The sequence below is a fragment of the Streptomyces zingiberis genome (assembly GCF_012034935.1).
Lineage (GTDB): Bacteria > Actinomycetota > Actinomycetes > Streptomycetales > Streptomycetaceae > Streptomyces > Streptomyces zingiberis.
The window spans coordinates 57672-173014 of record NZ_JAATEN010000002.1 but is presented as its reverse complement, the minus strand read 5'-3'; the positions used below and the strand labels follow the sequence as shown (position 1 = coordinate 173014).

The following is a 115343-nucleotide window of genomic DNA, read 5'->3' as shown; positions in this document are numbered from 1 at the left end:
CCCGACGGTCGTCAACCTCACCAACCACACCTACTTCAACCTCGCCGGCGAGGGCTCCGGCTCGGTGCTCGGCCACGAGCTGCGGCTGGACGCCTCCCGCATCACCGCCGTGGACGCCGGGCTCATCCCGACCGGCGAGCTGATGCCGGTGGCCGGCACCCCGTTCGACTTCCGGCGCGCGAAGGCCATCGGCCGGGACATCCGCGACGGGCACCAGCAGATCCTCCGCGGCCGGGGCATCGACCACAACTACGTCCTCGACAAGGGCAGCACGGCGCGCCCCCGCCACGCCATGACGGTCACCGAACCGCGCTCCGGCCGCACCCTGCGCATCGCCACCACGGAACCGGGCGTGCAGCTCTACACCGGCAACTTCCTGGACGCCTCCTTCGCCGGCACCTCGGGCCGGGTCTACCGCCAGGGTGACGGCTTCTGCCTGGAGACCCAGCACTTCCCGGACTCCCCGAACCAGCCCTCCTTCCCGTCGACCGTGCTGCGGCCCGGGGAGACCTACCGCTCGGAGACGGTGCACTCCTTCTCCGCCCGCTGAGCCTCCGGGGCCTCACCGGACACACCACCCCGGCGCGCGGTGGGCGCCGGGACGCCGCCCCGTGACGCGAGGGCGGCCGGACGGGCGCCCGCCGGAGTTTCACCGTGGCCCGGGACCTCCACAGGAACGGGAGGTCCCGGGCTCCGTCGTGCCGCCCGCCGGATCCTGCCCGCCGGAGCCGGCCGGTGCCTCCGGGAGCGGGCCGGCCGGGCCCGCGCGGGCCCGATCCGGGCGGTGTGATCACGCCAAGTCCCCACCCGCACACGGTTCATGAAAGGGTGATGCGTCACACGCGACACACCAGACACAGAAAGGACGTCATGTCGCTGAGAAGCACACCCACAGCTCGGCAGGAGCGCCTGGGTGCCGAGCTGCGGAGGATGCGGCAGGCCGCGGGCGTGACCGCCCGCGACACCGCCAGGCTCCTCGGGGTCGACCCCGCCAAGGTCAGCCATATCGAGGCCGGGAGGCTGGGCATCAGCGAGGAACGGCTGCGGCGGCTCGCGACCTTCTACTCGTGCGGGGACTCCACGCTGATCGACACCCTCGTGGCCATCACCTACGAACAGCGCGGCCAGGGCTGGTGGGAGGCGTACCGGGGGATCCTGCCAGCCTCCCTGCTGGACCTCTCCGAGCTGGAGCACCACGCCACCCGGCTGCGCACCATCCAGATCACGCACATTCCCGGCCTGTTACAGACCGAGGCGTACGCCCGCACCATCTTCGGCGCCGCGATGCCGCCCCTGCCCCGGACGGAGCTGGAGGCGCGGGTCTCCCACCGCATGGAGCGGCAGCGGGTCCTGTCCGGGCGCCGGGCGTCCCCGTACGAGGTGGTGATCCACGAGGCCGCGCTGCGGATGCGCTTCGGCGGCCGGCGGGTGGTGCGCGAGCAGCTCACGACCATGGCGGAGCTGGGGGAACGGCCGGACATCAGCCTCCGGGTGATCCCGTTCGCCTCCGAGGCCCACATCGGTTCGGGCCACGCGATGCTCTACGCCTGCGGTCCCGTCCCCCAACTGGACGCCGTGCAGGTCGACGCGGCGCACGGGATGGTGCTCCTCGACACCGAACCCCAGCTCAGGAAGTACCGGCACCTCTTCGACGCCATGCAGTCGGAGGCGCTCGGCGAGGCCGAGTCGCGTGCCTTCATCCACTCCGTCGTGCGCGAGCTGTGAAGGGTCCATCCGATGGCCAAGCAGACCATCCGGCAGAACGGCCGGAACGTCCGGCAGCGGCAGCCGGCCCACCGGGGCCGGCCGGTGCGGCAGGCGCGGAACCCCGCGGGCCCGTGGCGCTGGCAGAAGTCCTCCTACTCCCAGGAGGAAGGCGAGTGCGTGGAGCTCGCGACCGCCGGGTCCGCCGTGGCCCTGCGCGAGAGCGACACCCCGGGAACGGTCCTCACCGTCTCGGCCGCGGCACTCGGCGCCCTGCTCCGCGGGGTCAAGGCCGGTGAGTTCGACGGGCCGGGCGGGGCCCGCCGGGGCGGCTGACGGCACGCGCGCGGCCCCGGCGCCGTCGGGCCGGAGGGCCGGCCCAACCGCCCCACCGCACCGCCCCACCGCACCGCCCGGCCGCGCACCCGCCCGGTTCCGCGCCCCGGCCGCCGTCCCGCCGTCACCGCGCCCGGCGGCCGGGGGACCGGGGCCGGGGCCGGGCCGCGCGGTGCATCACCGGCAGGCCCGTGGGCGACGGCCGGTGATCCCGAACCGGCGTCTGTGACGAGCGTCACGCATCGAACACCCCGGCGCGCCCCGGCCGGAGGAATCGGAGGATCCCTCCGGATGTTCCAGCCTGACGACCCCGGCCGCCCCGCGCGGCCGTACCGCCGACAGGACGAAGGAATTCCATGGCGAACAGTCCCACCTCCCGGGCCGCGCAGATCCTCGGACGTCCCCTCACCCTGGGCGGGCTGACGGTCCGCAACCGCCTCGCGATGGCCCCGATGACCCGCGAGTACTCCCCGGGCGGCGTGCCCGGCCCCGACGTGGCCGCGTACTACGCCCGGCGGGCCGCCGCCGGCGTCGGCCTGCTCATCACCGAGGGCACCTACGTCGACCACCCCTCCGCCGGGACGAGCGACCGCGTCCCTCGCTTCCACGGCGAGGAGCCGCTGGCCGGCTGGGGCCGGGTGGCGGACGCCGTCCACGCCGCCGGCGGGCGGATCGTGCCGCAGCTCTGGCATGTGGGCATGGCGCGTGACGCCGGGGCCCCGCCCGTCCCCGAGGCACCCCCCGTAGGCCCGTCCGGCGTCCCGGTGAAGGACTCCGAACCGGGCCGCGCGATGACCCTGGACGACATCGACGACGTCGTCGCCGCCTTCGCCTCGGCCGCCGCCGCGGCCGAGGCCCGGGGCTTCGACGGCATCGAACTGCACGGTGCCCACGCCTATCTGATCGACCAGTTCCTCTGGGCCCACACCAACCGGCGTGACGACGCCTACGGCGGGGACCTCCTCGCGCGCACCCGCTTCGCGGCGGAGATCATCGCCGCCTGCCGTGGTGCGGTCTCCCCGGACTTCCCGATCCTCTTCCGGCTCTCCCAGTGGAAGATGAGCGACTACACCGCCCGGCTGGCGGAGTCCCCCCAGGAGCTGGAGGCCCTTCTCGCCCCGCTGGCCGAGGCGGGCGCCGACGTTTTCCACTGCTCCACGCGCCGCTACTGGGAGCCCGCGTTCGAGGGTTCCGGCCTCAACCTCGCCGGCTGGGCACGCAAGCTGTCCGGCCTGCCCACCGTGACCGTCGGCTCGGTCGGCCTGAGCAGTGAGTTCATGAGCAGCTTCCGGGGCGAGCCGGCCGATGTCACCGGCCTGGACGACCTGCTGGACCGGCTGGAGCGCGAGGAGTTCGACCTGGTGGCCGTCGGCCGCGCCCTGCTGGCCGACCCCGAGTGGGCCGCGAAGGTCCTCGACGGCCGCACCGCCGAACTGAAGCCCTTCACCCCGGAGGCGCTGGGCAGCCTGTACTGACCGAAGCCCCCGCGCACCACCGCGGGCCCCGGCCCGCCGCCGTGCCCCGGGCCCGCCCGCGCCCGGCGAGGGCACCCGGGCCCGCGGCCGGCACCGGATCAGGCGTAGGAGCCGAGCAGCGCGTCGAGCGTCCAGACCCTGGCCTCGATGCCGGAGGTACGGGCCAGGTAACGGTCCCGCTCGATCAGGATGTTGAGATCGCCGCAGCCCAGACGGTTGCAGGCGTGCTCGATCAGGCTGCTGCCCGTCCGTCCCCCGGCGATCAGGGCCTCCAGGTGGGCGCCGTTCCACTCCACCTCGTTCAGCGCCCAGGGCGCCGTGCCCTCCACCACCGTCCGGAGCACCGTGGCGAAGCGCTCCGCACAGGTCCTGCGTGCCGCGCCGTCCGGTAACTGGGCGATGTGGTTCCCCGTCTCGATCACCGCCGTGACGGGGAGCAGCAGGGTGCAGTCCCGCGCCGCTCGCTTGCGGACGAGGTCGGCGGCCACCTCCTCACGGTCCTGGCACTTGCCCGGGACACCGAGGAGGTTGCACAGGACGGAGGTGTCGACGAACTCGACTCTGCGCGCCACGCCCGTCACCCGATTCCGAGCAGCCGGTCGAAGTCCGAGTAGTCCCGGTCGCCACCGCGGTTCTCCAGACGGCCGCGGGCGACCACGTCCCCCAGGGTTCCGGCGGCCATCGCCGCCGGATACGACTCCAGCTCCGTCAGCCGGTGGAGCCGGCTGGTCCCCGTCCCGCGGTCACGGGCGCAGACGACGACGCCCTCGTGGTCGGCGCTGTCCAGAGCGGTGAGCAGGGCCGGGCTGTGGGTGGTGATCAGCACCTGCGTGCTGTTCTCGGCGCTGGCCTGCCGGACCAGTTGCAGGACTTCCGACGCCTGCGAGGGGTGCAGGCCGTTCTCCAGTTCCTCGATCACCAGCATCAACGAGTGCGCGGACCGCTCCGGGACCCGTGGCCCGAGGTCGAGCCCGCTGCCGCCGGTGAGCAAGGACGTGGCCACCGCCAGAAAGCGCAGCATTCCGTCGCTCATCTCCCGGGCCGGGGTCAGTCCGTGGCCGCCCTCGTCGAGCGCGAGCATCACGTCTCCCAGTTCGGACCGGGTGACCGCCAGTCGCTCGATGTCGTGGTCCGTCAGCCCGCGCACGAGTTCCACCAGGCGCTGGAAGAGCCCGGACTCCTGCCGCTGGAGACTTCCCACGGCGGCGGACAGGTTCTCCGCGGTGCGCCGCAGGTGGACATCGCGCGCCGGTACGTACTGACGCATCAGGTGAGGCACCGGGTCCAGGTGGAAGACCCCGGAGAGCGCCGACACCACGGTCTCCGCGCACCAGAGGGTGTCCCGCTCCCCCTCGGTGTCGCCCATCAGGCGTCCGGGGAGCTGCGCCGCGAGCAGACGCGAGGCGCGGAACGCCACCTGGGGGTTCCGGCCGGGTCTGCCGTTGTGCACGGCCGCGAGCACCGCGCCGGGGCCCGGTGGCTCGTCCGTCGTCTCCAGAACCTTCCGCCGCCCCTGGTGGGTCGGGCCGGTGATCGTCTCACGGACGATCCGGACCTCCGGCTCCACCTGCACCGTGATGTCCAGGTCGACCAGCCACCGCTTCCCCTCCTCCTCCCGCCGCACCGTGCAGCCGAGGGTGAAGTGGCCGGAGCCGTGCGGGACGCAGCCGGCCAGCCCGCCGCGCACCGGGCCGGATTCGCCGCGCCGGCTCTCCAGCGCCTCGATCACGTCCTCCCCGCGGGCCAGCCGGGAGAGCACCTCCAGACCATCCAGGGCGTTGGACTTGCCACTGCTGTTCCGGCCGATCAGGACGGTGAGCGGCGCGAGGGGCAGCGCCTCGCCGCGGAAGCTCTTGAACGCGGTGAGACGGACCTCTTCGATCGCCTGGAGTGTCACGTTTCTCACGCTACCGCAGGCGTGATCGGCGCCGGGCCGGTTACGCCCCCGGACCACCGGGTCCCCGGGGCGGGGCCGGCTCCGCCCCGGTCCCCTCCGATTCGCCCTCCGGAAGCCCCTCCCCGCCCCTCCCCGCCCCTCCGCCGGCCCCTTCCTCAGGTGAGGCGGATGACGTTCCAGGAGAGGGGTTCGAGTTCGGCGCGGAGGACGCCGCCGGCCAAGGATGTGCCCTCCGCCGGGTGCGGGGCGACCCGCTCCGGGTCGGCGAGGGTGTTGCGGGCCTCCGGGTCGGCGTCGGCGAGGACGCTGTGCTCGGCGACGCGTTCCACGGCCAGCCCGTGCAGGGTCACCTCCAGCGGCAGCGGCCGGTGGAGGTCGCGGTTGACGGCGAAGACGGTGACCGCGCCGGTGGTCTCGTCCAGCACGGCCGTGGCGTGCAGCAGCGGCACCTCCCCGTGGCGCGCCGTCCCGTGGGAGGGGCCGGTGGGGGTGACGGTGAGCACCCGGCCGCGCCCGTACCGGGACGCCTGCGCGAAGGGGAAGAACGTCGTCTGCCGCCAGGCCGGGCCGCCGGGCTCGGTGAGGATCGGCGCGATGACGTTGACGAGCTGGGCGAGGCAGGCCACGGTCACCCGGTCGGCGTGGCGCAGCAGCGCGATGAGCAGCGAGCCGGAGACGACGGCGTCGGTGACGCTGTAGTGGTCCTCCAGCAGCCGCGGCGCCTCCTCCCAGGTCCCGGGGTTCCGCTGGGCCTCCGCCTCGTAACGGGAGAGGTACCAGACGTTCCACTCGTCGAAGGAGAGCGAGATCCGCTTCGGCGACTTCAGCCGGGCGCCGATGTGGTCGCAGGTGGCGACGACGTTCTCGATGAAGGACTCCATGTCCACGGCCGAGGCGAGGAAGGAGTCGCGGTCGCCGCCGGTCTCCTCGTAGTAGGCGTGCAGGGAGATGTGGTCGACGAGGTCGTAGCACTCCGCCAGGACGGTCGCCTCCCAGGCGGCGAAGGTCGGCATGGCCTGGTTGGAGCTGCCGCAGGCGACGAGTTCGACGTCCGGGTCGAGCTGGCGCATGGCGCGCGCGGTCTCGGCGGCCAGCCGGCCGTACTCCTCGGCGGTCTTGTGGCCGGTCTGCCAGGGACCGTCCATCTCGTTGCCGAGGCACCACAGGCGGATGCCGTAGGGGTCCTTCGCGCCGTGGGCCACGCGGCGGTCGGAGAGTTCCGTGCCGCCCGGGTGGTTGGCGTACTCCTGGAGCTCCAGTGCCTCGGCGACGCCCCGGGTGCCGAGGTTGACGGCGAGCATCGGCTCGGCGCCAGCCTTGCCGGCGAAGTCCATGAACTCCCCGAGGCCGAACCGGTTGGTCTCGGTGGAGCGCCAGGCGAGGTCGAGGCGGCGCGGGCGTTCCTCGCGGGGGCCGGTGCCGTCCTCCCAGCGGTAGTTGGAGACGAAGTTGCCGCCCGGGTAGCGGAGGGTGGTGACGCCCAGCTCCCGGACGAGGCCGAGGACGTCGGTGCGCAGTCCCGCCTCGTCGGCGGCCGGGTGGCCGGGTTCGAAGACGCCGGTGTAGACGCAGCGTCCCAGGTGTTCGACGAAGGAGCCGAAGAGGCGGGGGTTCACCTCCCCGACGGAGAACGCGGGGTGCAGGGCGAAGCGGGCGGTGCGGTCGCTCATGGAGTCCTTCCGGGTGAGGGCGGGGAACGGAACTGCGGCACGGGGGGTAGGCGTCCGGTCCGGTTGCCGCCGGGGGTGAGTCGGGCGGCGGCAACCGGCTGGTGCCGGGCTGGTGTCCGGCTACTGCCCGGCGAGCCCGGTGTGCGCCACACCGCGGACGATCTGGCGCTGGAAGAGGGCGAAGACGACGAGCAGCGGCAGCCCGCTGATGACGAGGGACGCCATCACCTGCGCGTAGCGGACCCCGTAGGTGGACTGGACGTTCACCAGGCCGACGGGGAGCGTCATCCCCGCCGGGTCGGTGGTCACCAGGAACGGCCAGAGGAAGTTGTTCCAGGTGGAGATGAAGGTGAAGATCGCGACCGCGGCGAGCACCGGCCGGGAGAGCGGCACCACGATCTTCCAGAAGACCCGCCAGCGGCTCGCGCCGTCGCAGAACGCGGCCTCCTCCAGTTCGCGCGGCACCCCCCGGAAGAACGCCACGAGGATGAAGACCATGGCGGGGACGGCCACCTGGGGCAGGATCACGCCCCAGTAGGTGTCGACCAGCCGGAGCTGCACCATCTGCGCGAAGAGCGGCGCCATCAGCACCTGCGGCGGCACCATGATCCCGGCGAGCACCAGCCCGTAGAGGAGGCGGCGGCCGCGGAACTCCGTGCGGGCGAAGCCGTAGGCGGCCATGGCGCAGACCACCACGGTCAGCAGGGTCGTCATGGTCGCGACGTAGGCGGAGTTGAGCATCCAGCGGCCCAGGTCGCCCGCCTCCCACACGGTGCGGTAGGCGTCGAGGGTGACGGTCGAGCCGACCCACTCCAGCGGGGTCCGGGTCGTCTCGCCCTCCGGTTTCAGCGAGGTGGCCACGGCCCAGGCGAGCGGCAGCAGCCAGGCGACGACGAGCAGCAGGGCCACGGCGAGCAGCCCGAGACGGCCCGGGGTCCAGCGGGGCGCGCGGCCCCGGCCCGTCCGGTCCGCCGGGGTCCGCGGCGGAGCCGCCCCGGTTCCGCGCGCCGTTCCGGTCAGGGTGTCGGCGCTCACCGGCGGCTCTCCTCACTCGCGCGCCGGGACAGCCGGAGCTGCACCAGCGAGACGACGACGATCAGGGCGAAGAAGATGTAGGAGACGGCCGAGGCGTAGCCGATCCGGTAGCCGGTGAACCCGGCCTGGTAGACGTACTGGAGGATTGGGCGGGTGGACTCGTCGGGCCCGCCGCCGGTCATGATGTACACCTGGTCGAAGATCTTCAGCGAGGCCAGCAGCTGGAGCACCAGCACCACGAAGGTGGTGCGGCGCAGCATCGGCAGCGTGACGTGGACCAGCCGGGACCAGGCCCCCGCGCCGTCCAGCTCCGCGGCCTCGTACAGATGGGCGGGGATGGCCTGCAACCCGGCCAGGTACAGCAGGAAGTTGAAGCCGATGGTCCACCACACGGTGGTGAGGACGACGGAGAGCATCGCGTAGCGCGGCTCGGTGAGCCAGCCGATGCCCGGGTGGAGTCCGGCGGAGGCCAGCAGCTGGTCGGCGAGGCCGAAGTCCGAGGGGTAGATCATCCACAGCCAGAGCAGGCAGACGACGCCCGAGGGCAGCAGGAACGGAGCGAACCACGAGAGCCGCCACAGCCACTGGACGACCCGCAGCTCGTGCGCGAGGAGCGCCAGGACGAGGCCGAGGACGACCAGCGGGACGGTGGAGAGCACCGTGAACCAGAGGGTGTTGCCGAGGGAGTCCCACATCTCGGGATCGGTCAGCGCCTCGGCGTAGTTGGCGAGCCCGACGAAGCGCGACCCGGTGCCGGCGATGTTGTCGTCCCCCAGGCTCATCTTGACGCCGTAGAACAGCGGCCAGACCAGGAAGAGGCCGTAGACCAGGAGGAAGGGCGCGGTGAAGAGCAGGCCGTGCTCGGTCCACCGGTGACGGACGGCGCGCGGCGGGCCGGCGGCGGATCCACCGGCGGCCTTCGCGGCGGGCGCCGGGGGCGGAACGGCTGCGGTGGTCGTCATGCCCTGCCTCCGAAGGGGTCGGGGGTGGCGAGGAGGTCCCGCAGCCGCTTCCGCACCTCGTCGAGGCCGTCCCGCGGGGAGCGGGAGCCGGTGAGCACTCCGGAGAGGGCGGCGCCCAGCTCGATCTGCATCGCGGAGGCGGAGCCGGCAAACCAGGCCGGCGGGTCGAGGGCCACGTCGTCCACCACCGAGCGGTACTCCGACTGCGGGTGCAGCTCCAGATACGCGGGCTCGGACAGGACGGGCCGGTAGGCGGGGACATGGCCGCCGGCGGCCCAGTCGGTGGAGTGCCGGAGCATCCAGGCGACGAAACGGTGGGCGGCCTCGTTGGACGCGCCACCGCGGTCCGCCTGGTGGGGCAGGACGAAGGTGTGGCAGTCGGCGAAGGCGGAGGGCCGGCCGAAGAGGTTCGGTATCCGGGTCATGGAGAACGGGAGTTCGGTGGTGAGGTAGGTGCTGACCTCCCATTCGCCGGTGATGAGGAAGGCGCTGTCGCCGTTGTTGAACCTGCTGACGGCGCCGGTGTAGTCGACGCGCCGCGGGGCGTGCCCGTCCTCGACGAGCGAGCGCATCCACTCCAGCACCCGCAGCGCCTTGGCGTCGTCCAGGGTGACGCGGGTGGCGGTGGGGTCGAGGACGGTGCCGCCGGCCTGCGCGTAGAAGGTGGCGAACAACCGCCAGGGCCCGACGGTGTCGTTGCCCAGGGTCTCGATGACCAGCCCCGGATGCCCGGTGGCCTCGCGCGCGGCCCGCAGAGCCCGGGTGAACTCCCCCACGCCCGCCAGGGGACGGAGCCTGGCCTTCCCTCCGCTCCTCCCCTTCGCCCCTCGCTTCCCTTGCCCCTTTTCCCCGTCTTCCTCCCTCTTCCCGGGCGAGTTCCCGTCGAGCAGCCCCGCCTTCGCGCACACCTCGGTGTTGTAGAAGAGGACGAACGGATGCGTGTCGAACGGGATGGCGTACTGCGCGCCGCCGGAGGCCCCGCGCCGCCAGATGGCCTCGGGGAAATGCTCCGGCCGCACCCCGTGACGGGCGAGCAGGTCCAGGTCGAAGGGGTCGAGGAGACGGCCGGGTGCGAACCCCGGGAGGCGGGAGAGGTGGAGGGCGGCCACCTCCGGGGCACGGCCGCCGGCCCCGGCCATCCCGAGTTTGGTGTAGTACGCCGGACCCCACTGGAGGGTGGCGGACTCCAGCCCGACGCCGGGGTGGCCGGCACGGAAGGCGTCCAGCATGGCCTGCATGGTCACGCCGTCCCCGCCGCCGTAGAGGTGCCAGAAACGGAGGCGGGTGCGGCCGGCGCCGGCCGCGGAGGGCGCGGCGCAGCCGGAGGCCGCGGAGCCGAGCCCGGCCGTGGCGGCGAGGGAGCCAAAACCGGTGAGCACGCTTCTGCGGCTCGGGGGCATCTGAGGCATGACGGACCGATCCCTACCGTGTCGGGAGCTGCGTCAGCTACGTCGTGGGGGCGCTCGGGGCGTGGGGACCAGGGCGGCGGCAGGTGCGGGCCGTGCGCGACGGGCGGGTTGGAGGGCGGGTGCCGGGTGCCGGGTGTGGGGTGCCGGGTGTGGGGTGCCGGGTGTGGGGTGCGCGTGGCGGGCGGGGTGCACGGAACGGGTGGGCCGTGAGCGGGTGGGCGGGCGCGTACCGAACGTTCGGGATGCCGAATGCCGCCCGTAACTTCGGACGGAAAGATAGGTTCGCACGGAGGGCCCGTCAACGCTTCGCGCAAGAAAGGGCCGCCGGAGGGCGCCGCCGAACCGCCGTGGATCCGCTGCCGAATCGCTGCCGATCGCCTGTCGATCGCCCGCCGGGCAGGGACCACACCCCTCCACCGGACCGTCAGCACCGCCCGCGAAGTGCCGCTTTGCGGGAACCGTTCCGCGCGGAGCCTTCTGACCTCCGCTCAGGACGCCCCACCGGCGCCCCTGCGGAACCGCCCCCGCCGCGCCGGGCCGGGCGGAACGGGGGCGGCGGGGGCGAGGGCGGGTTCGAGAGGGGTCAGCCGGCCGGCGGCGCGGGCCGGGTCAGGCCCGCGGCGTCCCGCTTCTCCGGCTCCGGGTGCGGCGGTTCGTCCCCGGCCGCCGGCCCGGACGGCTCCGCCGGCAGCAGGTGACGGACGAGCAGGGTGCCCCCGGCGACGGCGCCGGGCATGAGGAAGACGGCGACCAGCGGGACGAGGAACGCCAGCGCCAGCGGCACCCCGAAGCCGAGGGTGAGCAGCAGCCGTCCGCGCAGCAGCCGGATCCGTTCCTTCAGCGGAACGTCCCGCCGCTGGAAGGCGACGCCCGTCAGCTCCACGGCGAGGAAGAAGCCGGAGACGCAGACCCCGGCGACGGGCACCACGGTCTGGCCGATCACGGGCACGAACCCGAGCACGAACAGCACCACCCCGAACAGGACCACCCACAGCAGCACCCGCAGGCTGTCCCGCGCCGAGATCAGCAGATCGCGCCAGAGCGGGACGTCGGGCGCCTCGGGGGCGCCGCCCTCGGACTCGTCGACCTGCTCGGCGAGCGCGTCGTAGAAGGGCTGGCCCACGAGGAGCGTCACCGCGGCGAACGTCACCACGGCGAGGAACAGCCCGCCGGCGAAGAGCAGCGCGGTGAGCACCGCGCGGAAGACGCCCTGCCAGGGGGAGTCCCAGCCGTCGGCGAACGGGGTGGCCCAGGCCACGACGTCCCCCGCGAAGAAGCCGAGGACGACCAGCGCCGCCGCGTAGAGCACCAGCGTGACGAGGGCGGGCAGCAGCCCGATCCCCACCCGCTTGCCGCGCCGGCTCACCCAGCGCTGGCCTTGAACCCCGTACCGCACACCCGCCCCGAGATCACGCATGGCAGCAGCCTAGCGGCGCCCGGGCCCCGGCCTCGACGGCCGGGGCGGTTCGGCACCGTACGCGCACAAGGCGGGCGCGGGCGCGGGGCCGGCACGGGCGCGGGGCCGGCGCCTGCCGGCGGGGCGCCGTGCCACCGGCGGCGGGCGGCGGGCGGCGGGCGGCGGGGAAGCCTCGTCCGCCACCCCACGCGCCCGGAAGCGGCCCGCCCCGCGCGCTCAGCCGTCGAGCGCGACGACCATCTTCCCGGTGTTCTCCCCGCGCAGCATCCCCAGGAAGGCGTCCACGGCGTTGCCGAAACCGTCGACGACGGTCTCGCGGGAGACCAGTTCGCCGGAGCGGAGCCACCCGCCGACCTCCTCCAGGAACCGCGCCCGCAGGTCCTGGTGGTCCTGGACGAGCATGCCCTGGACGCGGAGGCGCTTGCCGATGATCTGGGCGAGGTTGCGCGGGGCCGCCGTCGGTTCGGTGGCGTTGTACTGCGAGATCATGCCGCAGACGGTGACCCGGCCGTGGACGTGGAGGGCGTCGATCGCCGCTTCCAGGTGGTCCCCGCCGACGTTGTCGAAGTAGACGTCGATCCCGTCCGGCGCGGCCCGGTGGAGCTGCTCCGTCACCGGCCCGTTCTTGTAGTTGAACGCGGCGTGGAAGCCGTACTCCTCGGTGAGGGCGCGCACCTTCTCGTCCGAGCCGGCGCTGCCCACGACGCGGGAGGCGCCCTTCAGCCGGGCGATCTGCCCGACGAGGCCGCCGACGGCGCCGGCGGCACCGGAGACGAAGACGGCATCGCCCTCGCGGAAGGAGGCGACCTCCAGCAGCCCGGCGTAGGCGGTGAGCCCGGGCATGCCCAGCACGCCGAGGTACGCGGAGAGCGGTGCCGCCGCCGGGTCCACCGGCGCGGCCTTCGCGGCGTCCACGACGGCGTACTCGCGCCAGCCGAGGCCGTGCAGCGCGTGGTCGCCGGGCGCGAAGCCGTCCGCCTCCGAGGCGAGGACCTCGCCGACGGCCCCGCCCTCCATGGGCGCGTCGAGCCGGAACGGCGGGACGTAGGACTTGGCGTCGTTCATCCGGCCGCGCATGTAGGGGTCGACCGAGAGGAACCGGTTGCGCACCAGGATCTGCCCCGGCCCGGGCGCCGGGACGGGCGCCTCCCGCAGCGCGAAGTCCTCCGGGGAGGGAAAGCCCCGCGGCCGGGCGACGAGATGCCACTCGCGACCCGTCTCCGGGTGTCCGGCCGGGCCAGGCCGGTCCGTCCGAGGTGTCTGATCTGCCATGGTTCCGCCTCCTCGGCCGTGCCGCGTGCCGCTCGTGGCGGCCACGCTCCACGGCCCGAAATACTTCACTTACGTGAAACAACCATGGGCACAGATATTTCATGTTGTCAAACACATGGCTACCCTGGATGCCATGGCGACACCCCGCACCGACCCCCTGACCCACGAGGTCGTCGAACTCATCGGCGCCGTCGTGGCCCGCTACCACGAGGAGTACGAGGACGCGGCGGCCGGCCACAACCTCACCGGCGCCCAGGCCCGCCTGCTGGGTCTGCTCTCCCTGGAGCCGCTGCCCATGCGCCGGATAGCGGAACGCCTGAAGTGCGAGCCGTCCAACGTCACGGGGATCGTGGACCGGCTGGAGGCCCGCGGCCTGGTGGAACGGCGCGCGGACCCGGACGACCGCCGCGTCAAACTGGCCGCCACCACCCCCGAGGGCCAGGCCACCGCCCGCCGCCTCCGCGCCTCCCTCGACTTCGCCCGCGAACCTCTCGCCGCCCTCTCCCCCGCCGACCGCACCACCCTCCGCGACCTGCTCCGCAGGATGCTGGCCACAGACCCGGCGAACTGACGGAGCCCGCCGACCGCCGGCCGGCCACAACTGCCGCCCGGGGCAGCGACTCCGCACGCACTCAAGGAACTCCCCGGCCACGGCCACATAGGCGTCGCCGCGGCGTCTACATCCACGTCCGACTCCGTCTCCAGCGCCAGGCCATCCACACCCTCGGCAACACTCTCGACCGCCCCTGACCACGCACGGCAACGGCGGCGAACACCAGAGATGTTCGCCGCCGTTGCCGTCAACTATTGCCGTCAAGTGACGTTATAACGGTTGATGCCGGGTCACCGCCTGGCCCCATTGCTTTGCTCAAACGAACCGCCAGGACCGCGCCGAAAAGTGCAATTGGCCTATCAGGACGTCCAGTCGTGATGCCTCCACTCACCACGACGCGTCTAACTCAACAGCCGCTCCAACTCATCGAGGGTCTCCTCGATAGCCAGTTCGTCTTCGCGAGGCAGTTCTTGAAGATCACCCCGATCAAGAGCAACAGCATAGATTTCCTCAAGGATCCACCAACGTGAGCGAAGATCCTCACTCAATGGAGACGCCTCAAGATTCGACGAAACCGAGTCGAGATCGTCGACCAGAATTCGGAGTGCAATCTCACCGGCACGGTATTTCTGAATCGACTGACGTACGCCTTCGCGCAGCCACTTCCCATCAGAACTCTCACTCACTGCTTAATCCTTCCGGAGCTAACGGTGACAACCCGCCCAGTTGCGGTATCCGTAATCACCGTCACGTTATTCTCCGCTTCATAATAGGCCGTGGTCCCGGCCCGCTTCCCCGACATTTTTTCGCCGACACGAACTGCATTTTCCACTACCGACGGCATAAGGCCGCGCTCCTGCATCCGGTCAATCGCATGACCGGTGTAATCCCGCCCCTCGATTGTTGCCGGCTCATTTGGCGAAAGATTGCGGAAGTTCGTGCCCCTCCCGCCAACTGGGGTTGTCGGGCAGTTGCTGTTGTGAACGAGAACCGGCGTGACCCCCGCCACCACATAGTACGTGTGGATGCCGTCGACGGTGAGGTCGTGGGTCCGCTGACGCTGCTCATAGTGGCGGAGACCGTCCACCGTGACTGTCTTGCCTGCCGGTGTCCGGAAGGTCATCCCTGTCCTGAGGTCGCCGGCCTCGATCCACGCCCCCTCGGACTCCACCCAGAACGGATGCGTGTCGGTGGAGACCAGGGAAGCAAGTGCACTTCCGGTGTCGATGGTCAGGTCGACGAAGCGTTTGTCGTTCTCCGTGACGATCGTCGCCACGACTTCGCGGGTCGCCGTCTCACCCGTCTCAGGATCGGTGACGGTGATCTCCTCACCGACCTCGACATCCTCGATGTTCTTCCGCGTTCCATCGGCAAGAAGTACCGTCGTGCCCGGCAGGAAGCTATGACACTCCTTGGCGGTCCGCTTCCCGAGTTTACCGAGCTTGCCAAGTTTCCCGATCTTGAACCACGGAAGATCGGTGGCTGCCCAGCCACAACCGGTCAATTCGTGATCGGCAATACAGCTCTCCCAGGAATCGATGTCCGGGAGAACGATGATCTTGCCCGCTTCCCACACATCGCGCCAGCTCAACTCGGTGTCGGCGGCTTCGCGCACGCCCATCCCCGAGTTACAGACATTTCCACCCCACACGCACTGAGCGGACTGCTTCGCCATACTGCTGCGTACGTAGATGGGGCCCTGACGCAGTGTTCCAGGAACGTGCTTCCCGAGCCTGCCGCCGTAGGGCCGGCTGGTACCGGAGTTGCCGGGACTGCCGGGGTTGCCACCACTTACGGCGCTGTTCGGTTTCCTTCCCGGCCTCGGCTTCTTCCCGGGCTTCGGCTTGTTGCGGTCCCCGGGGTAGCACTGGACTGCGTACGCGCCACAGGTCTGAGCGAGGCCGGTGGGATCGGTCCAAGTCAGCGGGTTGTTGCTCGCGTAGGTGTAACCGTGGATCTGCTGGGGATTCGTCAAATCCATGATCGGGTCGACGGAGATGAACCGGCCGACAGCCGAGTCGTACTCGCGCGCGCCGAGGTGGATGAGTCCCGTGGTCGCGGTGTCGTCCACACCACCCACGAAGGCCCGGGTTCCGGGCCAGGCCGCAGGCATCTCACCACGGGGGCCACCGAAGGGGAGGGTCCGACGCCGGGTCAGTTCCAGCGTGGCGGCGTCGATGGCCAGTTGGCCCGTTCCGTGGTGGTCGGCGACGGTGAGGGTCCAGGTTCCGTCGTCGGCGAGCACGGCCTGGTGGCCGCCGCCCAGCGGGACGTAGCGTGTGGCCTTCGGTGTGTCGGAACCTTTGGCAAGCACGATCTCCGTGTGGTCACCGAGACTTACTTGGCCTCCCTGCGGTGACATACATCACTCATGTGAGGCTCGATGCCGACCGCGGTAAGCGTGGAATGCAAGACGGCCCCTGGGCATGCAGCTGCCTGGCATACGTGAAGCAATCACCCTCGAGCCGTCTGCCAACTGTCGAAGAGGAGCGACCTGTACCAGGGGGAGGAGGGCCCTCGGCCTCGGTCAAGGTTGGGGCTGACGGGGCAGCCTTCAGGCGCTTCCGGATTCTCGCGGGTGGGGGACGCACCCGTCCGTCCCGGCCCGGCTCTCCGGACGCCCCTGCTGGACCGGCTCTCCCGTCACCCCCCGAAGGCGGGCTGGGGCAGGCCCTGGCCCGCGTCCGGGAGGACGAGGAGGGAGCCGGCGAGGGGGTGGGCGCGGTGGCCGACGCGGGCCGTGGTGATGTAGAGGTCGGTGAGGCCGGGACCACCGAACGCGCAGGCGGTGGGGCGGCGGACGGGGAGCGGGAGGGTACGGTCCAGCCGCCCGTCGGGGGTGTAGCGGCGCACCGCGGCGCCGTCCCAGAACGCGACCCAGACGCAGCCCTCGGCGTCCACGCAGAGCCCGTCCGGGTAGCCCGCGGTCTCGTCGAACTCGGCGAACGGGCGGCGGTTGACGGCACCGCCGGTCCCCTCCGCCCGGTCGAAGACGTCGACGCGGCGGGTCGGGGTGTCGATGTAGTACATCAGCCGGCCGTCCGGGCTCCAGCCGATGCCGTTGCTGACGGTGCAGTCCGCCAGGATCTCCGTGGCCGTGCCGTCGGGCGCGACGCGGGTGAACGTCCCGCCGCCCGGCGTCTCGTCGTAGCGCATGGTGCCGGCCCAGAGCGCGCCGTCCGGGGCGACGGCCGCGTCGTTGCCGCGGCGGCCCGGTACGGGATCGTGCACCAGCCAGGAGAAGGCGCCCGCCGGGGAGACCAGGCCCACGCCGTCGCGGAGGTTGAGCACCAGGCCGCCACCCGCGCGCGGTTTCGCGGCGCCCACGTGCTGCGCGGTGAGGAGGACGGTCCGGCCGCCGGTGGCCGGGGCGTAGGTGTGGACGCGGGAGGAGAGGATGTCGACCCAGATGAGACGGCCCGTGGCCGGGTCCCAGGTCGGGCCCTCGCCGAGCTGCGCGGTCTCCCGGACGGCCACCTCCACCGGGGTGCGCACGCCCGCGTTCACGCCGCGCTCCGGTAACCGAGCCGGCCCGAGAGCTCCACGGCGCCCTTGGCGGCCAGCTCGGAGAGCTCGATGTGACGCTCCTCGCTCCAGCGGATCATCGGCACGGAGATGGAGAGCGCCGCGACGACCTGGCCGGCGGAATCGCGCACCGGCGCGGCCACGCAGGTCACGTCCGGGTTGGACTCGCGGTGCTCGACCGCGATCCCCCGCTCCCGGACGGCGGCGAGCTGGCGGCGCAGCTCGGGGGGTGAGGTGATGCTGTTGGCGGTCATGGCGGTCAGCTCCCGGCCGTCGGGGAAGAGTCGTTCCCACTCCCGCTCGGGGAGCGAGGCGAGCAGCATTTTGCCCACGGAGGTGCAGTGCGCGGGGAGCCGGCGGCCCGCCGCGGAGACCATCCGCACGGCGTGGGTGCTGTCCACCTTGGCGATGTAGATGACGTCGGTGCCCTCCAGGATCGCCACATGGACCGTTTCGTCGCAGGTCTCCGCCACGCCACGGGCCACCTGCCGGCCCTCGGCGGCGAGGTCGAGCTGCTCCTCGTAACGGCTGCCGAGCTGGTACGCGCGGACGCCGAGCCGGTAGCGGCCGGGCTGATCCGCCACCGCCACCAGGTAGTTGCGGGCGGCGAGCGTGGTGACCAGCTCGTGCACGGTGGTGCGCGGCAGTTGCAGCTTGCGGGTGATCTCGGGGGCGGAGAGCGTGCCGTCTCCGTCGAGGAAGAGCTCCAGGATGTCCAGGGCTCGGGTGACGGCGGGTACCAGACGTCCCATGCCGCTCACTCACCTCCGGGCGTTCGAAACTCCGGCCATTGGCCGGTATCACGAACGACACCCTACTGGTGGGGCCGTTCCGGCGACAATATCCGTCCGTCATCCGTTGGTCACCGGCGTTCCGCCGATTCGCGCAGGACAGAGGCCGGTGCGGCGCCGGCCGGCCCGGCCGCCGGTGCCGTGCTTCCCCGGCCGGACCCCGGGTGGGCGGCCCTGGTGATGGGCGGCCGGCGGTCCGGCCCGGGGGGAGAGCCCGAGGGATGCCGGGAGGGAGGGGCCGAGACGGGGCGAGGCTCCACCGCCGCTCCGGCCGGCGGCCGCGTGGAGCCGGACAGGGGAGGATGACAGCCATGAGCCGATCCGTATCCTCCGGCGGCGAGGGCCCCGGAACCGCCCCCGGTGACCGTCCGGCGTCACAGGGCCCGCGCGGTGCCACCGGAGGCGCGGGCCAGGCCGCCGCCGAAGCGGAGACTCCCGGCACCGGCCCAGCCCGCGGCACCGGCACCACCCCCGGCACCTCCGGGACGGCCGCCCCGGAGGCCCCGCCCGCCGGCGCCCGCATGTTCCAGCTCGTCCTGTTGCGGCGGATGGCCGACCACCAGGCCGGGCTGGTGGAGGACGCGCTGCGCGAGCTGGGCGAGAGCCGCTCAGCGATGCGGGAGGCGAACCGCCGCTGGCAGGCGATGGTCCACTCACCCCGGGCGCGTGGCGCCCTCACGCGCTACCGCTCCGTGCTCGGTCCGCCACAGTCCCGTGACGCGCGCCGGATCGGGGATCTCACCTGCGAGGCGCTGCGCTGGCCGGTGCCGCTCTGGCCGGATCTGCGGTTCGAGGTGCTCACCGCGCCGGGCGGACAGGTGTGGAACGAGTGGCTGGTGCGCGCCCCGGGCGCCCCCGGTCCCGCTCTCCGCACCCTGGCCGATCTGCGCCCCTGGAGCTGCACGGTGGACGAGGTGGCCCGCGCCTTCCCGCCGGCCACGCCGATGGAGGGTTCGGCACCCACCCGGTGGCGGCTGGCGTTCGCCGCCCCGGCCGGGGCGGGTGGCCAACCGCGCCGGGTCGTCGCGGAGTTCACGTGGGGGCTCCTCCAGCGGCTGCCGGAGTCCTGACCGTCCGCGCCCGCGCCGCCGGGCCCGGCCGGGGGTGCCGGGGCGCGCCGGCACCCCGCGGGCGGAGGTCCCCTCGGCCCCGTCCGCCGCGCCACGGCCGCCATTCGCCGCCGCCCCGTCCTCCCGGGACGTACTGCTGTGCGATTTGACTCGGGGCCCCGCTCAGGCGGAAGGTCAAGCAGTTGACAGCCGGACCGCCCGTCGATGTGCTTCGGCCGGGAACGTCTCGGGAAACGGAGCACCGGATGGCGCGGATCGAGCTGGGCAAGGTGGTGGCTCTCGCGCGGGAGACCGCGGAGAAGGAGCTGGCCCCCCGGGCCGCCGCGGTGGACGCCGGGCAGCGGTGGCCGGAGGAGGGCGTGACCGCCCTGCGGACGCGGCTGGGCGGGCTCGTCGTGCCCGAGCGGTTCGGCGGCATGGGACACGGGCTGCTCGCCGTCGCCCAGGTCGGCGAGGCGACGGGACGGGCCTGCGCCTCGGCGTCCATCTGCTTCGGGATGCACCTGGCCGCGTCCGCCGTGATCGCGGCGAAGGCCGGAGGGGAACAGCAGGAACGGTTCCTGGGCCCCATCGCCGCGGGTGAGCACCTCACCACCCTGGCCCTGTCCGAGCCCGGCACCGGCGGCGAGTTCTGGCTGCCGCAGACGCGCATGGAGCACGGCGGCGACGGACGGCTGCGGATCACCGGGACGAAGAGCTTCGTCACCAACGGCTCCCACGCGGACTCCTACGTCCTCTCCGCCGTCGCCGCCGACCCGGGGACGCCACCGGGCCTCTTCTCCTGCGCGATCGTGGAGGCGGACGCGCCGGGCCAGGTGTGGGGACCGCCGTGGCAGGGGTTCGGGATGCGGGGCAACGACTCGCGCACCCTGGAGCTGCGGGGCGTGGAGATCCCCCGGTCCCACCTCCTGGGCGAGGAGGGCGACCAGATCTGGTACGTCTTCAACGTGGTCGCCCCGTATTTCCTCATGGCGATGGCCGGCACCTACCTGGGCGTGGCCTCGGCCGCCCTGGAGGAGGCCCGCGCCCATCTGTCGCGCCGCCGCCACTCGCACGCCGACCGGTCCCTCGGTTCCCAGCCGGTGGTCCAGCACCGGCTGGGCACGATGTGGGCGCGGGTGGAGCGCACCCGCCGGCTGATCTACCACGCGGCCGTGGAGGCCGAGGCGGGCGGCGCCGAGGCGCTGCTCGGGCTGGCCTCCGCCAAGGCCGAGGTGGCCGAGACCGCCGAGGGGGTGGTGGGCGACGCGCTGACACTGACCGGCGGCATCGGCTACGGCCAGGACTCCGCGTTGCAGCGGATGCTGCGCGACGCCCGGGCCGCCCACGTGATGGCCCCCATCACGGACGTGCTGCGGATCTGGACCGGGCGGGCCCTGCTCGACGAACCGCTGCTGGAGGGGTGACCATGCCCCCGGACCGGCCGCGGGTCCTCCTCGTCGGTGTGCTGCCCGGCGTGGTGGCCTCCCTCCAGAGCGCCCTCGGGCCGGGCGCCGACGTGCTGTTCGTCGAGCCCGGGCAGCTGGCGGAGCACACCCAGGGCGTGCCCGGTGAGCGCCGCCCCACCCTCGTCGTGCTCGGGCGGGAGCTGTCCCTGCCCACCGGCCTGGTGCACACGGTGCGCCCGCACCCGGAGGACCTGGTCGTCCTCGTCGTCACCGGTCCGGAGGCCGGCCACGGCCTCGCGACCCTGCCGCTGCTGTTCTCCGCCGACCAGGTGCGCCGGGTCCCCGCGGGACAGGCGGACCGGGTGCCGGAACTCGCCCGTGACATGCTCATCGCCCTCGGCCGGCGTCGCAGTTACGCCGCCGCGCGGAGCGCCGCGCAGCACCGGCTCAGCGCGGGCCGGACGATCAACCGTCAACTCGGCGACCAGCTCTTCGGCGAGTTCCTCACCCAGGCGCCGGTCGGCGCGCTGATGCTGGACGCCTCCGGCGCGCTCGCCGCCTGGAACAACCGGGCCGCCGGCATCCTCGGCCTGACGGACCCGGGCTCGCTCGGCCAGGCACTGACCGCCCTCTTCCCGGCGGAGGTCCGCCCGGAGCTGGAGAGACATCTCGCCACCGCCGGCGGGGGCCGGGCCGGGGAGCCGGAGACGGTCTTCGAACGGGCCCGCTCCGACGGCACCGGGCAGGCGCTGCGGCTGGCGCCCCAGCAGGTGCTCGACGGTGACGGGCAGGAACGCCTGCTGCTGCTCGTGGAGGACGTCACCGACCGGCTGCGGGCCCAGCACCAGCTGGCCGAACGCACCGGGCACGCCCTGCTCAGCGCGGAGGTGGCGGCGGCGATGACCGCCCCCGGCCCGATGGAGGAACGCCTGGGGCGGTGCGTGCGCGCCGCGGCGGACCGGCTCGCCGCCGTCTTCGCCTGTGTCTGGGTGGTCCGCGCGCCCGGCGACCGGCCGGAGCACCTCGTCTGCGCCGAGGACCCGGCCGAGGAGGGCGGGGTGCCCGGCCACGTCCGGGTGCGGGAGGCGCTGATGGAGCGCGTCACCACCGGGCGGCGCCCGGTGACCGAACGGATTCCCGGGTCGGTGCCCGGTGAGGCCGACACGATCTGCGTCGGCCTGCCGCTGGTGGCCGGCGGCGAGCTGCTCGGCGCCCTCGCCGTGTCCGCCGTCGGCCGGCTCTCGTACGAGGCCCGCGCCGCACTGGAGGGCATCGCCGACCAGATAGCCGTCGGGATCCGACAGGACCGCCTGGTCGAGCGGTTGCGCGCCTCGACCCGGGCGCTCGAACGCCCGCTGCTGCCGCCGCACCTGCCCACCCTGCCCGGCTTCGACCTCGCCGCCCGTTACCGGCCGCACGGCAGCGGGCAGCACATCGGCGGGGACTTCTACGACGCGTTCACCGCCGCCGACGGCCGTCACGTGCTCGTCCTGGGGGACGTGTGCGGCAAGGGCCCGGCCGCGGCCGCCATCACCGGGCTCGTCCGGCACACCTTGTGGGCGGCGGCCCAGACCAGCCTCGACGCGGGGCACGTCCTGGGGCTCGTCGACCGCGCCCTCCGCCGCCAGAACACGCCGTTCTGCACCCTCGCCTACGTGGTCCTGGAGCCCGGTCCCGCGCCGGTCCGGATGCGGCTCGCCTCCGCGGGGCACCCCGCGCCGCTGCTCCGCCGCGCGGACGGCAGCACCGAACCGCTCGACGTGCGGGGACCGCTGCTGGGCGCGCTCCCCGAGGTACGCCACCCGGTGACGGAGGCGGAGCTGCTGCCGGGGGACACGCTCGTCCTCTACACCGACGGCTTCACCGAGGGCGGGGGCTCGTACCGCCAGCGGGAACCGGAGGACCTGGCCGCCGTCGTCGCCGGGCAGCCCCTGGCGCCGGACGTCCCGGAACCGGCCGACCGTCTCGCCGGGGCCCTCGTCGCCGACGCCCATGACTGGTGGGACGGGGACCTCCGGGACGACCTCGCCGTGCTGGCCCTCTCGGCGCTGCCCCCCGGTGCCCCCGGGACCGCCACGGAGCGGTGAGAGGGACGGGGCGCGCCGGACGCGGGGCACATGCCACGGCCGCCGGCGGGTGCCACGGCGCGTGACGCGGTGGCCGGCCGGCGCGTGACACGCGGTGGCCGCCGCGGAAGGGCGGGCGTGGCGCGGAGGTGATTCTCCGGCGCCACCGGGGTGACAGCCTTCCGCTCCACCGGGGACGGCCGGGACCGCCGCGGGCACGGGGGCATGACCGGCGGGAAGAGGGTCATACAGAGCAGGACGGACGTAATGACCCCAGCCGACGGGAGGCAGCGGTGACGGATCCGGCGGAGAACCGGGACAACCCGCGCAAGCATGACAGGCAGGACAGCCAGGCCGGGCAGGCCGGGCAGGCCGGGCAGGCCGGCCGGATCGTGGTCGGCGTGGACGGCTCGGAGCCGTCCCGGGAGGCCCTGCGATGGGCCGCGCGCCAGGCGGAGTTGACCGGCGCCTCGGTGGACGCGGTCATGTCCTGGGAGTGGCCCGGCTATGCCACCTGGGGCGGGATGCTGCCGCCCGCCGCGCCGACGGACGGCGCGCTGGAGGAGGCGGCGCAGCAGACCCTGCTGACCGCGGTGGAGGAGACCCTGGGCAAGGAACCACCGGTCCGCGTCCGGGCGCTGACCCAGCCGGGCAGCCCCGTGCAGGTGCTGCTGGAGGCGGCCCGGGGTGCCTCGCTGCTGGTGGTGGGCAGCCGTGGCCTGGGCGGGTTCCGGGGCGCCCTGCTCGGGTCGGTGAGCCAGCACGTCACCCACCACGCGCCGTGCAGCGTCGTCGTGGTGCGGGCGCCTTCCGGCGCGGGCGGCGCCACGGGGGCCGGCGAGGAGACCGGGGAGCGGTGACCGGGGGCCGGTGACCGCTCCGGCGGGGGCGCCGACCGGCCGGGGCGGCGCCACCTGCGGGCAACCTCACCAAGTGCCCCAGGTGGCGGAGAACTAACGAGGAATCAATGGTGTTCCCGTGAAATCCATGGGCACAAGCTTCCATGGAGGTTGATAAAAATGGTTCCCCTTCTTCTGGTTCTTCTTCTGGCCCTGATTCTCTTCGGTGCGGGATTCGCCGTCGATCTGCTGTGGTGGCTCGCGGTCATCGTGCTCGTTCTCTGGATCGTCGGCTTCTTCGTGCGGCCCGCGGGTGCGGGCGGAAAGCGAGGCCGCTGGTACCGCTGGTAGAGCGGCTGAATTTCCCGCACACCGGGCGAGACCCGCATCACCACAACCGCATACCGTCTGTACGCCTGTGGGGCCGACCGGAGATCCGGCCGGCCCCGCAGGCGTTCCGGGCGCGACCGGCCCCCGGGCCCCGGCCGGGCGGGACGCGCCCAGGCCGGGGGTACGGGCCGGCCGGCCGGAGGGCGGACCGTCCGGGCCGGCGGCGGGTCCACGCCCGGCGAGCACCGCGCCGGTCCCGCCGTGCCACCCCATCTTTCCGGCCACTCGGAGCGCGTACATCCCTCACACCCATTCCCCGCACACCGGTGGCCGTCCCCCGTGCCGCCCCGCTTCCGGGTTTTCCCGGGCGGCTCTCCGGCCCAGCCGGAAAACGCCCCGGAATACCCCCCTCGCCATGGCATCGGGGCATCTTTGACACCTCAACCGGGAGAGATCCCGGCGGCAGCGGGCGGCCCCGGATCCTGAAATCGCCCCGCACGGAGGGGGACGCGCCGGTGATTTCGCGTCAGGGGCCGGAGCGCCGTACGGGCGCAGAGAAAACCGCGGTGACCGGAGGATTTCCGGTCACCGCGGTTTCGGGGCCTGGGTGCGGGCCGCAGCTCCCGTGGCTCAGGCGGGGAGCAGGCCGGCGCGCAGCTCCTTGAGGGTGCGGGACAGCAGCCGGGAGACGTGCATCTGCGAGATGCCGAGCTTGGCGCCGATCTCGGACTGCGTCATCTCCTGGCCGAAGCGCAGCTCCAGGATGGTGCGGTCCCGCTCGCCGAGCCGATCCAGCAGCGGCTTGAGCGCGTGCAGGTTCTCGATCGTCTCCAGGGCGGGGTCCACGTCGCCGAGGAGGTCGGCGAGGGTGTTGCCACGGTTGCTCTCGCCGCCGTCCTCGACCGGCATGTCGAGGGAGCCGGCCGCGTAGCCGTTGCTCGCCACGATGCCCTCGAGCACTTCCTCCACCGTGCGGTTGAGGTGCCGGGCCAGCTCCTCGGGCGTCGGCGAGCGGTCCAGCCGCTGCGACATCTCGTCGTTGGCCTTGGCCAGCTCGATCCGCAGCTCCTGCAACCGGCGCGGGACGTGCACCGACCAGCTCGTGTCGCGGAAGAATCGCTTGATCTCACCGACGATGTAGGGGACGGCGAAGGTGGTGAACTCCACCTCGCGGCTCAGGTCGAAGCGGTCGATCGCCTTGATCAGGCCGATGGTGCCGACCTGGACGATGTCCTCCATCTCGTCGGCGCGGTTGCGGAAGCGGCGGGCCGCGAACCGGACGAGGGAAAGGTTCAGCTCGATCAGGGAGTTACGCGCGTACTGGTATTCGTGGGTCCCCTCTTCCAGCTCGCAGAGCCGGTCGAAGAAGAGCTTGGAGAGCTCCCGGGCGTCCTGCGGCGCCACCTTGGTCGGGTCCTCGATCCAGGGCAGCTCACCCACGGTCGGCGCGGCCCCGAGGTCGGACTCGATCTCGGAGACGTCCGTCGAGACCGTGCTTGCCGTGGTGTTCATCGTGGCCTCCATGCGCTGGTCGTACTCGTCTCGTCGGGGTTGAAAGAGCGCCTACCCCCGGCCCTCCCTCCTACACACGCGCTCGTCTGCCCCGGTCCCCCGACGGTATGCCACCCGATCGTGGAGAAGTTGCGGCGGGCGTGCGTTTGTCGCTCTGTGTAGCGGTTAAGCGGAGTCCATGGCTGACAACACCAACAACGCCGGTAAGGCGAACAACAAGGACGTACCCAACCAGAACAGCAAGAAGGCGAACGCCAACGGCAGTGGCGGCGGACAGGGCTCGTCCACCACGACCACGGCGGCGCGGACGACGGACAAGGCCGGCGCGGCGGCCCGGAACGGCGCGTCGGGCGCGAAGACCGCGGCCACCAGCACGCAGCAGGCCGGCAAGGCCGCCGCGGACGGCGCCGGGAAGGCGACCGACAAGACGGCGGACAAGGCCGGCGACGCGGCGGGCAGGCTCTCGTCCGGTGCCGACGGCATGGTGAAGGCCGCGACCCCGGCCGCCAAGGCCGCCGCGGCGAAGGCGTCCGCGGCCGGTACGGCCGTCGGCTCCGCGGCCACCCGTACGGCGCAGGTCGCGGCCGAGCGGGCGGCGTCCACCGGGCGCACCGTCGCCGGGGCCTCGAAGTCCGCCTCCAAGAAGGCGGTCGCGGTGGCCGGTACGGCGTGGCTCGCGGTCAAGGCCCGCAAGCTGGTCGCCGCGGGCGCGGCCGGAGCCGGCGCTGCGGTGGTCGCCGGTACCGGTGTGCTCGTCGCCCGGCGGCGGGCGGCCCGCCGGCGCGGTCCGCTCGCCCGGCTGACGGGTGGCCGGCTGGGTGCCTGAGCCCGGCCGCCCGATCCGCCGATCACCGCCGGCGGGAGCCGGCCCCGGTCCACCGGGCACGGGGCCGGCTCAGTCGCGTACCTCCATCCCCCTCGCGGCGTTTCCGGCGCTCCGCCCTACATCACCAGCACCGCCCGGAGGGCCACCGCACCGCGCAAGGCGGCGCCGTCCGTGATGAACGGCCGGGTCCGGAAACCGACCGGCCACTGATCACGGACGGTGACCGCCGCCCGAGGGGGTCAGCGAGGGAGCCTCCGGGGAAAAGTGACGCAGGTCACGTTTTCCTGCGGGCATCGGCGGCTTCCAGCACCCTCTCCGTGGCGGCCTTGTCGAGCGCGACCCGGACCAGCCCGGCGGCGAGCCGCGGCAGGTCCTCCTCCGCCACCAGCTCCGCCAGCCGGCCCTCCGCCTCCGGCAGCCCGAGCCGCGCCGCGCCGTCCAGCGCCTTGCCGTCGATGCTGGGCCGGGCCTCGGGCCAGACGCCCTGCACCTCGCGGAGGAAGATGGCCGCCCCCGTCGGGCCGACACCCGGCGCCTCCATCAGCAGTTCCTTCTCGACGGCCGCGCCGTCCCTGCCCCCCGACCGCCGCAGCGCGGTGTCGCGCAGCCGCCGCAGGTCTCCCCCGTACTTCTCCAGCAGCAGTTCCGCGCCGGCGCCGAGCTGGGTGGCGGTCCGCTCGTCGTAGCGCCGGTAGTGGCCCTTCCCCAGCGCGTCCACCCGCTGCTGCCAGGTCGCGTCCGCCATCCGCCGCGGGTTCCGCATCCCGTCGCCGAAGAGGGCGCGGGCCGCGTCCACGGCGATGTCCGCCTTGATGCGCGCCGACAGCAGATGGGCCAGGACGAGGAGCTGGTAGAGCGGTTGCGGCGCGTCCTTCAGCCGGACGCCCGACTGGGCCGCGTAGGTCTCGCCCTCCTCGTCGAGCAGGGCGCGGACCACGGCCCGCTCCCGCGCGCCGCCCCGGCTTCCCGTCGTCCGCGTCCGCGCCCGGCGCCCCTGGCCGGCCCGTGCACCACTGGTCATGTCCGGTTCACCACCGCTCCGCGTCGTCGCCGCCCCGGGGGACGGACGAACGTGTGCCACCGTCCGCCGCCGGCAGCCCACGCCCCTGGGCATCCGCCGGCGGCTGAGCGCCGGGTGCCCACGGCGCGGCCCCTCACGCCTGCGCGCCCTGAGCCGCGACGCGGAGCGGCGTGGGTGGGGATCTCGTTCACATTCGATGCCTACCAGGACTCCGGCTCCTGGCCGGGAACGACCGCACGATGACCGGGCGCATCGACAAGCTGATCGGCGACCGGCCCGTGTACCAGCCGACGGATGATCAGTTGATCATCGTCCAGGCCCGGTACCACTCCTGACACGACTCCATGACGCCAATCGGGCGATGTACGTCATCTCAGCCGGGACGCAAGGGAAACCCGATCCGGCCCCTCGGCGCTCCCGGGATCTTGGCCTGAACGGATGAACGAAGGCCGCCGCCCCCGAGTGGCGCCCCCCGTTCCGGCGTTCTCGCAGGTAGAAACGGTTCGCTGGGGGAGCCTTGAGGTGGGGCGGGTGGGACTCGAACCCACGACCGACGGATTATGAGTCCGCTGCTCTAACCGGCTGAGCTACCGCCCCTCACGGCGCGTCGCGCACATCTGTGCGCGCCGTCTGCCGCAGCATAGCCGCTCATACGATCTGCTGCCCGTACGGGCCGTGCTGTGCTGCCTGTGAGGACGATCTCTCCCGTCCGGCGGTTCCAGCGCTCCGACCGAAGCTCCGACCGAACATGAAAAAGGCCCCTGACCGGGGCCTTCGGTGAATGCTCCCCCGACTGGACTCGAACCAGTAACCTGCCGGTTAACAGCCGGCTGCTCTGCCAATTGAGCTACAGGGGACTGCTCTGCTCGGTCCCGCCCGCCCGGTCTCCCTGGGGTGGTCCCTCGCTGCGAGCAATACATTAGCGCATGCCACGGGGTGCTCCGAAATCCGTTCCCGCATCAGGGACCGGCGCCGGGGCAGGCGCCCAGTACGCATCGAGGAACAGGGAAGGTGGAGGCATGCGGTACCGGCTCACGTTCATGACCGGAGTGGCCGTCGGCTACGTCCTCGGCTCCCGGGCCGGCCGGGAGCGCTACGAACAACTGCGCTCCCTGGTGCGGCAGGCGGCGCAGAATCCCGCCGTCCGCAACGCCGCCGAAACCGCCGCGCAGAGCGGGCGGGAGGCCGCCTCCAAGGCGGCGGTCACCGTCGACAGCAGGTTCGGCGACCGGCTGCCGGGTCCGGTCTCGGAGCGCGTGCGCTCCCTCCGGGGCCGCGGGAGCGGGGCGCCGGCGGAGGACGGCTGGGGCACCTGACGCCGCGCCCCGACATGCCGCTGCCGCCCCGACGGGTCCGTCCCGCCGGGGCGGCAGCGGCATGTCGGGGCGCCGCCCGTCCCCCTCTCCCCGCCCTCGCCGCCCCGCCCGCCACGGCTGCCCCTCTCACCTGCCCCACCTGACCCACCCGGCCCGCCTCCCCGGCCGGCCGGTCCGTCCGCCCGGCGACGGGCCGGTGCCGGTCCGGCGCCCGTCCCGTGGGGCCCGGCCGGACGGCCCGCCCCGGCGGGGCCCGAGGGGGCGCGCCCTATGCCCGGGCGCGGCGGGCGGGGGCGGGACCGTAGGGCATCATCTGAAGCCATGGGGATCGTCGCCGGGTTGGACAGTTCGTCGGACTACACGCGTATCGTCGTCTGCGACACCGGCACCGGTGCCGTGATCAGGCGAGGAGCCGCGCCGCACCCGGTCGACGCCCACAGCCCGGAGAGCGGGCGGCGCGTCGAGATCGACCCGCAGTCCTGGCTGATGTCGCTGGGCGACGCGGCCGTCGGCGGGGTGCTGGAGGGCGTCCAGGCGATCGGGGTCTCCGCCCAGCAGCACACCCTGCTCACGCTGGACGCCGCCGGTGAGCCCGTACGGCCCGCGCTGCTGGGCAGCGACCGGCGGGCCCAGGCGGCGGCCGCCGACCTGGTGGACGCGCTGGGCGGCCGCACGGCGTGGGCGGAGGCCGTCGGCGCCGTGCCGGAGGCCGCGCAGCCGGTGGCCAAGCTGCGCTGGCTGGCGCGGAACGAACCGGAGTCCGCGGCGCGGACCGCCGCGGTGCTCCAGCCGCACGACTGGCTGGTGTGGCAGTTGCTGGGCCGCCCGCCGCGCAGGACCACCGACCGCGGCGGCGCCTCGGGCACCGGCTACTGGTCGGCCGCCACCGGCGCGTACCGGCCGGACCTGGTGGAGCTGGCCCTCGGGCACGGGGCCGACCTGCCGGACGTGGTGGGCCCGGCCGAGCCGGCCGGCTACACCCCCGAGGGCCTGCTGATCTCCGCGGGGACGGGCGAGACGATGGCCGCCGCGCTGGGCCTGGGCGTCGGTCCCGGGGACGTGGTGATGTCGCTCGGCGCCTCCGGGTCGCTCTTCGCGGTGCACGGGGAGGCCCTGGTGGACCCCACCGGGACGATCACCTCGTTCGCCGACGCGACCGGCCGCCATCTGCCGGTGGTGCACGTCTCCAACGCGGTGCGCGCGCTGCGCGGGGCCGCGGAGCTGCTCGGCACCGATCTGGCGGGGCTGTCCCGGCTCGCGCTCAACTCGACGCCCGGCGCGCACGGGCTGGTACTCCTGCCCTATCTGGAGGGCGAGCGGACGCCGCACCTGCCGCACACCGCGGGCACCCTGTCCGGGCTGCGGCGGGAGAGCATGAAACCCGAGCACCTGGCCCGCGCCGCGTTCGAGGGGATGCTCTGCGGACTCGCCGACGCCCTCGACGTGCTGCGCGCCCGGGGGGTCCAGGCCCAGCGGGTCTTCCTGCTCGGCCCGGCGGCCGCGCTGCCCGCCGTGCAGAGCGTCGCCCCGGCGCTGCTGGGCACCCAGGTGGTGATCCCCCAGCCGGCGGAGTACGCGGCGCTCGGCGCGGCCCGGCAGGCGGCGTGGGCGCTGGGCACGGCGCAGGGCGCGCTGTCCCCGCAGGAGCCGCCGCCCTGGCAGACCGTCCCGGCCGAGGCGTTCGGCCCCGGCGACGACCTGGCGGTGGGGCAGGCAGTGCGCCAGCAGTACGCGGCGGTACGGGAACAGACGTACCCGGGGGCGCTGGGGGCGCTCACCCCGCATGTGCCGGCGCCCTCGTACTGACCGGTGGCGCCGAACCGGCCCGTGGGCTCGCCCGCGCGCGGGACCGGTGCCCGCGTCCTGCACGGGTTCCCGGCCGTCCGGTGCCTCCCGCGCGTCCTCCGGCGGACCGGCCGGGGTCCGCGGGCGGGCGGTGGGCCGCTCACCCGGCGCGGCGGCGCGTGCGGGAGCGGGGCCGGGGATCGGTGTGGGCGGCGGGGATGAGGGCCGCCGGCGGGAGCCGTCCCTGCCGGCTCCCGGGCGGTGGGGCCGGATTCGCCGGCGGGTGCCCTCCCTGGGGAAGACGCCTCCGGACCCATGCCGGGTTGCCTCCGTACGCCCAGCGCGTAAGCGCAGGGGATTTACCAGGTCTTGGAGGTTTCGCCGCCCCGGATGACCGAGGATGGCGCCGCGCGTCCCTGTGCGTGGCCCCCGGCCCGAGAGCACCCGGCCGCGTCCGGTCCCGGACCCGACCCGTCCGATCCGCCGTCCCTCCGTACGCCCCGTGAAGGCCCCTGCCCGACCGACCCCTGGACTCCCCGTGCTGCTGCGACTGGTGCGCTCCCGCCTCGCCCCCTACCGGCGCTCCGTCCTCCTCCTCGTGCTGCTGCAATTCCTTCAGACGCTCGCCGCGCTGTGGCTGCCGGCGCTCAACGCGGACATCATCGACAACGGTGTCGTCCCGGGCGACACCGGCCGCATCCTCCGCACCGGCGGGATCATGCTCGCGGTGGCGCTCGCCCAGGCGGGCTGTGCCATCGGCGCCGTCGGGCTCGCCGCGCGGACGGCCATGGCCGTGGGGCGGGACGTCCGGGCGGCCGTGTTCGACCAGGTGCAGCGTTTCTCCGCGCGCGAACTCGGCCACTTCGGGGCACCTTCCCTGATCACCCGGACGACCAACGACGTCCAGCAGGTGCAGATGGTGGTGCTCCTGGCGTTCACGCTGATGGTCACCGCGCCGATCATGGGCGTGGGCGGGGTGGTGATGGCGCTCGGGCAGGACGTGGAGCTGGCCGGGCTGCTGCTGGCCGTCGTCCCGGTGCTCGCGGTCACGGTGACGCTCGTCGTACGGCGGCTGCGCCCGCTGTTCCGGGCGATGCAGGGGCGGCTGGACACCGTGAACCGGGTGCTGCGGGAGCAGATCACCGGGATCCGCGTGGTCCGCGCCTTCGTCAAGGACGGCCACGAGCGGCGGCGCTTCGCGGAGGCCAACACGGCGCTGACGGACGTGTCGCTGAGCGCGGGCCGGCTGCTGGCACTGATGTTCCCGCTGGTGATGACGGTGGTGAACGTGGCCTCGGTGGCGGTGCTGTGGTTCGGCGCGCACCGGATCGACGACGGTGGCATGGAGATCGGCGCCCTCACCGCGTTCCTCGCCTATCTGATGCAGATCCTGATGTCCGTGATGATGGCCACCTTCATGTTCATGATGGTGCCGCGCGCGGAGGTCTGCGCCGAGCGGATCCAGGAGGTGCTGGACACCGAGCCGGGCGTCGCGCCGCCCGCCGACCCGGTGCGGGTGCTGGACCGCGGCGCCGTGCTGGAGCTGCGCGGCGCCGGGTTCAGCTACCCGGGCGCGGAGGAGCCGGTGCTCCGCGACATCCGGCTCACCGCCCGCCCCGGGGAGACCACCGCGGTGATCGGGCCCACCGGCAGCGGCAAGAGCACGCTGCTCCATCTGATACCCCGGCTGATCGACGCCACGGCGGGCGAGGTCCGCGTCGGCGGGGTGGACGTGGCCCGGCTGGACCCGGCGCTGCTGGCCGAGCGGGTCGGGCTGGTGCCGCAGAAGCCGTACCTCTTCTCCGGCACGGTGGCCTCCAATCTCCGCTACGGCAACCCGGACGCCACCGACGAGGAGCTCTGGCACGCCCTGGAGGTCGCCCAGGCGCGGGAGTTCGTGGAGCGGATGGACGGCGGGACGGAGGGCGGCTCGGGGCTGGAAGCGCCGATCGCGCAGGGCGGTTCGAACGTCTCCGGCGGGCAGCGGCAGCGGCTGGCCATCGCCCGGGCGCTGGTGCGGCGCCCGGAGATCTACCTCTTCGACGACTCCTTCTCCGCGCTGGACTACGCCACGGACGCGGCGCTGCGGGCCGCACTGGCCCGGGAGACGGCCGGCGCGACCGTGCTCGTCGTCGCCCAGCGGGTGGCGACGATCCGGGACGCGGACCGCATCGTCGTCCTCGACGAGGGCCGGGTGGCCGGCGCCGGGACGCACCGCGAACTCATGGCGGAGAACGCCACCTACCGGGAGATCGTGCTCTCCCAGCTCACCGAGGAGGAGGCCGCATGACGACCTCACGTGTCCCGGCCCCGCGCCGCGGCCCGACACCGCTGCCCGGGCCTGCCGGGCGGATGATGGGCGGCCCCGTCGAACGTTCCCTGGACTTCCGCGGCTCGGCGCGGCGGCTGCTGCGCCGGATGCGGCCGGAGCGGGCCGTGCTCTGCGCGGTGCTGGCGGCGACCGCGGTGTGCGTCGCCCTCTCGGTGATCGGCCCGCTCTTCCTGGGCCGCGCCACCGACCTGATCTTCGCGGGGGTCGTCGGGCGGCAGACGCCGGCGGGCGTCTCCCAGGAGGAGGTGGTGGAGAACGCGCGGCGCTCGGGGGAGGGCACGGTGGCCGACGTGCTCTCCACCGTGGACTTCACCCCCGGCCGGGGCATCGACTTCGGCGCGGTCGGCGCGGTGCTGCTGACGGCGCTCGCCGTCTACGCGGCGGCCGGGCTGTTCCTCCTGCTCGCGGGGAGGCTGTCGGCACTCGCCGTGAACCGCACGGTGTGGCGGCTGCGGGCGGACGTGCAGGGCAAGCTGTCCCGGCTGCCGCTGGCGTACTTCGACGGGCAGCCGCGCGGCGAGGTCCTGAGCCGGGCCACCAACGACATCGACAACGTCGGGCAGACGCTCCAGCAGACCATGGGCCAGCTCGTCAACGCGCTGCTGACGGTGATCGGGGTGCTGGCGATGATGTTCTGGGTGTCGCCGCTGCTGGCACTGGTCGCGCTGGTCACCGTGCCGCTGTCGGCGGTGGTGGCGACGGCCGTCGGCAAGCGGGCGCAGCCACAGTTCGTCGCCCAGTGGCGGAGCACCGGCACGCTCAACGCGCACATCGAGGAGATGTACACCGGGCACTCCCTGGTGAAGGTGTTCGGGCGGCAGGAGGAGTCGGCGGCGGCGTTCCGGGAGCACAACGAGGCGCTGTACCGCGCGGGGACGCGGGCCCAGTTCCTCAGCGGGACCATGCAGCCCGCGATGATGCTCATCGGCAATCTCACCTATGTGCTGGTGGCCGTGGCCGGTGGGCTGCGGGTGGCCTCGGGGGCGCTGTCCATCGGGGACGTGCAGGCCTTCATCCAGTACTCGCGCCAGTTCAGCCAGCCGCTGTCGCAGGTGGCGAGCATGGCGAACCTGCTCCAGTCCGGGGTCGCCTCCGCCGAGCGGGTGTTCGAGCTGCTGGACACGGAGGAGCAGGAGCCGGACCGGCCCTCCCCCGCCGCCACCGCCTCCCCCGCCGCCACCGCCACGGCCTCCGCCGGCGGCCGGGCCGGGGAGCGGCCGGAGCGCGGCCGGGTGGTGCTGGAGCACGTCTCCTTCCGCTACCGGCCGGAGGTCCCGCTGATCGAGGACCTGTCGCTGTCGGTGGCGCCCGGGCAGACCGTCGCCATCGTGGGGCCGACCGGCGCGGGCAAGACCACGCTGGTCAACCTGTTGATGCGGTTCTACGAGGTGACGGGCGGCCGGATCACCGTGGACGGGGCGGACGCCGCGGCGCTGCCGCGCGAGGAGCTGCGGTCGCGGATCGGGATGGTGCTCCAGGACACCTGGCTGTTCGGCGGCACCATCGCGGAGAACATCGCCTACGGGGCGGCCGACCCGGCCTCCGTGGAGCGGGAGCGGATCGAGGAGGCGGCCCGCGCGGCGCACGCCGACCGCTTCGTCCGCACCCTCCCCGACGGCTACGACACCGTCATCGACGACGAGGGGACCGGCGTCAGCGCGGGCGAGAAGCAGCTCCTCACCATCGCGCGGGCCTTCCTCGCCGACCCGGCGATCCTGGTGCTGGACGAGGCGACCAGTTCCGTCGACACCCGCACCGAGGTGCTGATCCAGCACGCGATGGCCGGGCTCAGCCGGGGGCGGACCAGCTTCGTCATCGCCCACCGGCTCTCCACCGTCCGGGACGCCGACGTGATCCTGGTGATGGAGTCGGGGGCCATCGTCGAGCAGGGCACACACGAGGAGCTGCTGTCGGCGGGCGGCGCCTACGCCCGGCTGTACGCGGCGCAGTTCGCCGAGGCGGTGGCCGAGGTGGACTGAGCGGGGACCGCGGCGGCGCGGGCCGGGCGGATCCCGGCGGGACGGGGTGAGCGGCGGCCGCGGGAGAGCGGGGCGGACCACGAACGGGCCACGGACGGACCGCGCACGGGCGGCCGGCGCCACCCCGTGCCCGCGCCGGTGGTCAGTCGAGGTAGCCGCGGAGCTGGTCGGCGCAGGCGTGTGCGCGGAGCTTGCCGAGGGTCTTGGACTCGATCTGCCGGATGCGCTCCCGGGTCACCCCGAAGAGGTGCCCGATCTCCTCCAGGGTGCGGGGCCGCCCGTCCACCAGCCCGTAGCGCAACTGCACGACCCGGCGTTCCCGCTCGCCGAGCGTGGCCAGGACGTTTTCCAGGTGCTCGCGGAGGAGCAGGAACGCGGCGGACTCGACGGGCGAGGCGGCGTCACCGTCCTCGATGAGATCGCCGAGGGCCACGTCGTCCTCCTCGCCGACCGGCGTGTGCAGGGAGACGGGCTCCCGGGCGAGCCGCAGCACCTCCTCGACCCGTTCCGCGGTGACGCCGAGGTGCGCGCCGACCTCCTCCGCCGACGGCTCGCGCCCGCGCTCCTGGAGGATGCGGCGCTGCACCCGCACCACGCGGTTGATCAGCTCCACCACATGGACCGGGACCCGGATGGTGCGGGCCTGGTCGGCGAGGGCCCGGGACATGGCCTGCCGGATCCACCAGGTGGCGTAGGTGGAGAACTTGTAGCCCCGGGTGTAGTCGAACTTCTCGACGGCCCGGATCAGCCCCAGGTTCCCCTCCTGCACCAGGTCGAGCATGGTCAGCCCGCGGCCCACGTAGCGCTTGGCGACGGAGACGACCAGCCGCAGGTTGGCCTCGATCAGCCGGCGTTTGGCGATCCGGCCGAGGACCACGAGCTGGTCGAGTTCGGCCGCCGGGCGGGAGTCGAGCTCGGGGCAGCGGCTCAGCTTCTCCTCGGCGAAGAGCCCGGCCTCCACGCGGGTGGCGAGTTCGACCTCCTCGGCGGCGGTCAGCAGGGGGATGCGGCCGATCTCGCGGAGGTACTGGCGGAAGAGGTCGGAGGTGGGGCCGGCCGGATCCCCGCGGACGGCCTCGGCGCGGACGGCGGCGGGCAGCGGGCCGGGGTCCGGCGCCAGGCCGGGCCCGGTCCCCGGGTCGAGCCCGGGGCCGGGGCCGGGGCCGGTCTCCGGATGCGGGAGGGCTCCGGCGGCCCCGTCCGGAGCCGCGTCCTCCGGGGGCCGGGGGCGGCGGCCCGCGCGGGGGGACGCCGGCACGGGCGCCGCCGTGCCGTTGAGGGTCGGGGTCTGCACGGGGCGGCCTCCAGGGGAGTCGCTGCCGGATCGGGGGTGCCCGCCGCGGGGAACGGCCGCGGCCGGCCGCCGGCCCGCCCCTCACACCGGGGCGGATCCGCGGGCGATCCGGGGACCGGTCCGCCGGGCCGGCGCGCTCCGGGGTATCAGGCTCCGCACACCAGTGTGGCGTACGGCACACCGCCGGTACGAGGGTGCTGCGGCGATTTTTCCGGCGGTCCCCGCGTTTCCGGCTTTTCCGCTTCCCCGGGGAGCCGGGGCCCGGGCTCCTTCCGGCCGCCGGGCACCCGTCCTCCGGCTCCGTCCTCCGGCTCCGGCCACCGGGCGGGGCCCCGGGCGAGCTGGAGCGCGACCGCCGATGTCCGGGCATGGCGCCGGGACTTCCGGGTAGTCGCGGCCTGAAAGGTCATCAGCCGCCCTTTCGCCACGGAGTGGTGCATATTCCCCTGCCCACCCCGGGCGGACCACGGGGGCCGTACGGATCAGGGGCGCCGGCAGCGGCCGTGCCGGCGCCGACGAGGTGGAGGTAGCACGTGGGCAGGCAGACGGACAGGCGGAAGCGGATCGCGGCGGCGGCGACCAGTGGCGTACTGGCGGTGGGTGTCCTCGCGGGGTGCGGCGGCACCACGGACGACGCCGGGAGCGCCGGGGAGAAGTCCTCCTCCTCGACCGCCCGCGCGGAGGACGGTGACGACGGCGCCGGCGGCAAGGCCGGCGGTGACGGCGCCGGCGCGGTCGCCGCCGCGTACCAGAAGACCGCCGAGGCCGGAACGGCGAAGATGTCGCTGGTCACCGAGGCCGAGGCCGGCGAGCAGGAGGTCACCATGCGTGGCTCCGGCGTCATCGACCTCGACAAGGGCAACAGCGAGATGACGATGGACGTCGGCGGTTCGGAGCTCGAACAGCGCGTCGTCGACGGCGTCGTCTACCAGAAGCCGCCGGCCGGGCAGCAGGACCAGCTGCCGGAGGGCAAGACCTGGATGAGCTTCGACCTGGAGCGGATGGGCGACCAGCTCGGCGTCGACACCCAGGTCAGTGACCCGGCCGCCGCCTTCTCCTATGCCAAGGGCATCTCCGAGAAGGACGTGAAGAAGGTCGGCGAGGAGACCGTCGACGGCACGGAGACCACCCACTACGAAGTGACGGTGGACGTGAAGACCCTCGCGCAGGGCAACGAGAAGATGGCGAAGATGCTGGAGGAGCGGGTCGGCAAGACCCTGCCGCTGGACATCTGGCTGGACGACGAGGGCCGGCTGCGCCAGCAGAAGATGGAGATCGAGGTCGACACCTCCAACACGGGCGCGAGCCAGGCACCGGAGGAGATCACCGTCGACACCACGCTGAAGTTCAGCGACTTCGGCACCGACGTGGACGTCAAGAAGCCCGCCGCCGGGGACACCGCCGACATGACGGACAAGGCCGCGCGGGAGGGCAAGAAGAACTCCTGACCCGGGCGGCGCGGGACTCGACCGGTACCCCACCGGCTCCACCACGGATCCCGCCCCCGGCGCAGGGCACGGCCCCGGTCCGCACTCCCCGGACCGGGGCCGGCCCGTGCCCGGGGGCCCGTATCACCGGAACCGTGCCGCTCCCCCGGGACGGCCGCGACGGACGGCCCGGCCCCGGGGTCCGGGGGCCACCCGGAGCGGCACCCCGGCGGCCCGGCGCCGTCACAGGGCGGCGGCCCCGCGCGCCCGCAGATCCTGCCGGTACTGCTCCAGCACCCACAGCTCCTCCTGGAGGGAGGCGTACGCCGAGCGGTCGCCCCCCGCCTCGCAGCGGCGCATCGCCCCCTGGATCTCCCCGATCCGCCGGTCCACGGCGGCCAGCCGGACGGCGGCGAGCTGGGTGCCGGCGTAGAACTCGTCCGCGTCCTTGCGGGTGAGCAGCGGCTCCACCGCCAGTTCGGTGACGAGCGAGCGCACGGTGTCGTCCGGCGCGGCTTCCCGCACCCGGGCGAGGTAGCCGCCGTCCGCGGCGGCGGTGCCTCCCGCGTCCGCGATCGCCGAGCGCACCGCCGTGTACGGGGCGGCGGTGAACTCGTCCGCCCCGTAGGCGTCGAACGCGGGGGCGACGAGCTCGGGCCGCTGGAGGGCCAGCTTGAGCAGTTCCCGCTCCACCCGGCGGGCGGGGCTGCGCAGGTCGAGGCGGGGACCGCGGGCGGGCGCCGGTCCCTGCGGGCGCTCGCCCCGGCCGCCGCGGTGGCCGTCCGCCCGCCCGGCCGGCCCGCCGGGCGGTGGGGTGGGCACGGCCGCACCGCGCTCGTAGGAGCGGGCCAGGGCGTGCACCCGGCGGCGCACCGCCTCCTCCTCCGCCGGGGACGTGAGGCCCACCATGCCGCCGAGCCGGGTCGCGTAGCGGTCCCGCAGGGAGCGGTCCTTGATCCGGGCGACCACGGGGACGCCCGCGTTGAGCGCGGCCACCTGCCCCTCCTCGGCGGCCAGGTGGTAGCCGGAGACGATGGAGCGCAGGGCGAAGGCGAACAGCGGGGTGCGGCCGTCCACCAGGGCGCGGACGGCCTCGTCACCCTCGGCGAGCCGCAGTTCGCAGGGGTCCATGCCGCCCGGGGTGATGGCGATGGAGGTCTCGGCGGCGAACTTCTGGTCCTCCTCGAAGGCGCGGAGGGCGGCCTTCTGCCCGGCCGCGTCGCCGTCGAAGGTGAACACGACCTCCGCGCCGGAGTTGTCCATCAGCAGCCGGCGCAGGATCTTGATGTGGTCGCCGCCGAAGGAGGTGCCGCAGGTGGCGATGGCGGTGGTGACCCCGGCGAGATGGCAGGCCATGACGTCGGTGTACCCCTCGACGACCACGGCCCGGCTGCTCTTGGCGATGTCCCGCTTCGCCAGGTCGATGCCGTAGAGGACCTGGGACTTGCGGTAGAGCGGCGTCTCTGGGGTGTTGAGGTACTTGGGGCCGTTGTCGTCCTCGCGCAGCTTGCGCGCCCCGAAGCCGATCACCTCGCCGGTGAGATCCCGGATGGGCCACATCAGCCGGCCCCGGAAGCGGTCGATGGGGCCCCGGCGGCCGTCCTGGGCCAGCCCGGAGAGGAGCAGTTCCTTGTCGCTGAAGCCCTTGCCGCGCAGGAAGCGGACGAGGTGGTCCCAGCCGGCCGGGGCGTAACCGACGGAGAAGTGCTCGGCGGCCGCCTGGTCGAACCCGCGCTCGGCGAGGAACCGGCGGCCGATCTCCGCCTCGGCGCCGCCGAGTTGCTCCGTGTAGTAGCGGGCGGCGGCCCGGTGCGCCTCGATCAGCCGGATCCGCTCGCCCTGCTGCCGGCCGGGGTTGTAGCCGCCCTCCTCGTAGCGGAGGGTGATGCCGGCCTGGGCGGCCAGCTTCTCCACGGCCTCGGAGAAGGAGAGGTGGTCGAGCTTCATCACGAAGTCGAGGGTGTCGCCACCCTCCTGGCAGCCGAAGCAGTAGTAGAGCCCCTTGGCGCCGCTGACCTGGAAGGACGGGGTCTTCTCCTCGTGGAACGGGCAGAGGCCCTTGAGGTTGCCGCCGCCGGCGGGGCGCAACTGGAGGTACTCGGAGACGACCGCGTCGATCGGGACGGCGTCCCGGACGGCCTTCACGTCCTCGTCGTTGATCCTGCCTGCCACGCCGTGCAGTCTACGGCCGTCCCCGGACAGTGCCCGCCCGGTGGCGGTGGCGGTGGGGCTGCGGGGTGACGGGGTGGCCGTCAGCGGGCCGGGGGCACCGGCCGCACCAGGACGAGGTGCGGGCCGACCCCCTCGATCTCGAACTCCTCGCCGGCGGCGGTGAACCCCTCCCGCGCGTAGAAGCCCAGCGCTCCGGTGCGGGCGTGGCACCACACCAGTGCCGCGCCGCGGCGGCGGGCCTCGGCGATCCCCGCCGTCAGCACGGCCCGGCCGAAGCCCCGGCCGCGGACCGCGGGGTCGCTCGCCATGCCCCGGAAGCGGTGCGCGGGCACCTGCCCGGCGGCCCCGCCGGCCCCGGCGGCGGCCGCGGCAGAGGCAGCGGCAGCGGCAGCGGCAGCGGGCAGCTCCGCGGCGAGGGACGGCGGGAACGGCTCCGGGAAGAAGGTGACGCAGGCGCGCACGGCCCCGGCGGCCCCGGCGCCGGCCCCGGCGGCCCCGGCGCTCTCGTAGGCCGCCAGGTGGTAGGTGTCCGGCCGGGCGTCCTCGGGGAAGACCGCCGCCCGCTCCGGCAGGCCGGGGCGGAGCACGTCCCGGCGGAGCCCGAACACCTCCGGGAGGGGGACGACCGCCGTGCGGATCGCCGTGGGAATCGCCATACCGGTGACGCTACTCCACGGCCGCCCGCTCCCCGGCTCCTCCCGGCTCTCCTCCCCGGCGGCCCCCGGCGGCCCCGGAGCCGCGCTAGCCGGTGAGTGTGTCCAGGTCCACGGACGGGTCGGCGAGCGCGGCCGGGTCCACGGGGCCGCCGGAGCGGACGAGCCGCTGGATCACCGCGGTGGCGCCCACGCCGCCGGCGTCCATCCCCGCGAGCACCCGGCCGTCCGGGGCCAGCCAGAAGGCGAGGAACTCGCGGCGGGCCGCGTCCCCCCGGACGACCACCTGCTCGTAGGCGCCGGGCGGCGCGTAGCCGGAGTACTCCAGGCTCACGCCGTACTGGTCGGAGAAGAAGTACGGGACGCGGTCGTGGCGCACCTCGCGGCCGAGCATCGCCCGCGCCGCCGCGGGGCCGCCGTGCAGGGCGTTCGCCCAGTGCTCCACGCGCAGCCGGGTGGCGAAGAGCGGGTGGGTGGCGGCGGCCACGTCACCGGCGGCGAAGATGTCGGGGTCGCTGGTGCGCAGGGAGGCGTCCACGGCGATGCCACCGCCGGACTCCGGGGCCGCCAGCTCCAGCCCCGCGGACTCGGCGAGCGCCGTGCGCGGCGCGGCGCCGATGGCGGCCAGGACGTCGTGCGCCGGGTGCTCCTCGCCGTCGTCGGTGCGGGCGGCGAGGACCATGCCGTCCTGGCCGGTGATCTCCGTGAGCCGCGCGCCGAAGTGGAAGCGGACGCCGCGCTCGGCGTGGAGGTCGGCGAAGAGGCCGCCGACCTCGGGGCCGAGGACGGAGTACAGGGGGGTGGGCGCCGGTTCGACGACGGTGACCTCGGCACCGTAGCCGCGGGCCGCGGCGGCCACCTCCAGCCCGATCCAGCCGGCGCCCGCGATCAGCAGATGGCCGTTGTCCCGGCCCAGCGCGGTCAGCACGCCGCGCAGCCGCTCGGCGTGCGCCAGCCGCCGCAGGTGGTGCACGCCGGCCAGGCCGGTGCCGGGGATGTCCAGGCGGCGGGGTTCCGCGCCGGTGGCCAGGAGCAGCTTGTCGTAGTGGCAGCGGGTGCCGTCGCCGAGGACGACGGCCTTGGCCGCGGGGTCGAGCCGCACGGCGGGCTGGCCGAGGCGGAGCTCGATCTCCGCCCGCGCGTACCAGGCCGGATCGTGGACGAAGACGCCGTCCCGCTCCTCCTTGCCGATCAGATAGCCCTTGGAGAGCGGGGGACGCTCGTACGGCTCGTCCCGTTCGTCGGAGACGAGGATCACCCGGCCCGTGAAGCCCTCCGCCCGCAGGGTCTCGGCGGCCTTGGCGCCCGCCAGCCCTCCCCCGACGATGACGAAGGTCTGATGTGCGTCGACCACGTGCTGCCTCCTCGCTACCGGCGTCGGGCCTTGCCTTCATGGTCCCCCGCGGGCGGAGCCCCAGGCGAGCGTCCCGCACGGGGCGTGGCGCGGGAAGAGGGCGGCGGCCGGGGCGGCCACACCTTCACGGGCCGTCCCCATCGCCTGCCACCGGACCCGGCGGTGGTGTCCTCCCGCTTCCCGCTACCCCACCGTCCCCGTCTCAGCCGTCCCGCGTTCCGGCCGGCCCGCCCGCACGGCCGCCGGTGGTGGAGCGGGGGGCGGTGAGCCGGGCGTGCAGGGCCCGCGCCGAGTCGTCGGTGAGCGCGGCGATCTGGTCGACGACGACGCGCTTGCGGGCCCGGTCGTCCCCGGCCGCCGCGTACGCGGAACGGAACTGCGGGTCCATGCCGTCAGGCGCGCGCGCCAGCAGCTCCCCGGCCAGCTCACCGAGCACGACCCGCTGGCCGGCGCGGAGCCGCTCCTGTTCCGGGTGGTGCATCACATAGCGGTAGGCGACGGCCTTGAGCACGGCGCACTCCAGGCGGGTGACGCGGGGGACGACGAGGCCGGCCCCGTAGCGGGTGAGCCGGCCCGGTCCGTGGCGGGCGCGGGTGGCGCGCTCGGCGGCGAGGCAGAAGCGGCCGATGAGCTGGCTGGTGGCGTCCTTGAGCCGGGCCTGCGCCACGGCGGAGCCGTCGTAGCCGTGCGGCCACCACTCCTGGTCCATCAGCCGGTCCAGCGCCTCGGCCAGCTCGGCGGGGTCGGCGGGACCCGTCGCGCCGTCCCCGGCCGGCGCGTAGCGGTCGGCGGCCACCCGGAAGATCTCCTGGCGCTCGGGCTCGGCGAGCAGGAGGTTGGGGTCGATGTGGCCCGCGTGCAGCCCGTCCTCGACGTCGTGCACCGAGTAGGCCACATCGTCGGACCAGTCCATGACCTGCGCCTCGAAGCAGCGGCCGCGCCCGGGGGCGCCCTGCCGCAGCCAGTCGAAGACCGGACGGTCGTCCGCGTAGACGCCGAATTTCGGGGCGGCCGGGCCCTCCGGGTGGCCGCCGCGCGGCCAGGGGTACTTGGTGGCCGCGTCCAGGGCGGCGCGGGTGAGGTTGAGGCCGACGCTGAGCGCCTCGCCGTCCTCGCCGCGGACGAACCGCTTCGGCTCGATGCGGGTCAGCAGCCGCAGGGACTGCGCGTTGCCCTCGAACCCGCCGCAGTCCGCGGCGAAGGCGGCCAGCACCTCCTCACCGTTGTGGCCGAACGGCGGGTGGCCGAGGTCGTGCGCCAGGCAGGCCGTCTCCACCAGGTCCGGGTCGCAGCCCAGCGCGGCGCCGAGCTCCCGGCCGACCTGGGCGCACTCCAGGGAGTGGGTGAGCCGGGTGCGGGGGCTGGCGTCCCAGGCGGTGGTGCGGACGGGGGCCGCCGGGTCGCCGGGGTCCGGGGCGCCCGGCGGCCCGGGGGCGATACCGGGCGTCACCACCTGGGTCTTCCCGGCGAGCCGGCGCAGCGCGGCGGAGTGCAGCACCCGGGCCCGGTCGCGCTGGAAGTCGGTGCGGCCGGGACGCTTGTCCGGTTCGGGTGACCAGCGTTCGACGTCCGGCGGGCCGTAGCCGGGTACGGGCGGGCCGGGGACCGAGCCGCCGTGGACCGCCGGACCGGCCGGTCCGGCAGCGGGGGGCGGGCCGCCCGGGCCGGGTCCGCCGTCGTCGCATGCGCCTCTCATGTGCTGACCGTATCCGCGCCGGGCGACGGCATTCCTGCTGGGAGGGGCGGCGGGGTGCCGGGGCGGCCGGTCACGCGCCCCGGGCGTCCGGCACGGGCCCGGCGGCGGACGCGCGGGGGCCGGGGCGGACCGGAACGGGGGGCCGGGCCGGAACGGAACGGGGCCTGGGCCGGGCCGGGCCGGAACGGGAGCCGGGGGTCAGACCGGGACGGGACCGGCGGACCGGAACGCGGTGCCGGCCCCGGAGAGGGCGGAGGCCAGCACCTCGTCGTACCGGTGCAGCACCAGCCGTGCCAGCGCCGGGTGCGCGCCCAGCGGCGCCGGGGCGAGACCGGCGCCGGGCGTCGTGGCCGCCGCCTCGGCGCAGGCGGTGGCGAAGCGGCCGGGCGCCGTGAAGTAGGCGGCGACCGCGATCCGCCGGCAGCCGCGGTCGCGCAGCGCCCGGAGGGCACCGGGCACGGTGGGCGCGGCGGCCGAGGCGTAGGCGGGGACCACCGGGACGGTGCCGAGGCGCAGGGACAGCAGGGCGGCGGCCCGGTGGACGTCGTACGCCGCGTCCGGGTCGCGCGAGCCGGCGGCGGCGAGGACGACCCCGTCGGCGCGGCGGGCGCGGCCGGCGGCCCCCGCCGTCCCGGCCGCCTCCTCGGCCTCCCGCAGCCGCGTGTGCAGCGCCTCGGCGAGCAGCGGGTGCGGGCCGAGGGGCGCGGCGACGGCGGCCCGCAGCGCGGGCACGGTGGCGGCGACGGCGCGGGGGATGTCGTGCCGGACGTGGTGGCCGCGGCTCAGCAGCAGCGGGACGACCACGGCGGCCGGGCCGTCTCCGCCGGTGGCGGGGCCGGGGTCGGTGGCCGCGAGCTCGGCGAGGGTGTCCGGCAGCAGCGGCTCGTTCAGCTCGATGTGGCCGAGGCGGACCGGCAGCCAGGGGCGCAGCTCCCGGACGCGGTCCAGCAGCGCGGTGACGGTGCGCAGCGCCGCCGGGTCGCGGCTGCCGTGCGCCACGGCGACCAGCGTGGGGGGCCGCACACCGGTGCGCCGGACGGCGGTCCGGCGGTGCCCGGCGCGCAGGGGGGCGGCGAGGTGCGGGGCGGGACCTTCCGGGAGGTGCCGCTCCTGGGCCCGGCGGTCCTCGGGGTGCGGGCGGGAGCCGGGGGTGTGACGGTCGGGCCGGGGGGTGGCGGACCGGCCGGCGGTCCCGTCCGGTCGCCCGTCCGCGCCGCCGGGGTACGGGGCGCGGGCACCGGGGCTGGGGGGAGTAGCCGTCATGCCGGGAGTCTGCCCGGCGCGCGTTGCGGGCCCGTTGCGCCCTGATGACGGGTGATTTCCCGCGATTCACGGGCGCGGGAGCGCGGGGTGTGAGCGGCGGGCGCGGGAGCGCGGTGTGAGCGCCGGACGCGGTGCCACGGTGAGCCGCTCTCCGCGCCGGCCGGCGACGGTGAGCGGGAGGTCCCCGCGGTCCGCGGCCGGGTCCGCCGCCGGCCCCGCCGTCAGGCCGCGGCCCGGATCCCGTGGCCGGCCGCTCCGCCGGAGCCGGGCAGGGCCCCGCGGGACAGGGCCCGGCGCAGGGACGGTACGGACAGCGCCAGGGTGAGGCAGCCGTAGCCGGCGACGCCGCCGAGGGTGTTGACGAGCAGGTCGTTGATGTCGGCGGAGCGGCCGTTGTGCGTGACCACGTACAGCAGCAGCTGCGTGGACTCGATGGCCAGGCTCGCCACCGCGGCGCGCGCGGTGACCTGCCACAGGCCGGCCGCCCGGGTGAGCAGCGGCAGCAGGAAACCCAGGGGGACGAACATGATCACGTTGGGCACGGCCGTGGCGTCCAGGGTGATCAGGGGGATGACGTTGATCTGGGTGTACCAGGGGGCCTGGTTGGCGTACGGCCCGTAGGTGACCTCCAGCGGGAACACCGTGATGGCGAGCACGGCCGCCGTGTAGAGCGCCGCGACGGCCAGGAGGGCCGCGTGTCTCCCGGTCCAGGGGTGGTCCGGGCGCCGTACACGCCGGAGCGTGAGGCCGAGGAACACCAGGAGCGCGGGGAGCAGGACGGCGGACGCCTCAACGGTGAACTGCACGTTCAAAGGGACTCCACGGAGGGGACAGGGCCGGGACCGGGCCGGCGCCGGGATACGCGAACGACGGCCACTCTCGCGTGACGGGAGGACGGGGCCCATCCGCCGGACGTCAGATCCTGGCCGTTCCGGCTATGCCTTTCGGCAGAGGCCGCCCGGGGCACCCCTGATCTACGCTGCGCTGCATGCGACCTGTCCTGTCCCGGCCCGGGGGTTCCCCGTCGCCGCCGCTGCTCCGGTGGGCGTCCGGGGCGGTGCTCCTGTCCCTCGCCGCCTGGGCGGATCTCAGGACCGGCCAGTACTCCGGTTCCTCCGTGCTCGGCCTGCTCACCCTCTCCGCGGGAGCCACCGGTGCGCTGTGCGGGGTGCTGCTGCTGACCCGGGAGCCACGCCTCCGCGCCGCGGCCGGCGGCGCCGTGGCGCTCGTGTCCCTGGCGGGCTCCGTGGCCGTGCACCTGCGGTACCAGTCGCTCGCCGCCTCGTCCGCGTACGGCGCGTTCGAGACGGTGGTGCTGCTGGTGGCGCTGGCCGTGACGGTCCGGCGCGGCGCGGCCGTGGCCGCCGTGCCCGCGGCGCTGCTGCTGGCCGTGGCGGTCGTCGTCCGGCCGCTGTCGATACGGGCGCAGGAGGGCAGTCTGACCGTCGCCTTCGTGCTCTTCCTGATCACGGTCCTGGTGGCCGGGGCGAGCCTGACCCTGCGCCTGGTGGAGGCGGACCGGCGCCGGCGGGAGCGCGAGGTCCGGCTGGAACAGCGGGTCCGGCTGGCGCGGGATCTGCACGACTACGTGGCCCACCACGTCACCGGCATCGTGGTACAGGCACAGGGCGCCCGCGCCGTGGCCGCGAAGCGCCCCGAGCTGATCGGGCCGGCCCTGTCGCGCATCGAGGAGACCGGCGCCGAGGCGCTGGACTCCATGCGGAGGATGGTGGGCGGCCTCCGGCTCGCCGACGCCGAGGGGCCGGCGCTCCGCTCCGGCATGGACGAGGTGCGGGACCTCGTCACCGGTTTCTCCGTGAACGGCGCGCGGGCCCGGCTGAGCGAACACGGCTCGACGGATCTGCTGCCGGCGGACACGGCCGGCGTGCTGCACCGCGTGGTGATGGAGTCCCTCACCAACACCCGCAAACACGCGCGGGACTGCCGCCGGGTCGAGGTGACCGTCGAGGCGCTGCCCACCGAGGTCACGGTGGAGGTCGTCAACGACGGCAGCCCGCGAGGGGCCACCGGCGACGGCTACGGCCTGCGAGGGCTCGGCGAGAGGGTCACGGCGGCGGGCGGCTCGTTCCGGGCGGCGCCCTCCGGCGGGGACGGCTGGCGTGTCTGGGCCCGGCTGCCGCTCCCGGACGCGGGAGGGGGCGGCGCGTGATCCGCGTGCTCATCGCCGACGACCAGGCCATCGTCCGCAGCGGCATCGCCATGATCCTGACCGCGGAGGACGACATCGAGATCGCCGCCGAGGCCGGGGACGGGGTGGAGGCCATCGCGCAGGCGGAGCGTCACACCCCGGACGTGATCCTGATGGACATCCGCATGCCCCGCCTGGACGGTCTCGACGCCCTGCGGGCCCTCATGCGGCAGGCCCCGCCGGGCCGCGCCCCGAGGGTGGTGATGGTGACCACCTTCGACGACGACGCGTATGTGACCCGCGCGCTGCGCTCGGGAGCGTGCGGCTTCATCCTCAAGGACTCCGGGCCCCGTCTGCTCATCGAGGCGGTGCGGGCCGCCGTGGCGGGTGACTCCCTCATCAGCCCGTCCATCACGGTGCGGCTGCTGCGGCGCCTCCTGCCCGGGACCGCCCCGGCCCCGCCGGCCGTGCGCCTCTCCCCGCGCGAACGCGACGTCGCCGGGCTCGTGGCCCGCGGGCTGACCAACGCCGAGATCGCGTCGGCCCTCACCATCACCGCGGGGACCGTCAAGACACATCTCGGCAACATCCAGGGCAAGCTGGGGGCACGCAACCGCGTCGAGATCGCCGCCTGGGCCTGGCAGAGCGGCCTGGCCGCGCCGTGAGCCCCGCCGCGCCCGGCCCGTTCACCGCCGCCGGCCGCTCCTCAGGGCGATCACGAGAGCGATGCCGATGGCGATGGCGAAGATCACCCAGCTCGCGGAGTTCACCGGCCCCACCCCCGCCGGGCGGGGCCGGCCTCGCGGGCGGCCGTCGGGGACGGTGGTGAAGGCGGTGGGGAGGGCCGTGGTGAGGGCCGTGGTGAGGGCGGGTGTGATCGGTCGTCGGTGGCATGCACGGGGGGCCTCCGTTTCTCGGCTCCGGCCGGTTCGCCGGCTTCCGCCGGGCGGCGGTTTCCACCGGGCCGGCAGCTTCCGCCGGCCGTTTCCGCCGGGCCGGGCGTGCTCTGCGGATGCCCCGGGCCGGGCCCGGTGATGCCCCCGCCGCGGGGCTCGCTCCCGTGCTCCCTCCTCCGGCGGATCCGGCCGGCCGTGCCCCCGCCCGCGTCACTCGTCCGCGCCACTCGTCCGCACCGCCCGTCCGCCGGCCTCACCGTCACGCCCGGGCCGCGCTGAGGTCTCCGTCCGGGGCGTGTAACGCGGGCACGGGCCGGGTGTAACACGCGCGGCGCACCCTGCCGCCATGAGCGCATCACCCCAGGCCGCCGTCCAGGACCGTCCCGCCGCCGTCGACACCCACTGCCCGTACTGCGCGTTGCAGTGCGGCATGGGCGTCCGTCCCGCCACCGGCCCGGGCACGGTGCCCGAGGTGGTGGAGCGGCCGGCGTTCCCCGTCAACCAGGGCGCGCTGTGCGGCAAGGGCCGTACCGCCGCCGCCGTGCTCGACCCCCGGCTGCGGCTGACCCGCCCGCTGGTCCGCCGGGACGGGGAGCTGGTCCCGGCGGGCTGGGACGAGGCGCTGGACCGGGCGGCGGAGGGGCTGGCGCGCGTCCGCGACGCGCACGGGGCGGACGCCGTGGGGGTGTTCGGCGGCGGCGGGCTGACCAACGAGAAGGCGTACGCGCTGGGCAAGTTCGCCCGGGTGGCGCTCGCCACCTCGCAGATCGACTACAACGGCCGCTTCTGCATGTCCTCCGCGGCGGCGGCGCACCAGCGCGCGTTCGGCCTGGACCGGGGGCTGCCGTTCCCGCTGGAGGACGTGGCGCGGACCGGCTGCGTGATCCTCGTCGGCTCCAACCTCGCCGAGACCATGCCGCCCGCCCTGCGCTACCTGCGCGAACTGCGGGAGAACGGAGGCCGGCTGATCGTCGTCGACCCGCGCCGCACCCGCACCGCGGAACAGGCCGACCTGCATCTCGCCCCGCGCCCCGGCACCGATCTGGCGCTGGCCCTGGGCATGCTGCACCTGGTCGTGGCGGACGGGCGGGTCGACGACGGGTTCGTCGCGGACCGCACCTCGGGCTGGCCGGAGGCGCGGGCGGCGGCCATGGCGCACTGGCCGGAGCTGGTGGAACGGATCACGGGGGTGCCGCTGCCGTCGATCCGCGAGGCCGTGCGGCTGTTCTGCGACGCGGACTCCGCCATGGTGCTCACCGCCCGCGGCCCGGAGCAGCAGTCGAAGGGCACCGACACCGTCGGCGCGTGGATCAACCTCTGCCTGGCCACCGGCCACGCGGGCCGCCCGCTCTCCGGCTACGGCTGCCTGACCGGCCAGGGCAACGGCCAGGGCGGGCGGGAACACGGTCAGAAGGCCGACCAGCTGCCCGGCTACCGGCGGCTGGCCGACCCCGGGGCGCGCGCGCATGTCGCGGGGGTGTGGGGGGTGGCCCCCGAGACGCTGCCGGGCCCGGGCCGCAGCGCGTACGAACTGCTGGACGCGCTGGGCGGCGAGGTGCGCTCGCTGCTCGTGATGGGCTCGAACCCGGTGGTCTCCGCGCCCCGCGCCGCGCACGTCGCGGAGCGGCTGGCCGCGCTGGACTTCCTGGTCGTCGCCGACGTGGTGCTGTCGGAGACGGCGGCGCTGGCGGACGTGGTGCTGCCGGTGACGCAGTGGGCGGAGGAGACCGGGACGGTGACGAACCTGGAGGGCCGGGTCCTGCTGCGCCGCCGCGCCGTCGACCCGCCGCCGGAGGTCCGCTCCGACCTGGCCGTCCTGCACGGCCTGGCGCGGCGGTCCGGCCACGAGAAGGGGTTCCCCACCGACCCGGAGGAGGTCTTCGAGGAACTGCGGCGGGCGTCGGCGGGCGGCCCGGCGGACTACTCCGGCATCAGCTACCGGCGCATCGCCGAGGAGGACGGCGTCTTCTGGCCCTGCCCCGGCGAGGACCACCCGGGTACGCGCCGGCTGTTCCTGGACCGGTTCGCCACGGAGGACGGGCGGGCCCGCTTCGTCCCCGTCACCCACCGCCCGGCCGCCGAGGAGCCGGACGCGGAGTACCCGGTGTACCTGACGACGGGGCGGGTGGTGGCGCACTACCAGTCGGGGGCGCAGACCCGGCGGGTGGCGGAGCTGAACGCGGCGGCGCCCGGCCCGTTCGTCGAGCTGCACCCGCGGCTGGCGGAGCGCATCGGCGTCGCGGACGGCGAGCGCGTGGCCGTCACCTCGCGGCGCGGCCGGGCCGTCGCCCCGGCGCGGGTGAGCCGGGACATCCGGCCGGACACGGTCTTCATGCCGTTCCACTGGCCGGGCGAGGGCCGGGCGAACACCCTGACGAACCCGGCGCTGGACCCGACCTCCCGGATGCCCGAGTTCAAGCTCTGCGCGGTCCGGGTCGAGGCGGCGGGCCGGGACTGACGCGGGCGCTCCCGGGCCCCGCCCTCGCCGGGGCTGGCCGGCCCCGGTCACCGGGCGCCCCTCTCCGGCCGGCCGTCCCGGTCACCGGGTGCCCCGCCTCACTCGTCCCCGCGGGCGCCGGTCTCCGCAGCGATCCAGGCGAGATAGTCCTCGCCGCCGTGGGTGACGGGGGTGGCGATGATCTCCGGCACGTCGTAGTCGTGCACGCTCCGGATGTAGGTCTCCAGCTCCGAGAAGCGCACGCTCGCGGTCTTGAGGAGCACCTGCCACTCGCGGGCGGTCTCCACCGCCCCGTCCCAGTGGTAGACGGAGGTGACCGGCGCGCTGATCTGCGCGCACGCCGCCACCCGCGCCTCCACGGCCCCCCGCGCCAGCGCCTCGGCCTTCTCGGCGCTGTCGGTGGTCGTCATCACGGTCAGAAACTCGGCCACGGCGGAGCCCTCCTCGTGCGGTCGCGGTGCCCCGTGGTGGTGCGGGGTACTTGCTCTGGCAGGTTTCCCCGGATCGTCCACCGAACGCCACCCGGGACACCGAGCACTCCGCCGACCCCGTTCCGCCCACACGGCCCGGCGCGCGACGTATCGCGGAGTAATACGTCACTCCCATGCCCCTCCGCAGGGCCGAGGCCGAGCCCTGCGGGAACGCGGAGCTGGCCCCGGGAGCGACACGGAATACCGGACCCCGGCCGCGCCGGGAACCGCGCACCGTGACCGCGCCGGAGAAGCACCCCCGCGGGAGCGGGACGCCCCGGGCGCAGCGGCTCCCGCAGGTGCTGACGAGGCGGCGGCTCAGCTCAGCCACTGGTCGTAGGCGAGCTTCGTGACCAGGGCGAGGACGACGACGACCAGGACGGTGCGGACGAAGCCGGTGCCGTTCTTCAGGGCCATGCGCGCGCCGAGAGTGCCGCCCGCGAGGCTGAAGACGGCCATCAGGGCGGCCAGCCGCCACAGCACCGTGCCCTGGTAGGAGAACACCGCCAGGGCGCCCAGATTGGTGCAGACGTTGACGATCTTGGTGGTGGCGGAGGCGGTCACCAGGTCCAGGTGGAGGATCGCCACCAGCGCGATCACCAGGAACGTCCCGGTACCCGGGCCGATCAGGCCGTCGTAGAAGCCGATGCCCAGGCCGGCGACGAGGATCGCCGCGAGGACGCGCCGCCGCGTCACCGGTCCGCGGGCAACGGCGACCGTGCCGAAGGACGGGCGGAGCAGCACGAACGCCAGGACGCCCAGCAGGATCACGATGATCAGAGGGCGGAGCACCGCGCTCTCCACGCCCGCCGCGAAGAACGCCCCCAGCACCGAGCCGCCGAGGGCCGCCAGGCCGATGCGGACGGCGGTCCCGACGTCCACCGGCGCCCTGCGCACGTAGGTCACGGCGGCGGCGGAGGTGCCGACGATGGACACGGCCTTGTTGGTGCCGAGAAGATACGCGGGCGGCAGATGGGGGAAACCCACGAGCAGCGCGGGGAGTTGGAGCAGTCCGCCCCCGCCGACGACGGCGTCGATCCAGCCGGCGGAGGCGGCGGCCAGGCACAGCAGGGCCACGGTGATCAGGGAGATGTCGTCCATCGCAGCCGCTTCGGTCGTTCCGGGCGGGAGCGGTTCCGGTACTCCGCACCCCGGGACGGAATCGTACGTGCGTCCGGATTGACCTCCGGGGCCGGGGTTTTCCACGCCTCGCCGGAACCGTCCCCGGGCCGCCTCCCGCCCTCCGGGCCCGCCGTCTCGCGCCCGGCCCGTACGGACCGTTTCCGGCCGGCCCCCTCGCGCCGACGGCGGGGCCCGCGCCGGTCCGGTCCGGCGACCTCATCCGCCGGCGCCACTGCCGCCACCGCTGACCGGCCGACCGGCCGGCCGGCCCACAGCTCGACCGAACGCCCGAACGACCGCCCGAACGTAAGGACCCCCGCCCATGGGCACCCCTCCGCCCCACCCCGCGCCCGTCCCGTCCAGCGGCCTCCCCGCCGCCCCGGAGTCGGTCTCCCGCACCTCCGTGGTCGTCGTCGGCGCCGGACCGGCCGGGCTGACGGTCGCGAACGTCCTGCGCCGCGCCGGGGTCGCCTGCGTGGTGCTGGAGGCGCGGTCCCGGCGGTACATCGAGACCTTCCAGCGTGCGGGGTTCATGGAGGAGTGGGCGGTCCGCGGACTGGAGCGGTACGGGCTGGCCGGGCGGCTGCTCTCCCGGGCCGGGACCCAGGCGGAGTTCGAGTTCCGCTTCGCGGGGCGGCGGCACCGGGTGCGGCCCGGCGCGCTCTCCGGCCACCGCCACTTCCTCTATCCGCAGCCGCTGCTCGTCACCGATCTGATCTCCGCCTACGCGGACGGCGAGACGGAGGGGGACGGCCGGGCGGACGGGTACGGCGGCGGGACGGGGCTCCCCGGCGGTGATGTGCGCTTCGAGGTGCGGGACGTCGCCGTGCACGACATCGACGGCGGATGGCCCTCCGTGACGTACACCGACCCGGAGACCGGTGAGCGCCACCGGCTGGTCTGCGACTTCATCGCGGGCTGCGACGGCGCGCGGGGAGTGACGCGGAGCGCGATACCCGCCGGACGCGCGCTGGTCGCACGCCACGACTACGGCGTCGGCTGGCTCGCCCTGCTGGCCGAGGCTCCCCCGTCCGCGGACGGCGTGGTCTTCGGGCTGCATCCACGGGGCTTCGGCGCCCACATGGCCCGCACCCCGCAGATCACCCGGTACTACCTGGAGTGCCCGCCCCACGACGACCCCGCGGCCTGGTCCCACGAGCGGGTGTGGACCGAGCTGGCCACCCGGCTCGCCGCCGAGGGCGCCCCGCCGCCGGCCGAGGGCCCGCTGATCGAGAAGGTGGTGCTGGACCTGCACAACTACGTCATCTCCCCGATGTCCTTCGGCCGCCTCTTCCTGGCGGGGGACGCCGCACACCTCGTCGCCCCGATCGCGGCCAAGGGCATGAACCTGGCCCTGAACGACGCGTTCCTGCTGGCCGAGGCGCTGATCGCGCACTTCACGGCGGGTGACGACCGCGGGCTCGCCGGCTACTCCGACGCCTGCCTGCGGCGGGTCTGGGCCTACCAGGAGTTCTCCCAGTGGCTGTCGGAGGTGATGCACGGCCCCTCCTCCGGCGACCCGTTCCGCGCGGGCGCGGCCGGGGCGCGGCTGCGGCGGCTGCTGGAGTCGGAGGCCGCCGCCACCTCCTTCGCCGAGGTGTACCTGGGCGGCGGCCCGGACCTGGGACCGCCACCCGGCCCGGCCGCCCGCTGAGCCCGGGGCGGGCCGCCCCGCCGCTCCCGTTCACGCGTTCGGATGACCGGGAGCGGCTCGTGCCTACGGACCCGATCTCTTCGTCGCGGACGAAGCCGCCTTCGAACACCGGAGCATCCGCATCCCGGGGGAAGCCCTCTCCTTGGTCGCGGAGCCGACCTCCGTCTCCACCAAGGACGACGCCTGGGCCGAGAAGCTGGAGGTCTACGGAAGGCAGGTCCCGGTGTACCTGCTCGTGGACATGCAGGCGGAGACGGTCACCCTCTTCCGGGGGACCTCCGAACAGGGCTACCGCTCCCGGACCACCGTCACCTTCGGCGAGCGGCTGCACCTCCCCGAGCCCTTCGGATGCGAACTCGAAACCGAAGGCTTCGGGGCTCCGGAAACGGACCGAGCCGCCGAGGGACCGGCGGTCACACCGCCCGCCGCCGCTCACAGTGCGGGGTGGCCGCCGCTGAGGGCAGCGTTCCCCCGGGGTAACAGCGGGGATGCGGACGGGAAACAGCGCCCCCGCAGGCTCGGGACATGACCTCGAACTGGGAGCCGAACCCGGAGCCGGAGCCGGGGCCTCACCGTGTGGTGGTGGTCGGCGGCGGTATGGCCGGGGCGCGGTTCGTGCAGCAGTTCGCCGCCCTCGGCGGCGGCACGCCCGGTGGCCCCCATCTGACCTGGATCGGCGAGGAGCCGCACGGCCCCTACAACCGGGTCCTGCTGGCCGAGGTGCTCGCCGGGCGGTACGGGCCCGAGGTGATCGCCCTGCCCGGGCCCCCGGCCGGCGTGGTCCGGCTCGCCGGGGTACGAGTGGTCCGGATCGACCGCCGCGAGCGACGGGTGCTCCGCGACGACGGCCGGACCGTGCCCTACGACACCCTCGTCCTGGCCACCGGATCCAACCCCGTCCTGCCGCCGCTGCGCGGGCTGTTCGGGCCGGACGGGCGGGAGCTGCCGGGCGGTGTCCACCCGTTCCGCACCCTGGACGACTGCCGGGCGCTCGGCGCCGCCGTCCGCCCCGGCGTGCGCGCCGTGGTCATCGGCGGCGGTCTGCTCGGCGTCTCGGCCGCGCGGGCGCTGGCCCTCCGGGGCGCCCGGGTGGTTCTCGCGCAACAGGGCGAGCTGCTCATGGAACGGCAGCTCGACGCGGGGGCCTCCCGCCTGCTCCGCCGCCATCTGGAGGCGCTGGGCGTGGAGGTCCACACGGAGTGCCGGGTGCGGGGGCTGTGCACCCGGGAGGCCGGGGAGGCGACGGAGGGCGCGGACCCCGGGTCCGGCCTGGTGGCCGGCTCCCGTTCCGGTACCGGGGCCGGGGCCGAATCCGGCTGCGGCTGCGGCTGCGGCTGCGGCTGCGGCACGGACACCGGCCCGTTCCCGGCCCGCCGCGCGGTCCCGGCCCGCGCCGTCACCGCCGTCGAACTCGCGGACGGATTCCGGCTGGACGCGGAGATCGTCGTCCTCGCCTGCGGGGTGCGGCCGCGCACCGGGCCGGCCGTGGCCGCCGGGCTGGAGGTCGCCCGGGGCATCGTCGTCGACGACGAGCTGCGCACGAGCGACCCCCGCATCCACGCCATCGGCGACTGCGCCGAACACGACGGGACGCTCTACGGCCTGGCGGGTGCCGCCCAGGAACAGGCCGATGTACTGGCCCGGCTGCTGGCCGCCGGCGGGCCACCCGGCCGTCGCGACGGCCGCCACGGGCCCCGGCCCACCGGCCATCTCGACGGTCCCTTCGACGGCGCCCACGGCGGGCCCCACGTCGGCCCCTCCGACGGGCGGGCCGACGGGCGGGGAGGAGGCCACGACCGCGGCCCCGGTGCGAACAGCGGTCCGCTTCCCGGCACCGGCGGACCCGGCACCGCTCCCCCCGTCCCCGCCCCCCGCTACCACGGCACCCGTGCGCTGACCCGGCTCTCCCTGCCCGCCTGGTCCGGGCCGCGCCCGGCCGGCGCCGGCGGCGCGCCCGGTCTCCCAGGGCCCCCCGGCGCCCCCGGGCGTCCCGGCCCGCGGGGCCTTCCCGGCTCACACGGCCTTCCCGGCTCTCGCGACGTTCCCGGCTCTCACATCGGCCCTCCGGCCGTTCCGGGCTCTCCGGATCCCCTCGATCCGCCGGCCCCTCCCGGCCCGCTCGACCTCGCCGCCTTCGGCGAGACCACCCCGGCGCCGGGGGACGACGTCGTCCATCTCTCCGACGCCACGCGCGGCGCGTACCGCAAGGTCGTGGTCCGCGGTGACCGGCTCGTCGGCGGGATCCTCCTCGGCGATCTCGGTGCCGTCGGCGCCCTCGCCCGTACCTGGGAGGGCGACGAGCCGCTGCCCTCCGCTCCCCTGCTGCACCTGCTCACCCCTGACGGAGGTTGCTGACATGGCACCCGACCTGACCACCGGCGCGTACGGCGAGAACGGGACCGCCGCCGCGCCCGGCTATCCGGCGCACGCCCCCGCCCGCGCCGGCGGACCTCCCCCGGACGACCGCCCGTCCGTCGTGCTCGTCGGCCACGGGATGGTCGGCCAGCGGTTCCTGGAGGTGCTGGCCGAGCGTGGGGTGACGGAGCGGGCGCGGGTCACGGTCTTCTGCGAGGAGCCCCGTGCCGCGTACGACCGTGTCCAGCTCACCTCGTACTTCTCCGGCCGCACCGCGGAGGAGCTGGCGCTCGGCGAACCGGGTTTCCTCCGCCTCCACGGCATCGAGCTGCACCTGGGCGACCCGGTGGTCGCGGTGGACCGGGCGGCGCGCACCGTCACCTCGCGCGCCGGGCGCACGCTCGGCTACGACACGCTGGTGCTGGCCACCGGCTCGTACCCGTTCGTCCCGCCCGTGCCCGGCAAGGACGCGGAGGGCTGCTTCGTCTACCGCACGATCGAGGACCTGCTGGCCATCGAGGCGTACGCCGCGGGCGCCCGCACCGGCGCCGTGGTCGGCGGCGGGCTGCTCGGGCTGGAGGCGGCCGGGGCGCTGAAGGGGCTGGGACTGGAGACGCACGTCGTGGAGTTCGCGCCGCGGCTGATGCCCGTCCAGGTGGACGAGGGCGGGGGCGCCGCGCTGCGCCGCACCGTCGAGGGGCTCGGTGTCGCCGTGCACACCGGGGCCGCCACCCAGGAGATCACCGCGGGCCCGGACGGCGCGGTGACCGGGATGGCGCTCTCCGACGGGTCGGAGCTCGCCGTCGACCTGGTGGTCTTCTCCGCCGGCGTGCGCCCCCGCGACCAGCTCGCCCGCGACTGCGGGCTGACGGTCGGCGAGCGCGGCGGCATCGCCGTGGACGCGAGCTGCCGCACCTCCGACCCGGCCGTCTACGCCATCGGCGAGTGCGCGCTCGCGGCCGACGGAACGGTGTACGGGCTGGTCGCGCCCGGCTACGAGATGGCCGGGACGGCCGCCTGTGCCATCGACGCCGCCACCGGGGACGCGGCCCCGCCCGGCGGGTTCACCGGCGCCGACACCTCCACCAAGCTGAAGCTGCTCGGGGTCGACGTGGCCAGCTTCGGGGACGCGCACGGCACGGCGGAGGGCTGCCTCGACGTCGTGTACGCCGACTCGCGCTCCGGCGTCTACCGGAAGCTCGTCGTCGGCTCCGACGGGGCACTGCTCGGCGGGGTGCTGGTCGGCGACGCCGAGGCGTACGGGACGCTGCGCCCCCTGGTGGGCACCGTCCCGCCGCTGCCGCCGGAGCAGCTCGTGCTGCCGGCGGGGGCCGGGGCGCCCGCGGCGCTGGGGCCGTCCGCGCTGCCCGACGAGGCCGTCATCTGCAGCTGTCACAACGTCACCAAGGGCACCATCCGCGGCGCGGTGACCGGGCACGGCTGCGGCACCGTGCCCGAGGTCAAGAAGTGCACCAAGGCCGGTACGGGCTGCGGGAGCTGCGTCAAGGTGCTCACCACCCTCGTCAACGACGAGCTGACGGCCCAGGGCATCGGTGTCGACCGCGGTCTCTGCGGCTGCTTCGCGCACACCCGCGCCGAGCTGTACGAGATCGTGCGCGTGCGCCGGCTGACCTCCTTCGCGCGGCTGCTGGACGAGCACGGCCGGGAGGCGGCGAGGGGCGGCGAGGGCTGCGAGATCTGCAAGCCCGTGGCCGCCTCGGTGATCGCCTCGCTGGCGCCCAGCATCGGCGTCGACGGCTACGTCCTGGCCGGTGAGCAGGCCGCGTTGCAGGACACCAACGACCACTTCCTCGCCAACCTCCAGCGGAACGGCTCGTATTCGGTCGTCCCACGCGTCCCGGGCGGGGAGATCACCCCCGACAAGCTCATCGTGATCGGCGAGGTGGCCCGGGACTTCGGCCTCTACACCAAGATCACGGGGGGCCAGCGGATCGACCTGTTCGGCGCCCGCGTGGACCAGCTTCCCGCCATCTGGGCCCGGCTGGTGGACGCCGGCTTCGAATCCGGCCACGCCTACGGCAAGGCGCTGCGCACCGTGAAGTCCTGCGTGGGACAGACCTGGTGCCGCTACGGCGTGCAGGACTCGGTGCGCATGGCCATCGACCTGGAGCTGCGTTACCGGGGGCTGCGTGCCCCGCACAAACTGAAGTCCGGCGTCTCCGGCTGCGCCCGCGAGTGCGCGGAGGCGCGCGGCAAGGACTTCGGGGTGATCGCCACCGCGAGCGGCTGGAACCTCTACGTCGGCGGCAACGGCGGCGCCGACCCCCGCCACGCCGACCTGCTGGCCCAGGACCTCTCCGACGCCGAACTGGTCCGGCTCATCGACCGGTTCCTGATGTTCTACATCCGCACCGCCGACCGGCTGGAGCGCACCTCGGCCTGGCTGGAGCGGATCGAGGGCGGCCTGGAACACGTCCGGGACGTGGTCGTGCGCGACTCGCTCGGCATCTGCGAGGAGCTGGAGCGGCTGATGGCCGATCACGTGGCCGGCTACCGCGACGAGTGGGGCGCGACGCTCGCGGACCCGGAGCGGCTGGCCCGCTTCGCCTCGTTCGTCAACGCGCCGGACACCCCCGACCCGACGGTGCGGTTCGTGCCGGAGCGCGACCAGGTCAAGCCCGACCTGGAGATCCTGGCCGGCCCCGTCCTCCCCGTCCGCACCCTCGAAGGGAGCTCCACGCGATGACCACCACGGCGGCCACCACCGCGACCCTCACCACCACCGCGCCCACCGGGACCACCGGGACCACCGGGACCACCGGGACCGCCGGGACCACCGGGACCACCGGGACCACCGGGACCACCGGGACCACCGGGACCCGCGTCGAACTCCTGCTCCCCACCGGCTGGTTCCCGGTGTGCGAGACGGCCGTCCTCACCCCGGGCCGCGGGGTGGCGGCGCTGCTCCCGGACGGGCGGCAGGCGGCCGTCTTCCTGGACCGCACGGGAACGCTGCACGCCATCGGCAACCGCGACCCGTTCACCGGCGCCTGCGTCCTCTCCCGCGGGCTGCTCGGCGGCGGGCGGAGCGGCCCGCCGTTCGTCGCCTCCCCGCTGCTCAAGCAGCGCTTCGACCTGACCACCGGCCGCTGCCTGGACGACCCGGAGGTGGCGGTGGACGTCTACGCCGTCCGCCGGAGCTGAGACGGCGGCCCGCCACGCGCGGCAGCACCGCCGTGCCCGGCAGGACCGTCGGCCCGTCCCGGCCGCCGGTTGCCGCCCCGGACGCCCCCGCGCGGAGGGCCCCGGCCCGGAAGCTCCCGGAAGCCCTGCGGAACCGTTCCGGCCGGGCCCGCGCCGCCGGGAACCGGCTCCGGTGCCGCCGCGGACACCCGGCACCGGACACCCGTCCGGCGCCCCCCGGCCCGTCGCGCGCCCCCGGGCGCGCCGGGGGCGAGGCCGGGCGGCGGTGCGTGGCACCCCGCCCGGGGCGGTGCCGGCCCCCTGCGGGCCGGGGGCGCCTCAGCCGCGTGAACGACGCGCCGGGTCAGGACATCCGGCGGCCGCCGGGCGGCCCGCTCCGCCATCCGGCCAGGGTGAAGGCGAGCCGCATCGCGTGGTAGGCGGGTTTCGGCCGGTACGCCTCGTCGTACGGGCAGGCCGCGCCCTCGCCCTCGAACCAGCCGGGGATCCAGGAGTCGGCGTCGGAGAAGCCCCACACGGTGACGCCCTCGCAGCGGCGGACGGCCGTGCAGGCGTCGGTGACCGCCTGGTACTCCGCGGCCTGCCGCAGCAGCTTCTTGCGGGTCACCGGCAGGTCCATGCGGATGTCGAGCTCGGTGATCACGACGTCCAGCCCGAGGTCGGCGAAGCGCTGGAGGTTGGCCCGCATCTTCTCCGGCTGCTGCCCGAGGACCAGATGGCTCTGGAAGCCGACGCCGTGGATCGGCACGCCCCGCGCCGTGAGCTTCTTCACCAGCCGGTACATGCCGTCACTCTTCGGGCCGAGACCGTCGGTGTTGTAGTCGTTGATGAAGAGTTCCGCCCCCGGGTCGGCCCGGTGGGCGGCCCGGAACGCCTCGGCGATGTAGTCCTCGCCGAGGGCCCGGTGGAAGATCGTGTCGCGGAAGGTGCCGTCCTCGTCGAACGCCTCGTTGACCACGTCCCAGCGGTCCACCCGGCCCCGGTAGCGGCCCGCGGTGGCGGCGATGTGGTCGGTCATGAGGGTGCGGAGCTCGGCGGGCGCGAAGTCCCCCTCGTTCAGCCAGGCGGGGAGCTGGCTGTGCCACACCAGGACGTGCCCGTACAGGTCCTGGCCGTTCGCGTCCGCGAAGTCCGCGATACGATCGGCGTCGTCCCAGGTGTACCGCGAGCGTTCCGGCTCGACCGACTCCCACTTCATCGCGTTCTCGGGAGTGACGCCGCTGAACTGTGTGGCGGCGATACGCGCGTAGGCCGGGTCGTCCAGCCGGTCCGCCGCGACGGCGGTCCCGGCGAAACGGCCGGAGGCGGCCGCCGCCCCGGCGAGCGTCCCGCCGGGTACGCCGTGCGCCGCGCCGCGGGCGGCGGGCGGGGTTTCCGCAGCGGTGGCCGGGGGCGCGGAGGGGAGGCCGAGCCCGCCGAGCAGAGTGGTGGCGGCGAGTGCCGCCGCCGCGGCTCCGCGGAGGCGCAGTACATTCATGGGGGGTCCCTCTCAGCTTCACGCGGTTCCGGGTTTCCGGAAGAATGCTGCAAGTTTTCGGAGGCTGCGCCGGGAACGCTAGAGCTGGTCGGAACACCCGTCAACGGGTGTGGTGCAAGGAGGTTCCATGGCGGTCGACGAAGCCGGACAGTCGCGGCCGAAGGTCACGATCACGGCGATCGCGCAGGAGGCGGGCGTTTCCGTCCCGACGGTCTCGCGCGTGGTCAACGGCCGCTCCGACGTGTCGCCGGAGACCAGGGCCAAGGTGGAGGACCTGCTCCGCCGCCACGGCTACCAGCGGCGCGGCACCGCGGGCCGCGACGGGGCCGGCCTGCTCGACCTCGTCTTCAGCGACCTGGACAGCCCCTGGGCGGTGGAGATCATCCGCGGGGTGGAGGAGGTGGCGCACGCCGCCGGGCGGGGCACGGTCGTCTCGGCCACCCACGGCCGCGCCGGCGCCACCCGGCAGTGGCTGGACAATCTGCGGGACCGCGCCTCCGACGGCGTGATCCTGGTGACCTCCGCCTTCGAGCCGCTGCTCCAGAAGGAGCTGCGGCGGCTGGACGTCCCGGTGGTGATCGTGGACCCGGCCGGCTCGCCCGCGCTGGACGCGCCCACCGTCGGGGCCACCAACTGGGCGGGCGGCATGGCCGCCACCGAGCACCTGCTCCAGCTCGGGCACCGGCGGATCGGCTTCATCGGCGGGCCCATGCGGCTGCTGTGCAGCCGGGCGCGGCTGGACGGCTACCGCACCGCGCTGGAGGCCGCCGGGCTGCCCGCCGAGGACACCCTGATGGTCGGCGGCGACTTCTACCACGAGTCCGGTTTCACCGGCGCGCAGAAGCTGCTGGACCTGACGGACCCACCCACGGCGATCTTCGCCTCCAGCGACCAGATGGCGCTGGGCGCCATCGAGGGGCTGCGCCGCCGCGGACTGCGGGTGCCGGACGACATGAGCGTCGTGGGCTTCGACGACCTGCCCGAGATGCGCTGGGCCTCGCCGCCGCTGACGACCGTGCGGCAGCCACTCGCCGAGATGGGTAAGGTCGCTGCCCGTACGGTGATGCGTCAGGCCCGAGGGGAGGAACTCGACTCGCCGCGCGTGGAGTTGGCGACCGAACTGATCGTCCGGCACTCCACGGCGCCCCCCGCCGGGCGCGACTGACCCCGACGGCGGGCGCCGCGTGGCCCCGGGCACGGGCCGTCCGATCCCATTTTCGTTACACCCGTTGACACGCCTGATGATGAATCCGTAACTTCCAGAAACATCGACCGATAATTTTCGGGACCTTTCCGGAAGGTGTGCCATGCGGAACATACTGTCCCCCAGAGGCGGCCGGGCCGTCGCGGCGATCACGGCCACGATCGTCGCGTCGTCCGCGCTGGCCGCCTGCGGCAGCGACGGATCCGAAGCGGCCGGCGGCGGCAAGGAGGGGACGCTCAACGTCTGGGTCTACCAGGACGCCTCGACCAAGGTGCAGGAAGCGGCCGTCGAGCGGTTCAACAAGACCTCGGACGTCAAGGTCAAGCTGACCCAGGTTCCGGGTGACAGCTACCAGGACAAGGTCCGCACCGCGATGGGCACCCCCAACGCCCCGGACATCTTCTTCAACTGGGGCGGCGGCTCCATCGCGAACTTCGTCGAGAAGGACATGCTCGTCGACCTCACCCCCGAGTTCGAGAAGGACCCGAAGCTCAAGGGCGCGTTCATCCAGTCGATCGTCGAGGCCGGGAAGGTCAACGACAAGTTCTACGGCGTGCCGATGCGCGGCATGCAGCCGGTGATTCTCTTCTACAACAAGAACGTCTTCGAGAAGGCCGGCGCCGAGCCCCCGGAGTCCTGGGACGACGTGCTCGCCCTGATCGACACGTTCAAGGGGGAGGGCGTCACGCCGTTCGCCCTGGCCGGCGCCGACGCCTGGCCCGAGCTGATGTGGGTCGAGTACCTGCTCGACCGGATCGGCGGCGCCGAGGTCTTCCAGCGCATCCAGTCCGGTGACGCCGAGGCCTGGGGCGACCCGGCGGTGCTCAAGACCGCGCAGACCGTCGAGGACCTGGTGGACCGGGGCGCGTTCGGCAAGAACTACGCCTCCGTCAACTACACGGAGGACGGCGCCTCCACGCTCTTCGCCAAGGACCGCGCCGCCATGCACCTGATGGGCAGCTGGGAGTTCGCCAACCAGAAGTCCAACCAGCCGGACTTCGTCAAGGAGAGCCTGGGCTGGACGGCCTTCCCGGCGATCCCCGACGGCAAGGGCGACCCCAAGTCCGTCGTCGGCAACCCCACCAACTACTGGTCGATCAACGCCGAGGCCAAGGAGCAGGAGACGGCGCTGGAGTTCGTCAAGTTCGCGGCCGAGGAAGCCTACGTGGGTGACCTGGTGGACAACGGCGACGTGCCCACCACCTCCGACGCCGAGGAGCGGCTGGCGTCGCACAGCGCGCCGGAGTACGCCGAGTTCCAGTACGAGATGGTCAAGGCCGCGCCGGACTTCACCCTCTCCTGGGACCAGGCGCTCCCCGCGCAGAAGGCCGACCCGATGCTCACCAACATCCAGAAGCTCTTCAACGGCCAGCTCTCGGCCAAGGACTTCACCGAAGCCATGAAGGGTCTGTAAGTCACCATGCCGGCATCCGCCACCTCCGGGACCACGGTGAAAGAGCCCGCCACAGGTGTGGTGGCCCGGCCGTCCGGCGCCTCCGGCGCGGGGCGGCCGGGCCTCGGCTGGGCCGTTCCCGGACTGCTCTTCTTCGCGTTCTTCGCGATCGTCCCGATGCTGCTGGTCGTGGCCCTCTCCTTCACCGCCTGGGAAGGGCTCGGCACCCCCGAGTGGACCGGGGGCGCCAACTGGTCCCGGCTGTGGAACGACCCGGTGATGCGGCAGGCCGTCTGGCTGAGCGTGCTGCTCACCGCCCTGTCCTGGCTGTTCCAGACCCCGGTGGCGCTCCTCCTGGGCGTCTGGTCGGCGGGACGGCAGCGCAACCGGGCCGTGCTCTCCGCGATCTTCTTCCTGCCGCTGCTGGCGTCCTCCGTGGCGCTGGCGCTGCTGTGGAAGACCCTCCTCGACCCCAACTTCGGGCTGATCGCCGACCTGGGGCCGTACATCGGCTTCCCGGACGGCAACCTGATCGGCGACTCCCGGGGCGCCTTCGCGGCCGTCGTCTTCGTCGCGTCCTGGCAGTTCATCCCGTTCCATACGCTGCTCTACCAGGGTGGCGCGCGGCAGATCCCGGCGTCGCTCTACGACGCGGCGCTGGTGGACGGGGCCGGCACGGTCCGGCAGTTCTTCAGCATCACCCTGCCGCAGCTCAGGAACACGATCATCACCTCGTCGGTGCTGATGGTGGTCGGCGCGCTGACCTTCTTCGACACCGTGCTCATCCTCACCGAGGGCGGTCCCGGGACGGACACCACCATCGTCCCGTACCTGATGTACCGGACCGGCTTCCAGGCGTTCGACATGGGTTACGCGAGCGCCATCGCCACCATCCTGGTGGTGATCGCCACCAGCGTCTCGCTGCTGCTCGTACGGCTCACCGGCTTCGGCGCCATGCGCAGTACCCGGGAGGGAATGTGACCGACGTACTGCCCCGCCGCCCCGGTCTGCCCCGCCGCCCCGGCACCGCGCCGCCGAGGCGCCCGGGGAAGGGCCCCCGGGAGCCGCGCCGCGCCCGCGGGTTCCGCCTGCCGCGCTGGAACTACCCGGCCGGGTTCGGCGCGCTGATCTGGCTGGCGGTCGTGGGGCTCCCGCTGTTCGCGCTGGTGTCCTCCACCCTCCGGTCCCGGGACGACTACCTCGACAACGGGACGCTCTCGCTGCCGGGCGAGCCGACGCTGGACAACTACCGCAAGGTCTTCGCGACCGACTTCCTCACCTATCTGCTCAACACGGTGATCGTCACGGCCGCCGTGGCCGCCCTGGTGGTCGTACTCGCGGTGACGGTCGGGTACACGGTGGTGCGCACCCGCAGCCGGATGTCGCACCGGGTCTTCCAGGTCTTCCTGCTGGGCCTGGCCATCCCCGCGCAGGCGGTGATCGTCCCGGTCTTCCTGATCATCACCAAGCTGCACCTGTACGACTCCCTGCTCGCGGTCGTCCTGCCGACGGCGGCCTTCGCGCTGCCGGTCAGCGTGCTGATCCTGGCGGGCACGATGCGCGACATCGACGAGGAGATGTACGAGTCCATGGCGCTGGACGGCGCGGGCCCCGCCCGGATCCTGTGGCAGCTCGTCGTGCCGCTGAGCCGGTCGGGGATCTCGACCGTCGCCGTGTACGCCTCGCTCCAGGCGTGGAACAACTTCCTGTTCCCGCTGATCCTCACCCAGTCGCCGGGGAACCGGGTGCTGACCCTCGGCCTGTACGACTTCGTGGGCGAGTTCCGGGTGGACATCCCGGCGCTGCTCGCGGCGGTCGTGCTGTCGATCGTGCCCATCTTCGTCGTCTACCTCTTCGCCCGCCGTCAGCTCGTCAGCGGCCTCATGGGCGTCGGCGGCAAGTAGCCGCCTCCCCCCACCCCCTCGCGCCGGACAGGAGTCCCATGCACCACGAGACGGAAGGCCCCTGGCAGGACACCTCCCTGCCGCCCGGGGCCCGGGTCGGCGACCTGCTCACCCGGATGACCCTGGAGGAGAAGGTCGCCCAGCTGTTCTCCATCTGGCCCGGCTCCGACTCCGAGGGCGAGGACGTCGCCCCCATGCAGCACGAGATGGCGGCGACCGCGGAACCCGCGGACCTGGACACCCTCATCCGCCACGGGCTGGGCCAGCTCACCCGCGCGTTCGGCACCGCGCCCGTGGAGCCGGCGGCGGGCGCGGCGGCCCTCGCCCGCACCCAGGCCCGGATCGCCGCGGCGAACCGTTTCGGGATTCCCGCGCTCGCCCACGAGGAGTGCCTCACCGGTTTCGCCACCTGGGGCGCCACGGTCTTCCCGACCCCGCTGGCCTGGGGGGCCTCGTTCGACCCGGCCCTGGTCGGGCGCGCCGCCGAGCTCATCGGCTCGACCATGCGCTCCGTCGGCGTCCACCAGGGCCTCTCCCCCGTCCTGGACGTGGTCCGCGACCCGCGCTGGGGCCGCACCGAGGAGTCGATCGGTGAGGACCCGTATCTGGTGGCCACCGTCGGCACCGCCTATGTGCGGGGCCTGGAGTCCAGCGGGATCGTCGCCACCCTCAAGCACTTCGCCGGTTACTCCGCCTCCCGCGCCGGCCGCAACCACGCCCCCGTCTCCGCCGGTCCGCGCGAGCTGGCCGACGTCCTGCTGCCACCGTTCGAGCTGGCCGTCCGGGACGGCGGGGCGCGCTCGGTGATGCACGCCTACACCGAGACCGACGGCGTGCCCGCCGCGGCCGACCACCGGCTGCTGACCTCGCTGCTCCGGGACGCGTGGGGGTTCGGCGGCACCGTCGTCGCCGACTACTTCGGCATCGCCTTCCTCCAGACCGCGCACCACGTCGCCGGCTCCCCCCGCGACGCGGCCGCCCTGGCGCTGACCGCCGGCGTGGACGTGGAACTGCCCGCGGTCCACTGCTACGGGACCCCGCTGCTGGACGCGGTGCGCTCCGGGGACGTGCCGGAGGAACTGGTCGACCGGGCGGTGACCCGCGTGCTGCGGCAGAAGTGCGAGCTGGGCCTGCTCGACCCGGACTGGAGCCCCGTACCGCCCGCCCTCACCGGACCGCCGCCGGCGGTGACCGGGGAGAACGGCCCCGGGGACGGCGAGGGATCCGGAGCGGCGGGCCCGGCCGTGGCCCCGCTCGCCGCCGCCCGTGAGGCGGCCCTGCGGCCGGGCGCCGACCCGTCCTCCGGCGGCCTGGACTTCGACACCGCCGAGCTGCGCGCGGTGAGCCGGCAGCTCGCGGAGGAGTCCGTGGTGCTGCTCGCGGACGACGGCGGCGTCCTGCCCCTCGCCGCGGGGCCGGACGCGCGGATCGCCGTCGTCGGGCCGCTGGCCGACGACCCGGCGGCCATGCTCGGCTGCTACACCTTCCCCGCCCACGTCGGCTTCGAGCACCCGGGGCTCCCGGTCGGGGTGCGCGTCCCGACGCTGCTGGAGGCGGTCCGCGCGGAACTGCCCGGCGCGCGGATCACCCACGCCCCCGGCTGCGCGCGCCCGGACCCCGAGCCGTCCGGTCCCGAGGCGGCGGGCCTGCCGGGGACGGCCCCGGAGGCGTCCTCGCTCGGCGGGGTGCTCTCCCAGTCCCGGCAGCCCCTCCCGGACGGGCTGCCCTCCGCCGCGGAACTGCTCGGCGAGGGGGACGCGCTGCTGGCCGAGGCCACCGCGCTGGCCGCCGGGTCCGACGTCTGCGTGGCGGTGGTCGGCGACCGCTCCGGCCTCTTCGGGCGGGGCACCTCCGGCGAGGGCTGTGACGTGGCCGACCTGCGGCTCCCTGGCGAGCAGGGCGCGCTGCTCGACGCGCTGCTGGCCACCGGCACCCCCGTGGTGCTCGTCGTGCTCAGCGGACGCCCCTACGCCCTGGGCCGGTACGTCCGCCCGGCGGGGCGCGCCGGCGGGCCGCGCGCCGCCGCCGTGGTGCAGGCGTTCTTCCCCGGCGAGGAGGGCGGGCCGGCCGTCGCCGGGGTGCTCTCCGGACGGGTCAGCCCCTCCGGCCGGCTGCCGGTCAGCGTGCCGTACGGGCCCGGCGGCCAGCCGTGGACGTACCTCGCCCCACCGCTCGGCCTCCGCAACGAGGCCAGCTCGTCCGACCCCACCCCGCTCTTCCCGTTCGGCCACGGGCTGTCGTACACGTCCTTCGAATGGAGCGACGGCGGCGTGACCGTCCCGCCCCCGGCCTCCGGGGACGGCGCCACGGCCGGGGCGGGCGGGAACGGCAGCGGGTCCCCCGGCGGAGCGCCCACCGGGGCCGGGCCGGCGGAGGCGCCGCTCGTCCTGGGCACCGACGACGAGGCCACCGTGCGGCTGACCGTGCGCAACACCGGTGACCGGCCCGGCACCGAGGTCGTCCAGCTCTATCTGCACGACCCGGTGGCCCGGACCACCCGGCCGGTCAACCGGCTCATCGGCTACGCGCGTGTGCCGCTCGGGCCCGGGGAGGCGGCGGAGGTGCGGTTCGGCTTCCACCCGGACCTCGCCTCGTACACCGACCCGGACGGGCGCCGCGTCGTGGAACCCGGCGACCTGGAGCTGCGGCTCGCCGCGTCCAGCGCCGACATCCGGCACCCCGTCCGGCTGCGGCTGCGCGGCCCGGAGCGCACCGCCGGTCACTGCCGGCGGATGGTCTGCCCGGCCATGGTGCACCGGCTGGGCGCGCCCGGCGCGGGCCCGGACGGCACCCCGGGCGCCCCGGCGCCGGAGGGGACGGGTCTGCCCGTCACCCCGTCGGGCCGGGCCGTCTGAGCGGCAGGGGAACGGTGGCGGGCGCTGGAGAGCGCCCGCCACCGGCGGGTCCAGGGCCCGGCCGAGGGGGCGGACCCCGGCGGTTCACCGGAGGGTGCAGCCGGGGTCAGCGGGGTGCGCCGCTCGCCGCGGCGGCGCGGGGCGGGAGCGCCGCCGGTCTCCGCCCCTCCGATGATGCCCCCGGCGCCCGCGCGTCGGCGGTCCGGGCGGCGGTGGCCGTGCCGCCGTGGAGCAGGGCGGCACCGAGTGGGGTCAGGGTGTGCAGCACCGCGCTGCCGTGGCGCAACGTCACGACCAGGCCGGCGTCGCGCAGCACCCCGGCGTGCTGGCTGGCGGAGGCCGGGGAGACGCCGACCCGGCGGGCCAGCTCGCCGGTGGTGCAGCCGCCCTCGATGGTGCGCAGGACGGCGGAACGCGTCTGGCCCACGAGCCTGCCCAGGGAGCCGGTCCCGGCCTGGCTCCGCGCCGGCACGGGGCCGGTGCCCTCCCGGGCGTGGTCGACGGGGTAGACCAGCACCGGGGCGTGCTCCGGGTCGTGGAGGGTGACCGGGGTGACCCGGCAGAAGAACGACGGCAGAAGCAGCAGGCCCCTGCCGTTCAGATGCAGCTCCCGGTCGACCGGATAGGCGGTCTCCAGCACCGGCGGCCGCCAGCACATGGGGTGGGGCAGCGACGCCAGCAGTTCGTCGGCGCCGCCGTCGAGGAGGGCCCGGCCGCGGGCCGCCCGGTCGGCCTCGATCCGGGCGCGGATGTGCGGCCAGTACGGGGCGACGGCGGCCCGGTGGTAGTCCCGCAGCCCCCCGAGGAGTTCACCGAGGGCCGCCGGACGCCCCTCGGCCAGGGCCTCGTGCCGGGGCGCGGGGGCCCCGTCCCCCGCGGCGGGCGGAGCGGAGCGCGCACCGCGGATTCCCGGGGCCGCGTGGCCGGCGGCGAGGAGCCCGAGATCGCGGCGGAGGTGGCCGGGCGGGGTGGCGCGCAACGCCTCCAGCCCGTGCTCCACACCGGAAATTCCCTCGGGCGGCGTCAGGAAATCCGGGAAATATCCGCGGAGGGGGACCAGTGAGGCCAGCAGACGTACTTCACCGTTCAATCGGGACCGGGTCTCCCGCCGCCATTCCCCGAGCGCCGTGGCGGAACGTTTGTCGCGCAGCCGGTGGAAACTCAGAACCGTTTCCCACAGTGCGTCCGGACGGGCCGCAATACGTATCCGCCCGAGGTCGCGTCCGGTGAAATGGATGCGTAGCACCAAACCCCCACAAGTTGCCCCCACCTGACCCTCCGCACGAGTATGCACAGAGGCACAGTGGGTCACCACGCGCTTTTGGCCACAGTTGAAACGGGTCGCGGGACGGGGCCGGGGCGCGGAAGAGTGGGAACAGCCGGGCGCCGCGAAACGGTGGTGAGGCTGTCGTGGGGGCAGCCGGGAAACCGTTTCCGGGCGGCAGGGTACCGCCCGCGCGCCCGGCGGGGTGGAGGACCGCGGTCCGGTGATTCTCGAGCTCGCCGGACCGCGGGAGTCCCGTTTTCCGCGCCCCGCTCACGGGCCGCCGCTTCGCGGACGGAATACGCTTTCCGATCCGGTTGAATTCCTGAACCATTCTCCCCCGGGTCGTGCGCGCGCCATGAACCGGCACCGGAAAGGGGCGCGAAATCGGCGGTACCCACCCCTCCGCCCCGGCCCCGCCCCACGGACCACCCTGTTCCGGCCCGGTGCCGTCAGCCGGTCAGCTCCAGGGCCGCGAGCCTGGCGTCGCTCAGGGACACGTCGTTGCCCGGGCCCGCCTGCGCCCGGTCTCCCGCGACCCGGTAGCTGCCCTGGGTGGAGTTCACGGGCGCGGACCGGCCGTCGCCCTGCCGCTCCACAGCAGGACGCGGTCGCGGCCCGGTGCCAGTTCCGGGGTCTCCGGGCCGCTGCCGGGCGGCGCTCCGTGGGGACTCACGCGCGTACAGGTCCGTGAACCGTGCCGCCCGCTCACGGTTCCCCCGTTCTGCATGGACTTCACACCCCTTCATGTCGCGGGCGGCCGGGGCGGGGCCGCCGGAGTACCGGAGCGGGGGCGGGCCGGTCGTGAGGGTCGGGGACCCGCCCCCGCTCCGGTGGATCGTGGCCGCGTCAGCGGCTGTCGCTGCCCAGGCTCTCCGCGGCCGCCCGGCCGGCCTCCAGCCGGGCCACCGGGATCCGGAAGGGCGAGCAGGACACGTAGTCCAGGCCCACCTCGTGGAAGAAGTGCACGGACTCCGGGTCGCCGCCGTGCTCGCCGCAGACACCGAGCTTGATGCCGGGGCGGGTGGCGCGGCCGGCCTCGACGGCGTGCCGCACCAGCGAGCCCACGCCGTCCCGGTCGATGGTCTCGAAGGGGCTGACGCCGAAGATGCCCTTCTCCAGGTAGGCGGTGAAGAAGCTGGCCTCCACGTCGTCCCGGGAGAAGCCCCACACGGTCTGGGTGAGGTCGTTGGTGCCGAAGGAGAAGAACTCGGCGGCCTCGGCGATCTGTGCGGCGGTCAGCGCGGCCCGCGGCAGCTCGATCATGGTGCCGATGGTCAGCTTGAGGTCCTGGCCGGAGGCGGCCTCGGCCTCGGTGATGACCCGCCCGGCCTCCTCCCGGACGAACTCCAGCTCCTGGACGGTGCCGACCAGCGGAATCATGATCTCCGCGCGGGGGTCGCCGGAGGCCGTCCGGCGTTCGGCCGCGGCCTCGGCGATCGCCCGGACCTGCATGGCGAAGAGGCCCGGGATGACGAGGCCGAGGCGGACCCCGCGCAGCCCCAGCATCGGGTTCTGCTCGTGCAGCTTGTGCACGGCCTGGAGCAGCCGGAGGTCGTTCTCGTTGGCGTCCCTGCGGGATTCGGCGAGCGCGACGCGCACCGACAGCTCGGTGATGTCGGGGAGGAACTCGTGCAGCGGCGGGTCGAGCAGCCGTACGGTGACGGGCAGCCCGTCCATCGCCTCGAACAGCTCCACGAAGTCGGCCCGCTGGAGCGGCAGCAGCGCCTCGAGCGCGTCCTCCCGCTCGGCGTCCGTGTCGGCGAGGATCAGCCGCTCCACCAGTTCCCGCCGCTCGCCGAGGAACATGTGCTCGGTGCGGCAGAGACCGATCCCCTGGGCGCCGAAGCGGCGGGCGCGGGCGGCGTCCTGCGCGTTGTCGGCGTTGGCGCGGACCCGCAGCCGGCGGACCCGGTCGGCGTAGGCCATGATCCGGTGCACGGCCCGCACCAGGTCGTCGGCGTCCTCGGCGCCGGCGTGCATCCGGCCCTCGAAGTACTCCACGACGGGCGACGGCACGACGGGCACCTCGCCGAGGTGGACCTGGCCGGTGGAGCCGTCGATGGAGACGGTGTCGCCCTCCTCCACCACGATCCGCCCCTTGCCGTCGGGTGACGTGGCCGTCAGCCGGCGCTTCTTGGTGTCCACCTCCAGCTCCTCCGCGCCGCAGACACAGGTCTTGCCCATGCCGCGGGCGACGACGGCCGCGTGGGAGGTCTTGCCGCCGCGCGAGGTGAGGATGCCCTCGGCGGCGATCATGCCGTTGAGGTCGTCGGGGTTGGTCTCCCGGCGGATCAGGATGACCTTCTCGCCCGAACGCGACCACTTGACGGCGGTGTAGGAGTCGAAGACGGCCTTGCCGACGGCGGCCCCCGGCGAGGCGGCGATGCCCCGGCCGAGCAGTTCGGAGGGGGCGCTCTCGTCGAACCGCGGGAACATCAGCTGGGCGAGCTGGGCGCCGTTGACCCGCTGCAGCGCCTCGGCCTCGTCGATCAGCCCCTGGTCGACGAGTTGGGTGGCGATGCGGAAGGCGGCTCCGGCGGTGCGCTTGCCCACCCGGGTCTGGAGCATCCACAGCTTGCCGCGCTCGATGGTGAACTCGATGTCGCACAGGTCCTTGTAGTGCGTCTCCAGCGTCTCCATGATCTGCATGAGCTGCTGGTAGGACGGCCGGTCCAGCCGCTCCAGCTCGGCCAGCGGCACGGTGTTGCGGATGCCGGCGACGACGTCCTCGCCCTGCGCGTTCTGCAGGTAGTCGCCGTAGACGCCCTGCTGGCCACTGGCCGGGTCGCGGGTGAAGGCGACGCCCGTGCCGGAGTCGGGCCCGAGGTTGCCGAAGACCATCGAGCAGATGTTGACGGCCGTGCCCAGGTCGCCGGGGATGCGCTCCTGGCGGCGGTAGAGCCGGGCCCGCTCGGTGTTCCAGGAGTCGAAGACCGCGCGGACGGCCAGGTCCATCTGCTCGCGCGGGTCCTGCGGGAAGGAGCGCCCGGTCTCCTCCCGCACGATCCCCTTGAACCGCTCGACGAGCCCCCGCAGGTCCTCGGCGCCGAGGTCGACGTCGACGGCGACACCCTTGGCCTCCTTGGCCTCCTCGATCGCCTCCTCGAAGAGGTCACCGTCGATGCCGAGCACCGTCTTGCCGAACATCTGGATGAGCCGGCGGTACGAGTCCCAGGCGAAGCGCTCGTCGCCCGCCTGCCCGGCGAGCCCGGCCACGGAGGCGTCGGAGAGGCCGATGTTGAGGACCGTGTCCATCATCCCCGGCATGGAGAACTTGGCCCCGGAGCGGACCGAGACCAGCAGCGGGCCGTCGGCCTGCCCGAGCTTCTTGCCCATCCGCTCCTCGAGGGCCGCCAGGTGCGCGCCCACCTCGTCCCGCAGCTCCGCCGGCTCGGACCCCGTCTCCAGGTAGACCTTGCACGCCTCGGTGGTGATGGTGAAACCGGGCGGTACGGGGAGGCCCAGGTTGGTCATCTCCGCGAGGTTGGCGCCCTTGCCGCCGAGCAGTTCCTTGAGCTCCTTGTTGCCCTCGGCGAAGTCGTAGACGAACTTCCGCGCGACCGGCGAAGGGGCGGCGGCCGAGGCAGGAGTCGGGGCGGGGACGGCGGGAGCGGCGGACGGGGATACGGCTGCGGCTACGGCGGCTGCGGGGTTCGTGGTGTCCGGCACGGGATCGCACTCCTCGTGATGGGTCCCCCTCGGGAGCGGTTCGGGGGAGGGGCTGCCCTTGATGGCGGGGAGCGTACCCAGATCGAAGGCAGCCGACGGCGTGAACTGGGGGATTGGCCGGGCTTGACCCCGCCTTTGCCAGCGGATCGAAAGTGAGCCCGGGCCCGGAAGGGGTGTCCGAGGTGTTCATGAACCGAACGCACGGTGACCGGACACGCCGGGAACGAGCCCGCCCCGCGAGGCGGAGGCCACCGGGAGTGACCAGTTCCGTGACCTCTTGAAGCCGGCAGAGCTGACACCCAGTGCCAAACGTTTGAGAGGTGCACGCCACAAGAGAGCGCTCAAACGAGCGCGAGCCCGATCAGAGTGGCGGGAATCACGCCGCAGGCATCGGGGCCGTCTCAACTTCCGGACAGTCCGCACGCACACCCGACCCGCTCACGCCCGACCCCCGGCCGCACCACTGAGGCGCGTGTCACAGTGGGACCTTTCCCCTTTGAGAGGACAAAACCCTCCGCTACGTTCGACGGCACAGGGTGGGGCCCACCTTCCCGGCACTCCCCGCACTCCCCGCACTCCCGTCCTTCCGTTCGGAGCCCTCCGTGGACAGCACGGACCACACGACCCCCACGGCCGACCCGGTGCCCCCGCGGCGCCCGGTGCCCAGCACCCACCGCGCGGACACCGGGACCCCCGCGGCCCGCCCCTTCCCGGACCGGCCGCGCATCCCCCGGCCCGCGCCGCCCCCGGCCGGCCCCGCCACCCTGCGCCGCGACGCCGGGCGTGTCCTCGCCGCCAACTGGACGGGCTCCTCGACCGTCCCCTCCCGCGGCCTCTACCCGCACCAGTGGAGCTGGGACTCCGCCTTCGTCGCCATCGGCCTGCGCCACCTGTCCCCGTCCCGCGCACGCCGGGAACTCACCACGCTCTTCGCGGCCCAGTGGGGCGACGGCCGCGTCCCGCACATCGTCTTCAACCCGTCGGTCGACCCCGCCGCGTACTTCCCCGGGCCCGGGTTCTGGCGCTCCTCCCGGGCCGGCGCGGCCGTCGGGGCTCCGGCCGCGGCCGAGACCTCCGGGCTGGTCCAGCCCCCGGTGCACGCCCTGGCGGCCTGGCTGGTCCACGAGTCGGACCCCGCAGGCTCGGCCCGGGAGTCCTTCCTCCGCCGGCTCCATCCCCGGCTGGACGCCTGGCACCGCTATCTGCTGGACCGCCGCGACCTGCGCGGGCACGGACTGGTGTCGATCGTCCACCCCTGGGAGTCCGGCATGGACAACAGCCCCAGCTGGGACGGTCCGCTGGAACGGGTCGAGCCCGCCCGCCGTTCCGCCTTCCGCCGGGCCGACCTCGACCACTGCGCCGTCGCGGACCGCCCCACCGATCTGGACTACGGCCGCTACGTGCGGCTCGCCGCCGACTACCGCGACCACGGCTACCGGGACGACGCACCGCACGCGTTCGCCGTCGAGGACACCGGGTTCAACGCCCTGCTCGCCCTCTCCGAGCACGCGCTGGCCCGGATCGCCGAAGCCGTCGGCGCCCCGCCGGAACCCCACCGCGCCCGGGCCGAGCGCCTCACCTGTTCCCTGACCGAGCACGGGTGGGACCCGGCGGCCGGGCTCTTCCGCGGCTACGACGTGCGGGGCGGCCGCCCCGTCGGCGGGTACTCCGCGGCCGGTCTGCTGCCGCTCGCCCTGCCCGGCCTGCCGGACGAGATCGCCGGTGCGCTGCTCGCCACCCTCTGCGGCCCGCACTTCGGCCTGGGCGGCGCGGTACGGCTGGTACCCAGCTACGACCTGCGCGGACCGTCCTTCGATCCCCACCGCTACTGGCGCGGCCCCGCCTGGTTCAACGTCAACTGGCTGCTGGAGCGAGGGCTGCGGCGGTACGGCGCGCCCGCGCGCGCGGACGCCCTGCGCTCGGCGCTGCTCAGCGCGGCCGACGCCTCCGGCTTCGCCGAGTACGTCGACCCGTACACCGGGCTGGCGCGCGGCAGCCGGGACTTCGGCTGGACGGCCGCCCTCGCGCTCGACCTGCTGGTGGCGGCGGAACGGGACGCGGCGGCGGGCCTGGAACCCGGCCCCGCACACACGGGCCGGGCCACCGCAGCCACCGGAAACGGGACGCAGACCGCCACCCGGCCGGCGCGGGAACCCACTCCGGTACCGGTACCCCCGGCGAGGCACCCGGGCCCCGCACCCCACCGGGAGCCCTAGCCCGGCCGGACCCTCTGCGCAGAACACGATCATCCTTACCGGACCTCGATGCCCCGCACCAGAAGATCGCCCGTGACTCCCGGCCCCGTGATCTTGCAGGAAAAGTTACAGCGTCACCGGATATGCGCAGAGTTTGTTACGCCATGGATGTAAGAAACTCTGCACCTGGTCCGCGCACCACGGTCGAGCGGAGCATCAGCGCGCTCGAGCAATGGCGCGGACCGGCCACCCCCTACGGCAGGACCGCCCCCATCCACCTCACCGGGCTCCGCCTCGCCACCATCCTCATCCGGTCAGCGAGATGATCCGAGGGAAACAACCCGGCCCTCCGGGAACCTCCCCCGCACCGGGCCGCCGCCGCCGGCGCGGGCCACGCCCGCGGCCGGTGGAGGCCCCGGCCGGGTCAGCCGCCGGAGGTGTCCAGTTCCGCGTCGGCCCCCACGCACGCCGTGTCGTACGGGTCGGCCAGCCAGCCCTCGGGAAGCACCACCCGGTTGCGGCCGGAGGTGCGCCCGCGCGGCCCGTCGGCGTGCGCGGGCCAGGGCTGGTCCGCGTCCAGCCGGCCGAGCAGCTCATCGAGCTCGGCCAGGGAGGACGCGGTGGCCAGCTGCCTGCGCGCCTCGGAGCCGACCGAGAAGCCCTTGGTGTACCAGGCGACGTGCTTGCGGAAGTCGATGACGCCCCGCGCCTCGTCCTCCAGCCACTCCCCCAGCAGCTGGGCGTGGCGCCGCATGACGGCCGCGACCTCGCCGAACGTGGGGGCCGCGACCTCGCCGGTGCCCTCGAACGCGGCGACCAGGTCACCGAAGAGCCAGGGCCGCCCCAGGCAGCCGCGGCCCACCACGACCCCGTCGCACCCGGTCTCGCGCACCATCCGCACCGCGTCGGCGGCGGACCAGATGTCGCCGTTGCCGAGCACCGGGATCTCCGGGACGGCCTCCTTGAGCCGGGCGATGGCCTCCCAGTCGGCCGTGCCGCCGTAGTGCTGGGCGGCGGTGCGGCCGTGCAGGGCGATCGCGGTGACCCCCTCCTCGACGGCGATCCGGCCGGCGTCGAGGTAGGTGAGGTGGTCCTCGTCGATGCCCTTGCGCATCTTCACGGTGACGGGCAGGCCGCCGGCGCCGGTGACCGCCTCCCGGAGGATCGCGCGGAGCAGCGGCCGTTTGTACGGGAGCGCGGAGCCGCCGCCCTTGCGGGTCACCTTGGGCACCGGGCAGCCGAAGTTGAGATCGATGTGGTCGGCCAGGTCCTCGTCCACGATCATGCGGACGGCCTTGCCGACGGTGGCCGGGTCCACCCCGTAGAGCTGGACGGAGCGGGGCTTCTCCGCGGAGTCGAAGTGGATCAGCCGCAGCGTCTTGGCGTCCCGCTCGACCAGCGCCCGCGTCGTGATCATCTCGCTGACGAACAGGCCCTTGCCGCCGGAGAACTCGCGGCACAGGGTGCGGAACGGCGCGTTGGTGATCCCGGCCATGGGGGCGAGCACCACCGGCGGCCGCACGGTGTGCGGGCCGATCTGCAGGGGCGGCGTCGGGGTCATGGAACGGCATTCCCTCGGGTCGTACGGCTCCGCGCGCCCGGTGGCGGCCGGGCGGCGGACGGGCGCGGCCCTCCATTGTCCCGCACCCGCGGAGCACCCGCGGTCCGCACCCCGGTCACCCCGGGTCCGGCGCCCAGGACGCCGGTCGCACCCGTCCCCGCGGCCACGGAGAACGGACACGGGCACGAACCCGGAGAACGGACACCGGCACGGACACCGGGAACGCACGGCGCCCCGGCGCCCGCTCGGGAAGGAGACGGGCGCCGGGGCGCCGTGTACGTGGAGGGCCGGGCCGCGGGGGCCCGGCCGGCAGCGGGGGAAGGCCCGCTCGCCGGGATCAGCCTCCCAGGTCAGCAGCCCAGGAGACGGGCGCCCAGGTAGCCCTGGATCTGGTCCAGCGAGACCCGCTCCTGCTGCATGCTGTCCCGCTCGCGGACGGTGACGGCGTTGTCGTCCAGGGTGTCGAAGTCGACCGTCACGCAGAACGGCGTGCCGATCTCGTCCTGGCGGCGGTAGCGGCGGCCGATGGCGCCCGCGTCGTCGAACTCGATGTTCCAGTTCTTGCGCAGGTCGGCCGCGAGCCCCTTGGCCTTGGGGGACAGCTCCGGGTTGCGGGAGAGCGGCAGCACGGCGGCCTTCACCGGGGCCAGGCGCGGGTCGAGCCGGAGCACCGTCCGCTTCTCCATCTTGCCCTTGGCGTTCGGCGCCTCGTCCTCGACGTAGGCGTCGAGCAGGAAGGCGAGCATGGCGCGGTTCACGCCGGCCGCCGGCTCGATGACGTACGGCGTCCAGCGCTCGCCGGCCTCCTGGTCGAAGTACGACAGGTCGTGGCCGGAGGCCTTGGAGTGGGCGCCGAGGTCGAAGTCGGTGCGGTTGGCCACGCCCTCCAGCTCGGAGAACTCACTGCCGCCGAAGTTGAAGCGGTACTCGATGTCGGCGGTGCGCTTGGAGTAGTGGGAGAGCTTCTCCGCCGGGTGGTCGTACCAGCGCATGTTCTCCTCGCGCAGGCCGAGACCCCGGTACCAGTTCCAGCGCTCCTCCATCCAGTAGAGGTGCCACTTCTCGTCCTCGCCGGGCTTGACGAAGAACTCCATCTCCATCTGCTCGAACTCGCGGGTGCGGAAGATGAAGTTGCCGGGCGTGATCTCGTTCCGGAAGGACTTGCCCATCTGGGCGATGCCGAACGGCGGCTTCTTCCGCGAGGTCTGCTGCACCTGCGCGAAGTTGGTGAAGATGCCCTGGGCCGTCTCGGGCCGCAGGTAGGCCACGGAGCCGGAGTCCTGGGTGGGGCCGAGGTGGGTGGAGAGCAGACCCGAGAACTGCTTGGGCTCGGTGAAGCCGCCCTTGTTGCCGCAGTGCGGGCAGTTCACGTCGGTCAGGCCGTTCGCCGGCAGCCGGCCGTGCTTGGCCTCGTACGCCTCTTCGAGGTGGTCGGCGCGGAACCGCTTGTGGCAGGAGGTGCACTCGGTGAGCGGGTCGGTGAAGGTGGCGACGTGACCGGAGGCCTCCCAGACCTCGGGGGCCAGGATCACCGAGGAGTCGAGACCGACGACGTCCTCCCGGGAGGTGACCATGGCGCGCCACCACTGGCGCTTGAGGTTCTCCTTGAGCTCCACACCGAGCGGCCCGTAATCCCAGGCGGCGCGCTGGCCGCCGTAGATCTCACTGCACGGGTAGACGAAGCCCCGGCGCTTGCTGAGGCTGACGATGGTGTCGATCTTGTCGGCGGCCACGGTGCTCTCTTCAGTACGACGACGAACGGCGAAGGCATCAGGCTACCGGCGCGCGGTCCCCTGGGACCAATTGGTGTCCGGGGTCCGGGTATCGAGCGCTCACGGACGGTTCCCGCGTGGTCCGCTCATCCTTTTTGTTGACAATCGTTTCCAGTGTTGTTGAAAATGGATGTCATGAACGCACTCCGTCCCGCCCTCCCCTCCCGCCGGCGCTCCCCCCATGGCTCCCGCCGGGGCCCCCTGCGCCGCCGGGCCACCGTCGCCGCCGCGGCCGGGGCCACCGCCCTCGGGCTCCTCACGCTGACCGCCTGCGGCGGCGGCGCGACGGGCGCGGGCGCGAGCGGGAACGGCACGGTCGAGGTGGTGGCGGCCTTCTACCCGCTGGAGTTCCTCGCGAAGGAGATCGGCGGGAAGCATGTCTCCGTCTCCACCCTGACCGGGCCCGGCGTCGAGCCGCACGACCTGGAGATCACCCCGCGGCAGACCGCCCGGCTCGGTGAGGCGGACGTGGCCTTCCACCTGAAGGGCCTGCAACCGGCCGTGGACGACGCCATCGCGCAGTCCGGGGTGGCGAAGGCGGTGGACGCCGCGGAGCTGGCCGCCGCGCACCACGCCGGGGAGCCGGCGGACGGGAAAACCGCCGGCGGAGACGAGGACACCGACGGGCACGCCGACGAGCACGCCGACGGCGACCGGCACGACGAGCACGGCGACGAGCACGGCGACGAGCACGGGGACGAGCACGGTCACGACCACTCCGGCGGTGCCTCCGACCCCCACCTCTGGCTGGACCCCACCCAGTACGCGGAGGTGGCCGAGGGCTTCGGCAAGGTGCTGGCCGAGGCCGACCCGGAGCACGCCGGCGCCTACACCAGGAACACCGACGCCCTGGTGAAGAAGCTGACCGCCCTCGACGAAGAGTTCGAAGAAGGACTGCGCGACCGCGCGACCGACACCTTCATCACCACCCACGCCGCCTTCGGCCACCTCGCCGCCCGCTACGGCCTGGACCAGGAGGCGATCGGCGGCCTCGACCCCGAGCAGGAGCCGAGCCCCGCCCGGGTCAGGGAGCTGCACTCCATAGCCCGGAAGGAGAAGGTCACCACCGTCTTCTTCGAGACCCTGGTCCCCGCCGGTACCGCGCGCACCCTGGCCGGCGACACCGGACTGCGCACCGACGTGCTCGACCCGCTGGAGGGAATCACCGACCGGTCGAAGGGCGATGACTACTTCGAGGTGATGCGCGCCAACCTGGCCGCGCTGCGGAAGGCCCTCGGCGCCGGGTGACCGTTCGCCCCGTGGCACCCCCGCTCCCGTCACCTCCGTCCCCGGCACCGCCGTCCCCGCCACCTCCGCCACCTCCGCCACCTCCGCCACCCACCGTCACGTGAAGGACCCGACCATGACCGCACATCCCGTCGTCTCCCTGCGCGGAGCGACCGCCCGGCTGGGCGCGCGCACCGTGCTGCGCGGTGTCGATCTGCGCGTCCGGCGCGGCGAGGTGGTCGCGCTGCTCGGCGCGAACGGCTCGGGCAAGTCCACGGCCGTCCGGGCCGTCGTGGGCCAGGTGGAGCTCGCCGAGGGCTCGCTGGAGCTGTTCGCCACGCCGCTGTCCCGCTTCCGCGACTGGGCGCGGATCGGTTACGTCCCGCAGCGCACCACCGCCGCGGGCGGGGTGCCGGCCACCGTGCGCGAGGTCGTCTCCTCCGGGCGGCTGGCCCGGGCGGGGCTGCGGCCGCTGCGCAAGGCGGACCGCGCGGCCGTCGAACGCGCCCTGGAGCTGACCGGTATGGAGCACCGCGCCGGGGACTCCGTGAACGCCCTCTCCGGCGGGCAGCACCAGCGGGTGCTGATAGCCCGGGCGCTGGCGGCCGAACCCGAACTGCTGATCATGGACGAGCCGATGGCGGGCGTCGACCTCGCCGGCCAGGAGGATCTGGCGGACATTCTGCGGGCGCAGGTCGCGGACGGCGTCTCGGTGCTGCTCGTGCTGCACGAGCTGGGCCCGCTGGAGCCGCTGATCGACCGCGCGGTCGTGCTCCGCGACGGCTGCGTGGTCCATGACGGGCCGCCGCCCGAGGCCGTCGGCCAGCACGCGCTGCCCGGCCACGACCACGTCCACCCGCACGCCGGCGCGGGGGCCGAACCGGTCCGGACGGGGCTGCTGACCTGATGGAGATCCTGGACTACGCCTTCATGCAGCGGGCGCTGCTGGCCGCCGTGCTGGTCGGCGTCACCGCGCCCGCGATCGGCATCTACCTGGTGCAGCGACGCCAGGCGATCATGGGTGACGGCATCGGCCATGTCGCCATGACCGGTGTCGCCCTCGGCTTCCTGCTCCAGTCCAGCCCGGTCTGGACGGCGACCCTGGTGGCGGTGGCCGGCTCGGTGGGCATGGAGCTGATCCGCTCCCGCGGCCGTACCAGCGGTGACATCGCGCTCGCCATGCTCTTCTACGGCGGTATGGCCGGCGGTGTCATGATCATCAACCTGGCGCCGGGCGGCTCCACGGCCAACCTCTCCACCTATCTCTTCGGGTCGATCACCACCGTGGCCCCCGCGGACGTGCTGGCGATCTGCCTGCTGGCGGCCTTCGTCGTGGCGATCACCATCGGGCTGCGCCGCCAGCTCTTCGCGGTCTGCCAGGACGAGGAGTTCGCGCGCGTCACCGGGCTGCCGGTGCGCCTGCTCAACCTGCTGCTCGCGGTCACCGCCGCGGTGACCGTCACCGTGGCCATGCGCATCGTGGGGCTGCTGCTGGTGAGCGCGATGATGGTGATCCCGGTGGCCGCCGCGCAGCGCGTCACCCGCGGGTTCACCGCCACGCTGGCCGTCGCCGTCTCCCTCGGCGTCGCCGTCTCGCTGACCGGGACGGTGGTGACGTACCACGTCGACGCCCCCTCGGGCGCCGCGATCGTCCTGCTGGCCATCGCGGTCTTCCTGGTCCTCGCGGCCGTGACCACCCCGCTCGCCCGGCGCCGGGCCCGCCGCGCGGCGGCCGCGGAGGAGCGCTGCGCCACGGCCCCGCCGCAGCCGGGCGGGACCCCGGACGACGTGAGAGTCTGAGCCCGCGGCCCCGGCCCCACGCGGCGGAACTGGCACAATGGCCGCTGGTACCCGTGCGCGCGGCCGAGCTCGCGGGTGTTCCGGGCGGGCGGCCGGCAGGCCGAGAGGCCAGAAGGAGGGCAACGTGGCTACGGCGGGCAGCAGTGGAGCGGGCACCGCGTCCGTGCGCGGCCGGTCGACGCGGCAGCGCGCGGCCGTCGCGGCGGCACTGGACGAGGTGGACGAGTTCCGCAGCGCACAGGAGCTGCACGACGTCCTCAAGCACCGGGGCGACTCCGTCGGCCTGACCACCGTCTACCGCACCCTGCAGTCCCTGGCCGACGCCGGTGAGGTGGACGTGCTGCGGACGGACGAGGGCGAGGCCGTCTACCGCCGGTGCAGCACCGATGACCACCATCACCACCTGGTCTGCCGTGGCTGCGGCAAGGCCGTCGAGGTGGAGGGCCCGGCCGTGGAGAAGTGGGCCGACCAGATCGCCGCGGAGCACGGCTTCGTGAACGTCGCCCACACCATCGAGATCTTCGGCACCTGCGGAGACTGCGCGGCGAAGGCCGCGGCGGCCGGTCCCGGGCGCTGACCCGGACGGGCGGCGGCCCCGACACCCCCGGCGGGCCCCGGCAGCGCGCGGGGGCCCGCCGGCGTGACGAGGGCGGATCAGGGGGACCCGGTCAGGCCGCCCCTCCCCCGGCCCCGGCCCCCTGACCGGCGGCCGGCAGCTCCACGGCGTTCGGCACCGCGCCCCCGAAGCGGCGGTCGCGGTGGGCGTACTCCAGGCACGCCCGCCACAGGTCCCGCCGGTCGAAGTCGGGCCAGAGGACGTCCTGGAAGACCATCTCGGCGTACGCGCTCTGCCATATCAGGTAGTTGGAGGTGCGCTGCTCGCCCGAGGGGCGCACGAAGAGGTCCACGTCCGGCATGTCCGGGTAGTAGAGGTACTGCTGGACCGTCTTCTCGGTGACCTTCGACGGGTCCAGCTTCCCCGCCCGCACGTCGGCCGCGATGGCCGCCGCGGCGTCGGCGATCTCCGCCCGGCCGCCGTAGTTGACGCAGAAGTACAGCGTCATGGCGTCGTTGTCGCGGGTCTGCTCCTGCGCGACGCGGAGCTCCTCGACCACGGACTTCCACAGCTTGGGCATCCGCCCCACCCAGCGGATCCGGATGCCCATGGCGTCCATCTCATCCCGGCGGCGGCGGATGACGTCCCGGTTGAAGTTCATCAGGAAGCGCACCTCCTCCGGCGAGCGCTTCCAGTTCTCGGTGGAGAAGGCGTACAGGGAGAGGTTCTTCACCCCCATCTCCAGGCAGCCCTTGAGGACGTCCATGACGACGCCCTCGCCGACCTTGTGGCCCTCGGTGCGCGGCAGCCCGCGCTCCTTCGCCCAGCGGCCGTTGCCGTCCATGACGATCGCCACGTGCTTCGGGACGAGGTCGCCGGGGATCTCCGGCGGGCGGGCGCCGCTGGGGTGCGGTTCCGGCGTGCGGTACTCGCGGCGGATACGGCCCAGAATCCCGCGTCGTGCCATGCGGTCCACGTCTCCTATTTCTCTACATACCGGAGCGAACGCAGTCCGCGCTCCAGGTGCCAGTGCAGATAGGCTGCCACGAGCCCGCTGCCCTCCCTGACGTGCCGCGGCTCACAGGCGTCCGCGGTCTCCCAGTCGCCCGTCAGCAGCGCGCCCAGCAGCCGCAGCGCCTCCCCCGAGGGGACGACGCTACCCGGCACCCGGCAGTCCCCGCAGACCACGCCGCCCGCCGAGACCGAGAAGAAGCGGTTCGGGCCCGGCAGGCCGCACCGGGCGCAGGCGTCGAAGCTGGGCGCGTAGCCGTTCACCGCGAGTGAGCGCAGCAGGAAGGCGTCGAGCACCAGCCGCGGCTCGTGGGCGCCGCCCGCGAGCGTCCGCAAGCCGCCCACCAGCAGCAGATACTGCTGGACGGCCGGCTCGCCCTCGTGGTCGGTGAAGCGCTCGGCGGTCTCCAGCATGGCGGTGCCGGACGTGTAGCGGTCGTAGTCGCCGGCGATGGCGCCGCCGTAGGGCGCGATGGTCTCGCTCTGGGTGCACAGCGGCAGCCCGCGGCCGACGAGTTCCCCGCCACGGGCGAAGAACTGCACGTCCACGTGGGAGAAGGGCTCCAGCCGGGCCCCGAACCGGGATTTGGTGCGCCGGACGCCGCGCGCCACCGCGCGCACCCGGCCGTGACCCCGGGTGAGCAGGGTGATGATCCGGTCCGCCTCGCCCAGCTTCTGGGTGCGCAGCACGATGCCGTCGTCGCGGAACAGAGTCATGGCGGCATTCTCCCGCACGGCGGGGGTGGGCGGGCGCGCGGGCCGGGAACGGCCCGGTCGGCGGGCGCCGGGGCCCGCGCCGGGCCGCCCGCCGCGTCAGGAGGGGGTACGGGCGGCGGCGGCGAGCAGCCGTTCGGTCTCCTCGCGGCGGATGGTCAGGGCCGCGCCGACGGCGGAGAGGGCCTCCCGCTCGGCGGGGGTGTAGGGGCCGTCCGCGAGGGCGATCCGGGCGCCCTGCAACAGGATGGACTCCCGCCCGGCCGGGGCGAGGTGCGGCGCCAGCGGGCCCAGCGCCTCGTGGAGCTCTATGGTCAGCGCCGTACCGCTGCGCCCGGCCCAGTCCTCCGCCCAGCCGGGCAGCCGGCCGGCGTCCGCGGCGAGCGCCTCGACGAGGGTGCGGAGCTGGTCCTCGGTGCAGTCGGCGAAGCCCGCGGCGCGCACCACGGAGACGGCGGTCTCGCGGGTCGGCCGGGTGTCGGCGCCCCCCGCGGCGAGGACGGCCAGGGCGACGGTGTGCACGGCGTCCCGGAGCATCGCGGAGAAGCGGGTGGTGGTGGGGTGGTCCAGCGTCTGCGGGGAGTAGTGGCCGCGGCAGGAGGAGCACTCCACCACCGGGCCGGCCGCGCCGCGCGGCAGGACGGGGACGCCGAGGAAGGTGAGCCTGCGGCGGCCGGTCCTGCGGCGGTAGTTGCGGTCGCCGCCGCACCCCGGGCAGAAGAACTCGCCGTCGCCGACCGTGTGCCAGGTGGCGCCCACTCCCCACACGCGCATCGTCGCGGAACCTCCGGCGGTGATCGGGCCAGGACTTTCGGGCACGGACCGCCGCCGATCGTCATCGCGGGGCAACAGTGCCGTATCAACGTGATGTTAACCACAGCGACCGCGTGGCGTCAGCACCCCGGGGCGAGCGGCCGGTGGCCGGTATGCGGCCGCTGCGGCGCCTCCTCGGCCGGGAACGGCCGTTCGACCCCAGGTGGGCGGGGCCCGGGGGACGCGCCATCGGCCCGCGCGGCCGAATTCCTTTCCCGGGGGCGCCGCTCCCCCGGTGGCGAAATTCGGCGGAAAACAGCCGTCCCGCCCCCGGGGGGCACGGGGGCGGGACGGCTCCGGCGGCGGCCGGCGGCGCACGGCCGCCACCCCGGGTACGAGCGGCGCGGGATCGGGCCGGCCGGTTCAGGCGGGGCGGGTCAGGCACCTCCGGTCAGGCACGCCCGGTCAGGCAGGCCGGTTCAGGCGGGGCGCCCCGAGCGGTTGACGGCGGAGACGACGGCCTTCAGGGAGGCGCGCACGGTGTTGGCGTCCGTCCCCGCGCCCCAGAGCACCTTGCCGTCCACGGCGCACTCGACGTAGGCGGCGGCCTGGGCGGCGGCGCCCTCGCTCAGCGCGTGCTCCGCGTAGTCCAGCACCCGTACGTCCACCCCGATCGAGCCCAGGGCGTCGATGAAGGCGGCGATGGGGCCGTTGCCGGTGCCGGTGAGCACGGTCTCCGCGCCGTCCACGACCGCCTCGACGGTGAGCGCGTCCCCGCCCTCCCCGGTGGTCGAGGTCTGGGCGGAGCGGAGCGCGATACGGCCCCAGGGGGCGTCGGGGGTGGGCAGGTACTCGTCCTGGAAGGCGGACCAGATCTGGGCCGGGGTGATCTCCCCGCCCTCGCTGTCGGTCTTCTCCTGGATGATCTTCGAGAACTCGATCTGCATCCGGCGGGGCAGCTCCAGCCGGTGGTCGTTGCGGAGGACGTAGGCGATCCCGCCCTTGCCCGACTGGGAGTTGACCCGGATGACCGCCTCGTAGGAGCGGCCCACGTCCTTCGGGTCGATCGGCAGATACGGCACGTCCCACTCGGCGTCGCCCACGGGCTGCCCGGCCCCGGCCGCCCGCGCCTCCAGCGCCTCGAACCCCTTCTTGATGGCGTCCTGGTGGGAGCCGGAGAAGGCGGTGTAGACCAGGTCGCCCGCGTACGGGTGGCGCGGGTGGACCTCCATCTGGTTGCAGTACTCGGCGGTGCGGCGGATCTCGTCGATCCGGGAGAAGTCGATCATCGGGTCGACGCCCTGGGAGAAGAGGTTCATCCCCAGGGTGACCAGGTCCACGTTGCCGGTCCGCTCGCCCTGGCCGAAGAGGCAGCCCTCGACGCGGTCCGCCCCGGCCATCACGGCCAGCTCGGCGGCGGCGACGGCGGTCCCGCGGTCGTTGTGCGGGTGCGCGGAGAGGCAGACGAACTCGCGCCGGGAGAGGTTCCGCGACATCCACTCGAAGCGGTCGGCGTGCGTGCTGGGCGTCGAGCGCTCCACGGTGGCCGGCAGGTTGAGGATGATCTCGCGGCCCTCCTCGGGCTGCCAGACGTCCATCACGGACTCGCAGACCTCCAGCGCGAAGTCCAGCTCGGTGTCGGTGAAGATCTCCGGGCTGTACTGGTAGCCGAAGACCGTCTCGTCGCCCAGCAGCTTCTCGGCGTACTCCACCACCAGCCGGGTGCCGTCCACCGCGATCTGCCGGACCTGGTCCCGGCTGCCGCGGAAGACCACGCGGCGGAAGACCGGCGCCGTCGCGTTGTAGAGGTGGACGGTGGCCCGGTGCGCGCCGCGCAGCGACTCGACGGTGCGCTCGATCAGCTCCTCGCGGGCCTGGGTGAGGACGGAGATCGTCACGTCCTCGGGGATCGCGCCCTCCTCGATGATCGACCGGACGAAGTCGAAGTCGGTGCGGCCGGAGGAGGGGAAGCCGACCTCGATCTCCTTGTAGCCCAGGGAGACCAGCAGGTCGAACATGGCCCGCTTGCGGGCCGGGGACATCGGGTCGATCAGCGCCTGGTTGCCGTCCCGCAGATCGGTGGAGAGCCAGCGGGGCGCCTTGGTGATCCGCTGCTCCGGCCAGGTGCGGTCCGGCAGTTCCACCGCCTCGTAGGGGCGGTAGCGGTGGACCGGCATCCCCGAGGGCCGCTGGGCGACGGTCGCGGCGGTCACGGGGGTGGGACGGCCGACGGCGCGCGGGGCGGACTCACCGGACTGACCGGACTGGGGAGAAGACATCTGCGTGGGCTCCTGTCGATGGGCTCTCGACGGCCGACGGCGGCAACACCGGACTCCGCGGGGAGGGGGTCGGCCTCGACTACAGGCCCTCGCCGCGGCGGCTAAGGAGAAGCAGCCCGAAACGCATGATGCGGTCCACCTTAGCGGAGGCGCCCGGTACGGAGGGGACCGTTCCAGGATGCGGGACGCGGCGCGCCGGGTGTTCCCCGTCTTCTCCAGGGGTGGGCCGGGGGCGGCCGGGGTCCGGCCTCAGAAGCCCAGCTTGCGGAGCTGGCGCGGGTCCCGCTGCCAGTCCTTGGCCACCTTCACATGGAGGTCCAGGTAGACGGGCGTGCCGAGCAGCGCCTCGATCTGCTGCCGGGAGCGGACGCCCACGTCCTTGAGCCGGGCGCCCTTGGGTCCGATGACGATGCCCTTCTGGCTGGGCCGCTCGATGTAGACGTTGGCGTGGATGTCCAGCAGCGGCTTGTCCGCCGGGCGGCCCTCGCGCGGCAGCATCTCCTCCACGACCACGGCGATGGAGTGCGGCAGCTCGTCCCGCACCCCCTCCAGCGCGGCCTCCCGGATCAGCTCGGCGACCATCACCTGCTCCGGCTCGTCGGTGAGGTCACCGTCCGGGTAGAGCGGGGGGCTCTCCGGCAGCAGCGGGACGAGCAGGTCGGCCAGCAGCTCCACCTGGCGCCCGGCGGTGGCGGAGACGGGCACGATCTCCGCCCAGTCCACGCCCAGCTCCTTGCCGAGCCGGTCGACGGCGATGAGCTGCTCGGCCAGCGCCGACTGGTCCACCAGGTCGGTCTTGGTGACCACGGCGATCTTCGGGGTCCGCTTGCGCAGCCCGGCGAGCTCCTTGGCGATGAAGCGGTCACCGGGGCCGATCCGCTGGTCGGCGGGGATGCAGAGGCCGACCACGTCCACCTCGGCCCAGGTCGTCCGCACCACGTCGTTGAGGCGCTCGCCGAGCAGGGTGCGCGGCTTGTGCAGCCCGGGGGTGTCCACCAGCACGAGCTGCGCGTCGGGGCGGTGCACGACACCGCGGACGGTGTGCCGGGTGGTCTGCGGGCGGTTGGAGGTGATCGCGACCTTCGTTCCCACCAGGGCGTTGGTCAGGGTCGACTTGCCCGCGTTGGGGCGGCCGACGAAGCAGGCGAAGCCCGCGCGGTGCGGGGTCGCAAGCTGACCGGTCCGGGAGGGGGAGGAGTCGCTCATGGCGTTCATTCTCCCCGATGCGCGGAGCGCCCCCGACCGCGGCCCCGGCGCCCGCCCGGACCGGGACGGAGCGGGCACCGCGGGGGCCCGCCTCCGCCACCCCGGCCCGGGTACGCGGTGCGTTCGGCCGGGCCCGCGGCGGTCCGGCCGGGACGGCGGGACCGGCACGGTACGGCCACCGGGCACCGCCACCGTCACCGCCGTCACCGCCGTCACCGGGTCCGGTGTCCCGGCCGGCCCCACCGGTCCCCGCTCGCGGCCGCCGTCCCCGGTGATGCCCGCCCAGGGGACGGCGGAGGGCGGCGGGACAGGGCCGGGCAGGGCCAGACGGAGCGGGGGCTCAGGCCGTGGTGGCCGTGCGGAGCGTGCCGTCCGGGGCGGCCAGCAGGACCGGGGTCCCCGGCCCGCCGAGGTCGCGCACGGCCGCGCGGTCCTCCTCCGTCACCTCGCCGGCCGCGGAGACCACGACCGCGGCCTCCAGCCCGTCCGCGCCGCTGGCCACGGCCATGGCCACGGCGGTCCGCGCCGCGCTGAGCCGCAGCGACGGCAGGGCGACGGTGCCGGCGACGTACGTCCGGCCCGTGGAGTCGCGCACGGCGGCGCCCTCGGCCACGCCGTTGCGGGCCCGGGTGGCGCGGGCGAGGGTGACCAGCTTGGCGTCCTCGGCGTCGAGGGCGGGGGCGTCGGCGGCGCCGTTCGTGCCGTCGGTGGGATCCGTGGTGTCCGTCATGACCAGCAGGATAAGGAGCCCCCGCCGCGCGGCGCCGGGGCGGGGGCCGCGAAGGTCAGGGGCGGCCGGCCCGCTCGTCCCCCGCGCCCCGCTCCCCGGCCGGCTCCTCCTCCACCGGGAGGGGTTCGACGAGGACGGTGACGATGCGGTTGCGGCGCCCCGCCGGGGACTCGGCGGTGAGCCGCAGCGCCCGCGGGGCCGGGCCGGTCAGCTGGCCGGCCTGGCCGCTGAGGTCCACCTCGGCGGTGGCGCCGGCGATCGGGACCCTCCCCAGCAGCTTGGCGAGCAGGCCGCCGACCGTTTCCACGTCCTCGTCCTCCAGGTCGAGCCCGTAGAGCTCGCCCAGGTCGCCCAGGTCGAGGCGGGCGGTGACCCGGTGGCAGCCGTCGCCCAGGTCCTCGACGGGCGGCAGCTCCCGGTCGTACTCGTCGGTGATCTCCCCGACGATCTCCTCCAGGATGTCCTCGATGGTGACGACACCGGCGGTGGAGCCGTACTCGTCGACCACCACCGCGACGTGGTTGCGCCGCTGCTGCATCTCCCGGAGGAGGTCGCCCGCGTTCTTGGTGTCGGGCACGAAGACGGCGGGGCGCACGGCCGTGGTGACCAGCTCGCTCTCCGCGTCCCGGTTGATGTGCGTCTTCCGGGCGAGGTCCTTGAGGTAGACGATGCCGACGACGTCGTCCTCGCTCTCGCCGACCACCGGGATCCGGGAGAAGCCGGAGCGCAGCGCCAGGGTGAGCGCCTGCCGGATGGTCTTGCCGCGCTCGATGACGACGAGGTCCGTGCGGGGCACCATCACCTCACGGACGAGGGTGTCCCCCAGTTCGAAGACCGAGTGCACCATGCGGCGCTCCTCGTCCTCGATGAGCTGTTCCTTCTCGGCGAGGTCCACCATGGCCCGCAGCTCCGCCTCGGAGGCGAACGGGCCCTTGCGGAAGCCCTTGCCGGGGGTGAGCGCGTTGCCGAGGAGGATCAGGAGCTGCGGCACGGGCCCCATGATCCGGGCCAGCGGCAGCAGGACGTACGCGGCGGCGGTGGACGTGTTCAGCGGGTGCTGACGGCCGATGGTGCGCGGCGAGACGCCGACGGCGACGTAGGAGACCAGGACCATCACCCCGGTGGCGACGGCCAGCGCCTCCCACGTCTGGTCGAACTCCCGTACGCAGATGAAGGTGACGAACACCGCCGCCGCCGTCTCGCACGCGACCCGCACCAGCAGTGCCACGTTGAGGTAGCGGGTCGGGTCCTCGGCGAGCGTCATCAGCCGGGCGCTGCCGCGGCGACCGGAGCGCACCGCCTCCTCCGCGCGGAAGCGGGAGATCCGGGCGAGGCCCGCCTCGGCGCAGGCGGCGAGCCAGGCCACGACGGTCAGCAGGACCGCCGCGGTGATCAGCGGGCCGCTCACCGGACGGTGGGCGCCGGCGAGGGGCCCTCGACACCCCGTTCGGACCGCCAGCCGTCGATGATCGCCTGTTGCAGGCCGAACATCTCGACCCGCTCCTCCGGCTCCTCGTGGTCGTAGCCGAGGAGGTGGAGCACCCCGTGGACGGTGAGGAGCTGGAGCTCCTCGTCCATCGAGTGCGCCGTCTCCGCCTCCGCCCCCTGCCGATGGGCCACCTCCGGGCAGAGGACGACGTCGCCGAGCAGCCCCTGCGGGGGCTCGTCGTCGTCCTTGGCCGGCGGACGGAGCTCGTCCATCGGGAAGGACATGACATCCGTGGGGCCGGGGAGGTCCATCCACTGGAGGTGCAGCTGCTCCATGGCGTCGGCGTCGACGACGATCACGGAGAGTTCGGCGAGCGGGTGGATGCGCATCCGGGCGAGGGCGTAGCGGGCGACGTCCAGCAGGGCCTCTTCGTCCACCGCGGTGCCGGACTCGTTGTTGACGTCGATCGACATGGTCCGGCGAGTCTACTTCCCGGTCCGCGAGGGGTTCCGGGCGCCGTCCCGGCCGCCGCGGTCGTGCCGGCCGCCCCTGCCGTCCCGGCCGCTCCTGGTGTCCCGCCCGTCCCCGCCGTCGTGGCGGTCGCGGCCGTCGGGACCGGTGTGGCCGCCGTGGCCGTCACGGCCGGCGTGGCCGGAGTGGCTGTCGTATTTCTCGTAGGCGTCCACGATCCGGCCGACCAGCTTGTGGCGCACCACGTCGGTGCTGGTCAGACGGGAGAAGTGGACGTCCTCCACGTCCCCCAGGATGTCCTGGACCTGGCGGAGCCCGCTCCTGGTGCCGCCGGGGAGGTCGACCTGGGTGACATCACCGGTGATCACGATCTTGGAGTCGAAGCCGAGCCGGGTGAGGAACATCTTCATCTGCTCGGCGCTGGTGTTCTGCGCCTCGTCCAGGATGATGAAGGCGTCGTTGAGCGTCCGGCCGCGCATGTACGCCAGCGGGGCGACCTCGATCGTCCCGGCGGCCATCAGCCGGGGGATGGAGTCGGGGTCGAGCATGTCGTGCAGGGCGTCGTAGAGCGGGCGGAGATACGGGTCGATCTTCTCGTAGAGCGTGCCGGGCAGGAAGCCGAGCCGCTCCCCGGCCTCCACGGCAGGCCGGGTCAGGATGATCCGGTTGACCTGCTTGGACTGAAGGGCCTGCACCGCCTTGGCCATCGCGAGGTAGGTCTTGCCGGTACCGGCCGGGCCGATGCCGAAGACGATGGTGTGCCGGTCGATCGCGTCCACGTAGCGCTTCTGGTTGAGCGTCTTGGGACGGATGGTGCGGCCGCGGTTGGAGAGGATGTTCTGCGTGAGCACCTCGGCCGGGGTCTCCCCCGCGCCCTCGCCGCCGTCGGGCGTGCGGAGCATGGCGATGGAACGCTCCACGGCGTCCTCCGTCATCGGCTGGCCGGTGCGCAGCACCAGCATCATCTCGTCGAACAAGCGCTGGACCAGGGCGACTTCGGCCGGGTCGCCGAGCGCGCTGACCTCGTTGCCCCGGACGTGGATGTCGGTGCGGGGGAACGATTTCTCGATCACGCGCAGCAGGGAGTCCCCGGAGCCCAGGACGGTGACCATGGGGTGGTTGGCCGGGACGGTGAAACGGGCGCGCGCCTGCCCCTCTTCGGGGTTCTGTGCGGAGGGTGTCTGCGTCATGGGCCGGCTCTGTGGCCTGTGGATCCCGCCTTCGGTGAGGTCTGTGGTGGGGCCGGCGATCGGCGCGGGGCGCCGCGCGGCCTTCTCTTGCGCTGTCAAGGGTACGCCGGGGGGCCGACAGCGCCCGATCTGTTTTCCCGGCCCGGCCGGTGACCACCCGGCCGGGCCCGGCGGTTCACCGTCCCGGCGGCCGTCGGGTGGCGGCCGGGGGACGGCTCGGGTCCGGGCCGGGAACGGGCCGGCCGGGGGATCAGCGGCGGACGCGGCGGCGGCCCGGGGCCCGGGCTCAGCGGAGGTGCTTGGGCACCGGCACCCGCTGGAGGTCCCGCGCGACCGTCAGCTCCCCGCCGAACCCGGCGGCGCGGGCCTGCCGCTCGAACGCGGCGGGTTCGGTGTAGCGCTGCGAGAAGTGGGTGAGCACCAGGTGGCGTACGCCGGCCGCCGCCGCCAGCCGGGCGGCCTGCCCGGCGGTGAGGTGGCCGTGGCGCTGTGCCAGCGGTGCGTCCTCGTCGAGGAAGGTCGACTCGGTGACGAGCAGGTCGCACCCCTCGGCCAGCGCCTCGGCGCCCCCGCACAGCCGGGTGTCCATCACGAACGCGAACCGCTGCCCGCGCCGGACCTCGCTCACCTGGTCGACGTGGACGGTGCCGTGCTCCGCGGTGCGCAGCACCGACTCGCGGCTCAGCCGGCCGACGTCGGGCCCCGCGATGCCGTAGGCCGCCAGCCGCTCGGGCACCATGTGCCGCCGCTCGGGCTCGGTGAGCCGGTAGCCGAAGGACTCCACGGGGTGGGAGAGGCGGCGCGCCTCCAGGGTGTAGGCCGGGGTGACGGCCAGCGTGCCGTCCTCCGCCACCGGCTCCTCGGTCACCCCCACCGCCTCGTGGTAGGCGGTCGCGTAGCGCAGCCGGCGGAAGTACTCCTGGCCGCTCGCCGGGTAGTGGGCGGTGACGGGGTGCGGCACCCGGTCGAGGTTGATCCGCTGGATGACCCCGGCCAGGCCCAGCGAGTGGTCCCCGTGGAAGTGGGTGACGCAGAGACGGTTCAGGTCGTGCGCGGAGAGCCCGGCCCGGATCATCTGCCGCTGGGTGCCCTCGCCGGGGTCGAACAGGATGCCCTCGCCGTCCCAGCGCAGCAGGCAGCCGTGGTGGTTCCGCTCCCGGGTGGGGACCTGGCTGGCGGTGCCGAGGACGACGAGCTCGCGGACGGACAACGCGGTTACCCGGGGGGCCAGGTGAGGTCGCGCCCGCCGAGGACGTGGGCGTGGACGTGGAAGACGGTCTGCCCGGCGCCGCTGCCGGTGTTGAGGACGATCCGGTAGCCGGAGCCGTCGATCCCCTCGTCGGCGGCGACGGCGCCCGCCTCGCGGAGGAGGTCCGCGGCGAGCGCCGGATCCGCCGCCGCGAGGGCCGCGGCGTCCGCGTGGTGCGCCCGGGGGATGACGAGAACGTGCGTCGGGGCCTGGGGGCTGATGTCACGGAAGGCGATCGCCGTCTCGCTCTCGCGCACGACGGTGGCCGGTACCTCCCCCGCCACGATCTTGCAGAACAGGCAGTCGGCCTGCGGTTCTCCCGCCATCGGCGGCCCTCCTCGGCGCGGGTCGGCGGCCGGCCCCGTGGGCCGGCCGGTCGTCAGGCCGCATGCTACCGGCCGGTCCCCCGGCCACCCGGCGGGAGCGTCAGGTGCGCCCAGACCACCTTGCCGGGGCCGTTCCGGACGGAGACGCCCCAGGAGTCCGCGAGCGCGGCGACGAGGAGCAGGCCCCGGCCGCCGTGGTCGTCCGGTCCCGGCGCCTTCGGTTCGGGCCGGACGGGCGAGGCGTCGTGGACCTCGATCCGTACCCCGTCCGGCGGCAGCGGCACGTATCGGGTCTCGATCTGCCGCCCCGCCGGCACCCGGGCGTGCCGCCCCGCGTTGGTGAGGAGTTCGCTCAGGACCAGCGTGGCCGGTTCCTCCAGCGCGGCCAGCCCCCAGCCGGCCAGCGCCGTGCGCAACTCCACCCGCGCGAGCGCCACCCGGCTCGGGTGACGGCTCCAGCGCAGCACCACGGGGCGGTCCGCTCCCCGGCCCCCGCTCTCGCCCCCCTCGCCGCCGGCCGGCCTCACCGGGCCATGCGGCACCGGAGCGCAGGCGCCCGGTGGCAGCTCCGGCGGCGCTTCCGGCGGGCCGTTCCGCCGCGCGGCGGCCGGGATTCCGGGGCGGTGTGGGGGCGGGGGCGACACCCGCACGCCCTCCGGCAGGTTCTCCGACGGGATTTCCGACGGGCTCTCCGACAGCATTACCGGCTCTCCTCCGAGTATGTGGACGACGCCCCGGCCATCGCGCCCCGGTATCGCGGGCGTTGCCGCGTACGGCGCTTTCGGCGGCCCTGGGCCACCGACCCCCGCCGGTAACCTCCGGGAACATCCGCAGGGGATTCTCCGGAGCCGCCACCGGAATCGCGGGAGTCGTCACATCAGCTTCCCCGACCGGGCAGACTGGGCGCATATCCGACGCGTCACCAAATGCGGTGCGTGGACGGCCGGTTACACGGGAGGGGTTCGGCCGGAATGGAGTTGAACAACGAATCGGACCAGCTCACACCCAGGGTGAGGCTGGGCAGGCGACTACGCCGGATGCGGGAGCGGAAAGAACTGTCGCTGCGCCAGCTGTCCGAACAGGTGGGCGGCTATTCGCACAGCTATCTCGGCCGCGTGGAGCTGGGGGAGCAACTCCCCTCGACGGCGCTGGTGACCGCGCTGGACACCTTCTTCGAGGCCGACGGGGTACTGGGAGAACTACTGGAGATCGCGCGCGAGAACTCCATTCCCGGATACGGTCGCGCGATCGTCAGCAAGGAACGGGAATCCCGGCGCATTCAGGTGTTCACCAGCAGCCTGATTCCCGGACTCCTCCAGACCGAGGAATACGCGCGCGAATTGTTCCGCAGGTCACTGCCGGGCGAATCGGAAGAGGGGCTGAACGAACGGGTAGCTGTCCGAATGCACCGGAAGCACATCTTCTACCGCAGCAATCCGCCCTACTACTGGGCAATCATGGACGAAGCATCACTTAAGCGCCCTGTCGGGAATGCTGGACAGATGCAGGACCAGCTCAGATGCCTGCTGGACATCGCCGAGCGGCCCCACTTCACGATCCAGGTTCTTCCGTTCGCCGAAGGCGCGTATCCGATGCTGGGAGGGTGCCTGACCTTGCTCACCCTGCGCGATGGCGGAACCATGGCCTTCGTCGAGAGCTTCAAATCCGGCGAAACAGTGGAGTCCCCGAAAGAAGTGGTCGAGCTGAGTCAGCGATTCGACATCGCCCGGTCGCTGGCACTGCCGGAAGACAAATCCCTCAGCCTGATCCGCAGATATCTGGAAGAGTACGCAGATGACCACGGTTCCTGACGCCTCGGTTCTGTCCGCCTGGCGCAAGTCCAGTCACAGCAACAACGGCGACGGCGCATGCGTCGAGGTCGTGGACGGCCACCCCGTGGGCGTTCCCGTCCGCGACAGCAAGGTCCCGTACGGGCCCGCGCTGGTCTTCGCCCCGGATCGCTGGTCCACGTTCGTCGCCGCCGTCAAGGACGGGGACCTCACCGGGTGATCACGGGGCACTCGGGGGCCGCCCCGGCCTGGTGAGCCGTCGCGGGACCGGCGCGGGCGCCCGGCGCGCGCACCCCGCCCGCCACCGCCCCCGGGTGCCCCGGCCCGGCGGGGAACCGCCGGTGCCCCCTGTCGGGTCCGGTAATGGGTGCATAGGGTTGCAGTTGTGACGCAGCCTTCGTACCTCCGCTTCCCGCATCCGCACGGCGAGTTGATCACTTTCACCGCCGAGGACGACGTCTGGGCGGCTCCGCTCGACGGCGGCCGTGCCTGGCGGGTCAGCACGGACAACATGCCGGTCTCGCACCCGCGGATATCGCCCGACGGGCACCACGTGGCCTGGACCTCCACCCGCGACGGGGCGCCGGAGGTCCATGTGGCCCCCGTGGACGGCGGCCCCTCCCGGCGGCTGACGTACTGGGGCAACGCCCGGACCGCCGTCCGCGGCTGGACGCCCGGGGGCGAGGTGGTGGTGATCACCGCCGCCGGTCAGGCGTCCTCCCGCCGTACCTGGGCGCGGGCCGTGCCGCTGGACGGCGGTCCCGCCCGCACCCTGCCGTACGGCCCCGTCGGCGCGGTGGCGTACGGGCCGGAGGGCGCGGTGCTGCTGCTCTCCGCGACGATGGGCCGGGACGCCTCGTCCTGGAAGCGCTACCGGGGCGGCACCACCGGGAAGCTCTGGCTGGACCCGGACGGCGGCGGCGCGTTCCACCGCGTCCACGCCGAGCTCGACGGCAACATCGAGCAGCCGCTGTGGATCGGCGGGCGCATCGCGTTCCTCTCCGACCACGAGTCCACCGGCGCCCTGTACTCCTCGCTGCCCGACGGCTCGGACCTGCGCCGGCACAGCCCGCTCGGCGGCTTCTACGCCCGGCACGCCGCCGGTGACGGGACGCGGGTCGCCTACGCCTCGGGCGGGGAACTGTGGCTGCTGGACGGCCTCGACGGCACCGATGACACTGATCACACCGGTGACACCGGTGACACCGGTGCCGCCGGTGACACCGCCGGTACCGGCCCCCGCCGGCTCGACATCCGGCTCGGCGGCTCCCGTACCGACCTCCAGCCGCACCCCGTGCGCGCCGCTCACCACCTGGGCGAGGCGCGGCCCGACCACGCCGGCCGCAGCAGCGCCGTGGAGGTGCGGGGCACGGTGCACTGGGTGACCCACCGCGAGGGCCCGTCCCGCGCGCTGTCCGCCGTGCCCGGGCAGCGGGACCGGATGCCGCGGGTGTTCCGGGTGGACGGCGCGGAGCACGTCGTGTGGGTCACCGACGCGGAGGGCGACGACGCGCTGGCCCTCGCCCCGGCCACCGGCGGCGAACCGGGCGGCGTGCCGCGCCGTCTGGCCGCCGGGCAGCTCGGCCGGGTGCTGGACCTGGCCGTCGCGCCGGACGGCGGGCGGATCGCCGTCGCCTCCCACGACGGGCGGGTGCTGCTCGTGGAGCGGGAGACCGGCGAGGTGCGCGAGGTGGACCGGAGCGAGGACGGCGACGCCGACGGCCTGGTCTTCTCCCCCGACTCCGGCTGGCTGGCCTGGTCACACCCCGGGCCGGGCGCGCTCCGCCAGCTCAGGATCGCCGACACCGCGGGCCTGGCCGTGTCGGAGGCGACCCCGCTGCGCTTCCGCGACTTCTCCCCCGCCTTCACCACCGACGGCCGCCATCTGGCCTTCCTCTCCGAACGCGCCTTCGACCCGGTCTACGACGCGCACGTGTTCGACCTGGCGTTCGTCGGCGCCTGCCGGCCGCATCTGATCACCCTGGCCGCGTCCACGCCGTCGCCCTTCGGCCCGTACCGGCACGGCCGCCCGCCGACGCCGGAGCGGGACGGCGGCGACGAGGGCGACGGGCGCGGCTCCGCCGGATCCGGCTCCTCCGCGGTGCCCGCCACCCGCGTGGACGTCGACGGGCTCGCCGACCGCATCGTGCCGTTCCCCGTCGAGGCCGCGCGCTACTCCACCCTGCGCGCCGCGGAGGGCGGTGTGCTGTGGATGCGCCACCCGGTGCGCGGGGTGATCGGGTCCGCGCTGGCGCCGGACACCTCCGGGCCGTCCACCTCCCTGGACCGCTACGACCTGGTGCAGCAGCGCTCCGAGCACCTCGCCGACGACGCCGAGGACTACGCGGTCAGCGGCGACGGCAAGCGGGTGCTGCTCTCCACCGGCCACAAGCTGCGGGTGGTGCCCGCCGACAGCAAGAGCCCCGACGACGACGGCGACGACAACATCACCGTCGATCTCTCCCGGGTGCGGCTCACCGTCGAACCGGCCGCCGAGTGGCGGCAGATGTACGCCGAGACCGGCCGGCTGATGCGGGACAACTTCTGGCGGCCCGACCTCGGCGGCGTGGACTGGGACGGCGTCCTGGAGCGCTACCGGCCGGTGCTGGACAAGGTCGCCACCCACAGCGACCTGGTCGACCTGCTCTGGGAGGTCCAGGGCGAACTGGGCACCTCCCACGCCTACATCCTCCCCTCCGGCGGCTGGAGCGACGCCGCGCACCGGCAGGGGCTGCTCGGCGCCGACCTCGAACGGGACGAGGAGGGTGTGTGGCGGGTCACCCGGGTGCTGCCGTCCGAGACCTCCGACCCGCAGGCCCGCTCGCCGCTGGCCGCGCCGGGGGTGGCGATCCGCGCCGGGGACGCGATCCTCGCCGTCGACGGCCGCCCGGTGGACTCCCTGGCCGGCCCGGGGCCACTGCTGGTCGGCGCGGCCGGCAAGCCGGTCGAACTGACCGTCGGCCCGGCCGGTGGGGGTGCGCCGCGTCACGCGGTGGTGGTGCCGATCTCCGACGAGGAGCCGCTGCGCTACCACGACTGGGTCGCCGGCCGCCGCGCCCACGTCCACGAGCGCTCCGGCGGGCGGCTGGGCTATCTGCACGTGCCCGACATGGTCGGCTCCGGCTGGGCGCAGCTCCACCGGGACCTGCGGGTGGAGATGATCCGCGACGGCCTGGTCGTGGACGTGCGGGAGAACCGCGGCGGGCACACCTCGCAGCTCGTCGTGGAGAAGCTCGCCCGCCGGATCGTCGGCTGGGACCTCCCGCGCGGGATGCGGCCGTTCAGCTACCCGCAGGACGCGCCGCGCGGGCCGGTGGTCGCCGTGGCCAACGAGTTCTCCGGCTCGGACGGCGACATCGTGGGCGCGGCCGTGAAGGCGCTCGGCATCGGCCCCGTGGTCGGCACCCGCACCTGGGGCGGCGTCATCGGCATCGACAGCCGCTACGACCTCGTGGACGGCACCACCGTGACCCAGCCCAAGTACGCGACCTGGATGGAGGGCGTCGGCTGGGACCTGGAGAACCACGGCGTCGACCCGGACGTGGAGGTGGTGCACACCCCGCAGGACGCGGCCGCCGGGCGGGACCCGCAGCTCGACGAGGCGATCCGGATCGCGCTGGCCACGCTGGAGGAGAACCCGGCGCGGACGCCGCCGGAGCTGCCGCCCCTCTGAGGCCGGTGGCGCGTGGCGGCCGGCCCGCCACGCGCCGTCGCCACCGGCCGTTCAGGACCAGCGGCCGGTGCGCCCCAGCAGCAGCGCCGTGGCGGCCGTGCCCGCCGTGGAGGTGCGCAGCACGGTCGGGCCGAGCCGGTACGGGCGGGCGCCCGCCGCCGTGAACGCCGCCAGCTCGTCCGGCGTGACCCCGCCCTCCGGCCCGACGACCAGCACGATCTCCCCGTCCTCCGGCAGCGGGGCGGCCGCCAGCGGCTCCGTGCCCTCCTCGTGGAGCACAGCCGCGAAGGCGGCGTCCGCGAGCAGGGCGGCCACCTGCCGGGTGGACATCGGACCGGTCACCTCGGGCAGCCGCAGCCGGCGGGCCTGCTTGCCCGCCTCGCGGGCGGTGGCCCGCCACTTGGCGAGCGACTTCTCGCCCCGCTCCCCCGTCCACCGGGTGACGCAGCGCGCGGCGGTCCAGGGGACGACGGCGTCCACGCCGGTCTCCGTCATGGTCTCCACGGCGAGTTCGCCGCGGTCGCCCTTGGCCAGGGCCTGCACCACGGTGATGCGGGGGGCGGGCGCGGACTCGTGGCGGATCTCCGTGACCTCCACCGTCAGCCGGTCCTTGCCCGCCACCTCGGCGACGGTGCCGAGGCCGCCGGTCCCCCGGCCGTCCGTCAGCACGATCTCCTCGCCGGGGCGCAGCCGCCGGACGGAGACGGCGTGGCGGCCCTCCGGCCCGTCGAGCAGGACGCGGCCGGGCGCGAGGGGACGGTCCTCGCCGAGCAGGAACACCGGGGCGGTCACGTGGGCTCCCCCTCACGGGACGGGACGGGCTGGGCCGGATGGGCCGGATGGGCCGACTGGGCGGAGGACGCCGGCGGCACGGAGGGCACGGTCGGCACGTCCCGCGCCGTGGAGCCGGACGCGGGCGGGCCCGGATCGGGGACGGCGGCAGGAGCGTCCGGGGACGGCACGGCGGCCGGGCAGAGGGCGGCGCGGGCCGCGTCCGTCTCCGCCACGAGGACGCGGACCAGTTCGGCGGCGGGCAGCGGACGGGCCAGCCGGTGCCCCTGCCCGGCCCAGAGCGCCATGCCGTGGGGGTCCCCGGCCCGGGCGGCGGCCCGCCGCAGCCCGGCGGTCATCCGGTGCACCTGGGGGTAGGCCGCCGGAGCGTGGCGGCCGTGGTCCCGCAGGAAGCGGTTGACCAGCCCGCGGGCCGGGCGGCCGGAGAAGGCGCGGGTGAGCTCGGTGGTGGGAAAGAGGGGGTCGGTCAGCGCCCGCCGGTGGAGCTCGCTCGCCCCGGACTCCGGGCAGACGAGGAACGCCGTGCCGAGCTGCGCGGCGGTGGCCCCGGCGGCCAGGACGGCCGCGATCTGGGCGCCCCGCATCAGCCCGCCCGCCGCGATCAGCGGCAGCGCCACGGCCTCGCGCACCAGGGCGAGCAGGGTCAGCAGCCCCAGCCCGGCCCCGCCGTCGGCCCGCGGGTCGTCGCGGTGGGTGCCCTGGTGCCCGCCGGCCTCGGTGCCCTGGACGCAGAGCGCGGCGGCCCCCGCCCGTTCCGCCGCCACCGCCTCGGCGACGGAGGTGACGGTCACGACGGTGAGGGTGCCGGCGGCGGCGAGGGCCGCCAGGGCCTCCGGCGCGGGGCAGCCGAAGGTGAAGGACACCACGGGGACCCGGGCCTCGGTCACGACCGCCAGCTTGGCTGCGTACCCGTCGTGCCCGTCGTACCCGTCGTACCGGTCGTGCCCGTCGTGCCCGTCGTGCCCGTCGTGCCCGTCGGAGCCGCCGTCGCCGTCGGTGCCGGGGTCGCCGAGCGGGGTGCCGTACCGGGCGGCCTCGGAGGCGAGCCGCCCGGCATAGGCGTCGACCGCGGCGGGGTCGGCGGGGGGCGGCTGCGGCAGGAAGAGATTGACGCCGAAGGGCCGGCCGGTGAGCGCGCGCAGCGCCAGGATCTCCTCGCGGACGGCGTCCGGCGTCTTGTAGCCGGCCGCCAGGAAGCCCAGACCGCCCGCCCCCGACACCGCGGCGGCCAGCTCCGGGCCGGAGGCGCCGCCCGCCATGGGCGCCTGGACGATCCGGGACGGGCAGAGGCCCGGGACGCCGGGGAGGTCTCTCACCGCGGGGGCGCCCCCCGTTGCAGCAGCCATGCGGCACATGGTGCCACGGGGGCCGCCCCGACGAGCCGGGCGGCCCGGGGCCCGGGGCCGGGCCGCGACCGAGCCGCCGGGGCGCGGGAACGGGCCGCCGGGCGCACGGGGTCACCCCCCGGCCGGGCCGGGGGGTGACGCCGGCGCTCAGCGGCCGTTGAAGGCGTCCTTCAGCCGGGAGAAGAGACCCTGCTGACCGGGCTGGAAGTGACCGGCCGGGCGCTCCTCGCCACGCAACGTGGCGAGCTGGCGGAGCAGATCCTCCTGCTGGGCGTCGAGCTTGCCCGGGGTCTGCACCTCGACGTGGACGATCAGATCGCCGCGCCCGCCGCCGCGCAGATGCTTGATGCCGCGCTGGTGGAGCGGGATCGACTGACCGGACTGCGTACCGGGCCGGATGTCGACCTCCTCCATGCCGTCCAGCGTCTCCAGCGGGCACTGGGTGCCGAGGGCGGCGGCCGTCATCGGGATGGTGACCGTGCAGTGCAGGTCGTCACCCCGGCGCTGGAACACCGGGTGCGGCACCTCGTGGATCTCCACGTACAGATCACCGGCCGGGCCGCCGCCGGGGCCGACCTCGCCCTCGCCGGCGAGCTGGATGCGGGTGCCGTTGTCCACACCCGCGGGGATCTTCACCGTGAGGGTGCGGCGGGAGCGGACCCGGCCGTCGCCCGCGCACTCGTGGCAGGGGGTCGGCACGACGGTGCCGAAGCCCTGGCACTGCGGGCAGGGGCGGGAAGTCATGACCTGGCCCAGGAAGGACCGGGTGACCTGGGAGACCTCGCCCCGGCCGCGGCACATGTCACAGGTCTGCGCGGAGGTGCCGGGCGCGGCGCCCTCGCCGTTGCAGGTGTTGCAGACCACGGCGGTGTCGACCTGGATGTCCTTCGTGGTGCCGAAGGCGGCCTCGTCCAGCTCCACGTCCAGCCGGATCATCGCGTCCTGACCGCGCCGGGTCCGGGAGCGCGGGCCGCGCTGCGACGCCGTGCCGAAGAAGGCGTCCATGATGTCGGAGAAGTTGCCGAAACCGGCGGCGCCGAAGCCCGCCCCGGCGCCCCCGCCGCCTCCGGAGATCGGGTCCCCGCCGAGGTCGTAGACCTGCTTCTTCTGCGGGTCCGACAGCACCTCGTAGGCGGCGTTGATCTCCTTGAACCGCTCCTGCGTCTTCGGGTCCGGATTGACGTCCGGGTGCAGCTCGCGGGCGAGGCGGCGGAACGCCTTCTTGATCTCGTCCTGTCCCGCGTCCCGGCTCACGCCCAGTACGGCGTAGTAGTCGGTGGCCACTTACGACTCCGCCAGGATCTGTCCGACGTAACGTGCCACTGCGCGTACCGCTCCCATCGTTCCGGGGTAGTCCATGCGGGTCGGTCCGACCACGCCGAGTTTTGCGACCGCCTCGTCGCCCGAACCGTAGCCCACCGCGACGACGGATGTGGACGTCAGGCCCTCATGGGCGTTCTCGTGCCCGATACGCACCGTCATGCCCGGCTCCTCGGAGGCGCCGAGCAGGCGCAACAGCACGACCTGCTCCTCCAGGGCCTCCAGCACGGGCCTGATGGTCAGCGGGAAGTCGTGCCCGAAGCGGGTGAGATTGGCGGTTCCGCCGATCATCAGCCGCTCCTCCGTCTCCTCGACGAGGGTCTCCATCAAGGTGGCGAGCACCGTGGAGACCGACCCGCGGTCCTCCGCCTCGAAGGACTCCGGAAGATCCTGCACCAAGCGCGGCACATCCGCGAACCGGTGCCCCGAGACGGCGCTGTTGAGCCGGGCCCGGAGATCGGCCAGCGCCGTCTCCCCGAACGGAGCCGGGCAGTCCACCATCCGCTGCTCGACCCGGCCCGTGTCGGTGATCAGCACCAGCATGACCCGGGCGGGCGCCAGCGAGAGCAGCTCGACATGGCGCACCGTGGAGCGGGTGAGCGAGGGGTACTGCACCACCGCGACCTGCCGGGTGAGCTGCGCGAGCAGCCGCACGGTGCGGCCCACGACGTCGTCGAGGTCCACCGCTCCGTCGAGGAAGTTCTGGATGGCCCGGCGCTCGGCCTGGGAGAGCGGCTTGACGCCCGCCAGCCGGTCGACGAAGAGACGGTAGCCCTTGTCGGTGGGGATGCGCCCGGCACTGGTGTGCGGCTGGGCGATGAAACCCTCGTCCTCCAGCGCGGCCATGTCGTTCCGCACCGTCGCGGGCGAGACCCCGAGCTGGTGGCGCTCCGTGAGCGCCTTGGAACCGACGGGCTCCTCCGTGCCGACGTAGTCCTGGACGATGGCCCGGAGCACTTCGAGCCTGCGTTCGCTCAGCATCACGCTCACCTCCCCTCGGTCGCGCCGGTCCCGGCGGTCCGGTTCCCGGCGCCTCCGGCAACTCCGGCGGCTCTGTTCCCGGCAGAGCCTGGCAGTCCTGCCTGGCAGTCCTGACCTGACAGTCCTGCCTGGCAACCCTGCCTGACAGGTCCCGACAGGTCCTGACAGGCCCTGGCACTCGGTCGACGGGAGTGCCAGTGTCCCGGCCAAGTGTACGGCCGTCCGGTACGTCAAGGGCAAGGCCGGACGCGGCAGGAGACGGGAACGGGGGCGCGACCGCGGCGGTCCCCGGGCGCGGGCGCCGCTCCCGCGCGGGTCCCGGCGGGTTACCGTCGGGCGCATGGAGCTGCCACAGGGTGCGGGAGACGGCACGGGAGCGGGCACGGGAGACGGCGCGGAACAGGACGCGGCGGACTGGGAGCGGCCCGCGCCGGGCGTGGCCCGCCGCAGGCTGCCGCGGTGGGACGCGACCACCGGCCTGGTGTTCGGGCCGGACGCGGTACTCCTGGTGGACGCCGGCGCGAGCCTCGCCGAGGGCGCGGAGATCCGCCGGCAGGCGCGGCGGATCGCCGGGCGGGACGTGACCCATCTCGCACTCACCCACGGCCATTTCGACCACGTCCTCGGCGCGGCGGCCTTCGCGGGCGCCGCGAGCTACGCGGCCGTCGGCCTGGACGGGCTGCTCGCCGGCGGGCGGGACGCCCTGGCGGCCGACGCGGTCGCCCACGGCCTGCCCGCGGCGGAGGCCGCCGAGGCCGTGGCCCTGCTGGTCCGCCCCCGCCACCCGGTCTCCGGGGAGATGGCGGTGGACCTCGGCGGCGGGCGGCGCGCCGTGCTCGCCAACCTGGGACCCGGGCACACCGGGCACGACCTGGCGGTCCTGGTGCCCGGCGAGCCCTGCGTGGTCTTCTGCGGCGACCTCGTCGAGGAGTCCGGCGAGCCCCAGGCCGGGCCCGACGCCGTGCCGGGGCGCTGGCCGGCCGCGCTGGACCGGCTGCTCGCGCTCGGCGGCGAGGACGCGCTGTACGTGCCCGGTCACGGAGCGATCGTGGACGCCGCCTTCGTGCGGGGCCAACGGGACGCGCTGGTGCGCCGGTTCGGCGTGTCGTGACCGGCGGCCGCGCCGCGTTCGTAGGGTCGGCCCCATGCGCAGCAGACGTTACGGACCCGATCTGACCCCGCCGTGGAAGAAGTCCCGGCCGGTGCCCGAGGTGGCGGCCGAGCCGGATCTGGTCGTCGAGGAGGTCACGACCGGCTGGTGCGGCGCGGTGGTCCGCTGCGAGAAGACCGCGCAGGGGCCGGTGGTCACCCTGGAGGACCGCTTCGGCCGGCACCGGGTCTTCCCGATGGAGCCCCGCGGCTTCCTGCTGGAGGGGCGCGTGGTGACGCTGGTGCGCCCGGCCGCCGCCCCGCCCGCCGGTACACGCACCCCGGCGCGTACCGCCTCGGGGTCGATCGCCGTCCCGGGGGCGCGGGCGCGGGTGGCGCGCGCCGGGCGGATCTACGTCGAGGGACGGCACGACGCCGAGCTGGTCGAACGGGTGTGGGGCGACGACCTGCGCGTCGAGGGCGTGGTGGTCGAGTACCTGGAGGGGGTCGACGACCTTCCGGCGGTGGTCCGGGAGTTCGGTCCCACGGCGGACGCCCGGCTCGGGGTCCTCGTGGACCACCTCGTGCCCGGCTCCAAGGAGGAGCGGATCGCCGCCGAGGCCCGGGCGGCCGCCGGCGGCGAGCACGTGCTGGTCGTCGGGCATCCGTACATCGACATCTGGGAGGCGGTGAAGCCCTCCTCGGTGGGCATCCCGGCCTGGCCCACCGTGCCGCGGGGCCAGGACTGGAAGACGGGCGTCTGCCGGGCGCTGGGCTGGCCGGAGAACACCGGCGCCGCCTGGCAGCGCGTCCTGGGCTCGGTCCGCTCCTTCCGCGATCTGGAACCGGCGCTGCTCGGGCGGGTCGAGGAACTCATCGACCATGTGACGGCGATCCCGGAGTAGCCCGGGCCCCGGGGCCGGGCCCGCGGCGGCCCTCTCCCGGCGCCGGTGTCAGTCGACCAGGTCGCGGACGACCGCGTCGGCGAGGAGCCGCCCGCGCAGGGTCAGCACCGCCCGGCCGCGCCCGTACGGCTCCGGCAGCAGCAGCCCGTCCGCGACGGCGCGCTCCGCGGCCCGGAGCCCGGCCGGGGCCAGCAGGTCCAGCGGGCAGCCGTCGGCGAGCCGCAGTTCGAGCAGGATCCGCTCCACCCGGCGGTCCTCCGCCGACAGCAGTTCACGTCCGGCGCCGGGGCTGCGGCTCTCGGCGAGCGCCTGGGCGTACGCGCCGGGGTGCTTCACGTTCCACCAGCGCACGCCGCCGACGTGACTGTGCGCGCCGGGACCGGCGCCCCACCAGTCCCCGCCGCGCCAGTACAGCTCGTTGTGGCGGCAGCGGGCCGCCTCGGTGGCCGCCCAGTTGGACACCTCGTACCACCGCAGGCCGGCGGCGGACAGCCGCTCCTCCGCGAGGAGGTACCGGTCGGCGTGGACGTCGTCGTCGGTCGGGGCCACCTCGCCGCGCCGGATCCGCCGGGCGAGCCCGGTCCCCTCCTCCACGATCAGCGCGTACGCCGAGACATGGTCCGGGCCCGCGCCGAGCGCGGCGTCCAGCGAGGCGCGCCAGTCGTCGTCGCTCTCCCCGGGGGTGCCGTAGATCAGGTCGAGGTTGACATGCTCGAAACCGGCCGCCCGGGCCTCCGCCACGCAGCGCTCGGGGCGGCCCGGTGTGTGGGTGCGGTCCAGCACCCGCAGGACGTGCCGGCGGGCGCTCTGCATCCCGAACGAGACGCGGTTGAAGCCGCCCTCCCGCAGCTCCGCCAGGCTCCGCGGGGTCACCGACTCCGGGTTGGCCTCGGTGGTGACCTCGGCGTCCGCCGCCAGCCCGAACTCCTCCCGGACGGCGCCCACCATCCGCACCAGATCGGCGGCCGGCAGCAGGGTCGGCGTGCCACCGCCGACGAAGATCGTCGAGACGGGACGGGGATCGTCGCCCAGCACCTTGCGCGCCAGCCGGATCTCCTCCGCCAGGGTCTCCGCGTAGTTCTCCCGGGAGGCGAGCGCGCCGCCCGAGCCGCGCAGCTCGGCGGCGGTGTAGGTGTTGAAGTCGCAGTAACCGCAGCGGGTGGCGCAGTACGGCACGTGCAGGTAGAAGCCGAGCGGGCGCTCCGCCGCGCCGTCCAGCGCGTGCGGGGGCAGCGCGCCGTCGGCGGGCACGGGGGCGCCGTCGGGGAGTACGGAGGGCATACCGGCCATTGTCCGTCATCCGGCGGCGGTCCCCGCCGCCGTCCCCCGCGGCCGGTGGCCGCCGCTGCCCGCCCGGAGCGCGGAATGGACCGGGACGGGCGCGCGGAAGGAGCGGGGACGGGCGCGGGCCCGGTGCGGCTCTCCGCCGTGCCGGGCCCGCGCCGGGCGGCTCAGGCCTCCCGGGAACCCGCGTACATCTCCTCCAGGAGGTGCCGGTACTCACGCTCCACCACCGGGCGCTTGAGCTTGAGGCTCGGGGTCAACTCGCCGTGCTCGACGTCCAGGTCACGCGGGAGGAGGCGGAACTTCTTGATCGTCTGCCAGCGCTGCAGCCCCTCGTTGAGGCGCCGTACATAGCCGTCGATCACCTCCACCATCTGCGGGGAGGCGACGACCTCGGCGTACGGCTTGCCGGCCATGCCGTGCTCCTCGGCCCACTTCATGACCGTGACCTCGTCGAGCGCTATGAGCGCCGTGCAGTAGTTCCGGTCGGCGCCGTGCACGAGGATGTTGGAGACGAACGGGCAGACCGCCTTGAACTGGCCCTCCACCTCGGCCGGGGCGATGTACTTACCGCTGGAGGTCTTGATGAGGTCCTTCTTGCGGTCGGTGATCCGCAGATAGCCGTCCGGGGAGAGCTCGCCGATGTCCCCGGTGTGGAGCCAGCCGTCCGCCTCCAGCACCTCGGCGGTCTTCTCCGGGAGCCCGTGGTAGCCCTGCATGATGCCGGGGCCGCGGAGCAGGATCTCGCCGTCGTCGGCGATCCGCACCTCGGTGCCGGGCATGGGCTTGCCGACGGTGCCGGTGCGGTACGCCTCACCGGGGTTGACGAAACTGGCGGCGCTGGACTCGGTGAGCCCGTAGCCCTCCAGGATGTGGACGCCGGCGCCGGAGAAGAAGAAGCCGATGTCCGGGGCGAGCGCCGCGGAACCGGAGATCGCCGCGCGCAGCCGGCCGCCGAAGGCCGCCCGCAGCTTGGCGTAGACGAGCTTGTCGGCGACGGCGTGCTGGGCGGTCAGGCCCAGCGGGGCGCCGGCCTTGCCGGTGCGGCGGTAGTTCTCCTGGGAGACCCGGGCGTACTCGCGGGCCACGCCGGCCGCCCACTGGAAGATCTTGTACTTGGCGCCGCCCCCGGCGCGCGCCTTGGACGCCACGCCGTTGTAGACCTTCTCGAAGATCCGCGGTACGGCGGCCATGTACGTCGGCCGGACCACCGGCAGATTCTCGATGATCTTGTCGATGCGGCCGTCGACGGCGGTGACGTGCCCCACGCCGATCTGGCCGGCCGTGAGCACCTTGCCGAAGACATGGGCCAGCGGCAGCCAGAGGTACTGCACGTCCTCGGTGTTCGCCAGCCCGCTGGCCTCGATCGCGCGCGCCATGTACGACCAGCAGTCGTGCTGGAGCCGGACGCCCTTGGGACGGCCGGTGGTACCGGAGGTGTAGATGAGGGTCGCGAGCTGGTCGGCGGCGAGCCCGTCGACCCGCCCCCGGACCAGGTCCGGCTCCGCCTCCAGCCGCGCGGCCCCGCGCCGCTCGAGCGCGGCGAGGGAGAGGACCCAGCCGTCGGGGTCCCCCGCGGCGGGGGTGGCCGCGGCCTCGTCGAGGACCACGACATGGCTCAGCTCGGGCAGGCCGTCCCGGCACTCGCGGGCCTTGGCGAGCTGCTCCGCGTCCTCCGCGATCAGCACCCGGCTGCTGGAATCGGCGAGGATGTAGGCCGTCTCCTCGGTGTTGGTGCTGGGGTAGACCGTGGTGGTCGCGGCGCCCGCGCAGAGGATGCCGAGGTCGGCGAGGATCCACTCCACCCGGGTGGAGGAGGCGATGGCCACCCGCTGCTCGGGCTCGACCCCGAGGTCGATCAGACCCGCGGCCAGGGCGAAGACCCGCTCGGCCGCCTGGGCCCAGGTGTACGAGCGCCAGTCGTCCGGCCCCTGGCCGGAGGCGGGCGGCACGGGGTAGCGGTACGCCTCCCGGTCCGGGGTGGACTCGACCCGCTCGAGGAAGAGCGTCGCCACGGAGGGCGGCCTGTTCTCGATCAACGTCTGGGTGTCGCTCACGACTTCCTCCGTGCCCGCTACGGCGCTGTGACGGAACCTGTTTAACTGGCGAGTAACCTGGGGGGAAGGCTCAGCGTAGACGGCGGACGGCCCGGCGCGTAAGAGGCTGAGGGTCACGGGTTACGCCCCGGACCTCACCTTTCGTGCACGGTCCCGGGGCCGGCGGAGGGCCGGGCCGGCCCCGCCGGGAGCGGGGCGGGCCCGCTCGACGGGACGGGAGGGCGCGGGGCGGACGCGTCCCCCGCGCCTCCCGCGCGGGGGACGGCCAACACCCGCGTGGCGGCGGAGACGGCACGGCGGGAGCCGGCACGTGCGGAGCCGGTACGGCGGCGGCAGCCGGGACTGCGGCGTCCCGGCTGCCCGCCAGCCGGCTCCGGCCCGGAGCCGGCAGCCGCCGCTACTTCTTGGCCTTGCCGTCCCCGGGGGCGGCGTCGGAGGAGAGCACCGCGATGAACGCCTCCTGCGGCACCTCCACGTTGCCGACCATCTTCATGCGCTTCTTGCCCTCCTTCTGCTTCTCCAGCAGCTTCCGCTTACGGGAGATGTCACCGCCGTAGCACTTGGCGAGGACGTCCTTGCGGATGGCGCGGACCGTCTCCCGGGCGATGACCCGGCTGCCGATGGCGGCCTGGATGGGCACCTCGAAGTTCTGCCGCGGGATGAGCTCGCGCAACTTGGCGACCAGCCGCACCCCGTAGGCGTACGCCTTCTCCTTGTGGGTGATGGCCGAGAAGGCGTCCACCTTGTCCCCGTGGAGGAGGATGTCCACCTTGACGAGGTCCGCGGCCTGCTCACCGGTGGGCTCGTAGTCGAGCGAGGCGTAGCCGCGGGTCTTGGACTTCAGCGCGTCGAAGAAGTCGAAGACGATCTCGGCCAGCGGCAGGGTGTAGCGGAGCTCGACCCGGTCCTCGGAGAGGTAGTCCATGCCCAGGAGGGTGCCGCGGCGGGTCTGGCAGAGCTCCATGATCGCGCCGATGAACTCGCTGGGGGCGAGGAGCGTCGCCCGGACCACCGGCTCGTGCACCTCGGCGATCTTGCCGGTGGGGAACTCACTGGGGTTGGTGACCTGGTACTCGGTACCGTCCTCCATGACCACCCGGTAGATCACGTTCGGCGCGGTGGCGATCAGGCCGAGACCGAACTCCCGCTCCAGCCGCTCCCGGATGACGTCCAGGTGCAGCAGGCCCAGGAAGCCCACCCGGAAGCCGAAGCCCAGCGCGGCGGAGGTCTCCGGCTCGTAGACCAGGGCGGCGTCGTTGAGCTGGAGCTTGTCGAGGGCCTCCCGGAGCTCCGGGTAGTCCGAGCCGTCCAGCGGGTAGAGGCCGGAGAAGACCATCGGCTTGGGGTCCTTGTAGCCGCCCAGCGGCTCCGTGGCGCCCTTCGAATAGAGGGTGACCGTGTCGCCGACCTTGGACTGGCGGACGTCCTTCACCCCGGTGATCAGATAACCGACCTCACCGACGCCGAGACCGTCGGAGGAGGACATCTCGGGCGAGCTGACACCGATCTCCAGCAGCTCGTGCGTCGCGCCGGTGGACATCATGCGGATGCGCTCCCGCCTGGCGAGCGCCCCGTCGACGACCTTCACATACGTGACCACACCGCGGTAGGCGTCGTAGACCGAGTCGAAGATCATCGCTCGGGCCGGGGCGTCCGCGTTCCCCACCGGCGGCGGGACCTCCGCGACGACCTTGTCCAGCAGCTCCGCCACGCCCTCACCGGTCTTCGCCGAGACCTTCAGCACGTCGGCCGGGTCACAGCCGATGAGGTGCGCCAGCTCGGCGGCGAACTTCTCGGGCTGCGCGGCCGGCAGGTCGATCTTGTTGAGCACCGGGATGATCGTGAGCTCGTTCTCCATCGCCAGATAGAGGTTGGCGAGGGTCTGGGCCTCGATGCCCTGGGCCGCGTCCACCAGGAGGATGCAGCCCTCACAGGCGGCCAGGGAGCGGGAGACCTCATAGGTGAAGTCGACGTGCCCGGGCGTGTCGATCATGTTGAGCACGTGGGTGGTGTCCCGGCCCTCACCGGCCGAGGGTGCCCACGGGAGGCGCACCGCCTGGGACTTGATGGTGATGCCGCGCTCACGCTCGATGTCCATGCGGTCGAGATACTGGGCACGCATCTGACGTTGCTCGACCACGCCGGTCAGCTGGAGCATCCGGTCGGCGAGGGTCGACTTCCCGTGGTCGATGTGCGCGATGATGCAGAAGTTGCGGATCAGCGCCGGATCGGTACGGCTCGGCTCCGGCACATGGGTAGGGGTCGCGGGCACGCAGGGTCCATTCGGTGATGAGACGCAGCTTGGTCGTTCTGGTTCTGTTTCGGTTCTGGCTTTTGCTTCCGGGGGCCGGGCCGGAGAGGTTCCGGACCGGGTCCCGGCCGTTCTGATCGTGCTGTGGTTCCGGCTCGTGCTGTGGTTCCGGCTGCTCCGTGGTTCCGGCCGTTCTGTCGCTTCTGGTCGATCGGGTCGTTCCCGCCGTCGTTCTGCGGTCGCACGGTGGCGTCGCGGGTGGTGCCCGATCGGCCGTGCGGGCCAGGTCACGGAGCCGGCCGTCACCTCCTGCGCGGTCGTGCGGTGACGCCGTACCGTACGGCCGATGCCGTTCGGCGACTCGTCCGCCGGACGGACCGCGCGGTGACCTTCCCCCCATCGTCCCATGGCCGCGGGGCCCGGTCCGGTTTGGGAGGCCTCCGGCCTGCTGGTAGCCTGGTCCACCGCGTCCCGTGCCCTCTTCACACGGCGCCTCCGCCGGACCGGCCGGAGACCACACAGGTGCGTCCCAGGGCAGGTGAGCCCAGGGTGAGTCACCGGTGAGCGGTCACCGGCGAGCCCGGGCGGACAGGCGGGACGCACAGCCCAGGAATCCCCGGGGAAACCCGACGTATCTGCAAAGGCTCTTTACGTGGCGAACATCAAGTCCCAGATCAAGCGGAACAAGACGAACGAGAAGGCGCGCCAGCGGAACAAGGCCGTCAAGTCCTCGCTCAAGACCGCGATCCGCAAGACCCGTGAGGCCGTCGAGGCCGGTGACCTGGAGAAGGCCACCGTTCTCGCCCGCGAGGCCTCCCGGAAGCTCGACAAGGCCGCCAGCAAGGGCGTGATCCACAAGAACGCCGCCGCCAACAAGAAGTCGGCGCTGGCCCACCGGGTCTCCTCCGCGCAGGGCTGAGCCTCCGGCACACAGCCCGGCACGCCCCGGCGCGTCCGGCCCCTCCGGCCGGAAGCCCGATGGCAGGCTCCGAGCGGTCCGGCGGCACCCCGCCCCGGCCGGCGAAGAGCCACCCGGACCGGGACCGGTGTCCCGGCCGGCCGGTGACGGACTCAGCGGGCCCTCTCAACCGCTCCGTACCGGCACACCTCTCTTCATCCGCGGCCCCCGGCCGCGGCACACGCCGCACGCGGCCTGCGTTCGCCACGCGGGTGCGGCGCACACGGTTCGATCCGAGGTCCCGTGACCCCTTCCCCAGGGGTCACGGGGCCTTCGGCGTTCCTGGGCCGGCAGTCCGGGGGGCCGGCCAGCCCTTGGGCGGCAGCCCTGGGTTGGCCGTCCGGGGCGACGGTCCCGAGCGGCGGCCTTGGGGCGGCGGCCCTGAAGGTGACGGACCTGGAGGGGGCGGTGGCGCCCCATGGCCGTGCCCGGAGAGGACGGACCCCGGGCTGCCGGCGAGGGCCCCGTCAGCCCACCGGACGGGCCGGGCGCGCCGCGCGCGCCACCGCCACGACGGCCTTCTCCAGCGCGTAACCCGGGTCGAGGCCACCGCCCTTCACGGCCGCGTCCGCCTCCGCGACGGCCCGCAAGGCGTCCGACACCCCGTCGGCGGACCAGCCGCGCATCTGCTGCCGTACCCGGTCGATCTTCCACGGCGGCATGCCGAGGTCCCGGGCGAGGTCACCGGGGCGCGCGCCGCGCGGAGCGGAGGCGAGCTTGCCGATGGCCCGGATTCCCTGGGCCAGCGCACTGGTGATCATCACGGGGGCTACCCCCGTGGCGAGGGACCAGCGCAGGGCTTCCAGCGCCTCCGCGGCCCGGCCCTCCACCGCGCGGTCGGCAACGGTGAAACTGGAGCTCTCCGCCCGGCCCGTGTAGTACCGCGCCACCACCGCCTCGTCGATAGGGCCCTCGACGTCCGCCGCGAGCTGGGAGCAGGCGCTCGCCAGTTCGCGCAGGTCACTGCCGAGTGCGTCGAGCAGCGCCTGGCACGCCTCGGCGGTCGCCGCCCGCCCGGCGGCACGGAACTCGCCGCGTACGAATGCCAGGCGGTCGGCCGGCTTGGTCATCTTCGGACAATTGACCTCCCGGGCGCCGGCCTTGCGCGCCGCGTCCAGCAGCCCTTTGCCCTTGGCCCCGCCGGCGTGGACCAGGACCAGAGTGATCTCCTCGGCCGGGGCACCGAGATAGGACTTGACGTCCTTCACGGTGTCCGCGGAGAGGTCCTGGGCGTTCTGCACGACGACCACCTTGCGCTCGGCGAAGAGCGAAGGGCTGGTCAGCTCGGCCAGTGTGCCGGGCCGCAGCGCGTCGGGCGTGAGGTCGCGGACATCCGTGTCGGGGTCGGCGGCGCGCGCCGCCGTGATCACCTCTCGCACCGCGCGCTCCAGGAGAAGTTCCTCCTGGCCCACGGCGAGGGTGACAGGGGCGAGCAGATCGTCGGTGGTCGTCTTCCTGGCCATCGCCGACCAGCATCCCATGGGACACCGACAGCCGGAGACCGGTGGCGGACCGGGCGGCCTGGGCCCTGTACGCACTCCGCCGTGCGGGTGCCTCCTCCCCGTCCAGCACAATGAGCGTATGAGCGGAACACACCCCTGGGCCGGCGGCGGACCGGCCGGTGACCGGGCGCCGGCCCCTCCCGTCGCCGCGCGCCACCATCTGCTGGTGCTGCCGGACCGGGAGGCGGCCGAGGAGGCGGCTGCCGAGGCGGCCGACCGGTTCGGCCTCGGAACGGCGCCCGAGGTCGTCCGGGAGGCGCTCGCCGGTGAGGACGACGCCGAGGACGCCCAGTGGCTGGTGGTTCTGGAGGCCTCGGCCACCGGCCCGGACCCGGCGGCCCTGCACGCGCTGGCCGCCGAGTACGACGGCTGGCTGGAGTCCGAGTAGGCGACCGACCTCCCCTCGGGCAGGGCCCCCTCCGGCCCCGGGAGTCCCTCCTTCCGCGGGGATTCCGCTGTCCCGGGCCGCTCCTGCCGCGGGGGTTCCGCCGTCCGCGGGCGCCCGCCCGCCCCGGGGAGTCGGCCCGTCTTCCCGCGACCACCGCCGCGGGCCGCGCGCGAGGACCGGTCACGGCGATCGAACCGTCCCGATCGGTACGCAGGACGACGGCGCCCCCGGCGCGGAGCGCGGCCACCGTCCGCGGGGCGGGGTGCCCGTAGCTGTTGTCGGCACCGCAGCTGATGAGGGCGATCCGGGGCCGCAGCCGCGCCAGCAGCCCCGGGTCCTGGTACGCGGACCCATGGTGGGCGACTTTCAGGACGTCCACCGGCGGCAACCCCGCGGTGGACGCCAGCCGCTGCTGCGCGAGCGGTTCGAGGTCTCCGAGGAGCAGCAGCGTCAGACCGCCGGTGCGCACCAGCATCGTGACGCTGGCGTCGTTGGCCCCGCCGCCGGCCGCACGGCCGGGCAACGGCCAGAGGACCTGCCAGTCCAGGGGCCCCAGTCGCCGCGGCCCCGGCGTGCTCCGCAGCACCTCGACCCCCGCGGCCGACGCCGTACGGCGTACGAACGCGGCCTGCCCCGGGGGTTCCTCGAGGGTGGTGGTCTCGATCGCCCCCACCGACCGGCCCCGGAGCAGACCGGGCAGACCGGACACGTGGTCCGCGTGGAAGTGCGTCAGCACCAGCAGGGGGACGCTGCGGACACCGAGGTCGCGCAGGCACCGGTCCACCGCCTCCGGCTCGGGGCCGGCGTCGACGACCACCGCGCGGTCCCCGCCCGCCGCCAGCACCAGAGCATCCCCTTGGCCGACGTCGCAGACGGCCATCCGCCAGTCCGGTGGCGGCCACCCGGTGACGAACCGCGGCAGTGGCGCGGGCCGGAACACCACCGCCAGCAGGACCAGCACGCACACCCCGCACACCCACGGGCGGCGGGCCAGCAGCCCCGCCACGGGGACCAGCACGACGGTGAGCAACACGAGCAGCACCCCGCCCGTCCAGCCGTCCGGCCACTCCATCTCGGCTCCGGGCAGTGCCGCCCCGGCGCGCGCCACGGTCGCGATCCACTCCACCGGCCACCCGGCCAGCCAGGCGAGCGCCTCCGCGGCGGGCATCGCCCAGGTCGCGGTCGCCAGCGCCGCGAACCCGAGGATCGTGGCCGGAGCGACAGCAACCTCGGCGAGCAGGTTGCAGGGGATGGCGACCAGGCTCACCCGCGACGCGAGCACCGCCACCACGGGGGCGCACACCGCTTGTGCCGCCGCGGCGGCCGCCAGCACCTCCGCCACCCGGGGCGGCACCCCGCGGCGCTGGAGCGCCGCGCTCCAGCGCGGAGCGAGCGTGAGCAGCGCGCCGGTGGCCGAGACGGACAGCAGGAACCCGTACGAACGGGCGAGCCAGGGGTCGTACAGCACCAGGAGCAGTACGGCCGCGGCGAGGGCCGGGAGCAGAGATCTGCGGCGGCCGGTGGCAATGGCCAGCAGGGTGATCCCTCCGCATGCGGCGGCCCGCAGCACGCTCGGCTCGGGCCGGCAGACCACCACGAAGGCCAGGGTGAGCGCTCCGCCCAGCACCGCCGTGCCCCGCAGCGAGATGCCGAACCGGGGAGCCAGGCCGCGCCGTTCGGCCCGGACCGCCAGATGAGGTGGCCCGATCAGCAGGGCCAGCACGATCGTGAGGTTGGCTCCGCTGACGGAGAGCAGGTGGACCAGTTCGGTGGCGTCGAAGACGCGGTCCAGATCGGCGGGGACGCGAGAGGTGTCCCCCACGACCAGCCCGGGCAGCAGCGCCCGCGCGTCCGGGGAGAGCCCGTCCGACGCCTGCCGCAGCCCTGCCCTCAGCTCACCCGCCGCACGCTGGACGGCTGTGGGCTCCCCGATGACCACCGGCCCGCCGCTGCCGGTCACCCGGAGGACGGCCGCCGTACGGTCCACCCCACCCAGGGGTGGCACCACCCGAGCCCGTAACCGCAGCCGGGTCGTCGGCAGCAGCCTCAGCCACGCCTGCCGCTCCCGTGCCGCCGGGCGGTCGTCCGCGGGGCGCGGCGCCACGACCAGGACCGGGGTCCGGATGTCCGT

General features: G+C 74.3%; 87 protein-coding genes, 2 tRNA genes and 3 pseudogenes (2 of these 92 cut by a window edge). 41 read left to right on the top strand and 51 right to left on the bottom strand.

Annotation, left to right across the window (positions count from 1 at the left end; genetic code table 11):
- The 4 genes from HCK00_RS02970 to HCK00_RS02955 form a co-directional block, all read left to right on the top strand.
- Nucleotides 1–550, top strand: partial view of an aldose epimerase family protein gene (locus HCK00_RS02970; protein WP_168100145.1) — the 3' portion only. 641 nt of this gene lie to the left of the window's left edge; the window shows 550 of its 1191 coding nt (coding positions 642–1191); its start codon lies beyond the left edge, outside the window; it ends in the stop codon at nucleotides 548–550.
- A 320-nt stretch (nucleotides 551–870) separates the two neighbouring features.
- On the top strand, nucleotides 871–1725 hold the full coding sequence (locus HCK00_RS02965; protein ID WP_168100144.1) for a helix-turn-helix domain-containing protein: 855 nt from the start codon (nucleotides 871–873) through the stop codon (nucleotides 1723–1725).
- A 12-nt stretch (nucleotides 1726–1737) separates the two neighbouring features.
- Nucleotides 1738–2040, top strand: a complete 303-nt coding sequence (locus HCK00_RS28350; protein WP_168100143.1) for a DUF397 domain-containing protein — start codon at nucleotides 1738–1740, stop codon at nucleotides 2038–2040.
- A gap of 356 nt (nucleotides 2041–2396) precedes the next feature.
- Complete coding sequence (locus HCK00_RS02955) at nucleotides 2397–3515, top strand: NADH:flavin oxidoreductase (RefSeq protein ID WP_168100142.1); 1119 nt, start codon at nucleotides 2397–2399, stop codon at nucleotides 3513–3515.
- A 98-nt stretch (nucleotides 3516–3613) separates the two neighbouring features.
- Here HCK00_RS02955 and HCK00_RS02950 read toward each other — a convergent pair whose 3' ends face one another.
- From HCK00_RS02950 to HCK00_RS02915, 8 genes are all read right to left on the bottom strand, one after another.
- Nucleotides 3614–4087: a hypothetical protein gene (locus HCK00_RS02950; RefSeq protein WP_168100141.1), complete on the bottom strand. Its 474-nt coding sequence runs from the start codon at nucleotides 4085–4087 to the stop codon at nucleotides 3614–3616.
- Nucleotides 4088–4092: 5 nt separating this feature from the next.
- The gene (locus HCK00_RS02945; RefSeq protein WP_168100140.1) at nucleotides 4093–5412 is read right to left on the bottom strand and encodes an AAA family ATPase; all 1320 of its coding nucleotides are present in this window, start codon (nucleotides 5410–5412) and stop codon (nucleotides 4093–4095) included.
- 155 nt (nucleotides 5413–5567) lie between these two features.
- Entirely contained in the window at nucleotides 5568–7082 is a 1515-nt protein-coding gene (gene arfA, locus HCK00_RS02940) for an arabinosylfuranosidase ArfA (RefSeq protein WP_168100139.1), read from the bottom strand.
- Nucleotides 7083–7202: 120 nt separating this feature from the next.
- Nucleotides 7203–8117, bottom strand: a complete 915-nt coding sequence (locus HCK00_RS02935; RefSeq protein ID WP_168100138.1) for a carbohydrate ABC transporter permease — start codon at nucleotides 8115–8117, stop codon at nucleotides 7203–7205.
- Nucleotides 8114–9079, bottom strand: coding sequence for a carbohydrate ABC transporter permease (locus tag HCK00_RS02930; protein WP_168100137.1), 966 nt, complete (start codon nucleotides 9077–9079; stop codon nucleotides 8114–8116). The genes HCK00_RS02935 and HCK00_RS02930 overlap by 4 nt, the downstream gene beginning before the upstream one ends.
- Entirely contained in the window at nucleotides 9076–10488 is a 1413-nt protein-coding gene (locus HCK00_RS02925; protein ID WP_168100136.1) for an extracellular solute-binding protein, read from the bottom strand. Before HCK00_RS02925 ends, HCK00_RS02930 begins: the two co-directional genes overlap by 4 nt.
- A 583-nt stretch (nucleotides 10489–11071) precedes the next feature.
- Nucleotides 11072–11905: an EI24 domain-containing protein gene (locus HCK00_RS02920; protein WP_168100135.1), complete on the bottom strand. Its 834-nt coding sequence runs from the start codon at nucleotides 11903–11905 to the stop codon at nucleotides 11072–11074.
- Nucleotides 11906–12121: 216 nt separating this feature from the next.
- Nucleotides 12122–13177 (bottom strand): NADP-dependent oxidoreductase, encoded by a 1056-nt coding sequence (locus tag HCK00_RS02915; RefSeq protein ID WP_168100134.1) that lies wholly within the window; start codon nucleotides 13175–13177, stop codon nucleotides 12122–12124.
- Between the two features lie 133 nt (nucleotides 13178–13310).
- Here HCK00_RS02915 and HCK00_RS02910 point away from each other — a divergent pair, with 133 nt between their 5' ends.
- Entirely contained in the window at nucleotides 13311–13748 is a 438-nt protein-coding gene (locus HCK00_RS02910; RefSeq protein WP_168100133.1) for a MarR family winged helix-turn-helix transcriptional regulator, read from the top strand.
- A gap of 383 nt (nucleotides 13749–14131) precedes the next feature.
- Here the strand turns inward: HCK00_RS02910 and HCK00_RS02905 are convergent, their stop codons facing one another.
- The 4 genes from HCK00_RS02905 to HCK00_RS02890 form a co-directional block, all read right to left on the bottom strand.
- Nucleotides 14132–14416, bottom strand: a complete 285-nt coding sequence (locus tag HCK00_RS02905) for a hypothetical protein (protein WP_168100132.1) — start codon at nucleotides 14414–14416, stop codon at nucleotides 14132–14134.
- A complete protein-coding gene (locus HCK00_RS02900; protein WP_311765114.1) occupies nucleotides 14413–16044 on the bottom strand; it encodes a polymorphic toxin-type HINT domain-containing protein in 1632 nt (543 codons plus the stop codon). Before HCK00_RS02900 ends, HCK00_RS02905 begins: the two co-directional genes overlap by 4 nt.
- Nucleotides 16045–16373: 329 nt before the next feature.
- A complete protein-coding gene (locus HCK00_RS02895; protein ID WP_311765113.1) occupies nucleotides 16374–17237 on the bottom strand; it encodes an SMP-30/gluconolactonase/LRE family protein in 864 nt (287 codons plus the stop codon).
- Nucleotides 17234–18007 (bottom strand): IclR family transcriptional regulator, encoded by a 774-nt coding sequence (locus HCK00_RS02890; protein WP_168100131.1) that lies wholly within the window; start codon nucleotides 18005–18007, stop codon nucleotides 17234–17236. Before HCK00_RS02890 ends, HCK00_RS02895 begins: the two co-directional genes overlap by 4 nt.
- A 560-nt stretch (nucleotides 18008–18567) precedes the next feature.
- Between HCK00_RS02890 and HCK00_RS02885 the strand changes: the two genes are divergently transcribed.
- The 5 genes from HCK00_RS02885 to HCK00_RS02865 all read left to right on the top strand — a co-directional run bounded on the left by HCK00_RS02885 (nucleotide 18568) and on the right by HCK00_RS02865 (nucleotide 23760).
- Nucleotides 18568–19116: a hypothetical protein gene (locus HCK00_RS02885; protein WP_206319893.1), complete on the top strand. Its 549-nt coding sequence runs from the start codon at nucleotides 18568–18570 to the stop codon at nucleotides 19114–19116.
- Between the two features lie 245 nt (nucleotides 19117–19361).
- Entirely contained in the window at nucleotides 19362–20522 is a 1161-nt protein-coding gene (locus HCK00_RS02880; protein ID WP_168100129.1) for an acyl-CoA dehydrogenase family protein, read from the top strand.
- A 2-nt stretch (nucleotides 20523–20524) separates the two neighbouring features.
- Complete coding sequence (locus tag HCK00_RS02875) at nucleotides 20525–22591, top strand: SpoIIE family protein phosphatase (RefSeq protein ID WP_168100128.1); 2067 nt, start codon at nucleotides 20525–20527, stop codon at nucleotides 22589–22591.
- A 368-nt stretch (nucleotides 22592–22959) separates the two neighbouring features.
- Nucleotides 22960–23430, top strand: a complete 471-nt coding sequence (locus HCK00_RS02870) for a universal stress protein (RefSeq protein ID WP_311765137.1) — start codon at nucleotides 22960–22962, stop codon at nucleotides 23428–23430.
- 159 nt (nucleotides 23431–23589) lie between these two features.
- A complete protein-coding gene (locus tag HCK00_RS02865; protein ID WP_168100126.1) occupies nucleotides 23590–23760 on the top strand; it encodes a hydrophobic protein in 171 nt (56 codons plus the stop codon).
- 609 nt (nucleotides 23761–24369) lie between these two features.
- Here the strand turns inward: HCK00_RS02865 and HCK00_RS02860 are convergent.
- Nucleotides 24370–25251, bottom strand: a complete 882-nt coding sequence (locus HCK00_RS02860; RefSeq protein WP_240965182.1) for a SigB/SigF/SigG family RNA polymerase sigma factor — start codon at nucleotides 25249–25251, stop codon at nucleotides 24370–24372.
- 178 nt (nucleotides 25252–25429) lie between these two features.
- Here HCK00_RS02860 and HCK00_RS02855 point away from each other — a divergent pair, with 178 nt between their 5' ends.
- Nucleotides 25430–26077, top strand: a complete 648-nt coding sequence (locus HCK00_RS02855; RefSeq protein WP_168100124.1) for a hypothetical protein — start codon at nucleotides 25430–25432, stop codon at nucleotides 26075–26077.
- A gap of 274 nt (nucleotides 26078–26351) precedes the next feature.
- Here HCK00_RS02855 and HCK00_RS02850 read toward each other — a convergent pair whose 3' ends face one another.
- The 3 genes from HCK00_RS02850 to HCK00_RS02835 all read right to left on the bottom strand — a co-directional run bounded on the left by HCK00_RS02850 (nucleotide 26352) and on the right by HCK00_RS02835 (nucleotide 27955).
- On the bottom strand, nucleotides 26352–27098 hold the full coding sequence (locus HCK00_RS02850; protein ID WP_168100123.1) for an endonuclease: 747 nt from the start codon (nucleotides 27096–27098) through the stop codon (nucleotides 26352–26354).
- 523 nt (nucleotides 27099–27621) lie between these two features.
- Nucleotides 27622–27695, bottom strand: a tRNA-Ile gene (locus HCK00_RS02840).
- Nucleotides 27696–27882: 187 nt separating this feature from the next.
- Nucleotides 27883–27955 (bottom strand) — tRNA-Asn (locus HCK00_RS02835).
- Nucleotides 27956–28117: 162 nt separating this feature from the next.
- Here HCK00_RS02835 and HCK00_RS02830 point away from each other — a divergent pair.
- The 4 genes from HCK00_RS02830 to HCK00_RS02815 all read left to right on the top strand — a co-directional run bounded on the left by HCK00_RS02830 (nucleotide 28118) and on the right by HCK00_RS02815 (nucleotide 34510).
- A complete protein-coding gene (locus HCK00_RS02830; RefSeq protein ID WP_168100122.1) occupies nucleotides 28118–28414 on the top strand; it encodes a YtxH domain-containing protein in 297 nt (98 codons plus the stop codon).
- 321 nt (nucleotides 28415–28735) lie between these two features.
- Entirely contained in the window at nucleotides 28736–30220 is a 1485-nt protein-coding gene (locus HCK00_RS02825; RefSeq protein ID WP_168100121.1) for an FGGY family carbohydrate kinase, read from the top strand.
- Between the two features lie 517 nt (nucleotides 30221–30737).
- Nucleotides 30738–32489 (top strand): ABC transporter ATP-binding protein, encoded by a 1752-nt coding sequence (locus HCK00_RS02820; protein WP_168100120.1) that lies wholly within the window; start codon nucleotides 30738–30740, stop codon nucleotides 32487–32489.
- A gap of 41 nt (nucleotides 32490–32530) precedes the next feature.
- Entirely contained in the window at nucleotides 32531–34510 is a 1980-nt protein-coding gene (locus HCK00_RS02815; protein ID WP_168100379.1) for an ABC transporter ATP-binding protein, read from the top strand.
- A 142-nt stretch (nucleotides 34511–34652) separates the two neighbouring features.
- On the opposite strand, the gene HCK00_RS02810 is transcribed toward HCK00_RS02815, so the two are convergent.
- Nucleotides 34653–35804 (bottom strand): RNA polymerase sigma factor, encoded by a 1152-nt coding sequence (locus HCK00_RS02810; protein ID WP_311765112.1) that lies wholly within the window; start codon nucleotides 35802–35804, stop codon nucleotides 34653–34655.
- A gap of 533 nt (nucleotides 35805–36337) precedes the next feature.
- On the opposite strand from HCK00_RS02810, the gene HCK00_RS28345 reads away from it, so the two are divergent.
- Nucleotides 36338–37252 carry an SCO4651 family lipoprotein gene (locus HCK00_RS28345; protein WP_168100119.1) on the top strand — a complete coding sequence of 305 codons (915 nt, stop codon included), beginning with the start codon at nucleotides 36338–36340 and terminating at the stop codon, nucleotides 37250–37252.
- Between the two features lie 222 nt (nucleotides 37253–37474).
- Here HCK00_RS28345 and dnaG read toward each other — a convergent pair whose 3' ends face one another.
- The 6 genes from dnaG to HCK00_RS02775 form a co-directional block, all read right to left on the bottom strand.
- Nucleotides 37475–39403, bottom strand: a complete 1929-nt coding sequence (dnaG, locus tag HCK00_RS02800) for a DNA primase (protein WP_168100118.1) — start codon at nucleotides 39401–39403, stop codon at nucleotides 37475–37477.
- 80 nt (nucleotides 39404–39483) lie between these two features.
- Nucleotides 39484–40059: a GNAT family N-acetyltransferase gene (locus HCK00_RS02795; RefSeq protein ID WP_168100117.1), complete on the bottom strand. Its 576-nt coding sequence runs from the start codon at nucleotides 40057–40059 to the stop codon at nucleotides 39484–39486.
- An 85-nt stretch (nucleotides 40060–40144) separates the two neighbouring features.
- Entirely contained in the window at nucleotides 40145–41410 is a 1266-nt protein-coding gene (locus HCK00_RS02790) for an NAD(P)/FAD-dependent oxidoreductase (protein WP_168100116.1), read from the bottom strand.
- A gap of 202 nt (nucleotides 41411–41612) precedes the next feature.
- Entirely contained in the window at nucleotides 41613–43106 is a 1494-nt protein-coding gene (locus HCK00_RS02785) for a deoxyguanosinetriphosphate triphosphohydrolase (protein WP_168100115.1), read from the bottom strand.
- Nucleotides 43107–43304: 198 nt separating this feature from the next.
- Nucleotides 43305–44369 carry a sirohydrochlorin chelatase gene (locus HCK00_RS02780; RefSeq protein WP_168100114.1) on the bottom strand — a complete coding sequence of 355 codons (1065 nt, stop codon included), beginning with the start codon at nucleotides 44367–44369 and terminating at the stop codon, nucleotides 43305–43307.
- Between the two features lie 221 nt (nucleotides 44370–44590).
- Nucleotides 44591–45175: a VanZ family protein gene (locus HCK00_RS02775; protein WP_168100113.1), complete on the bottom strand. Its 585-nt coding sequence runs from the start codon at nucleotides 45173–45175 to the stop codon at nucleotides 44591–44593.
- 182 nt (nucleotides 45176–45357) lie between these two features.
- On the opposite strand from HCK00_RS02775, the gene HCK00_RS02770 reads away from it, so the two are divergent.
- The 3 genes from HCK00_RS02770 to HCK00_RS02760 all read left to right on the top strand — a co-directional run bounded on the left by HCK00_RS02770 (nucleotide 45358) and on the right by HCK00_RS02760 (nucleotide 49872).
- Nucleotides 45358–46539 carry a sensor histidine kinase gene (locus tag HCK00_RS02770; RefSeq protein WP_168100112.1) on the top strand — a complete coding sequence of 394 codons (1182 nt, stop codon included), beginning with the start codon at nucleotides 45358–45360 and terminating at the stop codon, nucleotides 46537–46539.
- Nucleotides 46536–47183: a response regulator gene (locus HCK00_RS02765; protein WP_168100111.1), complete on the top strand. Its 648-nt coding sequence runs from the start codon at nucleotides 46536–46538 to the stop codon at nucleotides 47181–47183. Before HCK00_RS02770 ends, HCK00_RS02765 begins: the two co-directional genes overlap by 4 nt.
- A gap of 577 nt (nucleotides 47184–47760) precedes the next feature.
- Nucleotides 47761–49872, top strand: coding sequence for a molybdopterin oxidoreductase family protein (locus HCK00_RS02760; RefSeq protein ID WP_168100110.1), 2112 nt, complete (start codon nucleotides 47761–47763; stop codon nucleotides 49870–49872).
- 98 nt (nucleotides 49873–49970) lie between these two features.
- Here HCK00_RS02760 and cutA read toward each other — a convergent pair whose 3' ends face one another.
- Together cutA and HCK00_RS02750 are read right to left on the bottom strand one after the other, a co-directional pair.
- A complete protein-coding gene (cutA, locus tag HCK00_RS02755) occupies nucleotides 49971–50303 on the bottom strand; it encodes a divalent-cation tolerance protein CutA (RefSeq protein ID WP_168100109.1) in 333 nt (110 codons plus the stop codon).
- Between the two features lie 357 nt (nucleotides 50304–50660).
- On the bottom strand, nucleotides 50661–51443 hold the full coding sequence (locus tag HCK00_RS02750) for a TSUP family transporter (RefSeq protein WP_168100108.1): 783 nt from the start codon (nucleotides 51441–51443) through the stop codon (nucleotides 50661–50663).
- Nucleotides 51444–51786: 343 nt separating this feature from the next.
- Between HCK00_RS02750 and HCK00_RS02745 the strand changes: the two genes are divergently transcribed.
- The 5 genes and pseudogenes from HCK00_RS02745 (at nucleotide 51787) to HCK00_RS02725 (ending at nucleotide 58638) form a co-directional block, all read left to right on the top strand.
- Nucleotides 51787–53118, top strand: coding sequence for a 4-hydroxybenzoate 3-monooxygenase (locus tag HCK00_RS02745; RefSeq protein ID WP_168100107.1), 1332 nt, complete (start codon nucleotides 51787–51789; stop codon nucleotides 53116–53118).
- Nucleotides 53119–53188: 70 nt separating this feature from the next.
- Nucleotides 53189–53647: pseudogene (locus HCK00_RS02740) on the top strand (Uma2 family endonuclease); the annotation flags it as partial.
- A 47-nt stretch (nucleotides 53648–53694) separates the two neighbouring features.
- Nucleotides 53695–55473 (top strand): FAD-dependent oxidoreductase, encoded by a 1779-nt coding sequence (locus HCK00_RS02735; protein ID WP_446459012.1) that lies wholly within the window; start codon nucleotides 53695–53697, stop codon nucleotides 55471–55473.
- A gap of 139 nt (nucleotides 55474–55612) precedes the next feature.
- Nucleotides 55613–58180: a nitrite reductase large subunit NirB gene (nirB, locus tag HCK00_RS02730; protein WP_240965216.1), complete on the top strand. Its 2568-nt coding sequence runs from the start codon at nucleotides 55613–55615 to the stop codon at nucleotides 58178–58180.
- Nucleotides 58177–58638 carry a nitrite reductase small subunit NirD gene (locus HCK00_RS02725; RefSeq protein WP_168100104.1) on the top strand — a complete coding sequence of 154 codons (462 nt, stop codon included), beginning with the start codon at nucleotides 58177–58179 and terminating at the stop codon, nucleotides 58636–58638. Before nirB ends, HCK00_RS02725 begins: the two co-directional genes overlap by 4 nt.
- A gap of 343 nt (nucleotides 58639–58981) precedes the next feature.
- Here HCK00_RS02725 and HCK00_RS02720 read toward each other — a convergent pair whose 3' ends face one another.
- Complete coding sequence (locus tag HCK00_RS02720) at nucleotides 58982–60115, bottom strand: endo-1,4-beta-xylanase (RefSeq protein ID WP_168100103.1); 1134 nt, start codon at nucleotides 60113–60115, stop codon at nucleotides 58982–58984.
- A 127-nt stretch (nucleotides 60116–60242) separates the two neighbouring features.
- On the opposite strand from HCK00_RS02720, the gene HCK00_RS02715 reads away from it, so the two are divergent.
- From HCK00_RS02715 to HCK00_RS02695, 5 genes and pseudogenes are all read left to right on the top strand, one after another.
- Complete coding sequence (locus HCK00_RS02715; protein WP_168100102.1) at nucleotides 60243–61280, top strand: LacI family DNA-binding transcriptional regulator; 1038 nt, start codon at nucleotides 60243–60245, stop codon at nucleotides 61278–61280.
- 142 nt (nucleotides 61281–61422) lie between these two features.
- A complete protein-coding gene (locus HCK00_RS02710; protein ID WP_168100101.1) occupies nucleotides 61423–62733 on the top strand; it encodes an ABC transporter substrate-binding protein in 1311 nt (436 codons plus the stop codon).
- Nucleotides 62734–62739: 6 nt separating this feature from the next.
- Nucleotides 62740–63693, top strand: coding sequence for a carbohydrate ABC transporter permease (locus HCK00_RS02705; RefSeq protein WP_168100100.1), 954 nt, complete (start codon nucleotides 62740–62742; stop codon nucleotides 63691–63693).
- On the top strand, nucleotides 63690–64616 hold the full coding sequence (locus HCK00_RS02700; protein WP_168100099.1) for a carbohydrate ABC transporter permease: 927 nt from the start codon (nucleotides 63690–63692) through the stop codon (nucleotides 64614–64616). Before HCK00_RS02705 ends, HCK00_RS02700 begins: the two co-directional genes overlap by 4 nt.
- Nucleotides 64617–64654: 38 nt before the next feature.
- Nucleotides 64655–67360: pseudogene (locus HCK00_RS02695) on the top strand (beta-glucosidase family protein); the annotation flags it as partial.
- A 217-nt stretch (nucleotides 67361–67577) separates the two neighbouring features.
- On the opposite strand, the gene HCK00_RS02690 reads toward HCK00_RS02695, so the two are convergent.
- A complete protein-coding gene (locus tag HCK00_RS02690) occupies nucleotides 67578–68717 on the bottom strand; it encodes an ArsR/SmtB family transcription factor (RefSeq protein ID WP_311765136.1) in 1140 nt (379 codons plus the stop codon).
- A gap of 867 nt (nucleotides 68718–69584) precedes the next feature.
- Complete coding sequence (ppdK, locus tag HCK00_RS02685; RefSeq protein ID WP_240965213.1) at nucleotides 69585–72245, bottom strand: pyruvate, phosphate dikinase; 2661 nt, start codon at nucleotides 72243–72245, stop codon at nucleotides 69585–69587.
- A gap of 764 nt (nucleotides 72246–73009) precedes the next feature.
- Here ppdK and HCK00_RS02680 point away from each other — a divergent pair.
- A complete protein-coding gene (locus HCK00_RS02680) occupies nucleotides 73010–74623 on the top strand; it encodes an MGH1-like glycoside hydrolase domain-containing protein (protein WP_375781903.1) in 1614 nt (537 codons plus the stop codon).
- Between the two features lie 403 nt (nucleotides 74624–75026).
- On the opposite strand, the gene dusB is transcribed toward HCK00_RS02680, so the two are convergent.
- Nucleotides 75027–76163, bottom strand: a complete 1137-nt coding sequence (dusB, locus tag HCK00_RS02675) for a tRNA dihydrouridine synthase DusB (protein WP_168100097.1) — start codon at nucleotides 76161–76163, stop codon at nucleotides 75027–75029.
- 350 nt (nucleotides 76164–76513) lie between these two features.
- On the bottom strand, nucleotides 76514–77896 hold the full coding sequence (locus tag HCK00_RS02670) for a glycine--tRNA ligase (protein WP_168100096.1): 1383 nt from the start codon (nucleotides 77894–77896) through the stop codon (nucleotides 76514–76516).
- Nucleotides 77897–78070: 174 nt separating this feature from the next.
- On the opposite strand from HCK00_RS02670, the gene HCK00_RS02665 reads away from it, so the two are divergent.
- From HCK00_RS02665 to HCK00_RS02650, 4 genes are all read left to right on the top strand, one after another.
- Nucleotides 78071–79183 (top strand): metal ABC transporter substrate-binding protein, encoded by a 1113-nt coding sequence (locus HCK00_RS02665; RefSeq protein WP_168100095.1) that lies wholly within the window; start codon nucleotides 78071–78073, stop codon nucleotides 79181–79183.
- Between the two features lie 115 nt (nucleotides 79184–79298).
- Nucleotides 79299–80069, top strand: coding sequence for a metal ABC transporter ATP-binding protein (locus tag HCK00_RS02660; protein WP_168100094.1), 771 nt, complete (start codon nucleotides 79299–79301; stop codon nucleotides 80067–80069).
- A complete protein-coding gene (locus HCK00_RS02655) occupies nucleotides 80069–80962 on the top strand; it encodes a metal ABC transporter permease (RefSeq protein ID WP_168100093.1) in 894 nt (297 codons plus the stop codon). Before HCK00_RS02660 ends, HCK00_RS02655 begins: the two co-directional genes overlap by 1 nt.
- A 124-nt stretch (nucleotides 80963–81086) precedes the next feature.
- Entirely contained in the window at nucleotides 81087–81539 is a 453-nt protein-coding gene (locus HCK00_RS02650) for a Fur family transcriptional regulator (RefSeq protein WP_168100092.1), read from the top strand.
- 91 nt (nucleotides 81540–81630) lie between these two features.
- On the opposite strand, the gene HCK00_RS02645 is transcribed toward HCK00_RS02650, so the two are convergent.
- From HCK00_RS02645 to HCK00_RS27220, 12 genes are all read right to left on the bottom strand, one after another.
- The gene (locus HCK00_RS02645) at nucleotides 81631–82485 is read right to left on the bottom strand and encodes an isoprenyl transferase (protein ID WP_168100091.1); all 855 of its coding nucleotides are present in this window, start codon (nucleotides 82483–82485) and stop codon (nucleotides 81631–81633) included.
- Between the two features lie 14 nt (nucleotides 82486–82499).
- Nucleotides 82500–83246: a DNA repair protein RecO gene (gene recO / locus HCK00_RS02640; RefSeq protein ID WP_168100090.1), complete on the bottom strand. Its 747-nt coding sequence runs from the start codon at nucleotides 83244–83246 to the stop codon at nucleotides 82500–82502.
- 96 nt (nucleotides 83247–83342) lie between these two features.
- Entirely contained in the window at nucleotides 83343–84017 is a 675-nt protein-coding gene (locus tag HCK00_RS02635) for a TerB family tellurite resistance protein (RefSeq protein ID WP_168100089.1), read from the bottom strand.
- 458 nt (nucleotides 84018–84475) lie between these two features.
- Nucleotides 84476–86275 (bottom strand): 2-isopropylmalate synthase, encoded by a 1800-nt coding sequence (leuA, locus tag HCK00_RS02630; RefSeq protein ID WP_168100088.1) that lies wholly within the window; start codon nucleotides 86273–86275, stop codon nucleotides 84476–84478.
- 249 nt (nucleotides 86276–86524) lie between these two features.
- On the bottom strand, nucleotides 86525–87490 hold the full coding sequence (gene era, locus HCK00_RS02625) for a GTPase Era (RefSeq protein ID WP_168100087.1): 966 nt from the start codon (nucleotides 87488–87490) through the stop codon (nucleotides 86525–86527).
- A 331-nt stretch (nucleotides 87491–87821) separates the two neighbouring features.
- Nucleotides 87822–88211, bottom strand: a complete 390-nt coding sequence (locus HCK00_RS02620; protein ID WP_168100086.1) for a cytidine deaminase-like protein — start codon at nucleotides 88209–88211, stop codon at nucleotides 87822–87824.
- Nucleotides 88212–88266: 55 nt separating this feature from the next.
- Nucleotides 88267–89619, bottom strand: a complete 1353-nt coding sequence (locus tag HCK00_RS02615) for a hemolysin family protein (RefSeq protein ID WP_168100085.1) — start codon at nucleotides 89617–89619, stop codon at nucleotides 88267–88269.
- On the bottom strand, nucleotides 89616–90113 hold the full coding sequence (gene ybeY / locus HCK00_RS02610) for an rRNA maturation RNase YbeY (RefSeq protein WP_168100084.1): 498 nt from the start codon (nucleotides 90111–90113) through the stop codon (nucleotides 89616–89618). Before ybeY ends, HCK00_RS02615 begins: the two co-directional genes overlap by 4 nt.
- A 12-nt stretch (nucleotides 90114–90125) precedes the next feature.
- On the bottom strand, nucleotides 90126–91301 hold the full coding sequence (locus HCK00_RS02605) for a PhoH family protein (protein WP_168100083.1): 1176 nt from the start codon (nucleotides 91299–91301) through the stop codon (nucleotides 90126–90128).
- A 286-nt stretch (nucleotides 91302–91587) separates the two neighbouring features.
- Nucleotides 91588–92511, bottom strand: a complete 924-nt coding sequence (locus HCK00_RS02600) for a ribonuclease Z (RefSeq protein ID WP_168100082.1) — start codon at nucleotides 92509–92511, stop codon at nucleotides 91588–91590.
- A 5-nt stretch (nucleotides 92512–92516) separates the two neighbouring features.
- Entirely contained in the window at nucleotides 92517–92876 is a 360-nt protein-coding gene (locus tag HCK00_RS02595) for a histidine triad nucleotide-binding protein (RefSeq protein ID WP_168100081.1), read from the bottom strand.
- Nucleotides 92877–92941: 65 nt separating this feature from the next.
- Entirely contained in the window at nucleotides 92942–93346 is a 405-nt protein-coding gene (locus HCK00_RS27220; protein WP_311765110.1) for an ATP-binding protein, read from the bottom strand.
- Between the two features lie 501 nt (nucleotides 93347–93847).
- Between HCK00_RS27220 and HCK00_RS02585 the strand changes: the two genes are divergently transcribed.
- From HCK00_RS02585 to HCK00_RS02575, 3 genes are all read left to right on the top strand, one after another.
- Complete coding sequence (locus HCK00_RS02585; RefSeq protein WP_168100079.1) at nucleotides 93848–94687, top strand: DUF5753 domain-containing protein; 840 nt, start codon at nucleotides 93848–93850, stop codon at nucleotides 94685–94687.
- Nucleotides 94671–94886, top strand: coding sequence for a DUF397 domain-containing protein (locus tag HCK00_RS02580; RefSeq protein ID WP_168100078.1), 216 nt, complete (start codon nucleotides 94671–94673; stop codon nucleotides 94884–94886). Before HCK00_RS02585 ends, HCK00_RS02580 begins: the two co-directional genes overlap by 17 nt.
- Before the next feature lie 165 nt (nucleotides 94887–95051).
- Nucleotides 95052–98339: a S41 family peptidase gene (locus HCK00_RS02575; RefSeq protein ID WP_168100077.1), complete on the top strand. Its 3288-nt coding sequence runs from the start codon at nucleotides 95052–95054 to the stop codon at nucleotides 98337–98339.
- Between the two features lie 51 nt (nucleotides 98340–98390).
- Here the strand turns inward: HCK00_RS02575 and HCK00_RS02570 are convergent, their stop codons facing one another.
- From HCK00_RS02570 to hrcA, 4 genes are all read right to left on the bottom strand, one after another.
- Nucleotides 98391–99131 (bottom strand): 16S rRNA (uracil(1498)-N(3))-methyltransferase, encoded by a 741-nt coding sequence (locus HCK00_RS02570; RefSeq protein ID WP_168100076.1) that lies wholly within the window; start codon nucleotides 99129–99131, stop codon nucleotides 98391–98393.
- Nucleotides 99128–100390 (bottom strand): nitronate monooxygenase, encoded by a 1263-nt coding sequence (locus HCK00_RS02565; protein WP_168100376.1) that lies wholly within the window; start codon nucleotides 100388–100390, stop codon nucleotides 99128–99130. Before HCK00_RS02565 ends, HCK00_RS02570 begins: the two co-directional genes overlap by 4 nt.
- Nucleotides 100391–100624: 234 nt before the next feature.
- Nucleotides 100625–101761 (bottom strand): molecular chaperone DnaJ, encoded by a 1137-nt coding sequence (gene dnaJ, locus HCK00_RS02560; RefSeq protein ID WP_168100075.1) that lies wholly within the window; start codon nucleotides 101759–101761, stop codon nucleotides 100625–100627.
- Nucleotides 101762–102778: a heat-inducible transcriptional repressor HrcA gene (gene hrcA, locus HCK00_RS02555; RefSeq protein WP_168100375.1), complete on the bottom strand. Its 1017-nt coding sequence runs from the start codon at nucleotides 102776–102778 to the stop codon at nucleotides 101762–101764.
- Nucleotides 102779–103118: 340 nt separating this feature from the next.
- Between hrcA and HCK00_RS02550 the strand changes: the two genes are divergently transcribed.
- Together HCK00_RS02550 and HCK00_RS02545 are read left to right on the top strand one after the other, a co-directional pair.
- A complete protein-coding gene (locus tag HCK00_RS02550; RefSeq protein ID WP_168100074.1) occupies nucleotides 103119–103889 on the top strand; it encodes an MBL fold metallo-hydrolase in 771 nt (256 codons plus the stop codon).
- 34 nt (nucleotides 103890–103923) lie between these two features.
- A complete protein-coding gene (locus HCK00_RS02545; protein ID WP_168100073.1) occupies nucleotides 103924–104772 on the top strand; it encodes a DUF3097 domain-containing protein in 849 nt (282 codons plus the stop codon).
- Between the two features lie 48 nt (nucleotides 104773–104820).
- Here HCK00_RS02545 and hemW read toward each other — a convergent pair whose 3' ends face one another.
- The 3 genes from hemW to lepA form a co-directional block, all read right to left on the bottom strand.
- Nucleotides 104821–106053 carry a radical SAM family heme chaperone HemW gene (gene hemW, locus HCK00_RS02540; protein ID WP_168100072.1) on the bottom strand — a complete coding sequence of 411 codons (1233 nt, stop codon included), beginning with the start codon at nucleotides 106051–106053 and terminating at the stop codon, nucleotides 104821–104823.
- 170 nt (nucleotides 106054–106223) lie between these two features.
- Nucleotides 106224–108113, bottom strand: coding sequence for an AMP-dependent synthetase/ligase (locus tag HCK00_RS02535; RefSeq protein WP_168100071.1), 1890 nt, complete (start codon nucleotides 108111–108113; stop codon nucleotides 106224–106226).
- Between the two features lie 397 nt (nucleotides 108114–108510).
- The gene (gene lepA / locus HCK00_RS02530) at nucleotides 108511–110385 is read right to left on the bottom strand and encodes a translation elongation factor 4 (RefSeq protein ID WP_168100070.1); all 1875 of its coding nucleotides are present in this window, start codon (nucleotides 110383–110385) and stop codon (nucleotides 108511–108513) included.
- A 631-nt stretch (nucleotides 110386–111016) separates the two neighbouring features.
- On the opposite strand from lepA, the gene rpsT reads away from it, so the two are divergent.
- Nucleotides 111017–111283 carry a 30S ribosomal protein S20 gene (gene rpsT, locus HCK00_RS02525; protein ID WP_168100069.1) on the top strand — a complete coding sequence of 89 codons (267 nt, stop codon included), beginning with the start codon at nucleotides 111017–111019 and terminating at the stop codon, nucleotides 111281–111283.
- Nucleotides 111284–111789: 506 nt separating this feature from the next.
- On the opposite strand, the gene holA is transcribed toward rpsT, so the two are convergent.
- Nucleotides 111790–112785, bottom strand: a complete 996-nt coding sequence (gene holA / locus HCK00_RS02520) for a DNA polymerase III subunit delta (RefSeq protein WP_168100068.1) — start codon at nucleotides 112783–112785, stop codon at nucleotides 111790–111792.
- Between the two features lie 199 nt (nucleotides 112786–112984).
- On the opposite strand from holA, the gene HCK00_RS27215 reads away from it, so the two are divergent.
- Complete coding sequence (locus HCK00_RS27215) at nucleotides 112985–113212, top strand: hypothetical protein (protein WP_240965209.1); 228 nt, start codon at nucleotides 112985–112987, stop codon at nucleotides 113210–113212.
- Between the two features lie 166 nt (nucleotides 113213–113378).
- Here HCK00_RS27215 and HCK00_RS02515 read toward each other — a convergent pair.
- Nucleotides 113379–115343, bottom strand: a pseudogene (locus tag HCK00_RS02515) (ComEC/Rec2 family competence protein) (its annotated part continues 603 nt past the right edge of the window); the annotation flags it as partial.

Excerpts from the sequence above, each read along its gene's own strand:
- leuA (WP_168100088.1), bottom strand. The coding sequence starts at position 86,275 with ATGTCTTCTCCCCAGTCCGGTCAGTCCGGTGAGTCCGCCCCGCGCGCC.
- HCK00_RS02920 (WP_168100135.1), bottom strand. The coding sequence starts at position 11,905 with ATGCGTGATCTCGGGGCGGGTGTGCGGTACGGGGTTCAAGGCCAGCGC.
- hrcA (WP_168100375.1), bottom strand. The coding sequence starts at position 102,778 with ATGCTGAGCGAACGCAGGCTCGAAGTGCTCCGGGCCATCGTCCAGGAC.
- hemW (WP_168100072.1), bottom strand. The coding sequence starts at position 106,053 with ATGCCCTCCGTACTCCCCGACGGCGCCCCCGTGCCCGCCGACGGCGCG.
- HCK00_RS02930 (WP_168100137.1), bottom strand. The coding sequence starts at position 9,079 with ATGACGACCACCGCAGCCGTTCCGCCCCCGGCGCCCGCCGCGAAGGCC.
- HCK00_RS02580 (WP_168100078.1), top strand. The coding sequence starts at position 94,671 with ATGACCACGGTTCCTGACGCCTCGGTTCTGTCCGCCTGGCGCAAGTCC.
- HCK00_RS28350 (WP_168100143.1), top strand. The coding sequence starts at position 1,738 with ATGGCCAAGCAGACCATCCGGCAGAACGGCCGGAACGTCCGGCAGCGG.
- dusB (WP_168100097.1), bottom strand. The coding sequence starts at position 76,163 with ATGACCCCGACGCCGCCCCTGCAGATCGGCCCGCACACCGTGCGGCCG.
- HCK00_RS02550 (WP_168100074.1), top strand. The coding sequence starts at position 103,119 with ATGGAGCTGCCACAGGGTGCGGGAGACGGCACGGGAGCGGGCACGGGA.
- HCK00_RS02880 (WP_168100129.1), top strand. The coding sequence starts at position 19,362 with ATGGCGCGGATCGAGCTGGGCAAGGTGGTGGCTCTCGCGCGGGAGACC.
- HCK00_RS02875 (WP_168100128.1), top strand. The coding sequence starts at position 20,525 with ATGCCCCCGGACCGGCCGCGGGTCCTCCTCGTCGGTGTGCTGCCCGGC.
- HCK00_RS02665 (WP_168100095.1), top strand. The coding sequence starts at position 78,071 with ATGAACGCACTCCGTCCCGCCCTCCCCTCCCGCCGGCGCTCCCCCCAT.
- HCK00_RS02860 (WP_240965182.1), bottom strand. The coding sequence starts at position 25,251 with ATGAACACCACGGCAAGCACGGTCTCGACGGACGTCTCCGAGATCGAG.
- HCK00_RS02705 (WP_168100100.1), top strand. The coding sequence starts at position 62,740 with ATGCCGGCATCCGCCACCTCCGGGACCACGGTGAAAGAGCCCGCCACA.
- HCK00_RS02830 (WP_168100122.1), top strand. The coding sequence starts at position 28,118 with ATGCGGTACCGGCTCACGTTCATGACCGGAGTGGCCGTCGGCTACGTC.
- holA (WP_168100068.1), bottom strand. The coding sequence starts at position 112,785 with ATGGCCAGGAAGACGACCACCGACGATCTGCTCGCCCCTGTCACCCTC.
- HCK00_RS02825 (WP_168100121.1), top strand. The coding sequence starts at position 28,736 with ATGGGGATCGTCGCCGGGTTGGACAGTTCGTCGGACTACACGCGTATC.
- HCK00_RS02865 (WP_168100126.1), top strand. The coding sequence starts at position 23,590 with ATGGTTCCCCTTCTTCTGGTTCTTCTTCTGGCCCTGATTCTCTTCGGT.
- HCK00_RS02965 (WP_168100144.1), top strand. The coding sequence starts at position 871 with ATGTCGCTGAGAAGCACACCCACAGCTCGGCAGGAGCGCCTGGGTGCC.
- HCK00_RS02595 (WP_168100081.1), bottom strand. The coding sequence starts at position 92,876 with ATGGCGGGAGAACCGCAGGCCGACTGCCTGTTCTGCAAGATCGTGGCG.
- HCK00_RS02770 (WP_168100112.1), top strand. The coding sequence starts at position 45,358 with ATGCGACCTGTCCTGTCCCGGCCCGGGGGTTCCCCGTCGCCGCCGCTG.
- HCK00_RS02725 (WP_168100104.1), top strand. The coding sequence starts at position 58,177 with ATGACCACCACGGCGGCCACCACCGCGACCCTCACCACCACCGCGCCC.
- HCK00_RS02635 (WP_168100089.1), bottom strand. The coding sequence starts at position 84,017 with ATGCGCGTGTGGGGAGTGGGCGCCACCTGGCACACGGTCGGCGACGGC.
- HCK00_RS02850 (WP_168100123.1), bottom strand. The coding sequence starts at position 27,098 with ATGACCAGTGGTGCACGGGCCGGCCAGGGGCGCCGGGCGCGGACGCGG.
- HCK00_RS02785 (WP_168100115.1), bottom strand. The coding sequence starts at position 43,106 with ATGAGAGGCGCATGCGACGACGGCGGACCCGGCCCGGGCGGCCCGCCC.
- HCK00_RS02745 (WP_168100107.1), top strand. The coding sequence starts at position 51,787 with ATGGGCACCCCTCCGCCCCACCCCGCGCCCGTCCCGTCCAGCGGCCTC.
- era (WP_168100087.1), bottom strand. The coding sequence starts at position 87,490 with ATGAACGCCATGAGCGACTCCTCCCCCTCCCGGACCGGTCAGCTTGCG.
- HCK00_RS02565 (WP_168100376.1), bottom strand. The coding sequence starts at position 100,390 with ATGGCGGGCGGCGCCTCCGGCCCGGAGCTGGCCGCCGCGGTGTCGGGG.
- HCK00_RS02645 (WP_168100091.1), bottom strand. The coding sequence starts at position 82,485 with ATGGCACGACGCGGGATTCTGGGCCGTATCCGCCGCGAGTACCGCACG.
- HCK00_RS02655 (WP_168100093.1), top strand. The coding sequence starts at position 80,069 with ATGGAGATCCTGGACTACGCCTTCATGCAGCGGGCGCTGCTGGCCGCC.
- HCK00_RS02780 (WP_168100114.1), bottom strand. The coding sequence starts at position 44,369 with ATGACGGCTACTCCCCCCAGCCCCGGTGCCCGCGCCCCGTACCCCGGC.
- HCK00_RS02710 (WP_168100101.1), top strand. The coding sequence starts at position 61,423 with ATGCGGAACATACTGTCCCCCAGAGGCGGCCGGGCCGTCGCGGCGATC.
- HCK00_RS02620 (WP_168100086.1), bottom strand. The coding sequence starts at position 88,211 with ATGACGGACACCACGGATCCCACCGACGGCACGAACGGCGCCGCCGAC.
- HCK00_RS02885 (WP_206319893.1), top strand. The coding sequence starts at position 18,568 with ATGTTCCAGCTCGTCCTGTTGCGGCGGATGGCCGACCACCAGGCCGGG.
- HCK00_RS02545 (WP_168100073.1), top strand. The coding sequence starts at position 103,924 with ATGCGCAGCAGACGTTACGGACCCGATCTGACCCCGCCGTGGAAGAAG.
- HCK00_RS02720 (WP_168100103.1), bottom strand. The coding sequence starts at position 60,115 with ATGAATGTACTGCGCCTCCGCGGAGCCGCGGCGGCGGCACTCGCCGCC.
- HCK00_RS02760 (WP_168100110.1), top strand. The coding sequence starts at position 47,761 with ATGAGCGCATCACCCCAGGCCGCCGTCCAGGACCGTCCCGCCGCCGTC.
- HCK00_RS02795 (WP_168100117.1), bottom strand. The coding sequence starts at position 40,059 with ATGGCGATTCCCACGGCGATCCGCACGGCGGTCGTCCCCCTCCCGGAG.
- HCK00_RS02910 (WP_168100133.1), top strand. The coding sequence starts at position 13,311 with ATGGCGACACCCCGCACCGACCCCCTGACCCACGAGGTCGTCGAACTC.
- HCK00_RS02715 (WP_168100102.1), top strand. The coding sequence starts at position 60,243 with ATGGCGGTCGACGAAGCCGGACAGTCGCGGCCGAAGGTCACGATCACG.
- HCK00_RS02660 (WP_168100094.1), top strand. The coding sequence starts at position 79,299 with ATGACCGCACATCCCGTCGTCTCCCTGCGCGGAGCGACCGCCCGGCTG.
- recO (WP_168100090.1), bottom strand. The coding sequence starts at position 83,246 with ATGACTCTGTTCCGCGACGACGGCATCGTGCTGCGCACCCAGAAGCTG.
- ybeY (WP_168100084.1), bottom strand. The coding sequence starts at position 90,113 with ATGTCGATCGACGTCAACAACGAGTCCGGCACCGCGGTGGACGAAGAG.
- HCK00_RS02925 (WP_168100136.1), bottom strand. The coding sequence starts at position 10,488 with ATGCCTCAGATGCCCCCGAGCCGCAGAAGCGTGCTCACCGGTTTTGGC.
- HCK00_RS02915 (WP_168100134.1), bottom strand. The coding sequence starts at position 13,177 with ATGGCAGATCAGACACCTCGGACGGACCGGCCTGGCCCGGCCGGACAC.
- nirB (WP_240965216.1), top strand. The coding sequence starts at position 55,613 with ATGGTCGGCCAGCGGTTCCTGGAGGTGCTGGCCGAGCGTGGGGTGACG.
- HCK00_RS02855 (WP_168100124.1), top strand. The coding sequence starts at position 25,430 with ATGGCTGACAACACCAACAACGCCGGTAAGGCGAACAACAAGGACGTA.
- HCK00_RS02890 (WP_168100131.1), bottom strand. The coding sequence starts at position 18,007 with ATGGGACGTCTGGTACCCGCCGTCACCCGAGCCCTGGACATCCTGGAG.
- HCK00_RS02585 (WP_168100079.1), top strand. The coding sequence starts at position 93,848 with ATGGAGTTGAACAACGAATCGGACCAGCTCACACCCAGGGTGAGGCTG.
- HCK00_RS02955 (WP_168100142.1), top strand. The coding sequence starts at position 2,397 with ATGGCGAACAGTCCCACCTCCCGGGCCGCGCAGATCCTCGGACGTCCC.
- HCK00_RS02605 (WP_168100083.1), bottom strand. The coding sequence starts at position 91,301 with ATGACGCAGACACCCTCCGCACAGAACCCCGAAGAGGGGCAGGCGCGC.
- arfA (WP_168100139.1), bottom strand. The coding sequence starts at position 7,082 with ATGAGCGACCGCACCGCCCGCTTCGCCCTGCACCCCGCGTTCTCCGTC.
- HCK00_RS02750 (WP_168100108.1), bottom strand. The coding sequence starts at position 51,443 with ATGGACGACATCTCCCTGATCACCGTGGCCCTGCTGTGCCTGGCCGCC.